The following is a 111,094-nucleotide window of genomic DNA, read 5'->3' as shown; positions in this document are numbered from 1 at the left end:
CCCCGGCGACGGACGGCGGAAGGGCGGGCGAACATTCGGTGTTCGCCCGCCCTTCCGCCATACCCGTAAGTATGCCGCCTCCGGCAGAGTGGGACTTACCGCTGCGTACGGACCGCCAGAAAGCGCTAGTTTTCCGCTCTTCATACCGTCAGGTGTCGCATCATGAGGAATGCGGCAAACACTCCGCAGAGGCGAACACTCATTCCGTATCGCCCTAGTTCGCGTACAAAGGGTGGTGAGTTCGCTTTAGGCGGATATCTGTGGAGCACCTATGCGCAGGTGAGCGTTCCAGAGAAACTCAGCGCCTGGCATGACGCCATGGTGGAACATGACCTGTCCGGCAAAACGATCACTTCCCGCATCACCATGGTGGACGTCGTCTGCCGGCACAGCGGTGTAAGCGATCCCCACGATCTGACCGCCAATCACATCCGTATGTACATTCAGGATCACGGCCTGGAGCCTGCGTCCGTCCGCAAGTACCTCGAACACATCAGCCTTTGGGCCCGGTTCGCCGCAGCCGACGACCCCACGGCCAGCATCCGCAAACCCAAGACACCGAAGTACCGACCCAGACCACTGACCACAGAGACCTACAGCCGGGTCATGGCACACCTGAGCGCCACCGACCCGCTGACCCACCTCTGGGCGCGCCTCGGCGGAGAGCTCGGCCTTCGGGCCTTCGAGGTCGCCAAGATTCAGGGGAAGGACCTCGACGCGAGCTCGCGCACGCTGTACGTGCTCGGCAAAGCCGGACTCGCGACGACGATCGACGTGCCGGACAACCTGTTCGAGGCACTGTGGCAGCGCTCCGAGGGAACGCGCGGCGCTCTTTGGCCGGGTGTCAAGGGGCAGCGCGTATCCGGCGACGTGGCGATCGGAGCGGCGCAGATCGGTGTCCAGCTGAAGTTCCATCAGTTCCGCCACACGGCCATCACCCGCTACTACCAGAAGACCCTCGACCTGATCGCCACGCAGCACTTCGCCCGGCACCAGTCGCCGGAAACGACGGCCATCTACGCCCTGGCAGACCTCAGCAACCACCGCGAGATCCTCAACAGCCTCCACAGCGACCAGCCCGAACCCGAGGCGCCGGTCAGAGACGATGACGCCGAGCTCCTCGCCGTCCTCAGACGGGCCGGCCTGAGCGGCGAAGACCTGCTGAGACTCCTGCTGGAGCGGCGCAGCGGCGAAATCAAGGACGACTGACCGACCACACCGGCCCGACCCCGGCGCTGCTGGGGCCGGGCCCTGTCATCCAGGTACCGCCCGAAGGGGAACAGCAGTTGACGAGCACCGATGACCAGCAGGAAGACCGCGCCCGCGCCCGGGCCATGCACCTATTGCACCGCGGCCGGCGTGCTCAGTGGCCCGTCACTGCCCGGCGGCGCCCCGACGACACCCTGATTGCCGCGTTCGAGGACCACACCGGACCGAGGCCGCAACTGATCCTCGACGTCGTGGAGGAGATGACCTCCTGTGCGCACCGGCTGGCCGCCCTCGGCGTAGCCGACCGGTACGGCGTGTTCATAGACCTCTACATGCGCCGACCTGCTGTGTTCCTGCGCGACCGGCGCCCCGATGAAGCACCCCATCCCGCACTCGCCCTGAACCTGGGCACCCGGACCGAGAAGGCCACCGCATGAGCAACACCTACGCTCTGATCACCCCGCAGGGGCTGGAGTTCCGAGAAGGTAGCGCGTTCAGCCTCGACAAGATCGTGGACCCCAACTACGGGGCCACGTCAGGTTTCAGCCTCGCTACTCCAACCCAACAGGCCCTGGGGCTGCGCGGCATGGGGGCAGACGTCGCGCTCCTCATGCCCGAGGAGTACGAGCCCAATCCGCACGCCGAGCGGATCGTGCCGGCCCTCGGGGGCCAGGTGCAGCGCTGGCGGGGAAACGTGGCGCTGTACGCGGTCGACGCTGAGGGTTGGCCGCACGGGCTGACCGACGCGCAGCGCGAGATGATCCGGGCGCTCGCCGGGGCTGAGTCGTGACCAACGTCGCGCCGCCCGACCAGGTTCTGGACGCCCTGCAGCAGCTCATCGAGGCCCGCACCGAATGGGACGAGGCTCCCGAGGTCTACTTCCTGTACCAGGAATGGCTGAAGGTCACCGCGAAGCCGCTGCCTATCCCGACATTCGTCTGGGCGACCCATCCGCATCCTCCGACGGTGCTGCGCAACATCGCTCACACCCTTGCCCTGGCCGGCCCGCCACCGCACGCCGACACCCTGATCGGAGCGGCGTTCCGTGTCGAGGCGTTCGCGATCAACTCGGACAGCACCAGCCCGCGGGTCCAGGAGGCCGTGCGTCGGCACCAGGCCGGCGGGAGCGTCCCGCGGTTCGAGCACATCCCGGGCCGGGTAGAGCAACGATTCATCCAGGGCGTGGACTTGGCCGGTCGTACGTACGTCGTGTCCGGGGACCGGCTGCCGGACGATTCGATGGCGCGGCCGCGCCGCGACTGCGTGGAGCCGGACGGCGCCGACTTGTTGACCGGCAACGTGCCCGATGCCCTCGCCGACTTCCTGCGCTGCGCCACCGCCCCAGGGGCGAACGGAGCGCGGACGTGAGATGTACCGAATGCCGAGCAGGGGTGCGCTACCTGCAGAACGGGGAGTCCGCATGAGGTCCAGCACACTGAGCCTGCACGAGCAGCTCACCGCCAGCGCACAAGGCGATTGGGGGCTGGAGGCCGCGGTCGACCTCCTTGCCGCACACGGACGCTGGCTGCCCACCCTCGACCAGCACGGATGGATCACGTACGGCAGCGACTGCTTCGAGGACTGCGAACCCGGCTGCGACACCGCACACACCACGGACATCGAATATGCGGCCATTGACTGGACCGGTATCTCCGGGGCGCTCCTCATCGACCGTCGCACCCGCGACACAGAAGAACGTGACTACGCGCTACTGGTCGGCTCCGGGAGCGAGCGCGGGATGTTGCAGCTCGCGTGCTCGATCGCGGCCGGCACTCAGACCTCTGTACGCGGTGCGCTGTCCTCGCTCGACTCCGGCAACCTGCGTCTGGCGCTCCGCGCCATCATGCATGCTGCCCGCGGCCGGGCCTACGCCGAGGAGGTCTTCCCGACGCTGGCCGACGACGTCTGCGAGGGCTGCGGCAGGCCGGGCGAGCACAGGAGGGACTGGCACCCGCGGGGTGACCGTTCGCGCCATCTGGTCGTGTGCATGGACTGCGGCAACTCCTGGATCGTCCGCGACGGGCAGGGCGGTTCGGCGTGACGGCACCCTGGACGGCGGACGAGTGGACACACGAGGCTCGTCAGGTGCGGACGGCTCTGGCGGCGCTCGGCGTCGAGGTACCGGCCTGTCTGCCGGGCGAGGACTCCGGCTGCGACCAGAGCGCGCAGGGGCACTATCTGACCTACCTGGCGATGCTGAACGCCCGGGTGGTCACGATGGCCGCGGCGAACCTCACCGGCCGCGAGGTCACCGAGTTCAATCACCTGGCGAACACCTTCTACGCCGAGTACAGCGAGGGAGTGGCGTGACCGACCAGGAGCCTTCGGAGCTGTCCGGGGCGTACCTTCGCAGCTCCGCGATCAGGCTGGCGCAGTCATTGGTCGAGACGCTGGAGGCGCTGCCGGACGAGGCCTGGACGCGGGACGGGCGCAGTCGGGTCAGTACGCAGCGCACGATGACCGTCGAGCAGGCCACCGCGCACGAGCTGGCGTGGCAGGCGATGCTCGGCGCGATGCAGATGGCGACGACGACCAGCCTCGCCCTCAGCCACATGTCGACGCCGGTCGCCTACGGCGATCCCGCCGGGACGAACGAGGCCATGGCGCACGCCGTACGGACCCACGTCCGCACCACCTTGCAGGACCCGCTGCTCATCCACCTGCTGGACGAATGCGGCCGGAAGCCGTTCACCTGCCCCAAGTGCCAGCACACGTCGCGGCACCCGCGGGACATCGAGCAGGGCTACTGCGGGAACTGCCACGACTGGACCGGGACGCCGTCGTGAGCGAGCTGGTGGCCGGCCTCATGTGCCTGGCGTCCGGCGCGTACATCTGGGTGTCCGTACGGCGCATGCAGCGCGAGGTCTGGGCCGTGGCCGCCCGGCAGGCTCAGCGCGCGCACGATGCTGGCGACTACGCGCGGGCCCTGGCCGCGCTGAACATCCGCGATCAGCTGCGCTGGACGATCCTCCTCGGCCATGTGGCCGCCGGCGTGCTGGTCGGCTGCGGCGTGGTCGTGCTGCTGTAGCGCTCCGCCCAGGACCGGGGTCCGGCCGCTGTCGGCGGCGGCCGGACCCCGAGCGGCTGGTGGTCCGCCCCTGGTTCAGGCAGGGACGGACCACCAGCGTGCAGTCACTCGTGTCTGCGGTCGCGGCGCAGCTGGTGCACGGCGCTGTCCGTGTCCATGAGGTTCGCGATGCGCTCCAGGAGAGCCACGGCCCGGATGCCGAGCACGATGAACGCGCTGACGCCCAGGCCCAAGATCGCGATTATCGCCGCGGCGACCGGTCCATCCATCGTCATACCTCCCTGGCCTTGGTGGCGGCCGGCCCGGGGGTCTTCTTGCGTTCCATGTCCCACTCCTTGATGACGTCCAGGTCGTACACGGGGCCCATGGCGAGCTCGGCGACGAGTCCGGGGCCGCCGGCCCTTTTCAGGGCGCGTCCCGCGGCCTGTTTCGTGAGGCCGAGGACTTCGGCGACTTCGATGAGGCCGCCAATGCGCAGGGGCTTGCCGTCGGGGGTGGTGTAGCCGTCGGGGAGCGGTGGGGTGGTCATGCGGTGCGCCGGCGGTGGGCGAGGCTCCACATGGTGGCGTTGCCGACGGACCAGATGGCCCAGGACCAGGTGGGGGCGTCGGTGAGGGCCAGGGCTGCGCCGGTGGTGGCGGTAATGATGACGAGGCCGGTCGTGCGCATCGGCGTGCTGTCCTTCCGTTTCGTTGCGGAGGGAGGCGATGATGAGGGTCGGGGCCCGGGGTGCTTCATTCACTCCGGGCCCCTTCTCCTACTGGCCTTCCCGTCGGTTCCGGTCTCGTTCCTGCCGTTCGCGGCGATCCTTGGCGATCTGCCAGGCGATGGTCAGGTACGCGGGTCCGGCGGTGATCACCGCGACGGCGATCGTGGACCAGTCGATTCCCTCGTCTTTCAAGGGCCTCCCTCCTCTCTGCTGTTGTGTCTCCACCATACCCCAGATACGTTCATGTTGGCAACCTATCTGGAGTGGGTTGCAGCACACCGCGCCGCGCCGTCAGAGCTCACCGGCCGCAACAGCATCCAGCGCCAGGCCCTCGGCCTCGACCGCCGTCGCCGCAGTTCCGCGCCACACGTAGCGGGTGAACAGCGGGTCACTCGGCAGCTGATCGTCGAGCCAGTTGCAGAACGCGGAGTCGGGCAGCTCGACGCCCTTGAGGACGGCGGCGCGGACCAGGTCATCCGGGTCGACGTCGGAGCGCAGGACGATCACGGTGTAGTGCGTCAACGGTGGCTCCTCGCAGCGGAGATGGATTCGGGTACCGGGCGACGGTGCGCGCGGTGCTGCGCTTTGACGAACGCCACGACGTCCGACTCGGTCGCGGCCCAGTGGGCGTCGACCCGGTAGACGTACTCGGCGTCCGCGCAGACGGTCACGGTCCAGATCACGGCGTTCTCCGCGAGGGTCAGGGCTGCGCGATGCCGCCGGTGAGGCGTACGACCATGCGCGGGGTGCGCCGTACGGGGTGGATGGAGGTCGTGGCCGCCGGCGCATCGTCGGCTGCCTGCCGGTTCGCGTGGGCGAGGGCCAGGCGCTCGGCGCCCTGGCGGGTACCGGCGCGTACGTCGATCTCAATGGTGCGGGTCTCCTCGATCCAGACCCGGTAGCGCGCGCTCACGCGGCCCTCTGGGCGGGATCGGGCCAGACGTAGGCGGCAGCGGCGATGACGAACGCATGGCGCACCATGGGCGGGTTCTTGTGGCCGTTGCAGAGCAGGGTGCGGACGACGCCGTCGCCGACGAGCCAGTTCGCGGTGCGGGTGCACGCGTAGTGGCGGCATTCGCGCTTGTCGAGGTTGATCACGAGGGTGGCCTTTCTAGGGCCGGGCCCGGGATGCGGGCCCGGCGGCGGGAGGGGCGTCAGGCGGCGGTTCGAACCGGGGCGACGGGGATGCCCCACTCGTCGGCCCAGGCGAGGTAGCACTCCTCGCAGAGCCACTCGTCGCCGAAGTTGAGGCCCCAGCCGAGCGCTTCGCGCTCGTCGGAGATGCATACGTACTCGCAGTCACCCGAGCACTCGGTGAGTTCGATGTCGTTGGTAGCGCGGGTGATGAGCAGCATGATCGGGTCCTTCCGTTCGCCGTGTTCGTGGTTTCTACGTTACGCATGCCGCCCCCTCGATGCAACACAGAAACAACCAATGTGACCTAGCCTTCATTCGTGGTTTCTGTGTTGCGTCACGCTCATCGGATCCGTAACGTAGAAACCACGAAAGGCCGGAACGGGAACGGAGCTCACCAGATGACCGACGAGATCGACCGCTACAACCAGTGCGCCGAGTGCGAGATCTGGTTCGAGCCCAGCCCCGACGACGATCCCCACTACTGCTCAAGGGAATGCGCCCAGTGACTCACCCGACCTGCCTCATATGCGGCACCCACTACCGCCTCGACCCACGGGCCGCCTGCCCCGAGCTGTGCACCGACTGCCAGACCACCTCCTGAACCGAGGGGCGGGCCGACCGACTCACTCCCGCCACCGGGCACGTGCCCCACGGCCCGCCCCCCCACCGCACAACACGAAGGACCCGCACCATGCACGCCACCACCGTTCACCCCAGCACCCCCGAGAGCCGCAAGCCGCGCCGCGACCACGCCGACGACTGCTGCACCCCACCCAAGATCCGACCCGGCTCCCGCGTCACCTACTTCGGCTCCAAGACCATCGAGCATGGCCGGACCTTCCGGGCCTACGCCTGCTACTGCTGGCGCTGCTGGGACCTGCCCGACCTGCGCTACCGGCTGATCGACCTCCACGCCGACGACGCCGACCGAGACGACTACGTCATCCGGTGCGTGCGCCGCACCTCCATAACCCGCCACTGACCCACCACGCCCCGGGCCGGGGCGCTCCTCAGCGCCCCGGCCGCCGGCCCCACCCCGAAAGACCGCACCATGGCCACCAACACCCCGATGCCCGAAGTACACCGCCGGCTGCGCGGACACGCCTTCTACCCGACCGCCGCCGAGCGCCGGCGCCTGCCCGCCCTGCACGCCACCGACGGCCAGGGCCTGGCCCACGTCACCGTCCAGGTCCACTACTTCAACGCCAGCTCCGACCTGTGGATCACCGAATACGACCCCGCCACCGGCGAGGCCTTCGGGTTCGGGATGGTCGGACACAGCGACTCCGCACACGGCGACTGGGGCTACTTCGACCTGCCGACCTACGAGTCCCACGCGCCGCGCCGCGTGGGTGAGCTCTTCGAACGCGATCTGCACTTCACCCCCGCCGCGGCCCGCGACGTCCTGCCCGACGGCGCCATCCGCGACGGCAGCACGCCGGACGAGTAGCCCACCCTCCCTCTCGCCTGCCGTTGTCAGCGGCAGGCGGCACCCTGAACTGCCCGACCCCGGACACCACCCCACCTGATGGAGAACGCCATGCGTGAGACCGACCTCGAGATCGCCCGACAAGCCCGCACCCGGGAAGCCGACCGCCGCGCGGCAGAGGCCGGCGCCGTCAACCGGGCCGCCCGGTGCGTGTGCGGCTGCTCCGGCATCAACCACCTCGACGTTATGACCGACACCGCACTGACGGGCGCCCCGCGCATCCCCTGCGCCGTAGAGGGCTGCACCTGCGACGACCTCGCGTACACATCCGAGCGTGCCGACCAGGGATCCGACACTCCCTCTGCGACATAAAAACAACGCGCTCCGTAACCTGTAGACCACCAACAGGCATCAGGTCACGGAGCGCACGCATTGGACAACGACGAGACCATGAACCAGGCACAGATTGCCGAGTTTCTCGGCGTGGACCGCACCAAGGTCAACAAGTGGACCGACGAACTGGGCGAGCCCGTCTCCGAGGGCACCCGCAACCAGCGCTGGCGCCGCGAGCGCGCGGTGGCCGTCGGCCGGCGGCACGGACTGCTCGACGAGCGTGGCCGACCACTGCCCCGTACGTCGAAGTTCCCGGTCCCGTATCCGCACGTCTCGCCAGAGCTCGGGGTGACGGTGTACTGCCTGCCGGACGCTGCGGCGATGCTCGGCGTCGAGCCGGGGAACGTCAGGACGTGGATGCAGCGGGGCAAGGTCGTTCCGGATGAGCGGATCGGCCGGAATCCGGCCTTCACGCTGGCGACCTTGCGCAAGCTCGCCAAGGACGTCGGTCGCACGGTGGATCCGAAAGCCCGAAGGCCTGCGTAGACAACCTCCATGATGTAACATAGAAACCACAAAGGTGGTTCGGTGAACCGCCGCCCCCGAGACAGAGACAGGGGTGCCGGCCGCGTCTCGACAACTCCGCCGACACCCCACGAAAGGAGCACCAGGTGTCCTCTCGCTTCCAATTTACCCGCGCATCCAAGGCGCAGGCCAAGGCCCGGGTCGCGCTCGACGGACCGTCCGGATCCGGCAAGACGTACACCGCACTCATGATCGCCTCCGCGCTCGGGAAGAGCGTCGCGGTCATCGATACCGAGCGCGGATCAGCGTCCAAGTACGCCGACGAGTTCATCTTCGACACCCTGGAGCTGGAGCACTTCGCCCCCGCCGAACTGGTCGAGGCGCTCGCGGTCGCCGCGGCCGCCGGGTACGAGACCGTGGTCGTCGACTCGCTCTCCCACTTCTGGTCCGGGACCGGCGGCATGCTCGAACAGGTCGACCAGGCCTCCAAGAAGTCGTACGGCAACAACTCCTTCGGCGGCTGGAAGGAAGCCCGCCCCATGGAGCGCGCCATGATCGACGCACTCGTGGCCTACCCGGGCCACGTCATCGTCACGATGCGCACCAAGACGGAGTACGTCGTCGAAACTGACGACCGCGGCCGCAAGGCCCCCCGGAAGGTCGGGCTGAAGCCCGAGCAGCGCGAGGGCATCGAGTACGAATTCGACATCGTCGGTTCCCTCGACTACGAGAACACCCTGGTGGTGACCAAGTCCCGTGCCCGCGCTCTGTCCGGCGCCGTCGAGCGGCGCCCAGGAGTGGAGTTCGGGCAGCAGATCCGAGAGTGGCTGGAGGACGGCGCAGAGGTCGAGCCCGTGGAGAGCCTGGTGACCAAGGCGCTTGACCCGGAGGCGACGTTCGCCGACCTTGGAGCTCTCATGCAGACCGTGCGGGCCCGCCATCTGCAGGGGGCTCCTATGCTCGACGGCGAAGGGCGGGCCACGACGCTCGGCGCGCACATCCTGGAGCGCGGTAAGGCGCTCCAGGCGGCCGAACAGGCTGCCGCGTGACCGACGCCGAGACGTACGCGGACGCCGCCGCCCACACACGGGCGGCGGCCGACGCCGCACCCCCGTCCCGCGAATTCGACATCCGCACCTTCAAGCCCGTACGTGGAGACCACCTGGAGGCCGTCATCAAGGCCCTACAGTCCATGCAGGACCAGCTCGACCAGCTGGTCCAGGAGCGTGACGAGCAGGCCGCGCAGCGCCCAGGGAAGGATGTGACGGTGTGACGCAGGACGAGTTCGAGGAGCAGATCCGCACCTACACCCGCCTGATCCGTGATCTGGTCGAGGACGGCTATACCGCCGAGGCGCACGGCCTGCGTGACCGCATGTGGCGCGAGGTGCTCCAGTACTACAGCGCCGAAGGCCACATCTGCGCCCAGCTCGCCCTCGACCTACCGGTACTGGCCGGCCCCGCAAAAGCCCCCGGAAGCGCGCAGCGTCATCCGGCCGACCACTGACACGCGACACACGAACGCCCCCGTGTTACGGGGGCGTTCGTCATCATGGGCACCGTGACGAACCATGATGAGCAGCAGCGTAATCAACCAGGCGCTACCTACCACCTGAGCGGCGACGCATGAGCCGTTCCCCGCGCCGCCCCTGCCCCACCTGCGGCCGTAACATCGCGGTCGTGGGTGGTGTCATGTTCCGTCACGACCCGCCCGCACAGCGGCGCGTCAAGCTGGTCTCATGCCCGGGCTCGCACCAACCGCCGGCCGGATCGGTCCCGGGGCAGACTGCCCTCGACCTGGCGGCGGACGTGCCTGCCGAGGTGACGACGCTGTTCTGAGGGCCGGTCCGGGCCCGGGGGTGTTCTCCCGCACTGAGCCCACCCCTGGACCCGGACGTCGTTCCCCGCGGGGGATGCAGGTCCCGCGAGCCCCTTCCCACGACCACCGAGCACGGGGCCGCCCGGGCCTGCCTGCTCGGCGACGGACGAGGGGCCGAACCGAGCATGAGCACACTGACCCGACAGGGCCCATGGTGGGGCGGTGGCGCGCCGGGTCTCACTCGTACGGATCGTCAACCCGCGCTCCGACAGGGCCCGTTGCAGCTCAGCGGGCCCCGAGGGTGCGGGTGTTTCATGAGCAAGAGCGATCCGTTGCCGTCCGCAGCTCTCCTGCAGCACCATGCCCGCACCCCCGGGGATGCACGGCACAACGAATCTGAGCCTGGATCGTTCGCCGCCCGAGGGCCACCGGAGCGCCGATAGTCTGACCGCAGATCACCGTGTACACCGACACCTTGGGGGGAAGCGTGCGACGGCGTACAGCTGCTCTCGCCGGTCTGCTCATCGGCAGCGTGATCGGCTTCGTGGTGTTCGGTGTACTGCCCTGGCTTCAAAGCCGGTAACACCGATCCGATGAACCCACCGGCCCGGATACGCTGGCCGGCATGCTCATCGCCAGCCTCAAGCCCCGCACCATGGGCGGCACCACCAACTCCGGGCTTCTCGCCTACGCCCTGCACCGTGCGGGCTATCCGGTCGCCTGCTACGACGCGGACGATTCGCAGCAGTTGTTCCAGTGGTCGCTGATCGCCGAGGACTTCCCGTGCAAGGTGCACGAGGCGGCCACATCGGACTTCGCGCGCAGCGTGTACCCGGCCATGGACCCGGACGCCGTGAACGTCGTGGATGTCGGGCACGCCGAGAACCATCCCGGAGTCGTGGACGCGGTCCTGGAGGTGGCCGACTGCGCGCTGGTGACGTTCTCCCCGACGAGCCCGGATTTCGCCCGCCTCACCGTCCCGGACAAGGGCACCCCGCTGTCGAAGATGATCGCCCGCTCCGCGGTGCTCCGTACCGACGGTCAAGCGCCGCCGACCGCCGTCCTGTTGAACCGCTGCCCTGCGGGCAGTCCGGACACCCGCACGTACCGGCAGCAGCTCGGCGAGCTGGGCTGGGACGTGCTGAGCGTGACCGTGCCGCGTAAGCAGGCGCTCGCGAACGCGGTGAACAACACCTGCGAACACCCCGACCGGCGCGGCCCGTTCGATGAGCTCGTCACCGAGCTCGGGGCGAAGGGGCGGGGGTGGCTGCCGTGGTGAGGAACAACTCGCCGGCGGCGATCGCCGAGAGATTGCGGGCCGCCCAGGAGCAGGGCTCCGATGGCGCCGAGCAGCCGGAAGCGGCGGCGGGCACGGTGGTGCAGGCGCGGCGCGAGCGTCATCACGCCGTGCAGGCCGGGGACATCCCGGAGCCGGTCGACGTGGACGAGGCGGACGCGCACGGGCCGCTCACGGCCCGCGAGCACGTCGAGCTGCAGCGCATCCACGCCGCGCGGGACAACGGCACCCAGGCCGACTGGATGCGGGACAAGGCCCTGGAGGCAGCCGTGCGGCGCCGCCTGTACCGGGGCGAGGACGGTACCCGCACGGTCGAGGAGTACCTCGACGAGGAGTGGGCCGGCATCTCGCTGTCCGAGGCGGACCGTCGGATGCGGGAGTGGCGCATGAAGCGGGCCGTTGCCCAAATTTGGGCAAGACCCGTAGCGGACAGCCATGCCCGGGCAATGCTCGGCGTCGGCCTCGCCAAGGGCTGGGACCAGGCCGCCGAGGACTACGCGGAACTGCGGCGCTTCGCCTCGACTCACCAGCAGCGCGTCACCGCCCAGGTCGTGGAGGACTTCGCCGGCCGCCTCCTGGACGACCGCATGGTGTCCGGCGCCGCCGCGACCGCCGCCCTCCACGAGGACACCGAGCGCCGGGCGATCACCCGCGGCGCGCCCAAGGACCGGCCCGCCGTTCCGTCGCTGACCGGCGCGGACGAAGTCATCGACCGGGAGTCCGCGGCCCCGGCGCCGAGCCAACCTGGCGATGCCGGCGCGGTGTTGGCCGTGGGTGAGCCGGACGAGGCCGACGTGCTGCGCCGGTACGTGGCCGACTCGCGGCGTGCCGCCGCGCACATGGGCATCGGCCTGGAGGAGCTCGGCGCGCTCCTGCAGGACGCGGAGGTACAGATGCTGCTGATCCGGCTGCACCAGGAGCGGAGCTAACGGCGTGGCGCCCCGGTTGGCGTATTCGTCATACTGAGGAGGTATAGAAATACCGGAAAGGGGTGGGGCATGACGGATCTGGCTGACTTCGACTTCGGCGCGCTGTTCAGCAGCCACGAGCGGATACGCGACCTGGCCTCCGCGGCGCGGACCAAGTGGACCGGCCGCACCCTGCGCTTTCCCGTACGCGGCGGCGAGATCCACGCGGTGGAGATGGACGGGGATTTCCAGGGCGAGCGTGCACCGCGGCCGGCCTGCCACCGCCGCCCCTATGTCCTGGCGACCGACGCCCGCGCCTCGTGGATGCCGGTGACCTGCTCCTCGCCCGGGTGCCGGGAGCGGCAGGGTCAGACCGGCGACGAGACGGCGTTCCAGGACGAGGTGACCCGCGCGAAGGTCGCGTTCCGCGACGCCTCGGGGAACCGCACCGTGATGCTCCTGACCGATGCCGTCGAGCACCCGCTACGCCGGGACGAACTGCGCCGTACGTTCGCGCACCCGCTGGTGGTGGAGTTCATGCGCCGGTGGGACGCCGAGCACGGCACGCTGCAGGCCTACGCGGACACGGTGACCGCCGACCGCGCCGTCCGCACGGCTGCGGCCGAAGAGCGCGGGATGCTCTTCGACGTCGCCTGAGCCCAGGCGGATTCCCGGCTCAAGTGCCGTCGTCGCGGCCGCCATCTGCCGACAAGAGGGCCGTGATGTTCGCTCCTGCGTCGCAGGCGGTGCAGCACACCAGGGGATCGTCACGTACACGCTGGACGGCCTCCGAAGCGCGGATGTTGGTCTGGGGGCTGGAGTTGTAGCGGCATCCGCTGCGGTGGAGGACGTTCGGCATGTCTGGCCACGTGGTCTCGACGGTGTAGCGGGCCCTGCGGGCGTCCTCGCGGGCTTGCTCCCGCGCGGCCACCTCGGCCTCCAGGTCCTGCACTTTCCGGCGCTCCTGAGCCAGCTGGTACTCCAGCCACGCGACTACCGCCCGGTGACTCTTCAGACGCTCCCCCACACCCATATCGCGCACATGTTCGATACTAGATGCTCGGCGGGTTGAGTGGCCGATCAGGGAGTGCGTTCCCAGTCGAGGAGCCGCGGCCGCGTGCGCGGCCGCGGTCGGAAGTGCTGGTGCGTGGCCGTCGAGCCTGCCGGGGCGTCGAACCCACAGGTGCGGCCGGTGGCCTGCTCGTAGGCGGCGCACGACTCGTACGGGGCGCCGGCGGGCGACGCGGGCGCGTATCCGAGGCGGGCCATGGCGGCGATCAGCGCGTTGTTCGCCTGGCGGAGACCGTGCTCCCAGCACCAGACTGCGAGCCTCGCTCGGCGTCCCGCCCTGTGGGTCTCGCTGCCCAGATCGAGGCGCACAACGCGGTCCGTCGCCATCAGCACTGCTCCTTGTCGATGAGCTGCGGGTCGCTCTCAATATGCCCGGGGTCGGCCGCGCCGTCGGGGTCTTTCACCGTAAGGACGGACGCGTCCAGCACTGTTCGATAGTAGCCAGGCACGCATTTGGCTTCGGCTCGCACGGTCTTCACCTGCATCTTTCCCGGCGCCTTGGAGTCGCGCACCGTGGCTTGATCGATCCAGGCGCCGTTGGCGTTCCGGCGTTGAATCTTTAGGACCATCGTGTGACTGAGGACCGCTTCGCGGCACTGGGCGGTGGCCTGGGACCAGACCTTGCCGCTCGCCGCGTACGGCGGGCCGGTGTGGTGGGAGCAGCGTCCGTCGGTGACCTGGCCCTGGCGCTGGCCGCCGGGGACGGGCTCGGCGCCCTGGCCGGACGAGCACTCGCCGTCGGCGCCGAGCAGCGCTAAGACGGTGGCGGGTATGAGGGCGAGGCGGGCCGCCCGTCGCGGTGTCATGCCGGGTCCTCCAGGTCGGTTGCGTGCGAGGCGCGCTACACGGAGCCCGGGAACATCCCTCGGGCCGCAGAACGAGACTGCCCCGCGTGGGCGCCTGTCAGTTCCTCGACTACCTCGGTGATGGTCGGCCGGCCGCGGGGCGTGTAGGCGAGCATCGCCGTCAGCAGCGGGTGCAGCGGCCCTTCGACGTTGATGCTGCGGCGGACTCCGTGGACGACCTCCGTGCGCTGGTCGGCGCGTGAGGCGTCGTCGGGGTAGACGACGTAGCGGCGGCCGCGGGCGGCCATGAGGAGGGAGGCGCCGAGCGCGTACACGTCGGCGGCCTGCGTGGGCATCGCGGTGCCGGTCTCCAGGACGGACCTGGAGATCTCGGGGGCCTCGTAGTGGACCAGGCATCCCCGGTAGGGGAAGTCGACATCTGCCGGGACGTCGGGGCCGGCGGTGAGTGCGAGGTCGATCAGGTGCGTCTTGTCGAGGCCGAGGATGAAATGCGCCGGCTGTACGTCGCCGTGGGCCCAACCGCGCGCGTGGAGGTCGGCCAGGGCGCGGGCGCACTCCAGCGCCGCGTCCATGCGGATCGGCTCCGCCGAGCCGGGCAGTCGGTAGCGTTCCCACAGTTGTTGCAGGTCGGGTCCCTCGTGCCAGGGCTGCGCGTTCCAGGTGCCCGACGCCCATGTGCCGGTCGTGACCGGGGTGTTCATCGCGGCGAGCACGGCGGCCTCCCGGCCCGGTGCGTGTGCGGTCCAGGGCTGGGCGGACCAGTGCTCGGTGGCCTCGATGGGGTAGCCGGCCTTGACCGCGTAGCGGCCGTCCGCGGTGGTGACGTCCCAGACCGTCGAGCCGCGCCGGTCCATGACCAGGCGGACCTCGCTCGGGTTGAGGGCGTCGTGGGCTGCTGGGGGCAGCGATGGCACGAGGGATCCCGTCCTCAGGTCAGGCGGTGCCGTAGGGGCGGCCGCAGTCGGAATCGCACTGGGCGAGATTTTCGCCGTTGTGGGTCCACAGGTCGTCGTGAACGCGGAATCCGGCCGCCTTCATCGCGCGGGCGGATGCGGCCACCATCTCCGGGTCACGGCCGCCGCCTCCGGGCTTGGGGTTGTGGTGCAGGAACCGTCCGGCGTGCTGCTCGCACAGCTCGGCGTACTCCTTGGTGTGGAGGATCAGGGCGTGCAGGCCGAGGTCGACGTCGTCGGACGGCACCATGGGCACGGTCGCGGTCGCGGCGGTGACGAGGAACGCCAGCGCCTGGTCGGCGATGTCCTCGGCGCGGGCGCGGGACTGGTCGTCGTGGACGGTGACGAACTGCGCGAGGCTGTCGAAGAGGTCGTCATCGACGAGCGCGCGGCCGGTGGTGAGTGTGCGGTCGACAGTGGTCACGGTGTGTCCTTTCACTGGAATGGGACAGGGCTCCGCCCGGCCCCCGGCCGGGGGGACCGGCGCCGTCACGGGCCGGGCGGAGGTGGTGGCCTGCGCCCTCCCGAAGGGGCGTTTTCGGGACGGGACCGTCGAGAGGGCGCCGGGGCTTTGGGGGGTTACAGCACGCGCCACAGGGCGAGCGCAAACGCGAACGCGGCCATACCGCCCACGGTGGCGGTGATCGCGTGGTCGACGAGCATGCGGCGCCGATGTCGGTTCATCGCTGGTGCCCGTCGTCGTCGGTCAGGTGCTGGAACTTGGAGCAGCGGCGGTTGCGGCACACCATGCGCGGCTGAGAGCGGGGCTGAGGGATACCGGTCAGTGGCTGCCGGCATGCGGTGCAGCGTTCCATCTCGGAGTCGGGGAGCCAGTCCCCCGCGATGCTCACCGGGGGCTCGCAGAGGCGAGGACGCGGCAGACGCGCGCCAGAGCGCGCATGCGAATGTAGCCGGCCACGGGCCGCTCGACGCGGTCCGCTGTCAGCAGCATGTGGGCGTCGTGCACGGCGTAGCGCACTTTCATGTCGGTGGGCTGCCCGGAGCCGGTGGTGTGTAGGTGTAGGAGGCGCCTCAGGTGGTGCCGCAGTTGGTCGGTGAGGTCGTCGACTTCCTGCCGAGGCGGGATCGAGTAGTGCGGGGACAGGGCGTAGTCGCAGGTCAGACCGATGGCGGCGGCATCGACCGGCAGGTCTGTCGTGTCGCGGGCCACGGGGTCCTGCTCTGCTGTCGTCATGTCAATGACGGTGCCAGGGACGGTATTTCAGCCTCTACGTTGTTGCACCAGATTGCATGTGAACTACCCGAGGGACGTAATCGCCTCGGTGATCAGGGCGCGTGCGTGGGAGCCGTATACGGCTTGCCGGCTCATGGCGGCAAAGGCCTCGGCGTAGGTCTGGATCTCGCTTGGAGCAGTCACGTTGACTGCTGCCGTCAGCAGCTCGGACGACACGCGGTGGTCGTCGAAGAGGTAGAACGCCTCCAGTGGCCACATGGTGCGCTCGGCCGAGAACGGGATGATGCCCAGGCTGACGTTGTGCAGCGGCATCACGGCCAGCAGGTAGCCGAGTTGGGCGCTCATGGTCGCAGTGTCACCGATGCGGTAGCGCAGCACGGTCTCTTCGAGGAGGAACGCGAAGGTGTGGTTGCCTTCGTGCAGCAGGTCGGAACGCTCCAGGCGCGAAGCGGCCGCTGCGGGGGCGTCATCGGGGGTCTGCTGGAAGCGGGCGATGGTGCCGAGCAGCGCGGTGGCGTAGGCCTCGGTCTGCAGGATGCCGGGCACCACGTTCGAGCAGTAGATCCGGAAGTGGCGGGTCTGCACGTACAGCGGGAGGACATCGCTCTGGGCGCGGCGCATGCCGTGCCGGTGGAGTTTCTTCCAGTGCACGTACATCTCGTCGGCCTGCTGGTTCGCGGCGATGAGGTCGGGGGCCTGGTCGTTGGCGTCGCAGGCGGCGCACCAGTCGCGGACGTCGGCGTCGGACGGCGGGGTGCGGGCATTCTCGATGCGGGAGCGTTTCGAGGCGCTCCATCCGCACCGAAGAGCCAGCTCCTGGCCACTGAGCCCGGCGTCCACGCGCAGGACTTGCAGGCGTGCTGCGAGGCGTTCACGGGCGGCCTGGGCTGCGGAGGACGGGGAGGCGCTCATGTGCTGGCTCTTCGGTCGGCGCGGGTCAGACGGTGTACTTCTCGTGGGGGATGCCGCGATCCCACACGGCCTCGAAGGCACTCGCGGCGAGATCGACCACGTACGGCTCGGTGCGGACCTCCCACTTCGGCTCGCTCCAGTTGCCGTCTCCGGCGAAGTGGTTGAAGAGCACTGCGGTGCGGTCGAAGAGCCACAGGTCGTTGCCGGGCAGTGCGAGGTCGGATGCCTGCCGCCGGGGCAGCCATCGCACGTCCTCACCGGCCTGCACGTTGACGCCCGTTCCGGCGTGCTCGTAGCGGATGTACGGCGTGACGGGTTCGGACACGATGCGAGCGCGGCGTACTGAGACGCCGCGGGCGGTCGTGGTGCCGATGAGGTCGACCCACGGCGTCCAGTATTCGGAGGCGGGGTCGGTGTCGCGCTCTCCGGTGCGCAGGAAGTGCTCGAAGTCGGCTTGTTCGTCACCTACGCCGTAGACGTCACGCATCTCCAGGTGGCAGGCGGAGTGCTGGGCAGCGGCGAGGAGTTCCTCAAAGCCGGGTGGATCGTTCTGCGGCATCGCATGCCTCTCGGATCAGCGGCACCATGCGTGCCGGTACGCGGATGACGGCCTCGTGCGGAGGAATCCCCACGGCGTGGCCGGGAACTTCCGTGGCCGCGCACTCGGCCTCCAGCTCCGCGCTGGGTTTCCAGCCCTGGAAGACGAGCTCTGCGTTCGTTTCGTCGACCCACACCGTGGGCGAACCCTGCTGTCCGGTCTTTGGATCAATCCCGATGAACCGTAATGGCACCGCTGCCTCCTTGGTCGAGCCGATTGCATGACCTTGCACGAGCGTTCACCTCACGGGCGAACACCGTCAAGGGAGTTGGGGCACGACCGATCGAACTCGGCCACCCGCACGGCGGCGACACCCGTGCACCAGTGCACTCGTTATTCAGTGCCCGACGAATTGGAGGAATCCCTCATGCGCAAGAAGCTCCTTGCGGCCAGTGCGGTCGCCGCTGGTGCGGTCGCCATGGCCGGACTCGGCGCCGGCACCGCCTCGGCGCACGGCGACGGCAACACCACGCTCGTCAACGGCGACATTGTCGACATGGACAAGCTCTGTGTCCCGATCGCCCAGTGGCACTGGAACGGGCCGCTGAACATCCTCAGCGACGCGGCGCCGAACGGGAAGTGCATCATCGGCGACGGAACCCTGTCCTACTGACCCGACCGGTTACTGCTCTGACGGGTCGCTTCGGTGCAAGCCCCCGATTCCCTCCTGGGTCGGGGGCTCACCCATGCTCCCGGCAGGCCTCGCACCGCTGCGGTGCGATCAGGTCTGCCAGGCACGACACCTCACCGCAGGTGCAGGCGTCGAGGAGGCCGAGGCGCGCCGCGACGGCCACGGCCGCCGCACCGGCCGTGGCCTTGAGGAGTTGCCGCCGCCCCGGGGCCGGCGGAACGACGTCGGGTTCGGGTTCTACGTGCAGGCGCAGTCGCAGACTTTGCCCATGCTCGCGAACGCGGCCTTCCGGCTCCCGGCGGGGCCGGTGGCGAGGCCGTGCCACAGTACGGGTGGCCCGTCGGGGAACTTGGGCAACTGGACGGCGAGGCCTTCGGGTTCGCGGTGCGGCTCGACCCCGGACAGGCCCATCGGCGTGTTCTGCAGCATGACCCCGGTCGTCCAGGAGTAGCGGGCGATCCAAATCATGGTGCCGTCGGGACGGCCGTGCTGCAGGTAGAAGTATCCGCCGAGGCTGGCCATGCCCTGCATGACGGACGGGCCCTCGGGCGGCGGCTGCCCGGTTTCATAGGTGAGCTGGTGCAGGGGCTCCCACTGGTTGTTCCGGGCCTTGGCGAGGTCGTAGAGAGTGGCGGTGAACTCGTTGTTTTCGCCGTGGACGACGACCAGGCGCTCGGCTTCGGGGGTGGGGTCGACGTTCACCGATACCCCGTGTTCCATCTGGCCGGTGGGGTTGTAGTGCGTGATCCCGGCGTTCGTGACGACCTTGTTGCCCGTGAACCGGATACGGGCCAGGGAACGGGAGTGGGCGTTGATGCCCGAACCCGGCTCCTGGGCCTCGGCGTTGGAGCCGGTCCAGATCCACACCGACCCGTCCTCGGGATCGTTCTCGACGCCGATCTGGTTGCCGTGCCCCGACCCGCGAAACCACATCGTCGCCAGCTTGTGGCCGTGCCCGCACAGCTGGGTGAAGCACAGGTCACCAGCGGCCGTGCGCTGATCGTGCGACGGGCCGGCGCCGGACTCGCCGGGGATGAGGACGCCGCCTTGGACGATCTGCACCGTGTACAGGTCGGCGGTCTTGTTGTCCCAGTTCCACGACTGCATGACCGTCGTGTACTCGGGCTGCACCTCCGAGAGGCGGACGGTGGAGCGGGACAGCAGCCACGGCGTGTGCGGCGTGGTGCAGCCCTTGCGCGGCCACGCCGCATCGGCCACGGCATCGTGTTCGGGCGGTGGGGTGGTCATCACAGGCCGCTGACGTACTCGACGAGCATCTGCGCCGCCCGCACCTTGAACGGCTCGGAGAAGCCGTCCACGGCCGGGTGGATGACGCCTTCCTCGGCGAGGTCTTCGACCCGCACCGTGTGCACCCCGGAATGCAGGTAGTTGGTGCCGTTGCCGTAGTACGTCGTGGTCGCGCCGAAGGCGTTCGTCGTGTACTGCGGCAGGATCTGCACACTGAACTGATGGTTCGTCGCGGCGTCCGCCTGCTCGACGGTGAAGTTCCACGACACCCGGTACCAGCCCGCCACAGACGGGGCGATGCCTCGGATGTCGGGGTTCCAGAACTCCTGCATGTCGTACGTGCCCGCCGCCCGGCGGATCGGGAACGCCTGCATGCCGGTACTGGTGTTGACGGTCCACGATCCGGAGTACGAGCAAAAAGCCCAGCCACCGTACATAGCTACACCCCTCCAGTGGGCTTGATCGGGTGCTCCGGGTCCGGGCCGGTCAGCGGCGGCGGATACGGCTCGTCGGATGGGCCGGCCTCCGGCGGGATAGGCGGCACGCTGTCCTCCCACCCGTCGTCCTGGTCCGGCGGCAGCGGGTCCGCGGTCGCCGCCGGTTCGTCGATGCGCGGCCCGGCCAGAATGCCGGCGGTGTCGTCGTCGAGGCGCTGCGCCGGCGCCGAGGGGGTGAGGTTGCGGAAGGCGACGTCCCACTCCAGGGCGGTGTCGCCGATGTACTTGTAGCCGTGCACGTACACGCCGCGGTGTGTGGCGTCGGTGGCCTCGACGGTCTGGACCGGGTTGCCGGATTCGGGGTCGAGGCGGACCGCGCGGACGGTGTCGCCTTCGATCTCGCAGCGGAACGGGTACACCTCGGAGCGCACGATCCCGCCGCCGACCGGGGCCGCGGTGGCGAGCTGGGTGGTGGCGCCGTTGTCGAGCCGGTACAGGGTCATGTTCCCGGCCGCGGTGAAGGTGAAGACGTAGCCGTTCGGGGCGGGCAGCACGTCGGTGCCGTGGAACCACATGTCGTCGGTCGCGTTGGGGGCCCAGGCCGATACCGGGGTGTCGTCGGTCGTGGCGAAGGCGAGGCCGGCGGATCCGGCGGTCATCTGGCCGCCGTCCTGGTGGAAGACGATCTCGACGTCCCAGCCGTACGCGGTGGAGGGGGTGTTCTCGGCGAACCCGAACAGGACCGTGCCGCCGCGGATCGTCGACTGGGTGGGGAAGATCCAGCCGCCCGAGGGGCGTTTGACGCCGCGGGGTGCTTCGCGCCGGTAGAGGTTGCGCAGCACGGTGGCTGCGGACAGCTGGCCGGACATCATGGACTGGGTGAACCACTGGTCGCGGCCGACGTATCCGGTGCGGCTGGTGTAGGGCGGGTCGAGGGAGAGCACGCCGGCCATGCCGGCATCCCGGGCGGCGTCGGCCTGCACGCGCACACTGACGTTGACCTGCACCGCGTTGAGTGCGGACTCGGCCCAGGGGGTGAGCGCGTCGGGGGCGATGTCGCGTTCGAGGAGTGCCCAGGTGCAGCCGGCGTCCAGGACTTCCTGCGGGGTGAGGCCGCTTTCGAGGGCGGCCGCGTTCACGAACGCGCCGATGGCGATGCCAGCGTCGGTGAGGGGCTGGAGGGCGGAGCGGCGGGACTGGCCGGTGCAGACGACGACTTGGTCCTGCATGCACCAGGCGAGGATCTCGTCACGTACGGCGAGGTGCTGGCCGGCATCGACGTCGGCGTTGTCGAGGTACAGGAACCACACGAAGCGGTCGCCGTAGTCGGCCCAGGCGTCCGAGACGAAGTGCATGGGTTCGTCGTCGTAGCCGAGGCCGTACCAGTTCGCGACGCGGTTGGTCATGGCGCGGATGGTCTGGGAGGGCACGTCCTTGGGCTCGGTGCCCTCGACGAGGGCGGGCGGGCTGTAGTCCGCCGGCCGGGTCAGGTCCGGCTCGTTGATGATGACCATCCGCCCGTCGGCGGTGATTTTGGGGCGGATCCGGATGGCGGGCAGGTTCAGGGCGGCGGCGTGCTCGATGGCCGACATCGAGCCGTAGGGGGCGATGTTGGAGCCGGCGCCGTTGTAGCCGCCGTGCCAGAACTCCTGGGCGGCGAGCCATTCCACGGTGCGCACGCACCGCAGGCTGGGCGGGAGTTCGTTGTCCGGGTCGGGGACGTACAGGCCGCCGTCGGAGCCGTAGCCGACCTGGTTGCCGGCGTCCGCGGAGGCGTAGGTGGCGAGTTCGCAGGGCCGGTTGTAGCGCAGCCCGGGACCGGCGTGGTCCCCGATCGCCGAGACCAGCGCGCACGCGCCGGTCTGGCCGTTGTGCTCCAGGCTGATGATGTACGGGGTGGAGGCGGAGCCGTTGCCCTCCACGAAGATCGGGTCGATTCCGAGGACCCTGCACGAGCAGCCCTGGCCGCATCCGCACCTGGGCATGTCAGGCCTCCTCGTCGGTGGTGTTCAGTGGCCCGGGGTAGGCGGCGAAGGTGCGGCCGGTGGCTTCGTGGCGCCAGTGCTGCAGGCTGCGGCCCTCGGGGTAGTACAGGTGCCACCATTCGCCGTTGACTTCGCAGCTCATCTCGCTGGCGAGGATCCCGGGCGGGTTGGCGAGGCGGCCGATCGCGGCGTTGGACTGCATGGCGGCCACCATCGGCCGCTGTGCCGCCCGCTGGCCGGGTACGGCGGTGGACGTCATCGTCGTGGCTCCTTAGCTGTGCTCTAGTCGCCGGGGGCGGGGGTGTCCCCGGACAGGGCGTTGGGCGGCACGAGAGTGATCGCGATCTTCTCGCCGGTCTTCTGCGACCAGGTGCCTTCGACGTCGGAGATCCGGAACGGTTGCAGCAGCTCGGTACACATGCCTTGGGTGGACACATCGACGCGTTCGCCGCACACGAGGTCGTTCACGTCGAGCGGGGTGTCCGGGTGGAGTTGGCTGTTCTCGGGCATGCTGATCGCCCACGGGATCGGGTACCGGCCGGCGAGCGCGGATCGGGCCGCTTCGCGCAGGTCTTCCTCGTCGGGCTCTTCCTCGTCGACTCGGGTGATGAGGTCGACGCGGCCGTACGCAGTACCGAAGTACCCGGTCCCGACGGCCCGTCCTTTGCTGATGTCCTGCTGGTCCTGGTCGTGCGCCCACGACGCGGTCGCGAGCGCGTTGCCGTCGGTGATGACCTGCAGGTCGCCGAGGATGTCGTCCAGGCCGAGGCGGGCCAGGGGCGGGTCGTTCTCGGAGAGTCCGGCGATCAGGTAGAGGGTGCGGCCGACGGTGGTCCAGTGCAGGCCGCGCTTGTTCAGGGCGCGCAGGATGTTGCCCACGTACTCGGCCCACACCGAGGTGTTGGACGAGCCGTCCTTCTCGTACTTGATGACCTTCGAGCTGTCCCGGCGGACGATGTACTCCATGATCCGCGGGTAGTCCGGCGGCTGCGACAGCGAGGAGAGTTCCAGGTTCAGGTGCAGGATGTGCTCGGCGATCCAGGTGACCTGACCACGCCGCCGGCCCTCCTCGTCCGGGGTGGCTTCGACGTAGCGCATCTTGAAGGTGTTCTTGCAGCGGTCGAGGTAGGCGAAGACGTCTTTCGCCTCCAGGACGATCTCGCTGCGCCCCTCGGTCACCTTGATGACCGGGCCCTCCCAGACGCGTACGCCGTCGCGGAGGATGAGGAGTTCGTGCACCCACGGGGTGACCTCGCCGAGGATGCCGCAGCAGGCGGGGTCGTTTCCCTGCCGGGCGATGGTGACGGTTGCTTCGGAGACGTCGTTCAGGCTCCGCGACCAGCCCACATCGGTCACGCCGTCCAGCACCGGGCTGCCGAAGACGCGCCCGTTCTCCCGCCAGACGATCTGGGCCTGGTAGTCGCTCGCGCAGCCCAGGGGTCCGCGTACGTTCGCCATCTGCGCCTCACCCGACCTGGCTGCGCGGGACGAGTTGGACGCGGATGCGGGCGTCGTCGGCGACCGTGGCGCGCGGGGCAAGCACTTCGATGCAGAAGCCCGTCGGGCACTCGAATACCGGCCACACGAACGGCCCGCCGAGCTGCGTGTACAGCTGCGGGGTGGCGTACGAGGCGCGGCCGGTGGTGATGTCGGGGCATTCGACCTGCGCGCGCTGGGTGCGGCCGTCGACCGTCAGGCGGGACTTGGCCGGCAGGAAAGGCACGGTGATGTCCAGGCAGGCCTGGCAGGGGTCGTTGACCTGATCGCACGGCAGATCCTGGGGGTTGAGCCAGAACCGGACGACGACGCGGCGTAGTTCCTCGGCGCCGGTGTCGATCTCCACGACCGGGACGGCCTCCATGTACTGGGGCTGGTCCAGTGGGGAGAGGTGGATGCGGGTGCGCCACCAGTTGTCCGGGCCGGTCGGGTAGCAGGGGTCGACGATCTGCGGCGGCCGGGGTGGGTCGGCCGGCGGCGGGCACTGTTCGTCGTCCAGGCAGTTGGGGGGCTGGCGGCACTCCTTGATGACCTCGTCGGGGTCGTAGCCGTTGAGGCGCTGTCCGCTGGTGATCAGCGTCCAGTCGCCGAGCGACGCCAGCGGGTCCGTGTAGATGTGGGGCTTCTGCGCGGCGAGGGTGAATGTGGTGGTGGCGATGAGGAGGCCGCCGAACTCCTGGATGGCGTCGGGCGCGATGGTGGGCGCCTCGATCAGGGTGACGTCGTAGAGATGGCGGATCTCCGCGTCGCCGGGGTCGTACGCCGAGGGCGCCATGCCGGGGCAGCAGGAGAACAGGCACATCTGGTCACCGGCGCACCCCTGGCACGAGGAGGAGCCGTTGAGGACCCAGGACAGGTACTGCAGGCCGAACGCCAGCGAGCACTCGTCGCGGGCGACGAGGGCCACGGTGTAGGCGATCTCGCGGGCCCCGAGCCTCGGGGGCGAGTAGTACGCGCCGTCCCCGATCAGATCGGTTGCCTCGCGGGCGATGGGGGCGCCGGCAAAGCCGGTGACGCCGAGGCCGAGCACGCCGTAGAACCCCCACGTCTCGGGCGCCTTGGGGTCGTACCAGGGAGCCGGGTCCGCGTCGAGCGTGAAGTACGGCTCGTCACCGACGGATTCGGGCAGGTCGGGGCAGTCCTCGCACGCCAGGTTCACGCCGGCGTTCGCCGCGTACGCCTGGGCGCGGAGGCTGTTAACTACCTCATTTCCCCCCAACTCAAGATAGCCGTCCCAAATTGGACTCACCCCCTGACGTGTCGGTGTCCGCCAGGTACTGCATGGCGGACCGCAAGGTCTCCGGGTCGTGACGGAGTGCACCGATTCCCCGATTGCACAGCCCGCACAGCAAGCCGCGGACAAGGCCGGAGTCGTGATCGTGGTCGATATGCAGGCGGTTGTCGTCGGCTGGGTCACCGTGTGCACCGCAGATCGCACAACGATGGTTCTGCGCTGCCGACATCTCCAGGAAGCGCTGCCATCCGAATCCGAAGCTGTGCATCATCGACCGCTGCTGTGCACTGTGCCGTCTGCACATGCCGGTGCTGTGGTGATGACCCGGCGCATCGCACCAGTGGAGCCAGCAAGATCCGTGAAAGTCGCGGGCATGCTCCAAGCAGCGTGCGTATACGGCAATTTCCGTGGCAGTGCATCCGTCGACGACGCACTCGGTGACTGGTGAACGGCCAGGATGCTTCTTCTGCCCGATCACCCAGACCTGACCAGTCGTCCTCTTCTGCTCGTTGTGTCGGACGCAGTACCCGTTGCGGTACGCGGCCTTGCGCTCGCACAGCGGGCCTCGGCAGTCGATCAGCGACCACTGGATGATGGGCCGGAGCTCCTCGCCGCGCCGTTGCATCGAGTAGTGCGTGGAGCACAGGCCGCTGCCATTCAGGTAGTGCTCGCACCCGGGGTACGAGCAGCGGGGATAGGCGGGCTCTGTGTGCGCATGGGTGAAACAGACTCCCAGTCGCTGTGTTTGACGAGTGCATCCTTCAACACGGCAAAGCGGCTTAGGCATGCGATCATTATTTCTCACAAACACGCAGGTGGCAGGAGAGACTTGAGTGATCGTCATCATGCGCCGGCCGCCCTTGCGATGTGCCCGAGCATCAGGTGGGCGAGGACGTTGGGGTCCGAGGCGCGGGATTGGACGTGCCAGGTGTTGTTGATCGTGGTCTGGCCGCCCTTGGCGTTGCCGAGGATGTTCAGCAGGCCCGACTCGCGGGCGAGTTGGCGGGCCCGGTCGGGACGGGTCAGGGGGATGAGGACTTCGGGTCCGGCCTCGCCGACGCCGATCACGCGGGGGCTGCTGAAGACGCCGCCGTTCGCGAACCAATCCGCGGGGTTCAAGCTGATGTCGGGCTTGATCGCGTCAATGATCTTGTCCTTGATGTTGCCGAGTGCGTTCTTGATCCGGCCCCACAGTCCGGAGAAGAACCCGACGATGGCGGTGAGTCCGGTGCGGACCGCGTCGCGGGCGCCGTTGAGGACGCTGCGGAAGGCGTTTCGGACATTGCGCGCCAGCGCGCCGAGGATGCCGGAGATGCTGTTCCAGAGGTTCCGGAAGCGCGTGATGATCCAGTTCAGTCCGGTCGACACGATGTTCCGCGCTGCGTTGATCATGTTGGCGAATCCGGTCGAGACGCTCCGCACGATGTTCATGACGACGTTGAGGACGCTGGTGAGCATCTGACGGAAGAACCCGATGATCTGCGAGATTCCCCGTCCGACACCGGACGCGGCGCCCGTGATGGCGGGGCCGATGCGCGCGAACCAGGCGATGGCCTGCCCGACCCATTTGATCACCGTGGACAGGGCGCGGCTGACGTTCAGGAATTCCAGCACCAGGGCCAGGAGCGGAGCTACGAGTTGAATCAGCGGCGTGATCAGCCGGAGGAACCAGGCCACCAGTTGACCGACCAGCGTGATCAACGGGGTGAGCACTGGGGCGAGTTGGATGATCACGTTCAGGACCGGCATGAACGCGAGTGCCAGCTGCACCAGGGCCGGGGTCAGAGCGGCGAGGATCGGGCCGAGGGCCTGCACGATCGGGATGAGGGCCTGGCCGATCGCGGCGACCAGCTGCATGACGGGCGGCAGGATCTGCTGCAGCACCGGCATCAGTGCCGCGAAGACCGGGACCAGGGCGCCGGCCAGCGCCTGGATGAGCTCGGCGACGATCGGGAGGATCAGTTTCAGTGCGTCGCCGAGCATCCCGCCGAGCATCGCCACGACCGGCGCGATGGCGCCGATCAGCTGGGCGAACGCGGTGGATAGTTGCGGCAGGATCGGCGCGAGGGATCCGGTCAGCGCGGAGATGACGGGCTGGATCGCGGGCAGCAGCGCTCCGAGCGCTGCGGTCAGCAACTGTCCGATGGTCGCGGCGACCTGACCCACCACGGGGATCAGTGGGGCGATGGCGGTGAGGATCCGGCCGAACGCGGCGGCGATCGGCTGCAGGACGGGCGCGACGTTCGAGAACGCTCCCGCGAAGGCGGACGAGATCTGCTGGATCGCGGGCAGCAGCGGTGTGAGCGCGGTACGGACCGCTTCGAGCATGGTCGCCAGTCCGGTCAGCCCGGACCCGCCGCCGGCGGCCATGGCGTTGCTCAGGTCGGCGAAGATCCCGATGAGGGGTGACAGGACGGCGCCGAGCTGCTGGAAGGTGGTCATGGCGCCCTGCACCCATCCCACGGCGGCCTTGCCGCCCTGGGCGGAGCCCAGGAACTGCCCCATGCGGGCCGAGGCGTTGGCGATCGCCGCGCCGAGCTGTGGGCCGAATGCCTTCGACACCGCGGCGCCGACGTTCAAGAAGCCCTGGACGAGGGGCTGCAGGGACGCGCCCAGTCCCGCCGTGACCTGCCGGGCCCCGGTCAGGATGGTGGAGATCTGGCTGATGCCCCTGGTCGAGGCCGCGAAGTTGACGGCCTGGGCGGCGCCCTTCGCGAACTCGGCCGCGATCCCGGTCAACCCGGCGCGGAGGGTGGGGAAGACGGCGGCGAGGTTCGCGAAGGCGGGGGTGAGGGCCTGCGCCCATTGTGCTGAGACGGCCTTCTGCAGGCCGTTGAACGCGGGCTGCAGTTGCTTCGCGGATTCCTTGATGCCGTCAAGTCCGAGCGCGACCGCGCCGAAGATCGCCACGGAGCCGGCCAACGTGGCCGGCAGGGCCGCGATGATGCCGACCGCCGGGGCGAGCGCGGCAAGGAGAGAGCCGACGGCGCCGGCCGCGGCGATGGCGCCGGTCGTCAGAGCCGTGAAGCGGAGACCTTTGGTGAGGATCTTCCCCACGGACGTGGCCGTGGAGCCGAGGCGCAGCAGGGAGGAGGTGGTGCGGTCGATGTCGCGGTCGCCGCCACCTCCTCCGCCCGGCGTGGGGGTGGTCGAGGGTGTGGTCGGGACGACGACGGGCCGCATACCGCGGGCGGCGCGCTGGAGCTCGGCGCGGAAGCGTCCCGCGTCGGGGCTGACACGGACCTGCACGGGGCGCAGGGTGCGCAGTTGGCGCTGGAGCTCGGCGCGGAAGCGGCGCAGGTCGGGAGTGATACGGACTTCGGCCCGTACGCGGCGCAGGGCGCGCTGGATGTCGCGGGCGATCTGCCGTCCGGCCTGGTTGCCGGTGCGGCGCAGGGAGGCCTTGAGGGAGCGGTCGAGGCTGCGGCCGGCGTCGCGGCCGGCGCGGGAGAGTTCGTTGTCGAGCTGCCGCCGGAACTGGGAGGTGTCGGCGACAACGACGACTTCGGCGCGGCCCTCCTCAGCCACCGCTCACCTCCGGGCACACAAGCCGCCCACCCGTAGGTGGGGGTTTGCGCCCGGCCCTTCGTAACCAGCGGCGACTCGCGTATCAGGCTACAGCCCGCAGCGCGGCCTGTATGGCAGCCGTCGGGGGGTCAGCCGCCTCCGCCGAGGCCTGCGACCTGCTGCAGGAAGCCCTTGGCATCGCCGTTGGTCTGCCGCTTGCGGGCGGCCAGGAGCCGTTTGCGGGTGGCGAGTTCGGGCGGAGGGTTGAACAGGTCGAGTTCGAGGCGGCGGGCCCTCTTCTCGTCGGCGGAGACCGCGGTGCGCAGCCACGCGAGCATGGCGGCGATGTGCCGGTGCGCGGGCAGTGCGGCGGTGGCGTCGTGGGCGACGGTGACGGTGTAGGCGCCGTACTGGTCCCAGTGCTCCAGGGCGGTGGCGGCGAGGCGCCCCGCGGTCCACCAGGGCACGCCGTAGATGTCCTCGGCGAGTTCGACGGCGATGGTGCGGCAGTCGTCCAGGTCGAGGGAGCTGGTGTCGTCGGCGAGTTCGGTCAGGAAGGACTGCTCGACGACGAGGGCGGGGACGAGTTCGGTGTAATCGCCGATGGCGGCGTGAGTGAGCAGTCGGCGGCCGTCGGCGGGGATGTCGAGGTGCCAGGCACGGCCGCCGTCGATGCGGAACGGCAGGAGTCCGCCGTTGCTCGGGCCGAACGTCACGCCGACTTGGCGGTCTTGCTGCCCTCCGCGGGCTTGGCCGCTCGGGGCGCCGCGGTGCGCTTCTTGGCGCGGGGCTTGGGCCGGTCCGAGGGCGGGCGTACGGCGCGGGCGCGCGCCGAGGGGGCGGCGCCGGTGTCCTTGTCCTGCTCGTCGAAGTGCTCCTGGATGCGGGCGATGATGCTGCTGATGACGTCCAGGTCCAGGTCGTCGTCGAGGTCCAGGATGCGGTCGGTGAGGTAGTCGACGTCCTGGCGGTCGATGAGGAAACTCTGCAGGAGCTTGCGGACGAGCGCTTCGCCTTCGTCGGGGTCGTCGCTGGCGTGCTGGGCGAGGCGGCTGATGGAGATGCCGGCTGCTCGCTTGGGGCGTTTGATGTCGTACAGCTCGCCGTCGAGGCGGATTTGACCGGCGGATTCAGATCGTGCCTGGCGGAGATCGTCGGTGTCGAGGATGACGTTCTTCACGCACCCCACGCCCCTTCACGTAGTGCAATCAGATGGACACTCAGCGTATGGCACGGGTTATCGGCGCCGCACCGGCCACGGCGACTCAGCCCGCAGCGCCTCCCACAGGAACGGCTGGCCGCGGGCGGGCCCGACCCGGCGCGCGAAGATCGTCCTCCCACCGATCTGGAATCGCAGCGCCTTCGCACGCCGCGGCACGACGGGGCCACGGCCGTTGTGCACGATGCTCGCGTAGTCGACGTCGGTCCACACCCGGCCGACGATCCGGCCGCCCTCCTGCCGCACGGCGGAGCGGATCGAGGCACGAAGGTGCCCGCTGTCGACCGGGGCGCGCTGCCGGGCCCGGTTGGCGACGGCCCGCGTGACCCGCTCGACGCGCTCACCGATGTCGCCCTGGGGCGACAACAGGCGGTTGATCGCTGCCTGGTTGAGCCGGATGTTCACACGCGTCGGCACGATCTCCCCCAGCCTTCCGGTTACAGGTCGAGGGCGAACTGGACGACGGCGCCGCCGCATCCGCCCTGATTCGGCGTGGGGCCGGCGGAGAGCGGGGTGAGCGGCGCGTACGGACGCAGCGCGTCGCAGCACGCGAACGCGCCCCTCAGGGCCCGCAGATCGGCGACGAGGGCGTACGCGTCGCGTTCCCGCTCCTCGCAGCCCGGCGGCGATCCGTCGTCGCCCGGGACGGCGATGCACCGGTAGACACCGGCCTCGACGACGGCGCGCCACCGTACGGGGGTGTGGCAGCCGCCGGCGCGGCCGGTGATCGATCGCGGGATCGTGCTGCCGGTCTGGCGCGGGTCGAGCCTCACCAGCCGCACCCAGGCCTGTCCGTGGCCGCCGTCGCAGGTGCAGTCGCAGAAGTCCGCCGGCGGCCGGTCGTCGCCCCACACGACGCAGCACGCGCACGCCGCGCGGCCGATCGCCTCCAGCTGGGCGCACGTGCAGGCGAGCAGATCGCGCATCAGCGGGCCGATCTTCGGGTCCGCGTCGTACGGGTCGATCGGTTCGGCCGCCGGTGCGGCGAGATCAAGCCGGTTCACCACAGGCCTCCGGGGGTGTTCCGGCCGAGGCTGGGCGGGGCGGCGGGCAGGTCGAGACTGAAGACCGCGGCGCGCTGCCGCAGTCCGTTCGGGTTGACCTCACTCAGCCAGCTGTCGACCTCGGGCAGGCCGGTGCGGCCCTTGTCGAGCCATTCCCCCGGGTCGAAGACGTCCATGGTGATGCCCTCGCGGGTGATGGACTTCACCCGTTCCGGCAGCCGGCAATCGCGTGCGCCACGGCACTGCTTGACGATCTCGCAGGCGAGCGAGGACACCGCGCGTACGGCGCCGGCCGGGGGCCGGATGCCGCGCAGGTAGCGCACCGAGAAGGTGTCCGGCTCGGTGTCGGGGGCGGTGAGGTTCTGGCAGTTCGGCCAGCACCCCGGGTCGTCGCCGGGCGGGGCGCCGGCGGTGTTGTCGATGATGGCGAGGACGCTCATGCCCGTCGGGTCGCTCGTGTCCGGCAGGACGTCGAGCAGCGGCGGTGACAGCTCCGGGGCGGTGCGCACGAGTTCGGTGCGGCCGCCCTGGTCGAGGAGCATCCAGTTCCGCACGGTGCGGCCGTCGAGCTTGACCTCGACGACGTCGTGCACGGGGCCGGGCAGGGCGACGGAGCACAGGGTGCCGCAGTGGCAGCCGGTGGTGCAGCCGCAGGTGCGGTTGAACCATCGGCCGTTGTCGATGTACGGATCCAGCACACCGCCGCCCGCACCCGACTTCGGGGTGTAGCAGGCGGCGCGGCAGGGCCGAATGTACTCCTCGCACAGCCCGTAGCGGCCGGCGCTCAGGCGCCACAGTGTCTCGGTGGCGACCTCGGCGGCCGCGTGGTGCGCAGGCTCCCAGTCGGCCTCGTCGTCCGGCCAGGTGGGGCAGCACGAGGGGTCGATGGGCCACGGGGCGCACGGCCCGTCCTGGATGGACATCGCGGCGTTCCTTTCGGCGGGCGGGCTGTCAGGTCTTCTGCACGCGCTGGCACGTCACGAGCGCCCGGTTCATGGTGTAGGCGTTCGACCCGGACCAGCTGCCGCCGGTCCTCGTGGCGATGTGGGCGGTGGCGGTAGTGCCGGCGGCGGCCTCGAAGATGCCCTGGGTGTGGATCACCTGCCGCTTGCCCGACGTGCCGTTGTCGGTGCCGCCGCTCGCCGGGCTGGACGTGACGGCGACGCAGCCCGAGTTGGCGATGAGCCCTCCGGCCAGGTCGAGCAGTACGGAACCGAAGTCGCCCTGTTTGGCGGTGAACAGCATGGTCACCTGCACGACCCACAGCCCCGACTGCAGCACCACCCGGCCGCCGCTGACGCTCGCGCCGTCCTGGAATCGGGCAGCCAGGGGGATCTCCGTGCCGGAGCTGAACGTGCTGATGGACATGTCGTTGGTGGCGTTGCCGCCCAGCCAGTACCCGGCCGCGGGGGCCGGCGCGCTGCCGATCGCGGTATCGGTGGCGACGGCGAGTGCCTTGATCTGCGCGTCGCCGGCCGGCCGGTCGCCGGGCTCCGGATACGGGAGCCGGTACTTGGGTGTGGTGCCCATCAGCCGTCTTCCTTCGGGGGGAACGTCGTCATGGCCGTCCAGGTCGGCGCATCCACGGCTGACCATGTCGCCCATTTCACGGGCACGTCGGCCCAGACGGGCAGGCCGGGCACGCTCACGGTGGCGTGCCCGACCTCCTCTCCCGAGGTGGCGGTGACCGTGTACTGGGCTGCGGCCAGCGGCTCTGTGGGCTGTTCGGACACGCCCTACACCCGGGCGTAGGTGTGGTCGACGGTGCCGGTGCCGGCCGGTGTCTGGACGGTGGCGGCCTGGCTTCCGTCGCCGAAGTCGACGGTCGTGGTGGGCTCGTCGGCTCCGATGATCGTGAAGTGGAACAGCGCCGGGTTGTCGTCGTCCTGGACGGCGGTGATCTCCAGGTCGATGTTGAACGGCACGCTCACGTCGGTCTCGTCGAACGCGGTCGTGTCCGCCTTGGAGGTGGTCTTGACCGTGTAGGTGCCGGCGGTGGCGTACTTGTGGGTGATGGTGGCGCCGACCTCGACCGGGTCGATGACGGTGGTGGAGTCGCCCCAGTCCACGGTGACGGGGCCGTCGCCGGAGTTGGAGACGACGGTGAGCTTGGCGGTCATGCCGGTGGTGTCGGTGTCGTCCATCACGATGTCGACGACCGGCGCGGCGGCCGGGACGGTGACGTCTACGGTGTCTGTCTCCTCGCCGGAGGTGGCGGTGACGGTGTACGTGGTGGCCATGGCGGTTCCTTCCGCAAGGAGGGCTTAGATATAGGGCACGGGGTGGGCCCGGCCGACGGGGACGGTGGCCTGGGGCCAGGTGAGGCCGTGCAGGTTCAGCGAGGTGAACGTCGACGGCGAGGACACGGTGCGCATGTAGCCGGTGCTGACATCGACACGAACCGTGGGGGCGATGCCGGAGGTGGTCAGCCCGGCCACCGAGGACGCGAAGGAGTAGAAGGCGTCGGGAGCGCAGTCCTCGGGCCAGGTGGTGAGGAACGTGGCGGTTCCGGAACCGATGGGCTGGTTGTCGGTACGGCGGATCTGGCCCCACAGGTGCACGCGGCCGAATTGCACGTAGTAGGCGGCCTGGCCGGTCAGGTACTCCGCGGCCAGGGGCAGTTCGTGCATCTCGGCCCACGCGGACCGGTCAACTGCTGTCGCGAGATCCTCGAGTTGGGCATTGCCGCGGGGCGGATCCACGTCCTGGGGGTAGGGCAGGTTCAGGTAGTCGGTGTGCTGGGTCGCCATCAGACCGTCCTCGTGTACGTGTGGGCGATGGTGGCGGTGCCGCCGATGGCGTCGGCCCGGCCGTGGTTCCCGTCGCCGAAGGTGAAGGCGACGGCGGCATCGGGCGGGGTGACGTGGGCCGCGGTGAAGTGGAAACGGGCCGGGTCGGCCGGGTCCGGGGTCGCGGTGAGCGTGAAGCGGGCGGCGGGGACCGTGACTTCGACGTCGGCGCACAGGTCCGGGCGGACCCGGTCGCACACCTTCACGGTGTATGTGCCCGGTAGGGCGTAGGTGTGCGGGACGGTGCCCTGTTCGGGGCCTGGTTGCAGGGGCGTGCCGTCGCCCCAGGTGATGGTCGTCGGCCCTGCCACGGCGGGCCCCCTCTCGGTCGAATGGACCCCGCAGCCCCGGGCTGGGGCTGCGGGGCAGGGGGATCAGGCGGTGACGGTGACCTCGACGTTCACGCCGGAGGCCGGGTTGACCTTCGAGGTGACGCGGGCCTGGTAGGTGCCGGCCTCGGTGTAGGTGTGCTCGGCCGTGCCTTGGTCGGGGCCGTCGGAGGTCTTGCCGTCGCCCCAGGCGATCGTGGTCGGGCCGTTGCCGTGGTTGTCGATCGTCATCGTCGCGACCAGGGCCGCGGTCGCGACGGTGGCGGTCGGGGGCTCGGCGACGGGCACGGTGACGGCCGCGCGGGCGCGGAACGTCGTGACGTCGGTGCGCTGCACGGTGACGGTGTAGATGTTCGGGCGGGCGTAGGTGTGCACCAGGTTGATCGTGCCGTCCTCGGCCGCTTCGAACTCCTCCTGCGGGGTGCCGTCGCCCCAGGCGATCGTGCCCTTCTTCGGGGCGTGGGCGGGCATGACGATCTGCGCTGTGACGGCCATGCGGTCGTCCGGGTCGTCCGCGGTGAGGGTGAGCTGGGGCTCGTCGGGGCCGAGCGGCACGGTGACCTGCAGCGAGGTGACCACACCGGGGGTCTGCGCGTCCCGGACGGTGATCGTGTAGTCGCCGTCGGCGGCGTACTTGTGGGTGGTCCAGATGCCGTCGTTCGCGTTCGTCTCCGGCGTGTTGTCACCCCAGTTGATGATCACCGCGCCGAAGCCATGGTTGTTCGGCCGGATCCGCACCGACTGCCGGGGGTTCTCGCCGGCGACGCCGGTGACCTGCAGCTCGGCGGGCGGCGGGGTCGGGCGAATGAGCTCCTCGCAGCCGCACTCCTCCGGCGGCTCCGGCGGTGCGACGTCGATCGCGGTCATGACGCGGTAGTGCGCTCCCGCCGGCACCGGGGTGACCAGGCCGCCCGGCACACCGTTCTCGTCGAGCTGCACCTGATACGGGCCGGATGCCCAGCCGCCGGTGCTCGCCTTGGTGTTGCCGGAGAACGTGAAGCTGGTGTTGTCCTCGCCGTTGATCTCGATGTCGTCCGGTGCGCCGCCCGAAAGGCAGGGGAAGAGGAGGTAGCCCTGGCCGCCTTCACCGGCCTCTTCGCCGGAGCAGGCGTCGGTGTCGTCGGACTGGGCGTACTGCGGCCACACTTCGAGGGCGAAGTTCGCGCCGCCGAGTTCGCTGGTGACGTCGAAGCCGACGACGTTCCCGAACGCGTCGTACACCTTGGGCCAGTTCGCGTTCATCATCGTCACGACGTCCGGGTCCAGGACGCAGAACTCGATCTCGACGGTGGCGTACTGGAACACGTCGTCGGTCTTGGACGTGGCGCAGGCCTTGCCGTTGATCTTCGTGACGGTGTTGGTGTCGCCGTCCTCGACCTCGGAGGAGATCGTCATGGAGATGACGCCGTCGGTGACGACGCTGCCGCACTCGCCGTAGGAGGGGCGGCAGCAGTTGTCCAGGCGGGTGAAACGCAGCATGGCGGCCCCCGCGAAGGTGGCGCACTTCGAAGGCATGATCAAGTACCTCTCAGGGGCAGGGAGTTCAGCCGAGGCCGATGACGGACATACGGATGACGGCCAGCAGGCAGTCGTGATCGAGAGCCCAGGTGCGCTCGGCGACGACCGTGCGCGTGTTGGTGGGCGGGTCGAACGATTCGTTGGAGAACACGTCGCTGCGGAAGGCGCGTACGGGTCCGGTCGCGAACGCCAGGAACGTGCCGGCCGGGACCTGCGTGGAGCCGTCGTACCCGGTGTAGAACGCGATGCGGGACCCGAGCTTCGTGCGCATGATGCCGTCGTGGTCGTCGTCCTCGATCAGCGAGGCGTCGGAGAAGTACGGCTGGGTCCACATCGGCACGTGCAGGGTCGGCAGCCCGTTGAAGGTGCCGTAGTAGCGGGCGCCGAACTCCAGCGTGCCCACCGCTTCCTTGAAGTCGATCCCGGGATCGGCCACCCCGAGGTCGATGGCGTCGCCGGCGTCGTGGGCGGCGACGAGCTGCGCCCAGTGGCGGGCTTCGACCTGGCGCCACTCGGCGAGCTGCAGGCGCCGCCGGGCGGTGGCGTGGACGTCGTCGCCCATGCCGACGGGGTTGCATTCGAAGCGGTGGTAGACGGTGAAGGGGTCGAATCCCTCGACGATGTCGAGGCCTTCGGCCTTGGGCTTGAAGTGCGAGGAGTCCTCGGGCCGCGGCGGTCCGGGTACGTCCCGGGTCGCGGCGAGCGTGACCGCAGCTCCGGGCAGGACCAGGTCGACGGGGTCGCCGGTCGCGCCGGTAGGGCCGGTGATGCGGATCGCGTAGGTGCCGGCGGCGAGGCCTGTGGCGGCGGGGGCGTCCTGGCCGGGCTGTCGGGTGCCGGTGATGCCCTCGGGTGTGGAGGCGAACGCGACCGGGAACTCGGACGCGGCCGGGGAGGCCGCGGCGATCGTGTAGGTGTCGTCGGGCTGGATGGTCACAGCACGATCGGCCGGTGAGCCGAGCGGCAGGGTGACCTGGCTCGTGCGGGGCGTGACCGTGCCCCTCGACGAGTCGTAGGTGGCGGTGACCGCGCCGGCGGCCTGTCCGGGCCAGGTGACCTGCTGGCCCGGCTGCAGTGCCTTCCGCTCACCACCGACGGTGATGCCGATCGCGGACTGCGAGGCGGCCGGGGATGCGGCGGTCAGGGTGTGGGCGGTGGTCGGCGGCTGGATGTCGGCGACGATGTCCTGGACGGATCCGCCCACGGTGATGTCGTCGGACTCGGGGGTGACGGTGCCCGCGGCGGAGGCGAGGGTGACGGTCTGGGTTCCGGCCTCCAGGTCGCTCCAGGTCTCCTGTGCGTCGGGGGCGATGTCGTGGCTGACACCGGCCACGGTGACGGTGACGGTGGCCTTCGAGGACTGGTCGGAGGCGATGGTGACCGTGAAGGTTTCCGGGCCGCCGCCGTCCGATGCGGACGAGGTATGCAGGGTGACCGGCAGTGTGGCGGGCACGTCGGGGGTAGAGCTGTAGGTGACGGTGACGTCGAGCGCCGGCGGCGTGACCGCGACGGGAGTGAACACCACGGTGGCGTTCTGGGTGACCGGCGCGGGCGGGGTGATGTCGGGGCATGGGCCGTCGACACTGCCGACGTCCGCGCAGTGGTCGGAGTCGTAGGTGACTCCGGCGAGCTGCCAGTGTCCTGGGGCCTCGGCCGGCAGCTGGGCGACGGACAGCAGACCGTACCGCGGCGCCTCCAGGTCGGGGGCGGAGTCGATGAGGTCCCGCGAAGGGGTGGGTGTCGTCACGCTGGCCGTCCAGGTGCGCTAGCAGGAACGAGAAGGCTGGGCGGGGGTCCTGCACCCGCCGTAAAGGGGAGGGCCCGGGCCGACGAGGAGGACGGCGGGCCCGGCGGGTGCAGGACGTGTGGGCGTGCCTACGGCGCGGCGGCGCAGGTGACCGACTGGTGCGATCCGGACAGGCCGTTCGCGCAGAGGTCGATGGTCAGCACGTAGCTCGTGCCGCACCGGGAGCAGACCTGCCAGCCCTCCTCGGTGAACAGCGACGTGTACATGTTCTGGATCAGGCTCGCGTGGTCGTAGACCCCGTCGAGGGTGATCACGTCGGCGGTGAGCTGGAAGAACGTGCCCGCCGGGTACAGCAGGACCTTGACCTGGGTCGGCCACACGGTGGGCGCGGCCGCGCCGCCGAAGCCGGTGTCGTCCTCGTCGGCATAGGCGTCCTGCCAGTCGTACACCCACTGCGGGTTGACGCCGGCGTTGCGCAGGTAGGTGTCCAGCTGGGCGTCGCTGATGGACCAGCGGTTGTCGATGCCGAGCTTCTTGCGCAGATCACTCTTGAGGATGCCGCGCAGCCAGTACGGGGCGACCATCTCCAGCGTGGCGTTCTGGGAGAGCCGGTCGCGGTAGCGCTGGTACTGCACCTGCAGCTCCAGGATGGACAGGAGCGACTCGACGGCGCCGGGGCCGTGGGGGTCGGCGACCGCTGCGCCCGGGTTCGGGGCGGCCGGGCCGGGGATGGTGACCGCGGTCGACAGCTCTTCCATCTTGGCGAGCTTGCGGGCATTCATCTGGTGCGCGTGGATCGCCAGGGCGCCCTCGGTGAACGCACGGATGCGCTCGGGGTATCCGCGCTCGGCGAGGATCGAGCTGCGCAGGCACACCCCGGAGATGTCCATGCGGCACTCGACCGGGTCCGGCTCGCAGGGGACCTCGTTGCAGGTCTTCTCGGTGCCGGCGATCGCTTCGGCTTCCGTCAGGTAGAAGCCGACGGAGCCCCAGATCGCGGCCCAGTCGAAGTCGGCCTGGTACTCGATGCCGCCACGGCGGGCGGTGACCTGCGGGAGGCTGATCAGGCCCTCCTGCGTGATGCGCAGCGGGCACAGATCGTAGAGACGTTCCGAGGGGGCGCACCATCCGCCGGCCGCGGTGAGCGAACCGCCTTCGAGGCGGGCCTCGTTGGTGGCGTGCTCCAGGACGCGCTGGACCTCGTCGCCCTTCCCGGAGGAGATCGTGAACTCCTCGGGCAGGGTGCGCTTGATCCGCGCGATACCGACGCGCTGGCGACCGGTTCCGGAGCCGGAGGTGATGACCGGCATCATCCGCTGTTCCCAGGCCCGGCCGAAATCGGTGAGGTCGGTCAGGGCCTGGCCGGAGGAGAAGCCGGGGACCTCGGCGGCCGCGACGAGCGAGAACGACTCGATGGCGCCGGCCGGGGTCTCGGGGGCGGGCGGGGTGCCGCGCTGGTGGCCGAGCGGAACGGCCGGGCGCTGCGGGCGGACCGCGAGTTCGGCGCCTGCTGCGGCGGTGGCGGGTTCGGGGGCATCGGCGGCGATCTGCTCGGCCTCCGCGACGACAGCGGCCTCGTCCGACCCGGTATCGGCGGCCGGGTCGGTGTCGGCGTTGTCCTGGCCGCGGGTGGTGAGCGAGTCGAGGCGCTCGGCGGCCTTGCCGAGGCGCTCGGCGCGGGCGTCGGCGGCGTCCATGCGCTGCTCGATCGCCGTGGAGAGGGCGTCGAAGGAGTCGAGGACGGCGTCCTCGATCTCATCGCCGCTTTCCAGGTGTTCGGTGGCCCAGGCCTGCAAGTCGTGGGCGGTGGGCGCGTTCTCGCCGGTGAGGGCTTCGCCGATCGCGGTGGTGCGTTCGTCGGCGTCGGTGATCGCGGCGAGGCGCGCAAGGAGCTCTGCAAGGTTCATGAGGGCACCCCTTGATGCGTGGGTGTGTGCCCTCGGCCCTTGAAACCAGCAGAGCGTAGTGGTTCAGCTGCCTACGGTAGCTGAACCGGGCCGCGTTGATCAGCAGATGAGCCTCAAACCCCTGGATCAGAAGTGAGCCACTCGTCTGGCAGGCTCATGGTCGAGCTGGCGTATTCAGCTGACAGCCCACGCGGCTTTGGCCCGCTGGCTTCCGAGAAACTGACAACGCACTGTTTAAAGCTCGCGCCTTCAAACGTCGCAGCACCGTTGGGACCGAACGTCACCTTATGGAAATCAACAAAGCTGTGGCCAAATTCAGCCAGCTCGAATGACACATCCCCAAGGAAGAGCGCGGACCGGAATGACCCCTTGAAAAGTTCGAACTGCGCCCCCTTAAGCATCACGTAGCTGGATTCTTCGAAGCACGCGTCACGAAGCCCCAACACACCTAGGTCATACACTCGCAAACCAACACTGAACAAAGAAGATGTCGAGTTAAAAACAGCCTCGTCAAAGCGCACTGCCCCACGATCAGATATCCGCGCATTAGTGAGATTGACGACCGCGCCCACAAAATGCGCACTCTTGAAAGAGAGTTTCGAATAGGTGAAATGCACGTACGAAAGGTCGATGTTCGCATCGACCACTACGCCAGTAAGGTCGACGTCGCACCCGTGCCAGGAGCGGTGCTCTCCTGCGGGGATGCGGAAGTGATCACCGATGAGGCGAAAAATGGTGTGCCTGACTTCACGCAGCGCGACGAACTGGCGGTATGCATCGTGGTGGCGGGCAGACTCGGGAGGGGCAGGCGCGAAGGGCAGGCGCAAATAGGCACAGAGGACGTCGATACACGTCTGCCGCAACTCCTGAGTAGGGGCGTCGTCGGCCAGACCGGCCAAGGCATGAACGCCCCCCAGGCGCACCGCGGCTGATTCAGCACCCAACTTGTCGACTGCCTGTGAGAATCGTTCGGTATGCAGCCGAGTGGCCTCCCGGTGTGCGCCGGCTTCGTCGACTCGTTGTCGCCGATAGGCGACAATGAGGGCGACGAGGGCGCCAGCGCCTGCGACAACGCCGAAGGAAAGTTTGACGAGGTCGAAGAGCGTCGCTGCGTCCAGCTTGGTGCTGGACTCGATGTGTTGGACGTCGAGGATGACGACCAGTGCCCAGAAGACGCCAGCCGATCCCAGGATCGCGGCGAGGAAGGCGAGGGCAAGGACGCGCCCGACCTTCCAGAGCCTCAACTCTCCGTCGTCTATTCGTGATCGCTTGTCGGTTCCCACGCGCAGAGAGTAGATGCGCGCTGGGATCCTTGCCGTGCGGAACCAGGGATTGTCACATCGCCTTGCCGGTCGCGGCGTTGATGTACGTCACCGTGCCGCCGAGGCGCTTCTGACCGCGCTCGGCGGCCTCCTTCGTGTGGTAGTCCGCCGTCGCGTACCCGCCACCCTGCGGATACGAGTGCCGGTACACGCCGGCGGTCTTGCGTACGACGCCGTTCGCTGCGCCGGACCTCATGCCACATGGTTTGCAACCCACCGCGGGGCCCCCTTCGTTGATGTCAGCTAGCTCGAGCCTCGGCCCGCTTGGCTTCCCACTCGGCAACTGCCGCGCAGGCCTTGGCGCGGGTGTCGGCCTTCACGTTGCCGCCGCCGCGACACCAGGACTTGGTGCGGCCGACGGCGATCTGGATGGCCTGCGATTCCGTACGGCCGCTGCGCATGAGCGCGTTGGCGATTTCCCGGATGTAGCGCGGGAGATGGCCGGTTCCGGTCTGCTCGATCCAGTTCGCCCACTCCTCACCGCCTTCGGCGTCCGCGTCCGCGGGGGTGGCGCGGGCGGCCAGGGCCTGCGCGCGCCGCGATCGGGCACCGAGCCGGTGGGCGTTGCTGCGTACGGCGAGGGCGTGGGCGCGCTCGACGCGGGGCCGCAGCCTGCGGTTGGTGGTGCGGGCGGCGAGCTGGTCGACGCGGGCCAGCGAGCGCGCCATGCGCACGGTGTTGCCGCGGCCGCCGGTCTCCTCGGTCCAGGCCTGCCCGGTGGCGGTGCGCCGGCGGGCGACGTCGAGGACGTCCGGGGTCAGTGCGCCGGAGGCAACGAGGGCGTAGTCGGACCGGTCCGTGGCCGCGGACTTCGGCGTGTAGAAGCCCTCGTGTCCGGCGGGGACGGCCAACACGGCCTTGAGGTCGAGGCCTCCGCCCTCGTTGCGCCAGTCGCCGGAGAGGGTGGCGAGCTGGAGTTGCAGCATCTGCTCGTCGGTGACGGACGGGAGCAGCACGCCGGACATCCAGATGCCGTGTGCGTCTTCGCCGCACCGCACGGCGGCGATGATGCTGCCGGTCGATTCGTAGTGGTTGACGGCCCGCTTCCCGGAGTTCTGCCCGGGACGGGACCAGGGGGCATGGTCGGTGCCCAGGCACAGCGGGCCGACGTCCACGAGTCCCTCGCTGGTGGGGATCGGCCGCATGTGGAAGCGCTCATAGGCGCTCGGGCTGTGCGGGGCGAACACCTGACGTCCCTGAAAGGACACGTGGGGGACGTTCCAGCCGGCGATGTGGCCCCAGACGCGGCGGGTCTGGGAGTCGTACTGCCACAAGGTCAGTTCGGTGAGCTGCGGGTCGCGGAAGTACTCGGTGGGCGGCATCCACCCTGCTCCGGCGCCGGATGCGGTCAGCGCGGTCTCCAGCGCCTCGCCCTCGGCACCCCCACCGCCGTCGCCGTCGTCGAAGTGCTTGTTGCCGGCGTCGATGAGCTTGTCGACGGTTGCCTTGGCCTGCTCGGCGCCCTTGGGCGGGGTGGCGCCGCGGGCTCCGCCCAGGGCGGCCTTGGCGGCGACCACGCCCGCCCAGACGAGGGTGAGTTCACCGTCGATGACGTCGGCTACCGGGTAGGACCAGGAGCCGCGTTCCTGCGGGCCTCCGTCCTCGACGAGGAATGCGCGGCGCAGCTTCGCCGGGTCGAGCTGCTCGCCGTCGGTGGCCCAGGCGAACAGGCGCTCCTTGGCGGCGTCGCCGTCCCACGCGGTGTCCTTCGGCGCCCATGGCAGCGAGGTCGATACCGCCAGCTCGACGCCGGCCGTGGTGGCGAGAGCGATGTCGGCGTCTTCGGGGAGCTCGGCGGCGGGGACGGCGTCTTCGGTGTCGCAGTCGACGCGGTTCCAGCGGCCGGTGTCGGGGTCGAGGAGGTAGCAGCCCTCCCTCTCCTCCTCTTCGTCCTGCTCGTCGGGCTCGGCCGCCGGCTCGGCGGGCGGTGGGGTGTCGGCGAGGGCGACGTGGGCGTCGGGGAACGCGGGATGGGCGACGAGGGTGGCGCCCATGATGCGCCAGCCGGTGAAGATCTGCCCGACCTGGGAGCCGTCGGTCATGGCCGGGTCCTGCGGGTCGCAGTCGGTGTCCGGGGTGCCGTCGGAGCCGATGCACACGGTCTCGGTGTCGGCCTGGTCGATGTCGGCGGACACGAACCGCAGGAACCCGTCGGAGATCTTGCGGGCGAGGGCAGCGCCTTCCGGGTCGGTGGTGTCGATGCGGCCGGAGCCCATGACCTGGTCGCCTTCACGCCAGACCTCATCGAGGCTCATCAGCCCGACCTTGGCGCCGTCGTGGCCCTGGGCCAGCTGGTACTGCACCGCGACGGGCAGCGGCAGCGGCCGTACGCGGAGCTCCTCGGCCTGGTCGAGGGCGAGCATGCGGCCGTCCGCGGACCAGGTGTTGACCAGGGAGATGGGGCCGGACCAGGCGCCGTCGGAGTCGAGGGTGACGCCACCGGCCGCTGTGAGCGCGTCCCACGGGGCGTAGGCGAGAGCTTGGTTCATGGGGGCCTCCACGTCGGGCAGGGGCGGAGCAGTCAGGGACGGGTCGCCGGCGCGGGCGACGAGGATCGTGCAGCGGCAGTTCATGACCTCGGACAGTGGGGCGCGGGGGTCGCCGGGGAACTGCATCCGGGATCGGCCGACTCTGAACGGCTGGTTGAGGCGGCGGCGTTGGCCGTGCGCGGCGCGGTGGGTGTGGCGGGTGCGGGCGTCGCTCGTGGCGAGCCAGGTCTTCTCCCATCGCTCGCCGGTCGCCTGTTCGGCGTCGAGGGCGCCGGCCATGAGGCCGGCGTTCAGGGCGGTGGCGGCGGCGGTGCGGCCCATGATGTCGGCCTGGCCGTGCCACTCCTCCAGGGTGGCGAGCTGGGCCACGCGATCGCGCAGTGCGCCGGTGTTCTCGGCCCGTGCGATGACGGTGCGGAAGGCGTCGGCGACGCGGTCGGTGATGCCGAGCGTGCGGGTGGCCAGCTGGTCCAGGTCCGTGTCGCTGGTGTCCTGTTCGGGTCCGGGCGGTGTGCGGCGGGCCTGGGCGAAGCCGGTGCGCCAGGCCTGCCGGAACGCGGGTGCAAGGTACTGGGCGACGAGGCGCCGCCACAGCGGGCGGTCGCTGTACGACGGTCCGGCGGCGGTGAGTGAGGCGAGGGCGCGTTCCTCGATCGCGGCGACATACGCGCCGATCGCCTGGCGAGCGGCGTGGGTGAGGGCCTGCTCGGCGCTCGCGGTCTCCGGGGTCACGCCGCTGCCTCCGTGCATCCGGACTGCCGCAGCAGCAGCGGGAGGTGGTCACGCGAGTGCGGCTGGCCGGCCACTAGGAGGGCGCGGACGTAGTCGTCCACGGCCTGGTGCAGGCACGGTTCGTTCGGGGTTGCGTCGTGGAACTCGGCGAAGGCGTCGCGCAGCATGTCGTCGAGCTGGTCGCGGTCGGCGCGCAGGGTGACGTGCACTTCGTGGCGGGGCATGCGCTGCAGGGTCTGCCTGCGGGAGCGGGGCGTGGCGTGGATGAGCCACTGGCCGGCGCGGGCGAGGGCGCGGCGTACGGCCATGTCGAGACAGGTCGTCAGCCATGTGTCGGGGCTGGTGAGGGCGAGGGAGGCGGCCTGCCGGGTGTCGGCGGGTTCGGGGGTTGAGGACGGAAGGGCGGGGGGTTCGCCGCGTCCTCCACCGCCTGGTCCCGGCAGGCCTGCCGGGGGTGCCCCGTTGGGGCGGGTCAGTGTCGCAGCCGGTTCAGCCGGGACGCTGGCGAGGTCGATCGGGATGCCCAGTGCGGTGAGCGCTGCGGGGGCGAGTGCGGGGTTGTTGCGGGCGATCTCGGTGAGGAGGCGGCGGCGCTGCTCTTCGGCGTCGGGGGCATCCTCGCCGGACAGGCCGAGTTCGCGGCGGTAGGTGTCGTCGGAGACGATGCCGTCCCGCCAGGCCTGCGCGACCTCGGGGGTGCGGTTGGGGCGTTGCTTGAGGCCGGCGATGTCGTACCAGACCACCCAGTCGTCCGGGTTCTCGATGCCCATGGCGGTGAGGGTGGGCCGGTACCAGTGGGTGGTGAGTGCGTCGCACATCACCTGCAGCATCGGCTCGATGTGGACCTTGATCGCGGACTCTTCGGTGAGCCAGGCCGACCAGTGGTTGGAGTCGCCCATGCCGAGGAGGATCTCGGGCGGGATGTCCATGCCGATCGAGAGGCGGCGTACGGCGGCTTCGCGGAGCTCGCGGGCCTGCGCGTCGAATTCCGTCGCGAACGACAGGTGTTCCATGGCCTTGAGGGCGTCGGGGTTGCCGGTCGCGATGATCGGCACGATCGCCGAGGCGTCGTCGCGGTTCTTCAGCGGCGCGGCCATGGCCTGCAGCAGGGCGGCAATGAACGGATTGGCGTGCAGAGGGTTCGGGCCCTCGGACTGCTGTGGGTTCGGCAGGTCGACGCCGTCGGGCACCTTGAGGAGGCCGGCCCCGGCGAGGCGGGATTCGGCGGTGGCCTGGATGTGCGCGGAGATGTCCAGGAGCTCTTTGGCGGTGCCGCGCAGGGATCGCATCGGGGAGTCCGGCTGGGACGCGTCCTTGGGGTGGGGGCGCCACAGCTGGACGATGGTGTCGCGGCCGGGCACGAACTCGATCTGCTCGGCGGGGTTGTCGGGGTCCTTGACCCGCAGCTCCCCTCCGCCGGTCGAGGTGACCTCTTCGTTCGAGGCGAGCAGCCAGCGGTTCCCGCCCTCCGGGCCCTTGGCGGTGCCGAGGAGCCACGACTCGCCGGGGACGTCGTAGTGGATCGTCAGGCGCTTGATGAGCTGGGCGTGGCCGAGGGGGCCGCCGGCGAGGTCGAGGAGCGGCGCCAGGAGCGCGTCGGATCCGGGCGTTTCGTCGGAGTCGACGGGGGCGGGTGCTGAGGAGCCGTCGGGGTCGAGGCGGCCGACGTAGAGGCGGGCGCGGGAGCAGGCGGCGGCGCGCCATCCCACGCCGTAGTGGATCTCGGGGACCTGGTCGTACAGGTCCCAGGCTTCCTTCTGCCAGGGCTGGCGGCGTGAAGTGGCTGCCCTCACCTGCGTTTTGTCGGTGAGGGCAGCCGAGGCAAGCAGGACGTCGTCGGCCGGATTGTGGATGCCGAGTTGGGTCTCGCGGCGGCCTCGGTGCAGTCGCCAGAATGCCATCAGCTCATGCCCCCTGGGCCTGTCGGGTTCAGGATGCCGCGGTCTCGGCCGGGTCGGTGCCGGCGTGGCCATCGGGCAGGACTTCGGCGGCGAGGCCGATCAGGTACGAGGAGGCCAGGACGGTGATGGCGTACAGGAAGGTCTGCACGGCGTTGAAGTCCCAGGGCCAGGCGCCGGAGTTGTAGCGGAACAGCAGCGCGAAGGTGAGGGCGCTGGCCCAGAAACCGACGCACCAGTCACAGGTCGCGAAGCCGAGGGTCGTCTGGCGGCGTGATACGCGGCGGTCCAGGCGTGCCTGCTCGGCCTTGTCCTGGTCCTTCTTGGGTTTGGTGCGCGCTGCGACGGCGGCGAGCTGGGCGGTGCCGGAGCGGCGGGCGAGGTGTTCGCGGAGGGGGGCGGTGAGGGTGTCCGTGGTGACCAGGCGGGTCAGGCGCGCGGCGGCGCCGAAGGTGAGCAGCCCGATCACGGCCAGGGTCCACGTCATGCGTAGATCGTAGCCGTTTCGCTACGAGGCGTAGCGTAAGTGGAATGGGGCCACCCGCACATCGGGCCCGCACCCCAAGAGGGTGCAGGCCCGGCGGAGTTCGGCCGTCAGATGCTCTGGATGACCTGTGCGCGCTGCTGCTGGTGCTCGGCGTCGGTGATGACGCCGGCCGCCAGGAGCTGGTCGAGGGTCTGCAGCCGGCTCGTGACGTCTGCGCTGGACGCCGGCGCCTCGGGCTGCGGGGGCGGTGTGCCGCCCTGGGCGAGGATCATGGAGAGCCGGTCGCGCAGGGCCTTGGCCGAGCCGGCGGGGACCTTCTTGAACTCGGCGGTGTTCCCGGACGCGTGGATGGTGACCGTGTCGGTGAATCCCGCCTTCAGCTCCACGGAGGAGATCCGGTTGAAGTGGAACTCCTCGATCTCCTGGTTGACGAGCCCGGAGCGGACGAGGAGGAGGCGGGCGCTGGTGAGGACGAGGAGGCCGTGCTTGTTGCGGTGGCTTCCGTACTCGCCCACCACGATCTCCTCGACGGCCTCCCCGTCCATGAGCGCCTTGGGCAGGCGTTCGATCTGGCTGCGGTGGCTTGTCGCCATGCCCCAGGGGAGCTTCTTGACGGCGGCGTCGATGTCGGGGCGGGCCATGGCGCACGGGTTCCTTCGCGTGATCGATGTGAGCCCGCACCGTAAACCGGACATCTTGATCCAATCCACTCTGACCAGTGCGTTTGTGCTGCCGGTCACACCCGCCCCGAGGGTGGAACCGTCACCGGCCACGGCCGAGCGACCCCATCCCCGACGCGGCCACGGCCGTGAGCGACGTTCCCGCGGCCGTGCCGACCAGCTTCTGCGCCCCGGGGACTTTCAGCAGCCCATACGCCAGGTACGCGGTCGCGTCCACGCGCCCCGGGGAATCCGAGCCGGGCTGCCAGGTCGCCCACTCGTCTTCCCACTCCGGCAGGACGCCGAGGGTGCGGATGCGGCCTTCGCGCATCTGCTGCGCGATCGGCTCGGCCCGGTCGAGCTTGCCGGCCTTCGCGGTCTTCTCCCCCAGGTACGGGCAGGGCCGGTCCGCGGGAATGGTGCCCTCGCGCTGCAGCGCGTCCCACGCGGTGCGCAGGATCAGCGTGGCCGAGTCGCCGCCGTACCGCTCGATGAGGAACATTCCGGCCCCGGTCTCGTACGCCAGCAGGCAGGCGGTGCGGGACCACTCCTGCGAGGAACAGGCGCGGGTGCGGTCGTGCGTCACATACAGCCGGCTGTCGGTGCCGAGGAATCCGGCGATGATGCCGGCGGTGTCGCGGCCGCCGCCGGAGGGGTCGATCGCGACCGCTGTCCGCTCGGCCGCCGGCGCCTTCTCGCCGGCGCGCAGCCGCAGCGCCTTGAGCTGGTCGTGGGTGATGAGGGCGCCTTCGCGGGGGCGCGGGTTGCCCTGGTAGAGCGCGCCCCAGTCGCGGGGGGTGGTGGTGCGGCGCTGCTCCTCCCAGTGCGCGGCGAGGGCTTCGGTGTCCTCGTCGGGGATCGTCGGGTGCGTGAGCGGGGCGCCGGCCTTACGGCCGAGGAGGTCTGGGCCGGTGATCGAGGGGTCGGCGATGGCCGGGAGGTGGACGACGACCCATCGTCCGCCGTCTTCCACGCGGCCTTCGAGCTCGAGGCAGCGGGCGGGCGGGTCGTCCTCGTGCCATCTGGTCTGGGTCAGGCAGAACGGGGCGCCGGGCTGGAGGCGCCGGAGGTAGGTGGAGGACATCCAGTCCCAGATGATGTCGCGCTCCCGGCGGGAGTCGGCAGCTCGGCGGTCCTTCAGCGGGTCGTCGAGGACGCCGGCGTCCAGGCGCTGGCCTGTCCAGCCGCCGCCGCACTGCACGGAACGCATTCCCCCGCCGGTGGCCAGCCACCAGTCGTGCGCAGCGGCCGCCTCCCGGTCGAGGCCGAGACCGAAGGCCAGGCCGTGCTCGCGCACGAGGGCGCGGACGTTGCGGCCCGCCCTGAGAGCGAGGTCGCGGTTGTGCGTCGAGTAGCCGACCCGGTGGGTGGGGTGGTGGGCGAGCCACCACATGACCCAGTTCTCCAGCGACAGGGACTTGCCGACCTGGGGCGGGCAGGTGATCAGCAGCCGGTCGTAGTCGCGGCCGAGGCCGGTCAGCGCGCGGCTGATGACCTTCACGTGCGCGGGCAGAGCGTACGCACGGGAGCGGCAGTAGCGGCCCATCATCGCCGGAGAGGCGAGGGCCGCGAGGGCGCGCAGGCGTGCGCGCTGCTCGTCGGCGCGGGTCTGCCGCTCCGCCACCGCGGTTCACCTCCGGGCACGCACAAGCGCCCACCCGTGGGTGGGGATTGTGCACCCGGCCCTTGGCAACCAGCGGTGACTGGATGCTCAGGCTACTGATCGCCTTCGAGGTCGACGGGGTCGATGTCCGCCAGGGCGCCCGCGTCGGGGGCGATCTGGGCGACGACGGCTTGGAGTTCAGCGAGGCGCTCGGCCTCCCCCATGGGGCCGGCCAGCGCGATCGGTGCGCCGCCGGGGACGCCTTCGACGGCGACCTTGCCGGGGCGGTCGAGGCCGAGGAGCCGCGCGCGACGGTCCATGATCTTCAGGCTGGCCTCGACGGCCTTGATCTCACCGGCGAGCGCTGCCGGCCACAGGGCGGCCTGGAGGTGCTCCAGGCGCAGTGATTCGACCTGGACCAACTCTTCGGCGTCCTGCTGCTCCTGTTCGCGCCAGGTCTTCAGGGCGCGGGAGATGTCGGTGCAGGCGGCGCCGCGGGAGGCGTAGCCGAGGTCGGTGGCGATGGTCTCGTAGTCGGCGCCGGACAGGCGCATGCGGATCGCCTTGCTTCGGCGCAGGGCGACCTCGGCCTGTTTCGCTTTCGATGCGGGCATAACACGCCAAATGTTCGCACGTGCCTATCGGTTCGCGCGTCCGGTGCGTGCCGCGAACCTTCGCCGTGCGTGGTGTGCGAGGCGGGATGGCAGATGGCGCTGCCGCGGGAGCGAGCCTGATCGCCCTACACACCCGGCGAATGCAGGCAGGATCAGATGACGGAGCGTCAACTCTCTATCGAAGGTTTGTCTCTATCGGGTATCGCCTTCGGGGTACCAGGGAGCGCTCTCAGCCGGAAAGTGTTGGGTGAAACGACCGGGTCCCCGCCAATTAGCCTGGCGGGGACCCGGGTCGAACAATGAATGCGACTCAGTCGTTGACGTCCTGGTGTACGTACGAAAGGGCTAGCGACAGTACCTGAGAACCAATAGAGAGATAGTCGACCCCAGCTGGGGGGTCACCGTATCCAGGCTCCGCAGGGGGCTGGATGAACCATGACATCTCTCCGCTCGACGGTTTCAGAAGAGTTGCAACGGTCCCGCCGTAGTCGACCGCGAACACCTGCCGGGCCGGGCCCTCCCCTAGGCCGACGAGCGCGCCGTCGTCGATCTCCAGGACCAGGGCTGCGCCGACGCGTCCGTTCTTCCGGTCGGCGTACGCCGTGTTCTCGGCAAGTTCGAGAGACGTCGGGACGGTGTGGCTGGTGTGGGCGTCGAGCTGTGCCAGATCAGTGAGTTGCTCGGCACTGGGGTGGAGCCGTCCGGTGACCATGCCGCCGGACGGGATGGTTTCGAGTGCCTCCCAGTCGAGTACGTACGCGGTGACCGGCAGCAGCATCCGGTCGCTGTCGTGGTGTGCGTTGATATTCAGCAGGCAGCGCAGTAGTTGATCGGTGTCGCTCCCTGCCGCGACGGCCATGCGTTGGGCCATGGCGTGAGAACCTCCTCGAAGTGCAAGTGCCCCACTTTGCAAAGTTGCACTGTGGTGACACACGACTCTTGCGCGCTTCAGTGCGCATCCGTGCACTGCGCGGCCATGCTTCACCCAAAAAAGGGGTCGTGAGTTCATGTACAGAAAGTCCGAGAGTTTGTAGAACATTCACCGACCGCGTGCACTTCGGGAGTAGACCACGGGACTCAGGATCCGTCGTCGTCCTTACCTGAACTGGCTCACGGGAGGTGAGCCAGGGTGGACCATTGCGCCCGCCCCGCGCGTGCCGCGGCAGGCACTCGGCATCCGGAGCTGACAACGGAGAGCCTGGTGTAAATCAAACGAGTTGACGACTCGTGGACGGAAGTTGCCGGAACTTGCGCCCGGCGGTCACCGACGGTTCGCGTTCCGCTCGCATGCCGCGCGCAGCGAGAGGGCGCGCCACAGCTCTGCGAGGACAGGATGGGCCGGGCGTGGCAGGGACAAACAGATGCTCACGTGCTCGATCCGCGCGGTGCCGTACTCGCGCGGGTCGGCGCCCGGGTAGACGATGCCGTGCGAAAGATGCCGCAAGTTTCGGGGAGGCAGCAGCCCGGCAGGATGGTTTCCGGGCTGCAGAGCGATCTCGCGGCCATCGATGCCGGGGTGAACGTGGGTCGGTGTGCCGCAGGCCGGGCAGCGTTCGAACCTGCACCGGCCTTGCCGGACCCGGGCCTGCCCGTCGGGGGAGTCGGCGGCCGGCCCCGTCACGACGTCTCGGCCTGGCGCACGACGTCGGTCTCCGTGGCAGGCGGCGCGTCGCACTCTGCGCCGCCGACCTGGTCCAAGGCCTGCGCGCGCACCAGGAGGCCGATGGTGCTGCCGTTCTCGTGGAACTCGGTGTCGTAGAAGATGCGCACGCGTCACTGCTCCTGGGGTGGCGTCGGGGTGGAGGCCTGCCGCCGCTCGGCCGGGGATTCCCGGTACGGCGTGGCCGGCGGGGCTGCGCCGGTGACGGACGCCCACCAGCCGGCGCACACCATGTACCCGACCGGGACGCCGTCCAGTTCGGCGACGGGCTGGTACGAGCCGTCGATCAGGGGCATGCCGTGGTGGCAGTAGAAGACCCGCTCCCGGCTGCGCAGGGCGTTCAGTTCGTAGTCGGTCTCCTGCTCGGGACTCCCGGTTCGGAACGCGCAGTCCCCGCACGGCGAGCGCATCACGGCCGGTGGCCGCGGGGCTTCGGTGTAGTCCTCGGGGTCCCAGCCTTCGACGTCGTCGGTGAGGCCGCTGCGGTGGCAGTAGAGGCAGGCGCTCGCGTGGGGTTCGCCCTGGCAGACCGGGCAGGTGTAGCGGGCGATGTGGAGTCCCATGATCACCTCTGCCGATAGTTGGCGAGGTCGCCGATGGCTTGGCGGGCCCGGTTGTCGTCGATGCCGATCTTCCCGACGAGGTAGCGCAGGTAGGCGGCATCCAGGTCTGCGGCCTCCAGGGCCTCCAGGACGTACAGGGCGTGCTGCCGGGCGTCGCCGACGGTCCACTGGCCGACCTGCTGTCCGTCGGCGTGCAGAACGAGGAACGGCCGGGTCTCCTGGTTGATGCCGGGCTCGAGCCACAGGGGCGCGAGAGCTGCAGCGTCGAGCGGCGGACGGTCTGCCCGGAGTTCCCTGATCATGAGGGCTACCTCATCCAGGGCAAGGCCGGTGATTTTCATCAACTGCCGTGCCACGGCGCAGTCGTGCTCGGCGCGCTGCGCTGCGGCCAGGACCGCACCGGCGTGGTCGTACGCCTCGCTGCGGTTCAGGGAGCGGACGCAGTCCATGCCGTAGCGCACGGCTACGACGTAGACGCCGTCGCTGGTGACGTCGGACTCGACCCACACGGAGTCACGCTCCGGTGCGGGGCGCTCGCGGCGGGGCTTGTTCGGCTTGTGGCGGCTCACGGGCGGCCTCCTGGTTCAGTCGCGGTGGGGCTGGGGCGGGATGCCGTCCATGAGGCGACGGCCGGCGGATCCGTCCGCGACGGCGCGGGCGCGGCGGCGTTCCTGGTTACAGCGCAGGCAGGGTCCTTCGCCTGAGTCGATGCCGGCGCGGTCGACTGGCCCTGTGGGGTGGCGGGTGCAGCCGGTCTCGGTGGGGTGCCGGTTGGGGTTGTAGAGGGCGTGGACGGCTGCTGCTGCGTCGGTGAGGGCGTCGTGGAGAGCGCGGCCGGTGTCGGGCCCAGGATGGTCGGTCCAGGCCTGCCTGGCGGGTTCTACGTCGGTGAGGGCGCGGGTGACGCGCGCCCATTTCTCCGGGGTACTCACGATGGGGGCGGCCTTTCTGGCTCATCGAGGTCGAAGAGGCTGGGCTGGGCGGACCGTTGAGGGATCGGCGGCCGGGCGGTGGTGCACGGTGCGGTTCGTGGTCGGGGTATTCGCGGTGGCCGGCGGTCGGGGTGGCAGACGGTGTAGTGCTCGCGCAGGCCTATCCAGCCGCCTTGTACGGGGACGGGGCAGGCGTGGCAGGTGACGTCCCACGGTTCGCCAGGGCGCAGGTCGAGCGGGCTCCTGGTCGTCATCGGTTTCGGCTCCAGGGCCAGCGCCGGCCGCGGCGCGTTTCACTCAGGACGGCGGTGGTGGCGTGGGCGGCGCCGAGTTCCCAGCCGGTGTCGAAGATCTCGTCGGCCTGTTGGTCGAGGTCGGCCCAGTCGACGAGGTGGCAGATGGCGCAGGTGCGGATGTGCAGCGGATGGCCGCCGCGGGTGTGGATCTCGTAGACGTGCTCGCAGTCCGATGGGGTGTCGGGATCGGTCATTGGTCTTCCTCGTCCCACAGGGCGGCGACGTGCCGCAGGACTCGTGCCGCTTCGTGTTTGGACAGGGCCTTGGCCGCGGCTTCGACGGAGATTTTCCCGTCGTCTGCGGGGCGGATGATGACGAACGCCAGGGCGTCGCGGCCGTCGATGGCCACCATCGTGGCTTCGCGGTCTGGCTCGCTGGTCACTGAAGATCCAGCGTTCCGGTGCACGGGCGGATCGCCATCGATCGGTCGTACGGCTGCTCGCACTTGTAGCAGCCGGGACCTTGGATGCTCATGAGGCTGTCGCCATCGAAGAGGCCCGAGGGCGCCTTTTCGGCGCGGTTGAAGGCGCGGATCGTCTCGTCGCTGACGCGGTGCATGACGATCACGGTCCACAGGTGCTCACCCGGGCCGGGATCGGCGGGCAGGGCACCGATCTTGTCTTCGGGGATGGGGAAGGTCATGCGGTTTCCTTTCGGGCTGCATCCATGGCGCGGTGCGCGGCGGCGTTGCGGTCGGCTTCGATGACGGAGGCCTCCGGGCAGGTCTGCTGGGTCCAGCAGGTGCGGCAGTGGCGGCGGTGGTCGCGCAGCTCCACGGCGTGGGTGCGTACGGCGTCCTCCGCGAGCGTGCGGGCACGTTCCCGGTCGGTCTCTGGAGCGCGGGCTGGCGGGACGGCTGCGAGGAGCGCTACCGCGTGCTGCTCACTGGCTCGGCCGCGCCGGTGCGGGCGTAGCGCGTGCAGGGTGCGTTCGAGGACGTACCGGCGGCGGTAGACCGCGGCGTCGTCCGCGCAGCCGCCACTGCACTGGTGCTCGGCCAGCCACACGTCGATGGCTGCGATCTCGCGCACCACGTCGTCCGGGTTGGCGGGGATCTCGTCGTTCGCGGGGGCCGCGCCCCTACTCACCTCAGGCTGAAAGACCGTCTCGCCCCCCAGATCTGTAGGGGGACCTGTATCCGGTATCTGTACCCCCCCGGCGCGCACGGGTTTCTCGATGCGTGCGCGCACGGGTTTCTGGGGCGTGCGCGCACGGGTTTCTGGAATCGAGGAACCCCGACGCGCACGGGTTTCTGACTCGTCAGAGTCGCGTGCGGGCACGGGTTCCTGGGGTTCAGAAGTGCGTGCGCGCACGCGGTTCTCGATGTCCTGGGCGGCGCGCTCGTGCGCGGCCTGCTCAGCGTCGAGGGCCTTCTGCTTCAGGTGACGGTCCTTGCTGCGGGTCTCGGTGACCAGGTGCAGGTGCCGCTCGACCGGCAAGGCCCCGACGGGTCCGACCACGGCGTCCAGGCGGTACTCGCTGCTGGTGTACTTGCGCCGCTTCCGGGACATCGCGCCGGCGAGCAGTGCGACCTTGAGGCAGTTGCGGGTGCGCTCCTCGCTCATGCCGGTCAGGGCGGCGAGCGTCGCGACCTCCGGGAACGCACGGGTGCCGTCGGGGTTGGCGTAGGTGGAACACCACAGGGCGACACCGAAGACATCCGCGATCGCCTTGCGGTGCGCGGCCGGCTTGCGGGTCTTCCGGGCGCGGTCGACGAAGTGCAGGCACTCGGCGCGCATCCGGCGCTGCCACTCGGCCCGGTACGACGACTCGGGATTCACCCCACTCACCGGACATCACCCAGCGCTGCAGATCCGGCACGCCAGGTGAAGGCGCTCGGGAGCGTGAGGGCAGGCGCCGCCAGGGGGCGCCGCAGCTGTGAACTGGGCATGGCCGAAACGCTAACACGAGTATGGAGCTGAGCTACACATGCGCTATGCTGACGGCCATACAGATATAGACGAAGCCGCTAGGATGCTCGTATGACAACAACTCGGCAGCGGGGAGCGGCCCGATTCGCGCTCTCGGTGAAGATGGCCGCGAAGGCCGGCAAGTGCAGTCAGGCGGAGATGGGCGCCTACATGGGGATCAGCCGTGACGCCATGGCCCAGAAGCTGGGAGGCCGGGTCCGCTTCAACCTGGACGAGGCCTACGCCCTGGCCGAATTGTTCGGCGTGGAGCCTGGCCGCATGGTGGACGGCGCCGGCGAATGGCTCGACGAGATCGACCCGGACGGAGTGCGAAAGCGCCTTGAAGAAACCGCAGGTCAGGGCTTGATCGGCGTTACCCGTAAGTAATATGACCGCCCGTGACCAGTCGAGACTTCTCAACTCCCAGCCGCCGTACGGCCCTCAAGGCCGCCACCGCCGCCGCGGCGATCCCGCTCGTCGCCGCCCCGCTCGCCCGGGCCGCCGACGCAGGACCCGCGTTCCTGCACGGGGTCGCCTCCGGCGATCCGCTGCCCGACGGGGTGCTCCTGTGGACCCGTGTCACCCCCACCCCGGACGCGGTGCCGGGCTCGGGCAAGGGGTCCGATGTGAAGGTGACCTGGGAGGTCGCGGAGGACGCCGCGTTCAACCGCGTGGTGACCAGCGGCAGTACGGTCGCGAAGGCGGCGACCGACCACACCGTCAAGGCGGATGTGCGCGGTCTGCGCCCGGCGAGCGACTACCACTTCCGCTTCACCGCGGACGGCGTCGTCTCCGCAGTGGGCCGCACCCGGACCACACCCGGACTCGAGGCCGCGGCCCCGGGCGTCCGCTTCGGCGTGGTGTCCTGCGCCAACTGGGAGTCCGGCTACTTCTCCGCGTACCGTCATCTCGCCGCGCGCGGCGATCTGGACGCGGTTCTGCACCTCGGTGACTACATCTACGAGTACCGCAACGGCGAGTATCCGGCGGCCGAGTACACGGTCCGCGCGCACGAGCCGAAGCACGAGATCGTCAGCCTCGCCGACTACCGCACCCGGCACGGCAATTACAAGACGGACACCGATCTGCAGGCCCTGCACGCCCGCCACCCGGTGATCGCGATCTGGGACGACCACGAGTTCGCCAACGACGCCTGGTCGGGCGGCGCCGAGAACCACACCCCCGGCGATGAGGGCGACTGGGCGGCCCGCCGGGAGGCGGCGAAACAGGCCTACTTCGAGTGGATGCCGGTCCGGCCCGCCACCGAGGGCACCGTGTACCGCAGGATCCGCTACGGCACTCTGGCCGATCTGCACCTGCTCGACCTGCGCTCCTTCCGCTCCGAACAGAGCAGCATCGGCAACGGCGACGTGGACGACCCGGACCGCACACTGACCGGCCGCGCCCAACTGGACTGGCTCAAGCAGGGCCTGGCCAAGTCCGAGGCGCGCTGGAAGCTGGTGGGCACCTCGGTGATGATCTCGCCGGTGGCGTTCGGTTCGGTGCCGGCCCATCTGCTCGGCCCGATCGGCGAGTTGCTCGGGCTGCCCAAGGGCGGTCTGGCGATCAACGTCGACCAGTGGGACGGCTACACGGACGACCGCCGCGAGCTGCTCGCACACCTCACCGACCACGCCATCAAGGACACCGTCTTCCTCACCGGCGACATCCACATGGCGTGGGCCAACGACGTGCCGGTGAAGGCCGCCACGTATCCCCTGTCGGACTCCGCGGCCACGGAGTTCGTGGTGACCTCGGTGACCTCGGACAATCTGGACGACATCCTGCACGTCGCCCCGGGCAGCCTCTCCCCCGTCGCGGTGGCCGCGATCAAGGCCGCCAACCGCCATGTGAAGTGGCTCGACATGGACGCACACGGCTACGGCGTCCTCGACGTCACCGCGGAGCGCACGCAGATGGATTACTTCGCGGTGTCCGACAAGGCCGATCCAGGGGCGAGTTCGGCGTGGTCGCGCTCGTACCGCACTCTCACCGGCACACAGCGTGTGGAGCGCGTGGAGCAGCCCGTAGGCTGACTCGCGAGCGTAAGCCGGAGGCGACTCCGGGCCCCGGCCGGGCAGCTGTCCGGCCGGGGCGCAGCACTGCGACATCGCGAGGCGGGGCAGAGTGAACGGCAACGGGGGCGCCGGAGCAGCAGGCGGCCGGAGACTGGTCGACGGCGGCCGCTTCGAGCTGATCGAACGGCTCGGCAGCGGCGGTATGGGCACGGTGTGGCGGGCCCTGGACACGGTGCTGCACCGTGAGGTCGCCCTCAAGGAGGTCAGGCCGCCCGATCCGGCGGCGGCCGAGTCCGGGGCGACGCTGCGGGAGCGGGTACTGCGCGAGGCGCGCGCCCTGGCCCGGATCAGCCACCCGCACGTGGTCACGATCCACCAGATCGTCGACACCGCCGAGGATCCGCACCCTTGGCTGGTGATGGAGCTGCTGCCGGGCGACACGCTCCAGGACCGCCTGGACCAGGGCCCGTTGACTTCTCAGGAGGCGGCAAGGACCGGCCGCCAGGTGCTCGCCGCGCTGCGCGCAGCGCATGCCGCAGGCATCCAGCACCGGGACGTGAAGCCGGCGAACGTGATGCTCAGGGCGGACGGCAGCGCGGTCCTCACCGACTTCGGCATCGCCGCGCTGCAGGGCTCCACCTCCCTGACGGCGACCGGCGACCTCATCGGCTCCCCCGAGTTCATCGCGCCGGAGCGGATCCGCGGCGTCGACAACGACCCGGCCTCGGACCTGTGGTCACTCGGCCTGGTCCTCTACGTCGCGGTGGAGGGCCACAGTCCGCTGCGCCGCGGCACCCCGCTCGCGACCCTCGCGGCGGTGCTCGACGAGCCCGTACCGCCGCCGGTGCGCTCGGGCCCGCTCGCGCCCGTACTGCAGGCGCTGCTGGTACGGGACCCGGCCGCGCGCCCGGACGCCGCGCGGCTCGACGGGCTGCTCGCCGAGGCCGAGTCGGGCGTCGCGCCCACCTGGTCGGAGCCCACCAGGACCGGCCTGCTGCCCCCGCCGGGCCCGCGGTACCCGGCGCCCGCGCCGCCGCCCCCGACCCAGCTCGACAGCCCGCACCCCGGCACGCCGTACCCCGCGCAGTCTCCCGTGCCTCAAGTGACCCCGCGCCGGAGCCGGTCGCCGGTGATCGTGGCGGTGCTCGCGGTCGCCGTCGCGATGGTGGCGGCCACCGCCCTGGTGTTCGTACTGCGCGACACGGGCGGCGACAAGAACGACGTGGGCGGCTCCGGCGGGCCGACCGGCGACCGGGACCCGGACGCCACCGCCTCGAAGGACCCGAGCGCCTCGAAGAAACCGAGCCCGGAGTCCAAGTCCCCCGAGAAACCGACCCCGGAGACCTCGACCAGCCGCCCCGAGCCGACGCCGACGCCGTCCGAACGACCGCCCGCCTCCGGCGCCTGGATCGCCCAACTCTTCTCGGAGTCCGTGTCCTCGGGCACCGCGGCCCGTGACCGGCGCCTCGCCGCAGTACGCAAGGACGTGCCGGACGCCCTGTACGTCCGCAGCGACAACTACGCCTCGCTGCGGCCGGGGTACTGGGTGATCTACGCCCCGGGGCCGTTCACCGACGGAAGGGCCGCCCTTCGCTACTGCGCCGAGCACGGCAGGACCAGCCCCAACACCTGTGTCGGCCGCTATCTGAGCGACGACAAGGACGACTTCGACCTGCTGTGCCGGCCGCCCGCGGGGAACCCGTCAGGGACCTGCTCACGCCAGTAGTGTCCCCATGACAACCCCCTACAGGGAGCCCAGGAACCCGAGCGCCAGCTTCCACGTCTCCTCGGCCGCCTCCGCGTCGTAGTCGGAGAGTTCGGGGTGGGTGTAGAGGTGGCCGGCCCCGCGGTAGCGGTAGACCTCCACGTCCGCGCCGGCCCGCCCCATGCGCAGGTACCAGGCATTCAGCCAGTCGTCCGGCTCGAAGGGGTCCGGATCGGCGACATGCAGCTGTACGGGCAGCTCGTCGACCGAGGCGTCGTCGGCGATGTCGGAGGTGCCGTGCAGCAGGAGCAGCCCGCGGGCCTTGTCGTCGGCGAGCGCCAGATTCTGGGCGAGCGAACCGCCGAGAGAGAACCCGGCGTAGACGAGCCCGTCGTTCGAGTGCGGTGCCGCGGCCGCGACCGCGCGCCGGAGCAGTTCGTCGGTGCCGATCTCGTCCTTGATCCGCATCCCCTCCTCGACGGTCTCCGCGGTCCGTCCTTCGTACAGATCCGGCACGTGCACCTCGTGCCCCGCGGCCCGCAACCGGTCGGCCGCCGCGTGCACGGCGGGGCCGAGGCCGCGGGACGAGTGGAAAAGGATGATGTTCATGGGTCCATCGTGCCAGGCGCGGGACTCCTGTGAGGGTCCGGGAGTTCGTCCCGACACCCCCTCCTGGCAGGACGCTCCGGGCCAAGTACGGTCGGGCGCATGGAGAACGTACTGCGCCCCCTGTTCGTCGTCGGTGGCTCGGTCCTGCTCACCCTGGTCATCGGATTGCTGGTGGACCGGCTGCTCCGCCGCACCGCCGAGCGGCACCAGGAGACCCCGCTGTGGAGCCTGCTGCGCCGCTGCCGCGTGCCGTTGCAGGTCCTGCTGATCACGTCCCTGCTCAGAGGGACGTATCGGCAGACGAAGTGGTTCGACGAGCAGGAGGTCGCCGTCGGCCGGCTCCTCACCCTCGTCCTGATCGCCTCCGCCGCCTGGCTCGTGGTGCGGATCGCGACCGCCGTGGTGGAGTCCGCCTACGCGCGCTACGCGGCCACCAGCCGCGATCCGGCCCGGGTGCGCCGGGTGCGGACCCAGGTCACCCTGATCCAGCGGGTGGTGACCGCCGTGGTGGGCACGGTCGCGGTGGCCTCGATGCTGCTCACCTTCCCCGCGATGCGCACCGTCGGCACCTCGATGCTCGCCTCGGCCGGTCTGGTCGGCATCGTCGCGGGCATCGCCGCGCAGTCCACACTCGGCAATCTCTTCGCCGGATTCCAGATCGCCTTCGGCGACATGGTGCGGCTCGGCGACACCGTGGTGGTGGACGGCGAATGGGGCACCATCGACGAGATCACCCTGACCTTCCTCACGGTGCGCACCTGGGACGACCGGCGGATCACCATGCCGGTGTCGTACTTCACCAGCAAGCCGTTCGAGAACTGGTCGCGCGGCGGCGCGCAGATGACCGGCACGGTCTTTCTGCAGCTGGACCACAGCGCCCCGGTGCCGCAGATGCGCGAGAAGCTCCGCGAGATCCTGCACGACTGCAAGGCCTGGGACGGCCGGGACTGGGGCATCGCGGTCACCGACACCACACCGACCACGATGGAGGTACGGGCGGTCGTCACCGCGAAGGACGCGGACGACATCTGGACGGTGCGGGTGACGGTGCGCGAACAGCTCCTTGCCTGGCTGGCCCACGAGCACCCGTACGCCCTGCCGCGGGTGACCACGGCCGAGGCCGCGCCTCCGCCGAGCCGCTTCCACGAGGAGGAGACGCCCTCCGGCGGGGACGTGGGACGCACCGGCCGGGGCTGACCCGCCGCCCCCTCCGGCGGCGGCTCAGCGCATGCTGCGTACGTCGAGGTGGCGCAGCACCCGGTCGACGATCTCCGGGTCGCCGCCCGGCTCGTTGCGGGCGTCGAGGACCGCGTGCCGGGCTGCGGACATCATCTCGCCCTGGATCTGGCGGACCCGCTTGATCCGCTTCAGTCGCTCCTCCTGCGCGGCCCGCCGCTCGTCGCCGGGCATGTCCGGGCTGATCCTGAGCCCGATGTCGTAGGCCCTGCGCAGCAGTTGCTCGAGGACCTCGTCCGGCAGCTCCTCGACCTGTTCGATCTCCTTGAGCCGGGACTTCGCCGCCTTCGCGGCCCGGATGGCGAGATCCTTCTCGTACGCGGCCTCCGCCTCGGAGTCGGCGGCGACGCCCAGCTTCCGCACCAGCCAGGGCAGGCTGAGACCCTGCAGCACCAGCGTCGCCAGGATCACGCCGAAGGCGATGAAGATGAGCTCGTCGCGGTTCGGGAAGGGACCGCCGTCCTCCGTGGTGAGCGGGATGGCGAGCACCAGGGCCACGGATGCCACGCCGCGCATTCCGGACCACCACATGACGACCGTCTCGCGGACGCTGACCGGGATCTCCTCCTCGGCATTGCGCGCCTTGTGCAGCTTCTTCGCCAGCCAGGACGCCGGCAGCAGCCAGACGAGCCGTACCAGGACCACCACCGCGACGACGGCACCGGACCAGCCGAGCAGCTCGCCCCAGCGGCCCGACGCGGTGTCCATGGCGTTGTGCAGCTCCAGGCCGATCAGGCCGAAGGCGATGCCGGTGACCAGGGTGTCGACGACCTCCCAGAAGGTACGTCCGACGAGGCGGCCCATCACGTCGTCCGCGTCGGCCGCGTACTCGGCGAGGAACATCGCGGTGGTCAGGACGGCGAGGACGCCCGAGCCGTGCAGCTCCTCGGCGAGCACGTACGACACGAAGGGCACCAGGAGCGTGAGGCCCACCTGCAGGGTGGCGTCGCCGAGCAGTCCGATGAGCCGGTTGGCGGCCCAGCCGAGCCCGAGGCCGACGGCCACCGCGACGACGGCGGACAGGACCAGTTCGAGTGCGGCCTCGGAGATCGAGAAGGTGCCGCTGACGGCCGCCGCGATCGCCACGTGGTAGAGCACGATCGCGGTGACGTCGTTGAACAGGCCTTCGCCCTCGAGGATCGACACCAGGCGCCGGGGCAGGCCGAGTTGACCGGCCACCGCGGTCGCGGCCACCGGGTCGGGCGGCGCCACGAGCGCGCCGAGCGCCACCGCCGCCGCGATCGGAAGCCCCGGCACGATCGCGTGCGCGACGGCCGCGACGGCCGCGGTGGTGACGAAGACCAGGGCGACCGCGAGCAGCAGGATCGGCCGTACGTTGCTGGCGAACTGCCGCCAGGAGGTGCGCTGCACGGCCGCGTAGAGCAGCGGGGGCAGGACCAGCGGCAGGATGTACTCGGGCGGTACCTCGACATTCGGCACGGCCGGGATCAGGGCGAGGACGATACCGACGAGGGTCATCAGGACCGGGGCCGGGAGCTTCAGGCGCTCCCCCACCGGGACACTCAGCACCGCCCCGAGCAACAGCACGAACAGCAGTGCCAACTGGTCCACGGTCGGGGCCTCCGTACCTGTATCGCGTCACCTGTGGGGCGTCGCACGCTCGACGATCGGCGTCCAGCCTGCCATGCCACCCTCGCGAATCAGGCGATACCCCCCGGTGTTCGCCGTCCGGCGACCGGGCTACTGCGGTGCGTGACCGCCGAGCTGCTTGCGCATCGAGCGGTGCGGGATGCCCGCATCCGGGAACTCGGGCCCGTACGCGGCGTAGCCGAGCCGTTCGTAGAAGCCGAGTGCGTGGGTCTGGGCGTGCAGATCCACGGCGGTGAGCCCGCGCTCGGCCGCGGCCCGCTCGATCCCCGCGACGAGGGCGGCGCCGACGCCGAGGCCGCGGGCCGCTCCGGTCACCGCGAGCCGACCGAGCGAGCCGACCGCCGGGTCACCGCCGGTGCGGTCGGCCGCGTCCGGACCGTACAGCAGGCGGCCGGTGCCGAGCGGCGTACCCTCCGCGGTCTCGGCCAGGACATGCACGGTCGACGCGTCCTCGGCGTCGAAGGCGTCGTACTCCAGGGCCTCGGGGACTTGCTGCTCGGCGACGAAGACCTCCTTGCGCACTGCGAAGCAGGCCGTGCGGTCGGCTGGTCCGGACACCTCGCGCACCCGGAACTCCGCGGTCCCGGGCGCCCGTTCGCCGGCGTTCACTCGCTCTCCGCGCGCACCCGGTCGAGGGCCTGCTGCAGATCGTCGGGGTAGGCGCTCTCGTACTCGACCCAGTCGCGGCTGCCCGGGTGCTCGAAGCCGAGGCGCACCGCGTGCAGCCACTGCCGGGTCAGGCCGAGGCGCTTGGCGAGCGTCGGGTCCGCGCCGTAGGTCAGGTCGCCGGCGCACGGGTGGCGGTGCGCGGACATGTGGACGCGGATCTGGTGGGTGCGGCCCGTCTCCAGCTTGATGTCCAGGAGCGAGGCCGCACGGAACGCCTCGATCAGGTCGTAGTGCGTGACCGACGGCTTGCCCTCGGCGGTCACGGCCCACTTGTAGTCGTGCTGCGGGTGCCGGCCGATGGGGGCGTCGATGGTGCCGCTGAGCGGGTCCGGGTGCCCCTGCACCAGGGCGTGGTAGCGCTTGTCGACCGTACGCTCGCGGAATTGCTGCTTCAGCGAGGTGTAGGCGCGCTCGGACTTGGCGACCACCATCAGGCCCGAGGTGCCGACGTCCAGCCGGTGCACGATGCCCTGGCGCTCGGCGGCGCCGGAGGTCGAGATCCGGTAGCCGGCCGCCGCGAGACCGCCGATCACCGTGGTGCCGGTCCAGCCGGGGCTCGGGTGGGCGGCGACCCCCACCGGCTTCATGATCACCACGATGTCGTCGTCGTCGTGCACGATCTCCATGCCCTCGACGGGCTCCGCCACGACCTGGACGGGAGGCGCCGCCTGCGGCATCTCCACCTCGAGCCAGGCGCCGCCGTGCACCCGCTCGGACTTGCCCACGGCAGCGCCGTCGACCAGCACCTTCCCGGCGGCAGCCAGCTCTGCGGCCTTGGTACGGGAGAAGCCGAACATCCGGGAGATGGCGGCGTCGACGCGCTCGCCCTCCAGGCCGTCGGGCACGGGCAGGGTGCGGATCTCGGGAAGCGTGCTCACCCCACGAGTATGACCGACACCGACAGCGCTCCCGTACGCCAGGGCAGCGGCCGCCGGACGGGCCGGCGGTCAGTCCTTGTGCACGGTCCCGTCGGGGTCGAGGCCGCGGAACGAGAGCAGCACGATCAGGATGCCGCCGCAGACGATCGCCGAGTCCGCCAGATTGAAGACCGCGAAGCCCTTGGGGGCGATGAAGTCGACGACGGCGCCCTCGAAGACGCCCGGGGCCCGGAAGATGCGGTCGGTCAGATTGCCGAGCGCACCGCCGAGCAGCAGGCCGAGCGCGATGGCCCACGGCAGGCTGTACAGCTTGCGGGCGAGCCGCACGATGACGACGATCACGATGGCCGCGATGACGGTGAAGATGATGGTGAAGGCCTCGCCGAAGCCGAAGGCCGCGCCCGCGTTCCGGATCGCCTCGAAGCGGAGCCATTCGCCGATGATCTCGATCGGCTCGTGGTGCTCGAGCTTCGCCACCACCAGCATCTTGCTGACCAGGTCGAGGATGTACGCGAAGGCGGCCACGCCGAGCAGGATGGCGAGCCGGTGCTTGCCCTTGGGTGCCTCGCCCTCGGCCGCCTCGCCCTTCGCCTCTGCGCCGTCGCCGGTGCCTGCTTCTTCCTCGGGCACGGTGCTGCCCTCGGGACCGGGCTCGGCTTCGGTCTTGCTCTCGGGATCGGGCTCGGCTTCGGTCTTGCTCTCGGGCTCGGTCTTGCTCTCGGGATCACTCCTGGGGGCGGTCCGAGGCTGATCGGCCCCGTCCTGCGCGCCCGCGGCCTCGTCCCGCGCACCCGTCTCCGGCCGGCGAGCCCGCTCCGGCTCAGCACCGTCAACGTCCGACGTACCGATGATGCGCTCCGCCTCTGCCACGTGAGTCCCTCGACCTAGTTACCGACTGAGGATGAGGGTACGACACACCCCTGCGGCCGCTTCGCCGCCCGGCCGCCCCGGCCCACAGCACCGGTTCAACGCATCGCGCCGCCGCGTGGTTCCCCGCCGGACGACGGCATTCAACCCCAGGGGTACGCCCCCTGGGGCCCTCGGCCGCTGCTCTCAGTAGCGCCGCTCCTGCTTCTGCTTGCACTCGACGCACAGCGTGGCCCGCGGGAACGCCTGCATACGGGCCTTGCCGATCGGCTGCCCGCAGTTCTCGCAGAGGCCGTAGGTACCGGCGTCGAGCCGGCGCAGCGCCCGCTCGGTCTGCTCGAGCATCTCGCGGGCGTTGGCGGCCAGCGCCATCTCGTGCTCCCGCGTGATGTTCTTGGTGCCGGTGTCCGCCTGGTCGTCCCCGGCGCCGTCCCCGGAGTCCCGCATCAGGCCGACGAGCGATTCCTCGGCCGTCGAGATCTCGGTACGCAGCCGCTCCACCTCGCCGGCCAGTTCCGTACGGGCCTCGGCGACCTCCTGCTCGGTCCACGGGTCCTCACCGGGACGCACCGCGAGCTCACCCGGCCCGGCGGGGCTCTCCTCCCTCGCCGAAGGCACCGCCGATGCCGCCGTCGCCGTCCCTGGAGTCTTCTTAGCAACCACCGACCTGGCTCCCGTCGTCCCAGCGGCCTCGGCCGCATCGTCGGCGGCCGGCACTTCGGCCGCCCGCTCCTCGCCCGTGCCCGCGCCGCTCGCCGCGGCGCGGTCCTTGCCGGTCGCGCTCTTCGTCGTAGTGCCGCCCGTCGGGCCGTGGCCGGCCGCGGTCTTCTTGGCCGCCGCCTTCTTCGCCGCCGTCTTCTTGGCAGCTGTCTTCTTGGCCACCGTCTTCTTCGCGGGCGCTTTCTTCGCGGGCGTCTTCTTCGTGGCGGGCCCGTGCTCCCCGGCCGCGTCCCCGGCCTCGTGCGGGGCCGCCGACTTCTTCGCCGCTGTCTTCTTCGCCGAGGCCTCCTTGGCGGCGGTCTTCTTCGCCACCGCCTTCTTGGCGGTGGACTTCTTGGCACCGGCCTTCCCGACTCCGGCCTTCTGAGTACCGGCCCTCTCGGTACCGGTCTTCTTGGCAGTGGACTTCTTGCCGTGCACGTCCTTGGCCGCCGCGTCCGTGGTTTCGGTGGACTCCGACTGCTGTACGGCGGTCTTCTTCGCCACCATGGTCGCGGCCCCTTCACAATTTGTGATCTTGCTCGCGAATCGTGCTGGGACGATAAATCGACTTCACGCCCGCGGCAACGGGGCACGCCGCCCGATTCGCCCGCCTCGCCGGTGTCACGCGGCGGGCTTGCACACTGTGTGCCCAGCTCCCCGCCCGGTAATCCGACGGGCCACCGCACCGCCCGCGCACTCCGGCCTCGCGTGGCCATTCGGGTCACCCGAGCCCCGTCCTCCACGGGCTGCGTCCCGGCGTCCCGAAGCCGGAAATCCGGTGCGCGCCGGCACCCCTGGGCCCGTACACTGTGGGAGTCCCCAAGCTCCGGGACACCTCCCGACAGCAGCCGGGAGCCCGGGAGCGCGGGGACCAGCGAAAGGCGAGGACGGGGACGAGTAGCGTCCGTACGCAGCCAGGAGCGACCCGGGGACGGTGCGAGCCCGGGGGCAGGCGCGAGCGTGAAGATCACCCCGGAGCCGCCGGAAGAACGCCGCGGGATGCAGCAGCCCACAGCAGACGCAGCCCGCAGCCAGTAGACCCGGCATCGCGACCCCAATGAGGGGGTCCCCGGCGCCCGCGCGCCGGAGGGCCAAGGAGGGTGGTACCGCGGGAGCCCTGCAGAGCAGGGGCCTCGTCCCTCCGACGGAAGTCAGCAGTCCGCCGGAGGAAGTCGTTGAATACGCCGCCGCAGTACCGCCAGGTGCCCGCCCAGGTCGACCTGCCCGCCCTCGAGCACGCCGTGCTCGACTTCTGGGACGAGCAGAAGATCTTCGCCAAGAGCCTCGAGCAGTCCGAGGGCCGCCCGGAGTGGGTCTTCTACGAGGGCCCGCCCACGGCCAACGGCATGCCGGGCGCCCACCACATCGAGGCCCGCGTCTTCAAGGACGTCTTCCCCCGCTTCCGCACCATGCGCGGTTACCACGTCGCCCGCAAGGCCGGCTGGGACTGCCACGGCCTGCCGGTCGAGCTCGCCGTCGAGAAGGAGCTCGGGTTCAACGGCAAGAAGGACATCGAGGCGTACGGCATCGCCGAGTTCAACGCCAAGTGCCGCGAGTCCGTCACCCGCCACACCGACGCCTTCGCCGAGCTCACCCAGCGCATGGGCTACTGGGTCGACCTCGACGACGCGTACCGCACGATGGACCCCGAGTACGTCGAATCCGTCTGGTGGTCCCTGAAGGAGATCTTCAACAAGGGCCTGCTCGTCCAGGACCACCGCGTCGCCCCCTGGTGCCCGCGCTGCGGCACCGGCCTCTCCGACCACGAGCTGGCGCAGGGCTACGAGACGGTCGTCGACCCGTCCGTCTTCGTCCGCTTCCCGCTGACCTCCGGCCCGCTGGCGGGCGAGGCCGCGCTGCTCGTCTGGACGACGACTCCGTGGACCCTGGTGTCCAACACGGCGGTCGCGGCCCACCCCGAGGTGACCTACGTCGTCGCCACCGACGGCACCGAGAAGCTGGTCGTCGCCGAGCCGCTGGTGGAGAAGGCCCTCGGCGAAGGCTGGGAGCTGACCGGGGAGCGCTTCACGGGCGCCGAGATGGAGCGCTGGACGTACCAACGCCCGTTCGAGCTGGTCGAGTTCCCGGCCCCCGCACACTTCGTGGTCAACGCGGAGTACGTCACCACCGAGGACGGCACGGGCCTGGTCCACCAGTCCCCCGCGTTCGGTGAGGACGACCTCCTGGTATGCCGCGCGTACGGCCTCCCGGTGGTGAACCCGGTCCGCCCGGACGGCACCTTCGAGGAGGAACTCCCGCTCGTCGGCGGCGTGTTCTTCAAGAAGGCCGACGAGGCCCTCACCCAGGACCTGGCCGACCGCGGCCTGCTCTTCCGGCACGTCCCCTACGAGCACAGCTATCCGCACTGCTGGCGCTGCCACACCGCGCTCCTCTACTACGCCCAGCCGTCCTGGTACATCCGCACCACCCGGATCAAGGACCGGCTCCTGGAGGAGAACGAGCGGACGAACTGGTTCCCGGACTCCGTCAAGCACGGCCGCTACGGCGACTGGTTGAACAACAACATCGACTGGGCACTGTCCCGCAACCGCTACTGGGGCACCCCGCTGCCCATCTGGGCTTGCGAGGAGGGCCACCTCACCTGCGTCGGCTCGCGCGCCGAACTCACCGAGCTGACCGGCACCGACCAGTCCTCGCTCGACCCGCACCGCCCGTACATCGACGAGGTCACCTTCGACTGCCCGCAGTGCTCGGCCACGGCCACCCGCGTGCCGGAGGTCATCGACGCCTGGTACGACTCCGGTTCGATGCCCTTCGCGCAGTGGGGCTACCCGTACCGGAACAAGGAGCTCTTCGAGCAGCGCTACCCGGCGCAGTTCATCTCGGAGGCGATCGACCAGACCCGCGGCTGGTTCTACACGCTGATGGCCATCGGCACCCTGGTCTTCGACAAGTCCAGCTACGAGAACGTGGTCTGTCTCGGCCACATCCTCGCCGAGGACGGCCGCAAGATGTCCAAGCACCTGGGGAACATCCTGGAACCCATCCCGCTCATGGACCAGCACGGCGCCGACGCGGTGCGCTGGTTCATGGCGGCCGGCGGCTCGCCCTGGGCGGCCCGCAGGGTCGGCCACGGCACGATCCAGGAGGTCGTCCGCAAGACCCTCCTGACGTACTGGAACACGGTCGCCTTCCAGGCCCTGTACGCCCGCACCTCCAACTGGGCGCCCAGCGCGGCCGATCCGGCACCGGCCGAGCGCACGGTCCTCGACCGCTGGCTGCTCGGCGAGCTGAACACGCTGGTCGCCGAGTGCACCGACGCACTCGACGCCTACGACACCCAGCGCGCCGGCAAGCTCCTCTCCGCCTTCGTCGACGACCTCTCCAACTGGTACGTCCGCCGCTCCCGCCGCCGCTTCTGGCAGGGCGACAAGGCGGCCCTGCGCACGCTGCACGAGGTCGTGGAGGCGGTGACCCGGCTGCTCGCACCGCTCACTCCGTTCATCACCGAGCGGGTCTGGCAGGACCTGGTCGTACCGGTCACCCCGGACGCCCCGGAGTCGGTCCACCTCGCCTCCTGGCCCGAGGCGGACCCGGCGATGATCGACCCGGCGCTCTCCCGGCAGATGCTGCTCGTACGGCGCCTGGTGGAGCTGGGCCGTGCCACTCGCGCCGAGTCCGGCGTGAAGACCCGCCAGCCGCTGTCCCGCGCGCTGGTGGCGGTGGCCGGTTTCGACACTCTCGACGACGAGCTGCGCGCCCAGATCACCGAGGAGCTCAACGTCTCCTCGCTCGCCTCCCTGAGCGAGGTCGGCGGCTCCCTGGTCGACACCACCGCGAAGGCCAACTTCCGTACGCTCGGCAAGCGTTTCGGCAAGGGCGTCCAGGCCGTGGCGAAGGCCGTGGCCGAGGCGGACGCGGCCGCCCTGTCCCGCGCCCTGCGCGACGGCACGGCCTCCGTGGAGGTCGAGGGCGAGACGGTGACGCTCGGCGCCGACGAGGTGATCATCACCGAGACGCCGCGCGAGGGTTGGTCGGTGGCCTCCGACGCGGGCGCCACGGTCGCGCTCGATCTGGAGATCACCGAGGAGCTGCGCAGGGCGGGCCTGGCCCGTGACGCGATCCGCCTCATCCAGGAGGCCCGCAAGAACAGCGGCCTCGACGTCGCGGACCGCATCGAGGTCCGTTGGACCTCGATGTCGGAGGAGACGTCCTCGGCGCTGGCCGAGCACACGGCCCTGATCTCCGACGAGGTCCTCGCGGACTCCTTCACCAACTCCGAGTCCCCGGACGCCTCTTACGGCCCCGCGTTCACGGACGAGTCCTTGGCCCTGACCTTCCACCTCCGCAAGGCGTAGGGCCCCACGCCGGAGGGGCACATCCAGCCCCTCCGGCGTTTGAGGAGCGGGGTCCGGGGCGGAGCCCCGAGGCGGTCGCCCCGCTCGGGGGGCGCAGCAAAATGGCCGGGGGCCCGGGAAGTTCACACTCCCCAGGCCCCCGGCCAGAATCCGCCGACGCGCTACCGCGCGCTACGCGCTACTCAGTTGTCATCCTCGTCGATGAGGAATCCCCTCATCGGCGAAGGCGCCTGCTGCATCGGCTGCGGCCCCTGAGGCCGCACCGGCGCCATCGGCTGCGTCATCGCGGGAGCCATCTGCTGCTGCCCGCCGTACGACGCACCGCCACCCATCGAGCCGTTGTTCCCGCCCATGGACTGGTTGCCACCACCCATGGTGTGGCCACCGCCCATGGAGGGCGCACCCGCACCGGCCGGCGCCATCGAGGGCGACGGCGGCAGCGAGGCGGTCGCCGGCTGCCGCGGCGGCGCGAGCGAGTCGTCGGCCTGGGTCTCCAGCTGACGCAGCTGGCTCTCCAGGTAGGACTTCAGACGCGTCCGGTACTCGCGCTCGAATCCACGCAGGTCCTCGACCTTGCGCTCGAGCGTGGCACGGGCGGACTCCAGGGAGCCCATCGCGACGCGGTGCTTCTCCTGTGCGTCCCGCTCCAGGGCGTCGGCCTTGGCACGGGCGTCACGCTCGAGTCCCTCGGCACGCGAACGCGCCTCGCCCACAATCTTGTTGGCCTCGGAACGGGCCTCGGCGATCGCCTGGTCAGCGGTCTGCTGAGCGAGCGACAGTACGCGCGCGGCGCTGTCGCCACCGGGACCGCCCTGGCCGCCCTGCTGCTGGGGCAGCTGCTGCTGCGGTCCACCGGGACCGCCCATGGGGCCACCCATCGGGCCGCCGCCCTGCATGGGGCCACCCTGCGGGCCGGGACCCTGCGGACCGCCGGGACCGTGGCCACCGGGGCCGGGGGGCAGCTGCGGTGCGCCACCGGGAAGCTGCGGCGGCCCGCCCATCGGGTGCTGCTGCTGCGGCGGCACCGGCTGCGGTCCTGATATTGCAGCGGGCACCGGAGCGCCGGGACCACGCTGGTCCTGCGGCTCGGGCTTGCGCATACCGCCGCCCTGCTGCTGGTTCTGCGCAGCAGCACGGGTGGCGGCGGCCAGCTTGGCGCGCAGGTCCTCGTTCTCGCGGAGCAGGCGGGTCAGCTCTGCTTCCACCTCATCAAGGAAGGCATCGACCTCGTCCTCGTCATAGCCTTCTCGGAGACGGACGGTCGTGAACTGCTTGTTCCGCACGTCCTCGGGGCTCAACGGCATCTCTTCACCTCAACGTAGTCGTCGGCATTCGGCAAGAACGTAGTTGACATCGCGCTCACAGCCGGCTCACGACGGAGATCAGGATGTAGACGATGATCATCAGCACGAAGAAGGACAAGTCGAGCGCCACGCCCCCGAGGCGCAACGGCGGGATGAACCGCCGCAGAAGCTTGAGCGGTGGATCGGTGACAGTGTAGGTGGCCTCGAGTACGACCACCATCGCCTTGCCGGGTTGCCACGAGCGGGCGAACTGGAAGACGTAGTCCATGACCAACCGGAAGATCAGCACGATCAGGAAACACATCAGCGCGATGTAGAGCACTTCCCAGACAACGCTCATGACTCGCGCTTCCCTCTCCCCTGACTCTTGCCGTATCCGGTGTTGCGTCTCAGCTCTGGTTGAAGAACCCGCCCTCTGCGATGCGGGCCTTGTCCTCCGCCGTGACATCGACGTTAGCAGGCGACAACAGGAACACCTTCTGCGTCACTCGTTCAATGCTGCCATGCAGTCCGAAGACCAGACCGGCCGCGAAGTCGACAAGTCGCTTCGCATCCGTGTCGTCCATCTCCGTGAGATTCATGATCACCGGGGTGCCCTCACGGAAGTGTTCCCCGATGGTACGGGCCTCGTTGTACGTCCGGGGGTGCAATGTGGTGATGCGGTACGGCTCCCGCTCGGACACAACTTTGGGCATGATCACCGGTGCGTTCTTCTCCAGGCTCTGGCGTTCAGGTGTGATGGATGCCACGGGGGCGATACGTGCCGGACGTCCAATTTCGGCAGGCACGGGCGCGGACTGCGGCAGCGGTTCACGGGGGGCCGGCGCATGTACCTTTCGTGCCGGTTCCTCCTCCTGTACCGGATGCGGCTCATGCCGTCTGCGGTCCCGCTCGGGCTCCGGATCCAGCTCCGGTTCGAACTCGTCGTCGGGGTCGAATCCCCGGCCGTCGTAACCGTCGTCCTCCACGAGGCCGAGGTAGACCGCCATCTTGCGCATCGCGCCGGCCATTCTCTGAGTCCTCCGCTCTGTGGTGGATCCGCTGACTCCACCAAGTGTCCGCGATCCACACGGTCTCCCCACTGATCTGCGGGAATGACCATATTTTGTGCTGTGGTCCGACTTGCTTGGCGACGTTACCGGAGCCGGGGTCGGACTCCGAGGACCGCAGTACCGACGCGCACATGTGTCGCTCCGGCCGCCACGGCCTGCTCGAGGTCCGAACTCATCCCTGCTGACACCATGTTCGCAGCCGGATGGGCTGCGCGCAGGAGGGTTGAGAATTCCACCAGCCGCTCGAACGCCGCCTGTTGCCGATCGGCGAACGGCCCGGCGAGCGGCGCCACGGTCATCAGACCGCCGATCCGCAAACCGGGCGCATCCGCCACGAGTCCGGCCAACTCCTCGATGCCGTCCGGCGCCACACCTCCGCGCTCGCCACGGCCACCTTCGTCCGCATCCAGGGCGACCTGGATCAGACAGTCGAGTTCACGGTCCGCCCGCACCGCCGCGGCGGAGAGGGCGGACACCAGCTTCGGCCGGTCCACCGACTGCACCACATCGGCATAACCGACCACAGAACGCACCTTGTTGGTCTGCAATTGACCGACGAAGTGCCAAGTGAGAGGCAGATCCGTGCACGCGGCCGCCTTGGGTGCCGCGTCCTGGTCCCGGTTCTCCGCCACGTGCCGCACGCCGAGTTCCGACAGCAGACGCACATCGTCGGCCGGGTACGTCTTGGTGACCACGATGAGCGTCACCTCTTCCCGCTTCCGCCCGGCGGCCGCGCACGCCGAGGCGATGCGCTCCTCCACCTTCGCGAGGTTTGCGGCGATTTCTGCCTTACGGTCCGTCATGCCCCATCAATCCAGCCATACATAGCCCGCGAGCCGACCGGTGGTCCGATCACGGCGGTACGAGAAGTGGTCCGCGGATTCCCGGGTGCACACCGCGGAGAGCCTGCGGTCGCGAACCCCGAGCCGCTCCAACTGCGCGTCCACCCCGGCGGTCACATCGACCGCCGGAGTCCCCCAGCTGGTCTCGGCGTACGCCGCGGGCTCCACTTCGGCGACCTCGTCCCGCATCCGCTCGGGAACTTCGTAGCAACTGCCGCAGACCGCGGGCCCGGTGCGGGCGATGATCCGGTCCGGCCGCGCTCCGAGCCGCACCATGGCCTCGACCGCCGCGGGGACCACGCCCGCGATCATGCCGGGCCGGCCCGCGTGCGCGGCGCCCGCGATCTTCGCGACCGGGTCGGCGAGGAGTACAGGGGTGCAGTCCGCGGTGAGCACCGCGAGCGCGAGTCCGCGCCGGGCGGTCACCACCGCGTCCGTTCCGGGCACTTCGGACACTCCCCAGGGGGCGTCCACGGTGGCGACCTCGCGTCCGTGCACCTGGTTCATCCAGACCACGTGGTCCGGGTCGATCTCCAGGTGCTTCGCCACGAGTTCGCGATTGCTCAGTACGGCTTCGGGCTCGTCGCCCACCGCTCCGCCGAGGTTCAACTCCTCGTACGGAACGGCGCTCACCCCGCCCCACCTGTCGGTGAAGGCGAAGTGCGCGCCGTCCACGGTGTCGTGCGTCGCCGCTATGGGACGTGGCATTACTTCAGGAAGTCCGGGACATCCAGCTCTTCGGCCTGGCTGTCCTGGTACGGCCGGGCCGGCGGTACCTGCGGGGGCGTGACCGGCGCCGACGAGACCTCGTTCACCGGCGCGGGCTCGGGAGCCGACGCGGGAGCGGGCTCGTCCTGCGGCTCTTCGCGCGGGGTGACGCTGCCGAGCGCCCCGAAGGCGGGGCGGGACTCGGAGGGCCTGGCCGAGGAGGCCTGGCCGGCCTCCTCCCGCTTGGCCCCCGTGACTCCCGCCGCGCTCTCCCGCTTGTTCGGCGGCTGGCCGCCGTCGAAGCCCGCGGCGATCACCGTGACCCGCACCTCGTCGCCGAGGGCGTCGTCGATCACCGCGCCGAAGATGATGTTGGCTTCGGGATGCGCCGCTTCGCTGACCAGTTGGGCGGCCTCATTGATCTCGAAGAGACCGAGATCGGAGCCGCCGGAGATGGACAGGAGCACTCCGCGTGCCCCGTCGATCGAGGCCTCCAGAAGTGGCGAGGAGATCGCCATCTCCGCGGCGGCCACCGCGCGGTCGTCGCCGCGCGCCGAGCCGATGCCCATGAGGGCCGAACCCGCCTCGGACATCACGGACTTGACGTCGGCGAAGTCGAGGTTGATCAGGCCGGGGGTGGTGATCAGGTCGGTGATGCCCTGCACACCGGAGAGCAGGACCTGGTCCGCGGACTTGAACGCGTCGAGCACGCTGACCTGGCGGTCCGAGATCGAGAGCAGGCGGTCGTTGGGGATGACGATGAGGGTGTCGACCTCTTCGCGAAGTTCCGCGATGCCGTCCTCCGCCTGATTGGCGCGGCGGCGGCCCTCGAAGGTGAAGGGCCGGGTGACCACGCCGATGGTCAGCGCGCCGAGCGAGCGCGCGATATTGGCGACCACGGGGGCGCCGCCGGTTCCGGTGCCGCCGCCTTCACCGGCGGTGACGAAGACCATGTCGGCCCCCTTGAGGACCTCCTCGATCTCCTCGCGGTGGTCTTCGGCGGCCTTGCGACCGACCGCCGGATTGGCGCCCGCGCCGAGGCCACGGGTGAGTTCACGGCCGACGTCGAGCTTGACATCGGCGTCGCTCATCAACAGGGCTTGTGCGTCAGTGTTGATCGCGATGAACTCGACGCCCTTGAGACCAACCTCGATCATCCGGTTGATGGCATTGACACCACCGCCGCCGACACCGATGACTTTGATGACTGCGAGGTAGTTCTGCGGTGCTGCCACGTCGAAGGCCTCTCGCCTCGAGTTACGTGTCGCCGCCCGCCGTGCGTGCGCTGCGACGACTGATGCCGAATGGGACGGTCCGAACGCCGACCCGAACCCTAACGCTGAAGTTCAGGGTTACCAATGTGTCTGTTGCTGGATCTCGTCTGACCCTTCCGAACAGGACACTAAGTCGACAAGTGGCGCACGTTCAACGAACACGCCGAACCTCCCGTTTTTCTTTTCACCCTATGTGATCAGCCGTTGCGCTGACCAACCAGGGTGCTGGCCAGGAAGTATGTGCGTCAACTCCCTGATACCGCAGGGGCGGTGGGAGCCGATACATCGAAGTGCCGTGCCTTCGGCGCCGCTTTCAACAACGCGGTGAGCGTGGCACCCTTCGCGCGCCCCTTCTCGCTGCTGCCCCACTCGACCGTGCGCCCGGACTTCAACTCCAGTACGACGGAGTCATATGAACGCACTTTGACGGCTCGGGTGTCGCCGGCGATCGCGGATGGCAGATCGCCTGCGACCTTGACCGCTTCCCGCCGCAGCCGGTCGGTGCCGAATCGGCTCAGACTCGGCGACCGCTCGGCCGACAATTCGAGGAGCGGAACGCCTCGCGGTGCGCGGGGCACGGTGGCGAACCGCACGCCTGCGGCGTCCACTTCGATGAAGTTTCGGCCCTTTTTGATGAGCAGTACGGGCTTGCGTTCGGTCACCTTCAGACCGATTCCGTGCGGCCATGAACGCACGGCTTCCACCGACTCGATGCGCGGCAATTCCCGGCGCAGCCGGTCCTCAATGGCCCCTGTGTCGACGGAAATCAGCGGTGCGCCCACCGGCACGGCCGCCGCGTCCTTCACCTCCTGCGGAGTCAGTACGCCGGTGCCGGAGGTGCTGACGCGCTCGACCCGCAGCCACGGCGAGCCGTACAGCAGCCAACTCCCGCCGCCGCCCAGCAGAACGACGGCGATCAGGGCCACAACGAGGGCGCGCCGCGAGGGCAGGCGCAGGCGCCGCCCGGGAGCGGGCGGGCGGGGAGTGCGGACCGGGCTCGAGTCCCGCTGTCTGGTACCGCCCTTGACGGCGGTGGGTCCGGCCACACTCCCCTGCCTTCTCACGCCCTGTGGCGTGCCGCGATCGCCTCGTGGACCATGCCGACGAGGAGTTCGTCCGCGTCCCTGCGGCCGAACTCGGAGGCGGCCCGGGACATCTCGTACAGCCGGTGCGGGTCGGCGAGCACCGGCAGCACGTTGTGCTGGACCCACTCGGGGGTCAGTTCGGCGTCGTCCACCAGCAGTCCGCCGCCGGCCTTGACCACCGGCTGGGCGTTCAGGCGCTGTTCGCCGTTGCCGATGGGCAGTGGGACGTAGGCGGCCGGGAGTCCGACGGCGGAGAGTTCGGCGACGGTCATCGCGCCCGCGCGGCAGAGCATCATGTCGGCCGCGGCGTACGCGAGGTCCATCCGGTCCACGTACGGTACCGGGATGTACGGCGGCATTCCGGGCATGTTGTCGACGTGTGGCATCTCGTTCCGCGGGCCCACCGCGTGCAGGATCTGGATGCCGGAGCGCTGCAGGATCGGGGCGGCCTGCTGGACGACCTCGTTGAGCCGGCGCGCGCCCTGCGAACCGCCGGACACCAGGAGCGTCGGCAGGTTCGGGTCGAGCCCGAAGGCGGCGCGGGCCTCGGGGCGCACGCGCGCGCGGTCCAGGGTGGCGATGGTGCGGCGCAACGGGATGCCGATGTAGCGGGAGTTGCGCAGCTTGCTGTCCGGAGTGGAGACGGCGACCCCGGCCGCGTACCGCGAACCGATCTTGTTGGCGAGACCGGGGCGGGCGTTGGCCTCGTGGACGATGATCGGTACGCCCAGACGCTTGGCGGCGAGGTAGCCGGGCAGTGCCACGTAACCGCCGAAGCCGACCACGGCGTCCGCCTTGGTGCGCTCCAGGATCTGCTCGGCGGCCTTGATGGTGCCGCGCAGCCGCCCGGGCACGGTGATCAGCTCCGGGGTGGGTTTACGGGGCAGTGGCACGGCGGGAATCAGCGCGAGTTCGTAGCCGCGCTCCGGGACGAGTCGGGTCTCCAGGCCCTTCTCCGTGCCGAGGGCCGTGATCCCTACCGTCGGGTCCTGCCTCCGCAGGGCGTCCGCGAGGGCGAGCGCAGGCTCGATATGACCGGCGGTCCCCCCACCGGCGAGTACGACATGCACCGAAATTCACCGCTCTCCGGACGGTCGCGCCTTGGCACGCCGTCGCATCGTGTTCCATCTCACCGCGGCCCGCTTCCTGCCGAACAGCCGCTGCTGTCCGGCAAGAGCCGCTCTCGCCGTGGGTTCCTCCCGCGCGAACGCGATGAGCAGCCCGATGGCGAACATGGTCGGCAGCAGCGCGGACCCTCCGTAGGAGAACAGCGGCAGGGGCACCCCGGCGATCGGCAACAGGCCGAGCACCGCACCGACGTTGATCACGGCCTGGGCCGTGATCCACGTGGTCACACCTCCCGCTGCGTACCTCACGAAGGGGTCCTCCGTGCGTCCGGCCACGCGGATACCCGCATAGCCTAGAGCCGCGAAGAGGGCGAGTACCGACAGCGTCCCCGCGAGACCCAGTTCCTCCCCGGTGATCGCGAAAATGAAGTCGGTGTGCGGTTCGGGGAGTTGACCCCATTTTTCCACACTCGCACCCAGGCCGGAACCGAAGAATCCGCCTGACGCGAGGGCGTAGATCCCGTGCACGGCCTGCCAGCACTGGTCGCCGGGACCGGGGTCGGTGGCGGCGATGCAGGCGAGGCGCGACATCCGGTTCGGGCTGGTCCTGATCAGGATGAAGCCGATCAGGGCGGCCACCGAGAGCACCCCGGCGAACAGCCGGGTGGGCGCGCCCGCGAGCCACAACAGGCCGAAGAGCACGGCCGCGAGGATGATCGCGGTGCCCATGTCCCCGCCCAGCATGATCAGTCCGAGCAGCATGAAGGCCACCGGCACCAGCGGGACCAGCATGTGCTTCCACTGGGTCAGCAGCCGCTTGTCCTGCTTGCGGGCCAGCAGATCGGCGCCCCAGAGCACCAGGGCGAGCTTGCCGAACTCGCTGGGCTGCAGCTGGAAGGGGCCGCCCAGATAGATCCAGTTCTGGTTGCCGTTGACCGCATGCCCTATGCCCGGGACCTGCACCAGGATCATCAGGAAGACGCTCACCGCGAGCATCGGATACGCCAGTGCCCGGTGCAGTTTCACCGGCATCCGCATGGCCACGAGCAGCAGTACGGCCCCGATCACGGCGGCGGTGAACTGCTTGCGGAAGAAGTACGAGGCGGCCAGGTCGAGCTGCAGCGCCTGGATCATCGAGGCGGAGTAGACCATCACCAGGCCGAGCACGGTGATCAGCAGGCTGCTGCCCATGATCACGTAGTACGCCGTCAGCGGCCGGTCCCAGGCCCGGCGGGCCCTCGCGTACAGCCGCCGCAGCGGGTTGTCGGCGCCCCTGCGCGGTGCCGTGGGGCGCCGGGACGGTCCGCCCGGGGTGGCCGAGCGCCGTACGGCGCGTGCGGCCCTTGCATCGGCCGGCATGGTCGCTGTCCCCTCCAGTCGTGCCCGGCTCGGCCGGGCTTGGCCGACGGGCCCGCCACAGGGGGCTCGGGCGCCCGGTCAGGCGCTGCCGGCTCCGGCGGGCCCGGCGCCCTCGGCGGCGAGCGCGTGCACCGCGTCCGCGAAGGCCTCGCCGCGCTTGTTGTAGTTGACGAACATGTCCATCGACGCACAGGCCGGGGCCATCAGCACGGTGTCGCCAGGAGCGGCGAGCCGTGCCGCCTCCCGGACCGCGGCGGACATCGCCCCAGTGTCGGTCCGCTCCAGGTCGACCACCGGGACCTCCGGGGCGTGTCGCCCGAGGGCTTCGCGGATGAGGTGGCGCTCCTTGCCGATGAGCACGACGCCCCGCAGCCGGCCGGCCGCACCGCGCACCAGATCGTCGAACGAGGCGCCCTTGGCGAGTCCTCCGGCGATCCACACGATCGATTCGTAGGCGGCCAGGGAGGCCTCCGCGGCGTGCGGATTGGTGGCCTTGGAGTCGTCGATGTACGTGACTTCGGCGACCTCGGAGACCAGCTCGATGCGGTGCGGGTCGGGGCGGAAGGAGCGCAGTCCGTCGCGTACGGCGGTCGCCTCGACGCCGAAGGCGCGGGCGAGGGCGGCGGCCGCGAGGGCGTTGGCGACGTTGTGCGGGGCCGGTGGGCGTACGTCCGCGACCTCGGCGAGCTCCTGGGCCTGCTTCTGCCGGTCGGGCACGAAGGCCCGGTCGACCAGGAGGCCCTCCACGACGCCGAGTTGGGACGGTCCTGGGGTGCCGAGGGTGAAGCCGATGGCGCGGCAGCCCTCCTCGACGTCGGCCTCGCGGACCAGGTCCTCGGTGGCGGGGTCGGCGACGTTGTAGACGCAGGCGACCCGATTGCCCTCGTAGATACGGCCCTTGTCGGCGGCGTAGGCCTCCATGGAGCCGTGCCAGTCGAGGTGGTCGGGCGCGAGGTTCAGGACCGCGGCCGAGTGGGCGCGCAGTGAGGGCGACCAGTGCAGCTGGTAGCTGGAGAGTTCGACGGCGAGTACGTCGTAGGTCTCGTCGCCGAGCACCGCGTCCAGGAGCGAGACGCCGATGTTGCCCACGGCCGCGGTGCGCAGGCCGGCCGCCTCGAGGATCGAGGCGAGCATCCGTACGGTGGTGGTCTTGCCGTTGGTGCCGGTGACGGCGAGCCAGGGGGCGCTGTCCGGGCCGCGCAGGCGCCAGGCGAGTTCGACGTCGCCCCAGACCTCGATGCCGGCCCGCTCGGCCGCCGCGAACAGGGGCTTGTCGGGCTGCCAGCCGGGGGTGGTGACGATCAGCTCGGTGCCCTCCGGCAGGGTCGCGCCGTCGCCGAGCCGGACGGTGATCCCCTCGGCCGTCAACTCGGCGGCCTGGGCCCGGGAGCGCTCGTCGTCGCCGTCGTTGACGACGGTGACCTCGGCGCCGCGGGCGTGCAGCACCCGGGCGGCCGGGATCCCGGAGACGCCGAGTCCGGCGACGGTGACGCGCTTGCCCTGCCAGGTGCTCACTTCTCGGCCGCCCACCCTGCGTAGAAGAGGCCGAGTCCGACGATCACGCACATGCCCTGGATGATCCAGAAACGGACCACGACCAGGACTTCGGACCAGCCCTTGAGTTCGAAGTGATGCTGCAGCGGGGCCATCCGGAAGACGCGCTTGCCGGTGAGGCGGAAGGAACCGACCTGGATGACGACGGACATCGTGATGAGCACGAACAGGCCGCCGAGCAGGGCGAGCAGCAGTTCCGTACGGGAGCAGATGGCGAGGCCGGCGAGGGCGCCGCCGAGGGCGAGCGAGCCGGTGTCACCCATGAAGATCTTGGCCGGTGAGGTGTTCCACCACAGGAAGCCGAAGCAGGCGCCCATCAGGGCCGAGGCGACGACGGCGAGGTCGAGTGGATCTCGTACCTCGAAACAGGCCGCCGGGTTGGTCAGCGACTCCGCATTGACGCAGGACTCCTGGAACTGCCAGACGCCGATGAACGTGTAGGCGCCGAAGACCATCACCGAGGCACCGGTGGCGAGTCCGTCGAGACCGTCGGTCAGGTTCACGCCGTTCGACATCGCGAGGATCATGAACAGTGCCCATACGACGAAGAGCACCGGGCCGATGGACCAGCCGAAGTCCGTGACGAAGGAGAGTTTCGTCGAGGCGGGCGTATTGCCCTGTCTGTCGGCGAACTGCAGCGAGAGCACGGCGAAGGCGACGCCGACGATCAGCTGGCCCATCATCTTCGCCTTGGCCCGCAGACCGAGCGAACGCCGTTTGACGATCTTGATGTAGTCGTCGAGGAAGCCGACCAGACCCATCCCCGCCATCAGGAAGAGCACCAGGAGACCGGAAAACGCGGTCGGCTGACCGGTGATCAGCTTCGCGGCGAAGTACGCCACGATCGTCGCCAGGATGAAGGCGATGCCACCCATCGTCGGCGTACCGCGCTTGGCCGCGTGCTCGCGCGGGCCGTCGTCCCGGATGTACTGGCCGTAGCCCTTCTTGGCGAGGAGCTTGATCAGGAGCGGGGTTCCGACCAGGGTCAGGAAGAGCCCGATCACTCCCGCGAAGAGGATCTGCCTCATCGGCCGGCGACCTGCCCCTCTGCGGAAGCGGTGTCGAGCAGGGCGAGTGCCACCCGCTCGAGGCCCACCGACCTGGATGCCTTCACGAGTACGACGTCCCCCGGGCGCAGCTCGCTGCGCAACAGATCGACAGCCGCCTGTGCGTCGGACACGTGCACCGACTCCTCACCCCACGAACCCTCGTTGTATGCGCCCAGCTGCAGCCAGGACGCTTCCCTGCCCCCGACCGCGACGAGCTTGCTCACATTGAGCCGGACGGCGAGCCGTCCGACGGCGTCGTGCTCGGCGAGCGCGTCGTCACCGAGCTCGGCCATCTGACCGAGCACCGCCCAGGTGCGTCCCCCCTCGGCCGGCCGGCCCATCGCCACGAGCGCGCGGAGTGCGGCTCGCATGGACTCGGGGTTCGCGTTGTAGGCGTCGTTGACGACCGTCACGCCGTCCGCGCGCTCGGTGACCTCCATCCGCCAGCGGGACAGGTTGCCCGCCTCGCTCAGCGCGATGGCGATCTCGTCCGCGGACATGCCCAGTTCATGGGCGACGGCTGCCGCGGCGAGCGCGTTCGGCACGTGGTGCTCACCGTACAGGCGCATGGTCACGGCACTGCACCCGGTGGGTGTGCGGAGCGTGAAGGCCGGCTGTCCTTGATCGGTGAGCGTGACGTCCTCGGCGCGTACGTCCGCGTCGGGTGCCTCGCCGAAGAGGGTGACCCGCGCCTTGGTGCGCGAACTCATCGCGCGTACCAGGGGATCGTCGGCGTTGAGCACCGCGATGCCACCGTCCTCGGCGGACGGCAGAGCCTCGACCAGCTCGCCCTTGGCCTGCGCGATCTGCTCGCGGCCGCCGAACTCGCCGATGTGGGCGGTGCCGACGTTGAGTACCAGGCCGATGCGCGGCGGGGTCAGGTCGGTGAGGTAGCGGATGTGGCCGATGCCGCGGGCGCCCATCTCGAGGACCAGGTGCCTGGTTTCCTCGGTGGCGCGGAGCGCGGTGAGCGGCAGTCCGATCTCGTTGTTCAGGGAGCCGGGTGTCCACACGGTGGGCGCCTTGCGCTCCAGGAGCTGGGCGATCAGGTCCTTGGTGGAGGTCTTGCCCGCCGATCCGGTGAGCGCGACCAGGGTGGTGCCCAGGCGCGCGACGACGGCGCGGGCGAGCGCGCCTAGCGCCACCTCGACGTCGTCGACCACGATCGCGGGCACACCGAGCGGCCGGGTGGCGAGGACGGCCTCGGCCCCGGCGGCGACGGCGCGTTCGGCGAAGTCGTGGCCGTCGACGTGCTCACCGGCGAACGCGGCGAACAGGCCGCCCGGTTCGACCTGCCGGGAGTCGATGACCACGGCCCCGGTGACCCGGCGCCCGCTGTCCGGTATGTCGTGCGGCTGTCCGCCGACGACGGAGGTGATCTCGGCGAGGGAGAGGGCGATCACGGCTTCATCCCTGGTGGTTCTGGGCGGCGGCGCGGTGGCGGATGGCCTCGCGCAGCACCACACGGTCGTCGAAGGGGCGTACCACTCCGTTGATGTCCTGGCCCTGTTCGTGGCCCTTGCCGGCGACGAGGACGGTGTCCCCGGGCTGTGCGCGGAACACGGCCGAGGCGATGGCGGCGGCCCGGTCCTCGAAGACCTGGACGTCGCCGCGCTCGTGGACGGGGACCTCGGCGGCACCCGCGAGCATGGTGGCGAGGATCGCCAGCGGGTCCTCGGAGCGCGGATTGTCCGAGGTGAGTACGGCGGTGTCGGCGAGCCGGGCGGCGGCCGCGCCCATCGGCCCGCGTTTGGTGAGGTCACGGTCGCCGCCGCAGCCGAGGACGATGTGCACCCGGCCCTCGGTGACCTTGCGCAGCGCGCGCAGCACGGACTCGACGGCGTCGGTCTTGTGCGCGTAGTCGACCACGGCGAGGTACGGCTGCCCCTCGTCGACCCGCTCCAGACGGCCCGGTACGCCCGCGACCGAGGCGATCCCGTCGGCCGCGGTCTGCGGGTCCACTCCGGCGACGGCGAGGGCGACGATCGCGGCGAGGGTGTTGGCGACGTTGAAGGGGCCGGCCAGCGGAGACTTGGCGGCGATGCGCTGTCCGTCGGGGCCGACCGCGGTGAACGTACTGTCCATCGGGCCGACTTCGACGTCCTCGGCCCACCAGTCGGCGTCCGGGTGCCCCTCGGCGGAGAACGTGACGATCGGGACCGTCGCCTCCTTCACCAGGCGCCGGCCGTACTCGTCGTCGAAGTTGACCACCCCGAGCTTGGCGCGCTTGGGCGTGAAGAGCTGCGCCTTCGCCTGGAAGTAGTCCTCCATGTCGGAGTGGAATTCCATGTGCTCGGGGCTCAGGTTGTTGAACACCGCGACGTCGAAGACGCAGGCGTCGACCCGGCCGAGCACCAGTGCGTGGCTGGAGACCTCCATCGCGACCGACTCGACCCCGCGCTCGCGCATCACGGCGAACAGGGCCTGCAGATCGGTGGCTTCGGGGGTGGTGCGCTCCGACTTGATGCGTTCGTCGCCGATGCGCATCTCGACGGTGCCGATGAGCCCGGTGCGGTGGCCGGCCGCCTGCAGGCCGCCCTCGACGAGATACGCCGTGGTGGTCTTGCCGGAGGTGCCGGTGATGCCGAGCTGCAGCAGATCGTGTCCGGGGTTCCCGTAGACCGTGGCCGCGATCTCGCCCATCCGGCCGCGGGGGTCGCCCACGACGAGGACCGGGAGTCCGGTGGCGGCGGCGCGGTCCCAGCCCGCCGGGTCGGTGAGGATCCCGGCGGCGCCGAGGTCGGCGGCCTGCGCGGCGAAGTCGGCGCCGTGGAAGCGGGCGCCGGGCAGGGCCGCGTAGATGTCTCCGGGGCGGACGGCGCGCGAGTCGTGGGTGATGCCCGTGACCGCCGCATCGCCGGCCGCGTCGACTCCCAGCTGCTCGGCGAGGGCCTGGAAGGTGCTGGCCGTGACCCGCTCGGGCCTGGGCGGTCCCGGGTAGGTCACGGGAGCGTCCTTCTGGGTGGTTTGGGACTGATCAGCTTGTGGCACGGCGGTGAGCGTACCCGGCGCACCCGGCCCGGTCCTAAATGAGGTGGGCTCCGGCGCAGTGCCGACGGCGGAGCGGCGCGGCTCTGCCGCGTCGGGGGGAAGCGTAGTCACAGAGGTACCTGTTCAGTCTTCTTTGTCGAAGGTCACCGGCAGGCCCGGGGCCTTGGCACCGGTCGGGGGGACTTGGAGGGTCTTCAGTGCGAATTCCATGACCTGCTTGTAGATGGGTGCGCACAGCTGTCCGCCGAAGTAGTCGCCCTTGGTCGGGTTCTGTACGGCGCAGTAGACGGCGATACGTGGCTTGTCGGCCGGTGCGAATCCGGCGAAGGACGAGGTGTAGCCCTTGTAGCGGCCGGTCTCGGGGTCCACCCGGTTGGCCGTGCCGGTCTTGCCCGCCACCCGGTAGCCGTCGATCTCCGCCTTCCGGCCGGTGCCGCCTTCGTCGTCGACGACGGCCTGCAGCATCTTCGAGAGCGTCTGTGCCGTCTTCTCGCTGACGACCCGGCTCTGCTTCGGTTTCTCGGACGGTGCGAACTTGCCGTCGGCGCCCTTGGAGCCGCGCACCAGGCTCGGCTCCACCCGTACGCCGCCGTTGGCGACGGTCGAGTACAGCGAGACGGCCTGGACGGCGTTGACCGAGAAGCCCTGTCCGAAGGGCACGGTGTACTGCGTGGACGTGGACCAGTCGTCCGGCTTGTGCAGGATGCCGGAGGTCTCGCCGGGGAAGCCGAGTCCGGTGGGACGGCCGAAACCGAACTTGCGCAGATACGAGTGCAGGACCTTGTTCGCCTCGGCCTGGGTCTTGCCGAGCTGCTGGGTGGCGAGGATGGTGCCGATGTTGCTGGACTTCGCCAGGACGCCGGTGAGGGTGAGGTACCAGGTGGGGTGGTCGACGTCGTCCTTGAAGAGCCGGTCGCCGCGGTGCAGCCGGTTGGGCACGGTCACATGGGTGCCGGGCGTGGCCGCGTTCTCCTCGAGCACGGCGGCCATGGAGGCGAGCTTGGTGGTGGAGCCCGGTTCGAAGGCGTCGTGCAGGGCGGCATTGCCCAGGTGCGAGGGGTCCGCCTTGCCGAGGTCGTTGGGGTCGAAGCCCGGTGCGTTGGCGAGGGCCAGGAGCTCCCCGGTCTTCGTGTCCTGGACGACGACGTAGCCGCGGTCGGCCTTGGACTTGCGCACCTGCGCGTCGATGGCCTTCTGCGCGGTCCACTGGATGTCCCGGTCGATGGTCAGCTCGATGTCGGAGCCCGGTACGGCGGGCTTCTCGTTGCCGCCCGCGGTGGGCACCCGGCGGCCGCCGGACTGGGCGTAGGTGATCCTGCCGTCCTGGCCGGCCAGCTCCTCGTTCAGCATGGCCTCGATGCCGCCGCCGCCCTTGCCCTCGGCGTTGACCCAGCCCAGTATTCCGGCGCCCAGGTCTCCGTTCGGATAGAGGCGTTTACTGCTCGGCTCCTGGAAGACGCCGGCGAGCACGCTGCCGGTGCCCGCCTTCTGCGCCTTCTCCGCCAGGGTCGCCTTGAGGTCCTTGATCTGCTTCCACACCTGCGGGGTCTGCCGGCGTGCAAGCAGTGCGTACCGGCTGTCGGCCTTCTTGAGCTTCTTGGTCAGGGTGGCGGCGTCCCCGCCGAGGATCGGGGCGAGCAGCGCGGCCGCCTGCTCGGGCGCGTCCTCGACCTTGGTGTGCTTCGGCGTGAAGAGCGACGGGTCGGCGGTGACGTCGTACGCGTCGACGCTGATGGCGAGTTCGGAGCCGTTGCGGTCGGTGATGCCGCCCCGCTCGGCGGCGAGCGTGGTGCGGATGACCCGGTTCTTCTCCGCCTTGGCCGCGTAGGCGCCGGCGTCGACGGCCTGCACCTGCAGGAGGCGTCCGACGAAGACCAGCATCACCAAGGCGAGGCCCAGACTGACCAGGCGCAGGCGCGGACGCGGGCTGCCGAGCCGGATGGTACGGGGCCGGGGTACGGGCCGGGGCCGGCGCGCAGCAGGCCGGCCGGCAGAGCCGGGCCTCGGACGCTGGGGCTTCGCGGGCCCGGGCACACGTCGCCGCGGTGGCTGCCTGTCGGTCACGTCCTCACCTGCCGGCGGTCGAGGGGGTGGGCACCGGCGTCGCCGGGGGCGGCACGCTGGCGGACGGCTGTGCGGCGGGGGCGCTGCGGGCGCCGGCCGGTGGCGGGGTGGTTGCCGCCGTGGTGGTGGGCGCGGGAGAGCCGGCCGGAGCCCTGGATGCGGCGGGCTTCGGGGACGCCGCCGGGGATTTGGCAGGGACCGGCTTCGGTACGACGGGTGCCTTCGCGGGGGCGCCCGGATTGCCGCGGATCATGCCGTCGGGTGCGAGGAAGGCCGGGTTGCCACCGGGGACCATGCCGAGCTCGCGGGCCCGGCGCTCCAGCTCGTCCGGTGCCGAGTAGCCGTCCACCTCGCGCTGCAGATCCTGCTGTTCGTCGGTGAGCTCGGTGGTCTTCCGCTTGAGCTCGCTGAGGCGGAACGACCCTTCGTTCAACGAGGAGTTGAGCAGCAGCAGGACGATCAGCCCGCCGCCGAGCAGCAGTACCACCAGGAGCACGAAGGGCGTCCGGGCGGCCGGCCTGCCGCCCCCGGGGAGCAGGTGCAGCAGCCGGCCGAGGCGCGAGCGCCCCGCGTCGCCCGCCGCCGGCCGGCCGAGGAGAGCCCTCGCCCGTGCCGTCCCGCCCGGTGGCTGCGACGCACGGCTCACGCGACGTCCTCCCGGATCCGCTGCGCGCCGCGGAGCCTCGCGGGGGCGGCCCTGCGGTTCTCCGCGACCTCGTCCTCGGTGGGCAGTTCGGCGCCGCGGGTGAGGAGCTTCAGGCGCGGCTGGTAGCGCTCCGGCACCACCGGCAGACCGGGCGGCGCCGTGTTGGCCGCGCCGGCCGCGAGTACCTGCTTGACCAGGCGGTCCTCGAGCGAGTGGTACGACAGGACGGCGATCCGGCCGCCGACCGCGAGCGAGCGGACGGCGGCGGGCACCGCCCGTTCCAGGACGGCCAGTTCGCCGTTGACCTCGATCCGCAGGGCCTGGAAGGTGCGCTTGGCCGGATTGCCGCCGGTGCGCTTCGCGGCCTGCGGCAGCGCGTCGCGGATCAGCTCGACCAGCCGCGCGCTGTTCCTGAACGGCTCCTTCGCACGCTCGCGCACGACGGCCGACACGATCCGCTTGGCCTGCTTCTCCTCGCCGTACGTGCGCAGGATCCGGACCAACTCGCCGGGCGCGTAGGTGTTGAGGACCTCGGCCGCGCTCGCGCCGGTCGTCTGGTCCATCCGCATGTCGAGGGGGGCGTCCTGGGCGTAGGCGAACCCGCGGTCGGCCTCGTCGAGTTGCATCGAGGAGACGCCGAGGTCGAAGAGGACGCCCTGGACGCCGTCGATGCCCAATCGGGCGATCACGTCGGGGAGTTCGTCGTAGACGGCGTGCACCAGGGTGGCGCGGTCACCGAAGGGTGCGAGCCGCTCGCCGGCAAGCCGCAGCGCCTCGGTGTCCCGGTCGAGGCCGATGAGCCGCACTTCGGGGTGGGCCTTCAGGAGGGCCTCGCTGTGCCCGCCGAGCCCGAGGGTGCAGTCGACGACCACCGCTCCGGGCTTGTCGAGGGCCGGGCCGAGCAGATCCAGACACCGCCGCAGCATCACCGGGACGTGCCGGGTCTCTCCCTCCCGCCGCTCGCCGTCGTCCTGCGACGGAAGCGCTTCGCGCCCTTGCATTGCACCCTCTCAGGTCCGGTACGGCAGTACGCACCGCCGGGTCCCCGCCCGCTCGAAGGGGATGGTCTGCCGGCGCCGGGGAAGGGACGTCAGCCGACCGCGAGCGGGTGGAGGCCGAGCCGTACGTACGCGCCGCGCACGCGGGGGAGATTCAGCGGAATCTCCGGGAGAACACCCAGCAGAAGCCCTCTCGGCTCCCGCTTCGCGTCACTTTAGTCCACGCTGTCCCGCGGTCAATCTCCGGCCGTACGGGGCGCTCGCGCGTCGCGCGGCCCCGTGTTCACCCGGACGGATGCACCCCGGACACCCCCTGTGGAGTACCTCACAACAAGGCGCATTGACGCTCTTTGTCCCCTCCCACCACGGGCCGTACGGGCCCGTGCGGTCTACGGTCTAAGACATGTCGACCTCCACTTCGCCGCACTCCGACCCCTCCGGCGCCCTGTCCGGCGCCGGCACCGTCACGGACCGTCTCGTCGAAGCCAATCTCCGGTACGCAGCCGGCTTCACGGACCCGGGCATGGACGCCCGCCCCGTCCTCAAGGTCGCCGTCGTGGCCTGTATGGACGCACGTCTCGACCTGCACGCCGCGCTCGGCCTCGAACTCGGCGACTCGCACACGATCCGGAACGCGGGCGGCGTGGTCACCGACGACGTGATCCGGTCGCTCACGATCAGCCAGCGCGCGCTCGGCACCCGCAGCATCATGCTGGTGCACCACACGAACTGCGGCCTGGAGAGCCTCACCGAGGAGTTCCGGCACGAGCTCGAGGTCGAGGTCGGCCAGCGCCCCGCGTGGGCCGTGGAGGCCTTCCGGGACGTCGACCAGGACGTGCGGCAGTCGATGCAGCGGGTGCGGACCTCGCCGTTCCTGCTGCACGTCGGCGACGTCCGTGGCTTCGTCTTCGATGTGAAGCAGGGCGTCCTGCGCGAGATCGACCCCGCATAGGTCCTGCTCAGCACCCTCCTGAAACGGGAAAAAGGTCTCAGGATGTGACATAGCACCGTCGGTTATCCACAGGCGAGTGACACGAAGCGGTAACGGCAACAAGAATGCGGGTGTGACTTCGGTTGTCCCGGAACGATCCGGAACCGACGTCCGTAATTCGGGGTGGGCCGGTCGCACCGTGACACGGCCCGAACCAGGGGTGTCCCCTGCTCCTTGTGAGCTTGGGGAGTAGGGCCGAGGAGGGCCGGGTGACGACCTATGAAGATCGAGCGAGCCTCACTGACCTGACCACCACCGCGCAACAAGTGCGCAGGTCGGTGGAGGGTGTGATCGAGGGCAAGCCGGAGGTCGTACGGCTTTCGCTGACAGTGCTCCTCGCCGAGGGCCATCTGCTCATCGAGGATGTGCCGGGCGTCGGCAAGACCATGCTGGCCAAGGCGCTCGCGCGGTCCATCGACTGCTCGGTGCGCCGCATCCAGTTCACTCCCGATCTGCTGCCGTCGGACATCACCGGTGTGTCCATCTACGACCAGCAGCAGAAGGAGTTCGAGTTCAAACCGGGCGCGATCTTCGCCCAGATCGTGATCGGCGACGAGATCAACCGGGCCTCGCCGAAGACCCAGTCCGCGCTCCTGGAGTCCATGGAGGAGCGCCAGGTCACCATCGACGGGCGGAGTTACGAACTGCCCAGCCCGTTCATGGTGGTGGCGACGCAGAACCCGGTCGAGATGGAGGGCACCTACCCGCTGCCCGAGGCCCAGCGCGACCGCTTCATGGCCAGGGTGTCCATCGGGTATCCGAGCGCCGAGGCCGAGCTGCAGATGCTCGATGTGCACGGCGGGGTCTCACCGCTCGACGACCTCCAGCCGGTCGCGCACGCCCATGACATCGTCAAGCTCGTCGAGGCGGTCCGCACGGTCCACGTGGCCGAACCGGTCCGGCGGTACGCGGTGGAGCTGGTCGCCGCCACCCGGCACCACCCGGACCTCAGACTCGGCGCCTCCCCCAGGGCGACGCTGCATCTGCTGCGGGCCGCCAAGGCGACTGCCGCGCTCGACGGCCGCGAGTACGCCCTGCCGGACGACGTCCAGGCGCTCGCGGTCCCGGTGCTCGCGCACCGGCTGCTGCCCACCGCACAGGCCCAGCTCAACCGCCGTACCGCCGAGCAGGTCGTGCTCGAGATCCTGCAGCGCGTGCCGGTGCCCGCCGCCGCCCGCCCCGCCGGGAGCTTCGGCCGGGCGGGCGGCGTTCCGGGCGCTCCGGCATACCCGCACCAGCCGCCCGGCGCGCGGAGGCTGTGATGTCGGCCGGGGGGCCGGGGTCCCGGACCGGGAGCGGCGAGTGGGACGACGAGGACCGTCCAAGGGGCAGCTTGCGGACGGCGCTCGCGGGTCTCACCACGCGCGGACGGTCGTTCCTGGCCGCCGGGCTCGCCGCGGCCGTGTGCGCGTATGTGCTCGGTCAGAGCGATCTGCTGCGCGTCGGACTGCTGCTCGCGGTGCTCCCACTGGTCTGTGCACTGGTGCTCTTCCGCACGCGCTACCGGGTCTCGGGCTCCCGCCGGCTCTCGCCCGGCCGGGTCCCGGCCGGTTCGGAGTCCCGCGTCCATCTGCGCATCGAGAACGTCTCACGGCTGTCCACGGGCCTGCTGATGCTCCAGGACCGGGTGCCGTACGTGCTGGGGCCGCGGCCCCGGTTCGTGCTCGACCGGGTCGAGGCGGGCGGGCGACGCGAGGTGTCCTACCGGGTGCGGTCGGACCTGCGCGGCCGCTATCCGCTCGGGCCGCTCCAGCTGCGGCTCACCGATCCGTTCGGCATGTGCGAGCTGACCCGGTCCTTCAGCGCGTACGACACACTGACGGTCATTCCGCAGGTCAGCGCGCTGCCCCCGATCCGGCTCACCGGTGAGTCGCTCGGTTACGGGGACGGGCGCCAGCGTTCGCTCGCCCTGGCCGGCGAGGACGACGTCATCCCGCGGGGGTACCGGTACGGCGACGATCTGCGCCGCGTGCACTGGCGCTCCACCGCGCGCTACGGCGAGTTGATGGTGCGCCGTGAGGAGCAGCCGCAGCGGGCCCGCTGCACGGTGCTGCTCGACACCCGCCTGGTCGCGCATCACGGCGCGGGCCCGGACTCCGGATTCGAATGGGCCGTGTCCGCCTGCGCATCGGCCCTGGTGCACATGCTGGAGCGGGGGTACACGGTCCGCCTGCTGACCGACACCGGCAGTTCGGTGCCGGGCGACGGGTCCGACGGATTCGCCGGCGCGAGCCAGGAGTCGGCGGACGCGGCGGGTCTGATGATGGACACCCTCGCCGTGATCGACCACTCCGACGACGGTGGCCTCTCGCGGGCGTACGACGTGCTCAGGGGCGGCAGTGAAGGGCTGCTCATCGCGTTCTTCGGCGAACTGAGCGAGGAGCAGGCGGCGGTGGCCGCCCGGATGCGGCAGCGCACCGGCGCGGCCCTGGCCTTCGTCCTGGACACCACGGCCTGGGCGGAGGGCAGGAGAGATGCCCCGTCGCCGGCGACCGAGGAGCGGTTGCGGATGCTCAGGGAGGCGGGCTGGACGGCGCTCGGCGTACCACCGGGCGTCGCGCTCGTCGATCTGTGGCGGCATGCGGACCGGCAGAGTTCGGCGGCCGGATCGTTCACGGGCAGCACCACGGGGGGTCGGTCATGAGCGGGAGCACGCGTCTGGCGCTGTGCGCCACGGCGGCGACACTGCTTGCGTCCTGTGCGCTGCTGCCGCTGGTGGGCACGAAGTCGTGGATCGTGCAGGCCGCGATCTTCCTGTGCATCCAGGCCGCGGTCGGTGCGGTCGCCCGGCGGATCCCGCTGGCCAGGCCGTTGACGATCGCCATCCAGGCGGTGATCAGCCTGCTGATTCTCACCGCGGCCTTCGCACAGGACGCGGCGATCGGCGGGGTGCTGCCGAGCCCCGAGGTGTTCGAGCGATTCGGACTGCTCCTGGAGGCCGGGGGGAACGACGTCGGCCAGTACTCGATCCCCGCACCGCTGTCCGACGGCATCAAGCTGATGCTGATCGGCGGGGTCCTGGTCATCGGCCTCCTGGTGGACGCCCTTGCGGTGACGTTCCGGAGCGCGGCTCCTGCGGGGCTGCCGCTGCTCGCGCTGTACTCGGTGGCGGCGGGACTCGGGGACGGCGGTCAGGGTTGGCTGTGGTTCCTCCTCGCGGCCGCCGGATATCTGCTGCTGCTCCTGGCCGAGGGCCGGGATCGGCTCTCCCAGTGGGGCCGGGTCTTCGGTGGCGGCGGGCGGTCCTCGGGCCCGGTGGCTTCGGGTCTGGACGCGGGTGGCGGCGCGGTCGCCCCCGTGCGGGCGGGCCGTCGGATCGGTGTCCTGGCACTCGGTATCGCCCTGGTGGTGCCGGCGCTGCTGCCCGCGATGGAGGGCGGGATCCTGGACACGGCGGGCAAGGGCGGCGGTTCGGGCTCCGGCGGCGGCACCATCTCGGCCGTCAATCCGCTGGTCTCCCTGCAGAACAGCCTGAATCAGCCGGAGGACCGCGAGGTCCTCACCTATCGGACGGACACCGAGGAGACCCAGGACCTCTACCTGCGGATCGTCGCGCTCGACCAGTTCGACGGGGACGCCTGGAAGCCGTCGGAGCGCCGGATCTACGACGTGCCCACCTCCTTCCCGACCCCGCCGGGACTCGGCCAGGGCGTCCCCACCGACACCGTCCGCACCAGCATCTCGGCGGCCGACTGGTACGCCCAAGACTGGCTCCCGATGCCGTACCCGGCGAACAGGGTGGCCATCGACGGCAGTTGGCGCTTCGAGCCGGTCGGCAGGACGCTGGTGGGCGACGACGGCCAGACGACGCGCGGCAAGGACTACACGGTCGAGAGCTCCCTGGTACGCCCGAAGCCCGAGCAGCTGGCCGCGGCGCCGGGCCCGCGCGACGAGATCGCCGACGAGTTCACCAAGGTCCCCGACTCACTGCCGCAGGACGTGTACGACGCGGCCCGCCGCGTGACACGCGGAGCGTCGAACGACTACGAGCGCGCGGTGAAGATCCAGGACTGGTTCGCCTCGGACGGCGGCTTCACCTACGACACGGAGGTCAACGCGGGCAGCGGCTCGGCAGCGATCAGCCGCTTCCTCAAGCAGAAGGAGGGCTTCTGCGTCCACTTCTCCTTCTCGATGGCGGCCATGGCCCGGACCCTCGGCATACCGGCCAGGGTCGCGGTGGGCTTCACACCGGGCACCCCGGAGAGCGACGGCAGGATGTCCGTCGGCCTGCGGGACGCGCACGCCTGGCCGGAGCTGTACTTCGAAGGCGTGGGCTGGACCCGCTTCGAGCCCACCCCGACCCGGGGCACCGTCCCGGACTACACGGTGAGCGAGACCCCTTCGGGCACCCCGACCGACTCGGCCGAGCCGGAGCCCACGGACTCCGCGGAGCCGTCCGCCGAGCCGTCGACGTCCGCGTCCGAGAGCTGCACCGCGGAGATGAAGAAGTTCAACGAATGCGGTGCGGACGACCCGCTGGCCGCGGCGGGCGGTGGTGACGACGGCCCGCCGCTCGGCACGATCCTCGGGGTGGCTGCCGGGGTGGTGGCGCTGCTCCTCCTGCCGTCGTTGCCGTTCCTCTGGCGCACCCGGGTGCGCGGGGTGCGGCTCGGCTCGGGTGGCCGGACGCCGGCCGACACCACGGCCCGGACGCTTGCGGCGTGGCTGGAGATCACCGACACGGCCTGGGACCACGGCATCGTCCCGGACGACTCGCAGACCCCGCGCAGGGCGGCGGCCCGCATCGTACGGATCGGACAGCTCGATGCGGAGACGGCGGACGCGGTGCACCGGGTCGCCGCCGCGGTGGAGCAGGTGCTCTATGCGCCGGAGCCCCGGCCGGTCGCGGGTCTGGGCGACGATGTCCGTCGCTTCCGCGCCGGGCTGCGTGCATCGGTGGGCAGGCGGGTGCGGCTGCGGGCCACCTTCGCGCCGCGTTCGGCCGTACGGGTGAGCTGGGCGTTCGCCGAGCGGCGGCAGGCGTTCGCGGCTCGCTGGGGCGGGCGCCGATGGGGTCCGGAGCGGTGGTCCGGGTTGCTGCGCCGGACCGGCAGGCAGCAGGGCTGAGACGCAGATGCGCGCCCCCGACGGTCAGCGTCGGGGGCGCGTATCGGAGCGGTTTCCCGGGTTCCAGGCGGGCGATTCGGTACGTGGGCATTGGGCCGAACGGGTTTCGCGGTCGCGTCCCGGCCGGACGACTGCGCCCGACACAGCGAGCAGACATGCTCAAGGGGCACGCGCCGTCTGCGCGTACCCCTGACTCGTACTCTCTTCGGCTGCCCGGCTTCATCTGCTGCCCGGCTTCGACTGGCCCGGATCCGCGTCATCCGCACCGGATCCGTGCTGGGTGGGGAGGATCGCTCCGCGGCCGCGATCGACCGCCCTTCGGCCTCACGCAGCAGTGCTGCGGGCCGTCCGAAGGGCGTGAGCAGTCCGCCTGGACTGTCTCAGCGGCCGCCCTCGTCGCGGCGACGCTGCCAGCGCTGCTCGATCCTGTTCATCACCGACCGGCGCTGCTTGGCCTGGCGGCGACCGCCTTGTGCGTCTCCCGGTGCGGCGCCCGCTGCGGGCTGCTCACCGGGCTTGGGTGCCTTGCGCCAACCGGTGACGGCGAGCACGGCGCAGCCCAGCATGACGAGGAAACCCACCACACTGATCCAGATCTGCTGTGCGACCATTCCGGCCATGAGGAGCGCGATACCCACCAGGAAGCCCGCGATCGCTTGGTAGACCCGCTTGCGGGTGTACGTGCGCAGCTTGCTTCCCTCAAGCGCTGTCGCGAACTTGGGATCTTCGGCGTACAGCGCTCGCTCCATTTGCTCGAGCATTCGCTGCTCTTGCTCCGAGAGCGGCACGGAGTCCTCCTCATCGTGCAGTCGCCGGGGCGACCGGGGGTCCCCTTCAGGATAGGCAGGGAATCGCCCCCGTGAAACCCGCCCCTCTACGCCAATTCGCCATTCCGGACCGTCATGCTGGGCCGGCGTACCGAGGCGTTGATTCCCCGGCGGCCGGTCCGTCATGCCGGACGGTCTCCCTCGATCATACGGTGCCCGAGCCCCGATCGGGGGCCCTGTGGCCTACTCCATCTGCCGCTGCATTGCTGATCAGGGCCGAATCCGGGGAGTGACCACGGGCGGACGGTCAGCCGGGCTGCTCGGCGGACTTCTGGCCGAGCACATGCAGCTGGGTCGCGACCGCGTGGAAGGCCGGCAGTTCGGCCGCCGCCGCCTCCAGTTGCAGGAGGGCGTCGAGCGCACCGGGCTCGGTGTCCACCAGGACGCCCGGCACCAGGTCGGCGAAGACCCGCACCCCGTGCACGGCACCGATGCGCATGCCGCAGTCCTCGACATATCCGGTGAGCTGCTCGACGCCGAAGCGCCGGGGCACCGGGTCGCCGTCACCCCACCGTCCGGACGGGTCCGTCAGGGCGTGCCGGGCCTCGGTGAAGTGCCCGGCGAGGGCACGGGCCACGACGGCACCGCCGAGGCCGGCGGCGAGCAGGCTGAGCGTGCCGGTCTCGCGGAGGGCACCGACGAGATTGCGCAGCCCCTCGGCCGGATCGTCCACGTACTCGAGGACTCCGTGACACAGGACCGCGTCGTACTCGCCGCGGCCCACCACGTCGAACAGGCCGTGGGCGTCGCCCTGGACGCCCCGTACGCGCTCGGCCACGCCGGCCTCCGCGGCCCGCCGCTCCAGAGCGAAGAGGGCATTGGGGCTCGGGTCGACCACGGTGACGCGGTGTCCCAGACGGGCCACCGGCACCGCGAAGTTGCCGCTGCCGCCCCCGGTGTCCAGTACGTCGAGCGACTCCCGGCCGACGGCCTTGACCTGGCGGTCGAGGGCGTCCTCGAGAACGTCCCAGACGACGGCGGTACGGAGAGAAGCGCGGGGGCGCATCGGGTCCGACACGGCAGTTGACTCCTCGGCGGGGCACCGCCTCTTGCCGGCGGAGCGATAGGTGGCTTCCCGCTCCACCACGAGGCGGGAAGGCTGGCGCCCCACCACCCTATTGCCTTCGGGGGACGCCTCCGCCATCCGTCACCTGCCCGTTTCCGGCAAGCGCCCGGCCGGGTCGGCACGCGGGCGTGCGCGGCCTCATCCCGCGTCCGGACGCCCGGGCGGCTGCTCCGGCGGGCGGGGCTGCGGCAGCACCGGCTGCAGTACGAGCATCCGCTCCACGAGGCGAAGGAACATCGCGACGTCTCGCAGCAGATCGTCGGCGTCCCGGGTGCTGGCGGCGCCGCGTATGCCTGCCTCGGCGCGCGCCCTGCGGCGGGCGCCGGAGGCGAACAGGGCGCTCCACTCGGTCAGTTCGGGCGCTATCTCCGGGAGCACTTCCCAGGCGCTCCGGATCCGTGCCCGGCGTCGGGGAGCCGGCTCGGGGCGGCCGCGGGCGGCGAGCACCGCCGCGGCCGTGCGCAGGGCGGCGAGGTGGGCGGCGGCATAGCGCTCGTTGGACGTCTCGAAGGCGGCTGCCTCGTCGAGACCGGTGCGCGCCTGGGCGAGCAGGTCGAGAGCGGCGGGCGGCGCGGAGGCGCGCCGCAGGACGGGGTGGACGTCGCTCGCCGCGCCTGTCAGTGAGGGTGCAGGGCCGGTGGCGCGACGCCGGCGGGCGGCGGCTGCGGACGAACTGGCCATGACGAACCTCCTGTCGTCGTGTGACGGCATCGTGGCCGTATGCCCTCATAGTGAAGTACGCCACTGACAATCGACCCTGACCTGCACTTTTCACCCGATCAAGGGTTCGACTACGGGTGCGGGCGGCAGGGCAAGGCGGGGTCGGTCGGAGGTCGGTCGCAGCGAACCGCTAGTCTTTGAACTGACCAGTCAGTTCAAAAATGGGGAGGGGCTGCGTGGGGGCCAAGACCTCTGCCGCGCAGGCGGAGACTCGCGTCGCGGGAGCTTGTGTGAAGGCCGACGGTTTCGGGCTCGAAGGACCGCGGGGGTGGGCGTTCCGTGGGATCTCGATCGATGCGGAGCCGGGAGCGCTGATCGCCCTCCAAGGGCCGTCCGGATCCGGGCGGACCAGCCTGCTGCTTGCGCTGACCGGGCGGATGCGCCCGAGCGAGGGCTCGGCCGCGGTCGGGCGGCTTGCGCTTCCGCGGCAGATGGCGGCCGTCCGCAGGTTCAGCGGGCTCGGCCCGGTCCCCGGGGTCACCGATCTCGAACCGGCCCTGACGGTCCGCGAACAGCTGCGTGAACGCGCCCTGCTGCAGCGCCGGTTCGGCGGATCCGTACGCGAGCTCTTCGCCTCGCGCGCACGCCGGTCCGCGGCGGTCCACGCGCGCGAGGAGGCGGCTCTGCAGAGCGTGGGACTCGACCTGGACACACTCCCCAAGGGACCGCGGACGGCCGTACGGGATCTGGAGCGCCTGGAGGTGCTGCGGCTGTCCCTCGCGCTCGCGCTGATCGGCGGGCCACGGCTGATCGGTGTGGACGACCTGGACCTCAAGCTGTCGGACGCCGAGCGGGCGGAGGCCTGGGAGCTCCTCAGGTCCATCGCCGCGGACGGGACCACGGTGCTCGCCGTGTGCAGCGAGGCCCCGGCGGACGCGGTCCTGGTGGACACCACACCCGCAGCGGACGCGGACACGGGCGCGAGCCCGGATGCGGACGCGAGCCCGGCCACGGACCCGGACGCAGCTGCCGGGGCCGACACAGCCACCACCACGAACACCGACACCGACACCGAGGCAACAGCGGCCGGCGACACGACGGCCGAGGGCACCAGGACCGAGGAGGGTACGGCCGATGCGATCGCCGAGACTGGCCGCGCTTGAGCTGAAGCGGTTCGGCAGGGGCCGCCTCCCGAGGGCCGCCCTCGTCGCGATCATGCTGCTGCCACTGCTCTACGGGGCGCTCTATCTCTGGTCGTTCTGGGATCCGTACGGCCGTCTCGACCGGATACCCGTCGCGCTCGTCAACGACGACAAGGGCGCGCGCGTGGACGGTGAGCAGGTCGAGGCCGGCGACTCGATCACCGAGGCGCTGCGGGACAGCGACACCTTCCAGTGGCACGAGGTGGACGCCGCGGAGGCCCGCGAGGGCGTCGAGGACGGGACGTACTACCTGTCGCTGACCATGCCGGAGGACTTCAGCCGCCGTATCGCGTCGAGTTCGTCCGAGAGCCCGCAGTCGGGCGCCCTGCGGGTGAGCACGAACGACGCCAACAACTACATCGTCGGGCAGATCTCCCGGACGGTGTTCTCCGAGGTGCGGTCCGCCGCTTCGAGCAAGTCGGCGCGGTCGTTCCTGGACAAGATCTTCATCTCTTTCTCGGACATCCACGGCAGGACCGAGGAGGCCGCCAAGGGCGCCGACAAGCTGAAGGACGGCGCGGGTGAGGCCAAGCGCGGCTCCAAGAAGCTCGCCGACGGCCTCAAGGACGCCAAGCAGGGCAGCGGCAAACTGGCCGGCGGGCTCAAGGAGTTGAACAAGGGCGCGGGACGCCTCGAGTCGGGTTCGGGCCAGGTCGCGGAGGGCACCCAGGCACTTGCCGACCGGGTCAACGGCGTGGCGGACCAGGTACGGCCCTTCCTGGAGAAGAACAGCGGCACGATCGCGGACAGCGCCCGGCTGGTCGCCGACTCCGCGGGCGTCGTCCGTGGCCACCTGGGCACGCTGGTGGAACGCTCCCCCGACGCGGCGGAGAAGGCGCGAGAGGCCTCCAAGGCCCTGGACGGGATCCACCGCGCCCGCTGCGTGGACGCCCCGCTGCCCGACCCCGGCTGCCCGCAGCTGAAGAAGGCCAAGGAGGCGGCGGCAGAGGTGTCCACGGTCGCCGACGATGTGAACGACGTGGTCCAGGGGTACGGCGGCGATCTCAGCACGCTGGACGGCCACCTCAAGAAGCTCCAGAAGCAGGCGAACGCCCTTGCCGACCACGCCCCGGACCTCACCGAGGACCTCGACGACGCGGTGTCCAAGATCAATGCCCTGAACCGCGGCGCCAAGGACGTCGCCAAGGGCGCCGGACGGCTGCACACCGGCCTGGGAGACGCCAAGAGCGGCTCCAAGGACCTCGACAACGGCGTGGGCCGCCTGAAGTCCGGTGCGAAGGACCTGGACGGCGGGATGTTCCGTCTCGTGGACGGTTCCGGCGAGCTCGCGGGCGGCCTGCACGACGGCGTCGAGAAGATCCCGGACTACGACAAGAAGGACCGGGACGCCCGTACCGAGGTGATGGCCGATCCGGTGCAGCTGGCCTCGAAGTCGCTGCATTCGGCGCCCAATTACGGCACCGGGTTCGCGCCGTACTTCATCCCGCTGTCACTGTGGGTGGGCGCCATGGTCGCCTACATGATCATCCAGCCGCTGAACCGGCGTGCTCTCGCGACCGGTGCCTCGGCCTGGCGGATCACCCTCGCCGGATGGCTGCCGGTGGCGGCTCTCGGCGTGCTGCAGACCCTCGCCCTGATGTCCGTACTGCACTGGGCACTCGGCCTCCAGATGGTGCGTGCGGCCGGCACGGTGGGCTTCCTGCTGCTCGTCACGGGCTGTTTCGCGGCGATCGTGCAGTGGCTCAACGCACGCTTCGGGGCGGCCGGGCGGATCCTCGTACTCGCCGCTCTGATGCTGCAGTTGACGTCGGCGGGCGGCACCTACCCGGTGCAGACGAGCCCGGACTTCTTCTCCGCGCTGCATCCGTTCCTGCCGATGACGTACGTGGTCGAGGCACTGCGCCGGCTGATCACGGGCGGCGGACTCGGACCCGTGTGGCAGGCCACCGCGGTCCTCGCGGTGTTCACGCTCGCCGCACTCGCCCTCACCGCGTGGTCGGCCCGGCGCAAGCAGGTGTGGACGCTGGACCGACTGCACCCGGAGCTGTCGCTGTGAGCACGATCGAGTCCGGCCGACCTGTGAGAATCGGGCCCATGGACAGCAGCAGCACACGGCGGCAAGCCACCCGCGCGAAGCTCTACGAGGCGGCGGTGACCCTCATCGCGGAACAGGGCTTCTCCGCGACGACGGTCGACGAGATCGCCGAGCGCGCCGGGGTCGCGAAGGGCACGGTCTACTACAACTTCGCCAGCAAGGCGGAGCTCTTCGAGGAGCTGCTCCGGTACGGAGTCGGACTGCTCACGCAGTCGCTGCAGCGCGCCGCGGACGAAACGGCCGAGCGCGGCGGAAGCAACGTCGATGCCCTGGACGCCATGATCCGCGCGGGACTCGGCTTCATCGACACCTATCCGGCCTTCACACAGCTGTACGTCGCCGAGCTGTGGCGCACCAACCGTGCCTGGCAGTCGACGCTCCTGGTCGTCAGGCAGCAGGCGGTCGCCGTGGTCGAAGGAGTGCTGCGCGAGGGAGTGGCGGCGGGCGAGCTGAGCTCGGAGCTGGACATCCCGCTGACCGCGGCAGCCCTCGTGGGGATGGTCCTGGTGGCCGCGCTCGACTGGCAGGCGTTCCAGCCCGAGCGGACCATCGACGACGTCCACAAGGCGCTGTCCCGGCTGGTCCAGGGGCGGGTCGCCGGCACCCGCCCGTAGCAGGGCGGTTGCGGAGGTTTTCGTCGTCCACGCGCGCGTACGCCACGGACGCACAGGCTTCACGCGCGTAGAGGCAGGCTTCACGCGCGCGTGGAGCACGAAAAAGCGCGCTGGTCCGGCGTGACTCGATCCCCCTCGAGCCGCACCGGACCAGCGCATCCCCCGTGTCGTCCCCGTGGTCAGCGGGAGCACCCCGTTGCGGCCGGGGTGCCACGACCGTTCCGCCGCCCCGTGTCGGCGGTTCCGGCGCAGCACCCCCTGCCGTGCCCTCACTCTTCCGTCCTCGCAGGTCGGAGCCCATCCGCTCACCTACTCAACTGGGCACCTAGGTACGAGTACTCAAGCCTGTGTGCGCAACCCCAGCCCCCGTCCGGGACCACTGGTTACGATCACCCCCGTGTCCGTACTCCCCTTGGTGTTCACCAGCGGCTGGGCGAGCGGGATCAACGCCTACGCCGTGGTCCTGCTGCTCGGCATATTCGGCGCGACCGGCCTGACCGACGAAGTGCCCGAGTCCCTGCAGCGCACGGACGTCCTGGTGGTGGCCGGCGTGCTGTTCCTGTGCGAGGCCGTCGCGGACAAGATTCCGCTGGTGGACTCCGTGTGGGACACCGTGCACACGGTGATCCGGCCGCTGTCCGGTGCCGTGATCGGCGCCCTGCTCACCGGCCAGAGCGGTTCCCTGAGCGACATCGCCGCGGGTGCCGTCGGCGGCTCCACCGCCCTGGTGAGCCATCTGGTGAAGGCCGGCACCCGGATGGCGATCAACTCCTCGCCCGAGCCGTTCAGCAACGTCCTGATGAGCATCGCGGAGGACCTCGGGGTCGCTGGTCTCGTCACGTTCGCGATCTTCCACCCGATGGCCGCGGCGGTGATCGCGGCCGTACTGCTGCTGCTCGGACTGGCGATACTGATCTTCCTCGCGCACCGGATCCGCCGCTTCCTGCGCCGCCGGGCGCAGCGCCGCGAGGAGAAACGGCTGGCCGAGCACCTGCAGCCACCGGACTGAGGCACCGGCTGTCGGTGGCGGCCGATAAGGTCCCTGGCATGGCACGGATTGCGGTGATCGGCGCCGGGATGGGCGCGATGGCGGCTGCCGCCCGGCTGGCCGTCGCGGGCCACCGGGTGGCGGTGTACGAGCGCACGGAGACGTACGGCGGTGCGCTCGGCGTCCTCGAGCGGGACGGCTTCCGCTTCGACACGGGACCGGGACTGCTGCCGCTGCCCGCGGTCTACCGGGACCTGTTCCTCAAGACGGGCAAGCAGCCGCTCGAGGACTGCGTCGAGCTCGTCGAGATCGACCCGGCCGCCCGGCACGTGTTCGCGGACGGCACCACGGCCGATCTGCCGAACGCCTCCCGCGCAGGCGTCGTCGAGGCACTCCGCGCGTCGCTCGGCGATGCGGCGGCGGACCGCTGGGACGCCTTCATGAACCGCGCGCGGGACGCCTGGGACCGCACCCGCAGACCGCTCCTCGAGGAGCCCCTGTGGCCCAACTGGCAGGTGCTTGCGGAGCGTGACCCGTATCCGGCGCTGCGCGGAAGCGGTCTGTTCAGGCGGCGGCCGCCCACCTTCGCCGAGGCGGCCGGCCGCGAGCTGGCCGATCCCCGCCTCGTCGCCCTGGTGGAGAGCGCCCTGCTCGCCCATGGCCTCGATCCGCGCAGCACGCCGGCCGCCGCGGCCGTACTGCCCTACCTGGAGCAGGCGTTCGGCACCTGGTACGTGAAGGGCGGCATGCGCGAGCTGGCCCGGGCGGTGTACGAAAGGTGTCTGGCCCGCCGGGTGGAGTTCCACTTCGGCGCGGAGGCCGTCGCCGTCGTCGAGAAGGACGGCCGTGCCGCGGGGCTCGAGCTGGCGGACGGCACGGTCGTCGACGCCGACGAGGTGGTGGCGGGCGTCGACCCGGCCCGTCTGCGCACGCTCACGGACCGTCCGCTGCAGCGCACCGAGGACGTGCGCCCGGACCCGTCGAGGACCCCGCCGAGCCGTTGCACGGTGTTCCTGGCGCTCCGCGGCGCCCCCGGCCGTCACACGGTGCACCGCACGGTGGTGCACGCACCGGACCGCCGCGCCGATTCGGACCGGCCGGCCGGGCGCGGCTCGGTGGACGTCGCCCGTCCCACGGTGACCGTGCTGCGCCCGGACGACCCGGCGCTGAGGCCGGACGGCGAGCATGAGTCCGTCGTCGTGACCGCTGCCGCCCCGTGGCCGTCCGGCCAGGGGCCCAGCGCCGCGGCGGCCGAGGCGGAGCGGCTGATCGAGGCCGCCGAGTCCGCTGTTCCGGATCTGCGCGAGAGGCTGCTGTGGCACGAGGTCCGCACGCCTGCGGATGTCGCGGCGGCGACGGGCGCGCACCACGGCGCGGTCCCTGCACCGGCGCTCCCCGCGGCGGACGGCCGCTTCCTGCATCCGGCGAACGGCACGCGGATGCCGGGCCTTCATCTGGTCGGCGGCTGGGCGCATCCCGGCGGCGGGCTTCCGCACGCGGGCATGTCGGGTGCTCTGGTGGCCGGACTCCTCGTCGAGGGGCCGGAGTTCCGCGGATCGCAGTGAGTCGCCCGGCGCGGGCCGGATGCGGGCGGCCCGGGGGTCAGTAGCTGTAGGGCTGCTGCTGGTTGTAGCCGCTGCCGTAGCCGTCGTTCTGGTACGGGTACGGCTGCTCGGGCGGCAGTTCGCCGCCGTAGGCCTCGTCGCCGGAGCGCTGCTGCGGCACCCAGACACCGCCGGGCGGCGTCTCGCCCGGGTAGCCGCCCGTGGCGTACGGGTCCTGGTAGCCCTGCTGACCGCCGTAGGTGTCATAGCCGCCGTCGGCCGCCGGCGCTCCGCCGTAGGTCCCGGTTCCGATGTACGGGTCGGAATAGGCGGCATAGCTCTGCCGGCCGGTGGGCTCATAGCCGTAACTGCCCTGGCCGTAGCCCGACAGCTCGTCGTAGCCGTACCCGGCAGCGGCCGGGGCTGCGGCGGGCGGCGGGGGGAAGGCGGAGTCGCTGTAGACGCCGTACTGGCCGGTGTCGTCGGGCATGGGCTCCGTGGCGTACACGGGGGTGGGGGTGCCCTGCGCGGGAGTCCCCTGCGGCGGGGTGCCGTAGTCCGGCGTGCCGTAGTCGGACGTGCCGTACTGCCCGGTGCCGTAGCCGTCCGTGCCGTAGTCGCCGGAGTCGTAGCCGGCGGTGGCGTACTCCGGTGTGCCGTCGGGCCCGGCGCCGTACGCGGGCGTGCCGTCGGGCGGCGTGCCCGCGTACTGGTGGGCGTCCGTGTACTCGAGGTCGGAGACCTCCAGGGTGGGCTCCTGGGCCGCGGCCCGGGACTCGGTCCTGCGGCGGCGGCTCTCGCCGGGGCTGCCGCCGAGCGCCCAGCCGGTCGAGAAACCGCGCCGGAAGGAGAGTGTGACGAAGGTCTGTCCGATGGCGAAGGTGATCGCGCCGGCGCCGATCACCGGGACGGACGGCATGAGCACGCCCAGGACCACCCCGACGAAGCCGACGAAGGCGAGCAGCCGCCACCGCAGACGTGCCTTGTACTGCAGCAGCACTTCGCCGAGCAGCCACAGCGCGACCACGCCGAATGCGATGTAGAGGACCGTCCAGCCCATGTACGCCCCCTCCAGCACCGCCGCACCTCGTCCGGCAGGGCTACGTCCGATCAGACCTGCGTCGGGTGGTGCAGGCCCAGATTCTCGTAGATCTCCAACGTCGCCGTGGAGTTGTTCAGCGTGATGAAGTGCAGTCCGGGGACTCCCTCGTCCAGCAGCTTCGCGCAGAACTCCGTAGCGAACTCGATGCCAATGGAGCGTACAGCCGCCGCGTCGTCTTTGGCTGTGAGGATCCGCTCTTTCACGTCCGCGGGGAAGGCCGCGTTGCTCAGTTCGGCGAAGCGTTCGAGCTGACGGACGCTGGTGACGGGCATGACCTCGGGAATCACCGGGGTGTCGCAGCCGGCCGCGGACAGCCGGTCACGCAGCCGCAGATAGGCCTCGGCGTCGAAGAACATCTGTGTGATGGCGTAGTCGGCGCCCGCCCGGCACTTGTCCACGAAGTACCGGACGTCGGTGTCCCAGTCGGCCGAGCGCGGGTGCATCTCCGGGAAGGCGGCGACGCCGACGCAGAAGTCCCCGGACTCCTTGATCAGCTGCACCAGTTCCGCCGCGTAGGTCAGGCCCTGGGGATGCGGGACCCAGTCCCCCATCGGGTCGCCGGGCGGGTCGCCGCGTACCGCCAGCATGTTCCGGATTCCGGCGTCCGCGTACTGGCCGATGATGTTGCGCAGCTCCGCGATGGAGTGATCGACCGCGGTGAGATGGGCGACCGGTGTCAGCGTGGTGTCGGCGGCGATCTGCTGGGTCGCCTTGACGGTGCCCGCGCGGGTCGATCCGCCCGCGCCGTAGGTCACGGACACGAAGCTGGGCTGCACCGCCTCCACCCTGCGCAGCGCGTTCCACAGGTTCCGTTCGCCCTTGGGCGTTTTCGGTGCCCAGAATTCGAACGAGTACGAGGTCTTGCCGGTCGCGAGCAGGTCACGCACCGTCAGGGCGCGGTCCGTCCTGGTGGAAGCATTGCCTAGGGCCATACGGGCAGGTTAGCCAGGCTCTCGGGCCACCCCAACCACGCAAAGGACAAATGTCCGCATTGACGGTTTCTTGTCCACTCCTCGGACAGGAGCGCCGATCACCGCGTACCCATCATGACGTACGGATCATGACGTACGGATCACGGCGGCGGGTCGGGCCGTGCGGCCGAGCTCAGGCCGCGCGCAGCCGCGCTGCCAGGTCGGACGCCGCGGCCGCCGGGTCGTCCGCCTCGGTGATCGCGCGCACCACCACGGCCCGGCGGGCGCCGGCCTCGATGACCTGGTCCAGATTCCCCGCGTCGATGCCGCCGATCGCGAACCACGGGCGGTCGGTGGCGAGCGACGCCGCGTACCGCACGAGGTCGAGGCCGGGGGCGTGACGGCCGGGCTTGGTGGGGGTGGGCCAGCACGGTCCCGTGCAGAAGTAGTCCACGCCGTCCTGGACGGCGGCCGCGGCGGCCTCCGCCTCGCTGTGCGTGGAGCGGCCGATCAGCGGGGCCGCGCCGATCAGGGCACGGGCCGCGGGCACCGGCAGGTCGCCCTGTCCGAGGTGCAGTACATCGGCGCCGGAGGCGTGGGCGATGTCCGCGCGGTCGTTCACCGCGAGGAGCTTGCCGTGCCGCTTGCAGGCGTCCGCAAAGACGGCGAGCAGCTCCAGCTCCTCGGCCGCCTCGATGCCCTTGTCGCGCAGCTGGACGATGTCCACACCGCCTGACAGGGCCGCGTCCAGGAACTGCGGGAGGTCACCCTTGTCCTTGCGGGCGTCGGTGCAGAGGTAGAGCCGGGCATCGGCGAGCGGCGCGCGTGACAAGGAACGATCCCCCAGGTGCGTGTCGGCCCGGTCCGCGGACCGCCCGGTGTGGGCTCGTCCGCGGACCGGCTGTGCGTCGGAACAACCGGTCCGGTTACCGGTCCGGCCGGTTCCTGCGGGTGTCTGACAAATCCAGTGCGTGCCGAACACCGCGGGCACCGCACTGGATTTGTCAGACACCCCCCTAGACGGCGAGCGCCTGTGCTCGGCGCTTCACCTCCGTGCCGCGATTCTCGCTCAGGGCCTGAGCGGGGGTACCGGGCAGGGTGTCGTCGGGAGTGAAGAGCCACTCCAGGGTCTCTTCGTCGGTGAAGCCGTCGTCCCTCAGGAGCGTCAGGAGGCCGGCGAGGCCCTTGACGATCTTTTCGCCGTCGATGAAGGCGGCGGGTACCTGAAGCGCCCTGTTCTCACCACGGCGTACGGCGATCAGCTGGCCCTCCTTGACCAGCTGCCGGACGCGGGTCACCTCGACGCCGAGCCGTTCGGCGATGTCGGGGAGGGTGAGCCAGGCGGGGACGAGAGCATCGATCTTTGCGTCAATCTCGGTCACAGGGACAAGCCTGCCATCCGGGACTGACAGTCGGTACCCGGCACTCCACCGTTTGCGGTCAGTCCGCCGCCAGGACGGCCTTCTTCAGGGGTACGGCGGGATCGGCGACCAATGCAGGGTCCAGCGGGGCGCCCGACTCGATCAGACGGCGTCCCTGGGCGAGGTCGCGGGGCCGTCCGACGGCGAGCAGCGCGACCAGGGCGCCGTCCCTGAGCCAGCACAGGGACCAGGCCGGCCCGTCCGGATCGCCGCGGCGGACGGTGGTGTCGGCCGCCGCGTGATGCCCCGCGTACTGCACGAAGCGGCCGAACTGCTCGGACCAGAAGTACGGCACGGGGTCGTACGCCTGCGGGGCCCGGCCGAGGATCTCCGCGGCGACCGTACGGGGCCCCTGGAGTGCGTTGTCCCAGTGGTGGACGAGCAGGCGGGCGCCGTAGCGGGCGGACGGGAAGGACGCGCAGTCGCCGACCGCGTAGACGTCCGGCACGGAGGTGCGCAGACGGTCGTCGGTGACGACCTCGCCGTCCTGGCCGAGTGCGATGCCGGAGTCCTCGAGCCAGCGGGTGGCGGGTACGGCGCCGATGCCGACGACGACCGCGCCGGCAGGCACCCGGGTGCCGTCGTCGAGGGCCACGGCGGAGTGCTCGACGCCTGTCACGCGCGCGTGGAGGCGCAGTTCGACGCCGGCCTCCGCGTACCAGGCCGCCATCGGTTCGGTGGCCTCCGCCGGCAGGGCTCCTGCCAGCGGCCGGTCCGCCGCCTCGACCACGGTGACGGCGCAGCCTGCCGCACGGGCCGCGGTCGCGAACTCGGCGCCGATCCAGCCCGCCCCCACCACGACGATGTCGTGCTGCGCGGCGAGCACCGGACGCAGCCGCTCCGCGTCGTCCAGGGTGCGCAGGAGATGGACGCCGGGGACCCCCGCGGCGCCGGGCAGCGCCTGCGGCTCGGCGCCGGTGGCGATCACAAGCACGTCGTACGCGACGGGCCCGTCCACGGTGTCCAGGCGGTGCTCGGCGGGCCGTACGCCGGTCACGGAGAGACCGAGCCGGAGCTCCACGTCGAGCTGCTCGAAGTCGACGTCGAAGGCGGATCCCTCGGCCGTCCCGAGGAGCACCGCCTTGGACAGCGGCGGCCTGTCGTACGGCTGGTGGGGCTCGGCACCGATGAGGGTCACCCGCCCGGCGAAACCGCCCTCCCTGAGGGCGACGGCGGACTGTACTCCCGCCATGCCCGCCCCGACGATGACGACGTGCCGCACCTGCTGCGTCTGCTCGCTCACCCGGCCACTGTAATCAACTGACGGATCGTCAGGACACGGGGCGGGCATGCCTTCTCGAGGCCGCGGCCGGGGGGGGGCACGCGCGCGGGGAGGCCGTCGACCGCGTCCGAAACCGCCGTCCCGCGCGCGGGACCGGCGTACGCCGCCCTTCAGAGACCTGCGGGCGGGAGCTAGGCTGGCCGGACAGCAGCAATACGCGGGAGCCCGGGCGCACGGGCTGAGAGGGAGGCTGACGCGGCCTCCGACCGTACGAACCTGATCCGGGTCATGCCGGCGAAGGGAGGAGCGGGACACCCATGCCAGCGCGCACCACATCCGACGTCCTCGTCATCGGGGGCGGAATCATCGGCCTGGTCACGGCCTGGCGAGCGGCACAGCGCGGACTCGCCACGACGGTCGCCGATCCGTCTCCGGGCGGCGGCGCAGCCCAGGTCGCGGCGGGCATGCTCGCCGCCGTCACCGAACTGCACCACGGCGAGCAGGCGCTGCTCGCCCTCAACCTGGCCTCCGCACAGCGCTATCCGGACTTCGCCGCCGAGCTCAGCGAGGCCGCAGGCCAGGCCCTCGGCCATCGCGTCTGCGGCACCCTGGCCGTCGCGCTCGACGCGGACGACCGAGCCGAGCTGCGGGAACTGCACCTCCTGCAGCAGCGTTCCGGACTCGACTCGCAGTGGCTCTCGGGGCGCGAGTGCCGGCGCCTCGAGCCGATGCTGGCGCCCGGCGTACGCGGCGGTCTGCGGGTCGACGGCGACCACCAGATCGATCCGCGCAGGCTCGCCGCCGCACTGGTCACGGCCTGCGAGCGGGCCGGAGTGACCTTCCACAGGCAGCGTGCGGTACGGCTCACGGTGACCGGCGAGAGGGCCCGCGGCGCCGTGCTGGACGACGGCACCGCCCTGTCGGCCGGGCAGGTGGTGCTGGCCGCGGGCAGTCTGAGCGGCCGCCTCGCCGGGGTCCCGGCTCACGTACTGCCGCCGGTACGGCCGGTGAAGGGCCAGGTGCTCCGTCTGCGGATGCCCCCGGGCCGTACGCCGTTCCTCGGCCGGACCGTACGGGCCGTGGTGCGCGGCAGTTCGGTGTACCTGGTGCCGCGGGAGAGCGGCGAGCTGGTGGTCGGAGCCACCAGCGAGGAGCTCGGCTGGGACACCACGGTCACCGCGGGCGGCGTCTACTCGCTGCTGCGCGACGCCCACGAACTCGTGCCCGGACTCAGCGAGCTGCCGCTGACCGAGACCCGGGCCGGCCTGCGCCCCGGATCGCCCGACAATGCGCCGCTGCTCGGCCCGACCGCGCTCCCCGGTCTGCACCTGGCGACCGGCCACTACCGCAACGGCGTCCTGCTCACCCCCGTCACCGGGGACGCGATGGCGCACGCCCTGACGACCGGCGACCTGCCCGACGCCGTACGCCCCTTCGCGCCGACGCGCTTCGTACAGCCGGAGCCGCACACCGCACGGGACCGGCAGAACCACGACAGCGGGCACACCCAGCAGGAACAGCAGGAACAGCAGGAGGAGCAGACCGTATGAAGCCTTCCGCCGACACAAAACCTGCCGTGGACACCGCCCATGCGGGCCCGACCGTCTCGGTCAACGGCGAGGCCCGCCCACTGGAGCCAGGCACCACACTCGCCGCCCTTGTCGCCACGCTGAGCGCAGCCCCGGCGGGCGTCGCCGCCGCGCTCAACGAGACCGTCGTCCCGCGCGGGAAGTGGGACCGCACCACGCTCACCGACGGGGACCGGATCGAGGTCCTCACCGCCGTGCAGGGAGGCTGACGGCCATGGCAGACGATCCGCTGGTCATCGGTTCCACCACGTTCACCTCGCGGCTCATCATGGGCACCGGAGGCGCCCCGAGTCTCGACGTCCTGGAACGCGCACTCCTGGCGTCCGGCACCGAGCTCACCACGGTGGCCATGCGCCGCGTCGACCCCACCGTGAAGGGTTCGGTGCTGTCCGTACTGGACCGGCTCGGCATCCGCGTACTGCCCAACACCGCGGGCTGCTTCACGGCCGGCGAAGCGGTGCTCACCGCCCGGCTCGCCCGCGAGGCCCTCGGCACCGACCTGGTGAAGCTGGAGGTGATCGCGGACGAGCGCACCCTGCTGCCGGACCCGGTGGAGACCATCGATGCGGCGGAGACCCTGGTCGACGACGGTTTCACGGTCCTGCCGTACACCAACGACGACCCGGTGGTCGCCCGGAAGCTGCAGGACGTGGGTTGCGCGGCGATCATGCCGCTCGGCTCCCCCATCGGCTCGGGTCTCGGGATCCGCAATCCGCACAACTTCGAGCTGATCGCGGAGCACGCGCGCGTGCCCGTGATTCTGGACGCCGGAGCGGGCACTGCTTCGGACGCCGCGCTCGCGATGGAGCTCGGTTGCTCCGCGGTGATGCTCGCCTCGGCGGTGACCCGTGCGCAGGAGCCGGTCCTGATGGCCGAGGCGATGCGGCACGCCGTGGAGGCCGGGCGGCTCGCACACCGGGCGGGCCGGATCCCGCGGAGGCATTTCGCCCATGCATCATCGCCTACGTCCGGTATGGCCCAACTCGATCCGGAACGACCGGCTTTCTGAGGTCTGCCGACCGTCAGTACCGTCCGAACGGTCACAGCTGCGCTGCAGTGCGGGCCCCGAGCACACCGGGCGGACGGCCCTGTCGGCGGCGGCTCGTACACTCACCTGCGTGGACACGACCCTCCAGGACCCTCTCGTCGGCCAGGTGCTCGACGAGCGGTATCGCATCGATGCGCGCATCGCGGTCGGCGGGATGGCCACGGTCTACCGGGCCGTGGACACCCGCCTCGACCGCGTGCTCGCGCTGAAGGTGATGCACCCCGCCCTCGCCGCGGACGCCACGTTCGTGGAGCGCTTCATCCGTGAGGCCAAGTCGGTGGCGCGGCTCTCCCACCCGAATGTGGTCGGGGTCTACGACCAGGGCACGGACGGCAGTTACGTGTACTTGGCGATGGAGTACGTGGCGGGCTGCACCCTGCGCGACGTGCTGCGCGAGCGGGGCGCACTGCAGCCACGTGCCGCCCTGGACATCCTGGAGCCGGTCCTGGCCGCGCTCGGCGCCGCCCACCGGGCCGGCTTCGTGCACCGCGACATGAAGCCGGAGAACGTCCTGATCGGGGACGACGGCCGGGTCAAGGTGGCCGACTTCGGCCTGGTCCGCTCGGTGGACACGGTCACGAACACCACGGGTGCCGTGCTCGGCACCGTCTCGTATCTGGCTCCCGAGCAGATCGAGGCCGGCACGGTCGACCCCCGCGTCGACGTCTACGCCTGCGGGGTGGTGCTCTACGAGATGCTGACCGGCGGCAAGCCGCACGCCGGCGACTCCCCCGCCCAGGTGCTCTACCTGCATCTCAACGAGGACGTGCCCCCACCGTCCGCCGCCGTCCCCGACCTGCCCTACGCACTCGACGAGCTGGTGGCCGCCGGGACGGCGCGCAATCCCGAGCTCCGCCCGCAGGACGCGGTCGCCCTCCTCGGGGACACCCGCCGGGCGCGCGGCACCCTGACCGAGGCCCAGCTGGACGCGGTGCCCCCGGGCGCCCGCAGCACCGAGCACACCAACACGGACGACCGCACCAGCGTAATCTCCCGGGCCGCGGCGGGAGCCGGTGCCGCCCGCACGCGACAGCTCCGGCTTCCCGAGCCCTCGAGCTCCGCCGGGGACGAGCAGCTCAACAGGACGAGCCGCTTCGAGATGCCGCCCGCTCCCCCCGGAGGCCGCCCACCCAAGGGCTCCCGGTTCGCGCGGGCCTGGCACGGTCCGCGCCGCGGCATGCTCATCACCGTCACCGCGGTCCTGCTCGCCCTCGGTCTGGGCGCGGGCGTCTGGTACATCAACTCGGGCCAGTTCACCCGCGTACCGCCGCTGCTCAGCAAGACCGAGAAGCAGGCGAGGGCCACCCTCGAGGACGCCGGGCTCGCGGTCCGCGAGGTGGACCGGAAGTACAGCGACGCCTACGCCCGGGGCACGGTGATGAACAGCGACCCGAAGGCCGGCGACCGCATCCGCAGCAACGACCGGGTGACACTCACCCTCTCGCTCGGCCCCCGCATCGTCACGGTGCCGAACGTGAAGAACAAGACCCTCTCCGAGGCCCGCAAGGAGCTGGACAAGAGCAGCCTCGAGCCCGGGATGGTCAAGCGCGCCTTCAGCGAGGACGTCCCGCGCAACTCGGTGATCAGCACCGAGCCGGCCGCCGGCAGCAAGCGCAAGCCCGGCACCGCGGTCGCACTCACCGTCAGCAAGGGCAGCCCGATCGACGTACCGGACGTGGTCGGCGAGTCACTGGACGACGCACGCGGCGAGCTGGAGGGGGCCGGGCTCGAGGTCACGGTGAAGCCCGAGCGGATCTTCTCCGAGGAGGACGAGGGCGACGTCGCTCGCCAGAGCCCCGGCGAGGGCCGGCGCCTCGCCACCGGCGACAAGGTGACCCTGACGATCTCCAAGGGCCAGGACATGGTCGAGGTCCCGGACGTCGAGGGCAAGCAGAAGGACCAGGCACGCCAGGAGCTCGAGGACGCCGGTTTCAAGGTCAAGGTCCAGAGCTGGTTCATCGGCGACAAGGTCTGGGACCAGTCGGTGGACGGCGGGGACGAGGCGCCACGCGGCAGCGAGATCACCATCCGGGT

General features: G+C 70.6%; 124 protein-coding genes and 1 riboswitch (1 of these 125 only partly in view). Of the genes, 38 read left to right on the top strand and 86 right to left on the bottom strand.

Going from position 1 to position 111,094, the window contains the following annotated elements:
- The first annotated feature begins 318 nt into the window (after positions 1 to 318).
- The 8 genes from DY218_RS27370 to DY218_RS27335 all read left to right on the top strand — a co-directional run bounded on the left by DY218_RS27370 (position 319) and on the right by DY218_RS27335 (position 4,237).
- Positions 319 to 1,209, top strand: coding sequence for a tyrosine-type recombinase/integrase (locus DY218_RS27370; RefSeq protein ID WP_158574141.1), 891 nt, complete (start codon positions 319 to 321; stop codon positions 1,207 to 1,209).
- A gap of 77 nt (positions 1,210 to 1,286) precedes the next feature.
- Complete coding sequence (locus DY218_RS27365; RefSeq protein WP_128558807.1) at positions 1,287 to 1,646, top strand: hypothetical protein; 360 nt, start codon at positions 1,287 to 1,289, stop codon at positions 1,644 to 1,646.
- Entirely contained in the window at positions 1,643 to 1,999 is a 357-nt protein-coding gene (locus DY218_RS27360; protein ID WP_128558806.1) for a hypothetical protein, read from the top strand. Before DY218_RS27365 ends, DY218_RS27360 begins: the two co-directional genes overlap by 4 nt.
- A complete protein-coding gene (locus DY218_RS27355) occupies positions 1,996 to 2,577 on the top strand; it encodes a hypothetical protein (protein WP_128558805.1) in 582 nt (193 codons plus the stop codon). Before DY218_RS27360 ends, DY218_RS27355 begins: the two co-directional genes overlap by 4 nt.
- 52 nt (positions 2,578 to 2,629) lie before the next feature.
- The gene (locus DY218_RS27350; RefSeq protein WP_128558804.1) at positions 2,630 to 3,250 is read left to right on the top strand and encodes a hypothetical protein; all 621 of its coding nucleotides are present in this window, start codon (positions 2,630 to 2,632) and stop codon (positions 3,248 to 3,250) included.
- 44 nt (positions 3,251 to 3,294) lie between these two features.
- Positions 3,295 to 3,519: a hypothetical protein gene (locus DY218_RS27345; protein WP_128558803.1), complete on the top strand. Its 225-nt coding sequence runs from the start codon at positions 3,295 to 3,297 to the stop codon at positions 3,517 to 3,519.
- On the top strand, positions 3,516 to 3,995 hold the full coding sequence (locus DY218_RS27340; RefSeq protein WP_128558802.1) for a hypothetical protein: 480 nt from the start codon (positions 3,516 to 3,518) through the stop codon (positions 3,993 to 3,995). The genes DY218_RS27345 and DY218_RS27340 overlap by 4 nt, the downstream gene beginning before the upstream one ends.
- Entirely contained in the window at positions 3,992 to 4,237 is a 246-nt protein-coding gene (locus tag DY218_RS27335; protein WP_128558801.1) for a hypothetical protein, read from the top strand. The genes DY218_RS27340 and DY218_RS27335 overlap by 4 nt, the downstream gene beginning before the upstream one ends.
- Positions 4,238 to 4,341: 104 nt before the next feature.
- Here DY218_RS27335 and DY218_RS34370 read toward each other — a convergent pair whose 3' ends face one another.
- From DY218_RS34370 to DY218_RS27310, 9 genes are all read right to left on the bottom strand, one after another.
- Positions 4,342 to 4,506 (bottom strand): hypothetical protein, encoded by a 165-nt coding sequence (locus DY218_RS34370; RefSeq protein WP_158574138.1) that lies wholly within the window; start codon positions 4,504 to 4,506, stop codon positions 4,342 to 4,344.
- A gap of 2 nt (positions 4,507 to 4,508) precedes the next feature.
- Positions 4,509 to 4,766: a hypothetical protein gene (locus tag DY218_RS27330; RefSeq protein WP_128558800.1), complete on the bottom strand. Its 258-nt coding sequence runs from the start codon at positions 4,764 to 4,766 to the stop codon at positions 4,509 to 4,511.
- Positions 4,763 to 4,906: a hypothetical protein gene (locus DY218_RS34365; RefSeq protein WP_158574136.1), complete on the bottom strand. Its 144-nt coding sequence runs from the start codon at positions 4,904 to 4,906 to the stop codon at positions 4,763 to 4,765. The genes DY218_RS27330 and DY218_RS34365 overlap by 4 nt, the downstream gene beginning before the upstream one ends.
- 88 nt (positions 4,907 to 4,994) lie before the next feature.
- Complete coding sequence (locus tag DY218_RS34360; RefSeq protein WP_158574134.1) at positions 4,995 to 5,138, bottom strand: hypothetical protein; 144 nt, start codon at positions 5,136 to 5,138, stop codon at positions 4,995 to 4,997.
- 99 nt (positions 5,139 to 5,237) lie between these two features.
- Entirely contained in the window at positions 5,238 to 5,468 is a 231-nt protein-coding gene (locus DY218_RS27325) for a hypothetical protein (RefSeq protein ID WP_128558799.1), read from the bottom strand.
- Positions 5,465 to 5,629 carry a hypothetical protein gene (locus tag DY218_RS34355; RefSeq protein ID WP_158574132.1) on the bottom strand — a complete coding sequence of 55 codons (165 nt, stop codon included), beginning with the start codon at positions 5,627 to 5,629 and terminating at the stop codon, positions 5,465 to 5,467. The genes DY218_RS27325 and DY218_RS34355 overlap by 4 nt, the downstream gene beginning before the upstream one ends.
- 17 nt (positions 5,630 to 5,646) lie before the next feature.
- Positions 5,647 to 5,859, bottom strand: coding sequence for a hypothetical protein (locus DY218_RS27320; protein WP_128558798.1), 213 nt, complete (start codon positions 5,857 to 5,859; stop codon positions 5,647 to 5,649).
- Positions 5,856 to 6,044, bottom strand: a complete 189-nt coding sequence (locus DY218_RS27315) for a hypothetical protein (protein WP_128558797.1) — start codon at positions 6,042 to 6,044, stop codon at positions 5,856 to 5,858. Before DY218_RS27315 ends, DY218_RS27320 begins: the two co-directional genes overlap by 4 nt.
- A 56-nt stretch (positions 6,045 to 6,100) precedes the next feature.
- Entirely contained in the window at positions 6,101 to 6,301 is a 201-nt protein-coding gene (locus tag DY218_RS27310; protein WP_128558796.1) for a hypothetical protein, read from the bottom strand.
- A gap of 473 nt (positions 6,302 to 6,774) precedes the next feature.
- Between DY218_RS27310 and DY218_RS27305 the strand changes: the two genes are divergently transcribed.
- The 11 genes from DY218_RS27305 (at position 6,775) to DY218_RS27255 (ending at position 13,050) form a co-directional block, all read left to right on the top strand.
- A complete protein-coding gene (locus DY218_RS27305; RefSeq protein ID WP_128558795.1) occupies positions 6,775 to 7,065 on the top strand; it encodes a hypothetical protein in 291 nt (96 codons plus the stop codon).
- Positions 7,066 to 7,134: 69 nt separating this feature from the next.
- Entirely contained in the window at positions 7,135 to 7,533 is a 399-nt protein-coding gene (locus tag DY218_RS27300; RefSeq protein ID WP_128558794.1) for a hypothetical protein, read from the top strand.
- A gap of 90 nt (positions 7,534 to 7,623) precedes the next feature.
- The gene (locus DY218_RS27295) at positions 7,624 to 7,884 is read left to right on the top strand and encodes a hypothetical protein (RefSeq protein ID WP_128558793.1); all 261 of its coding nucleotides are present in this window, start codon (positions 7,624 to 7,626) and stop codon (positions 7,882 to 7,884) included.
- Positions 7,885 to 7,944: 60 nt separating this feature from the next.
- On the top strand, positions 7,945 to 8,391 hold the full coding sequence (locus DY218_RS27290; protein ID WP_128558792.1) for a hypothetical protein: 447 nt from the start codon (positions 7,945 to 7,947) through the stop codon (positions 8,389 to 8,391).
- Between the two features lie 125 nt (positions 8,392 to 8,516).
- The gene (locus tag DY218_RS27285; RefSeq protein WP_128558791.1) at positions 8,517 to 9,419 is read left to right on the top strand and encodes an ATP-binding protein; all 903 of its coding nucleotides are present in this window, start codon (positions 8,517 to 8,519) and stop codon (positions 9,417 to 9,419) included.
- A complete protein-coding gene (locus tag DY218_RS27280; protein ID WP_128558790.1) occupies positions 9,416 to 9,643 on the top strand; it encodes a hypothetical protein in 228 nt (75 codons plus the stop codon). The genes DY218_RS27285 and DY218_RS27280 overlap by 4 nt, the downstream gene beginning before the upstream one ends.
- Positions 9,640 to 9,876 carry a hypothetical protein gene (locus DY218_RS27275; protein WP_128558789.1) on the top strand — a complete coding sequence of 79 codons (237 nt, stop codon included), beginning with the start codon at positions 9,640 to 9,642 and terminating at the stop codon, positions 9,874 to 9,876. Before DY218_RS27280 ends, DY218_RS27275 begins: the two co-directional genes overlap by 4 nt.
- Before the next feature lie 173 nt (positions 9,877 to 10,049).
- Positions 10,050 to 10,208 carry a hypothetical protein gene (locus DY218_RS35460; protein ID WP_325052022.1) on the top strand — a complete coding sequence of 53 codons (159 nt, stop codon included), beginning with the start codon at positions 10,050 to 10,052 and terminating at the stop codon, positions 10,206 to 10,208.
- Between the two features lie 605 nt (positions 10,209 to 10,813).
- Complete coding sequence (locus DY218_RS27265) at positions 10,814 to 11,467, top strand: plasmid partition protein (RefSeq protein WP_128558787.1); 654 nt, start codon at positions 10,814 to 10,816, stop codon at positions 11,465 to 11,467.
- Positions 11,452 to 12,414, top strand: coding sequence for a hypothetical protein (locus DY218_RS27260; protein WP_128558786.1), 963 nt, complete (start codon positions 11,452 to 11,454; stop codon positions 12,412 to 12,414). The genes DY218_RS27265 and DY218_RS27260 overlap by 16 nt, the downstream gene beginning before the upstream one ends.
- Before the next feature lie 69 nt (positions 12,415 to 12,483).
- Positions 12,484 to 13,050 carry a restriction endonuclease subunit S domain-containing protein gene (locus tag DY218_RS27255; RefSeq protein WP_128558785.1) on the top strand — a complete coding sequence of 189 codons (567 nt, stop codon included), beginning with the start codon at positions 12,484 to 12,486 and terminating at the stop codon, positions 13,048 to 13,050.
- A 19-nt stretch (positions 13,051 to 13,069) separates the two neighbouring features.
- Here the strand turns inward: DY218_RS27255 and DY218_RS27250 are convergent, their stop codons facing one another.
- From DY218_RS27250 to DY218_RS27210, 9 genes are all read right to left on the bottom strand, one after another.
- Positions 13,070 to 13,435 (bottom strand): hypothetical protein, encoded by a 366-nt coding sequence (locus DY218_RS27250; protein ID WP_128558784.1) that lies wholly within the window; start codon positions 13,433 to 13,435, stop codon positions 13,070 to 13,072.
- A gap of 38 nt (positions 13,436 to 13,473) precedes the next feature.
- On the bottom strand, positions 13,474 to 13,791 hold the full coding sequence (locus DY218_RS27245; protein WP_128558783.1) for a hypothetical protein: 318 nt from the start codon (positions 13,789 to 13,791) through the stop codon (positions 13,474 to 13,476).
- The gene (locus DY218_RS27240; protein WP_128558782.1) at positions 13,791 to 14,270 is read right to left on the bottom strand and encodes a hypothetical protein; all 480 of its coding nucleotides are present in this window, start codon (positions 14,268 to 14,270) and stop codon (positions 13,791 to 13,793) included. Before DY218_RS27240 ends, DY218_RS27245 begins: the two co-directional genes overlap by 1 nt.
- A gap of 35 nt (positions 14,271 to 14,305) precedes the next feature.
- Positions 14,306 to 15,184 (bottom strand): protein kinase family protein, encoded by an 879-nt coding sequence (locus DY218_RS27235; RefSeq protein ID WP_128558781.1) that lies wholly within the window; start codon positions 15,182 to 15,184, stop codon positions 14,306 to 14,308.
- Between the two features lie 19 nt (positions 15,185 to 15,203).
- Positions 15,204 to 15,647 carry a glycine-rich domain-containing protein gene (locus DY218_RS27230; RefSeq protein WP_128558780.1) on the bottom strand — a complete coding sequence of 148 codons (444 nt, stop codon included), beginning with the start codon at positions 15,645 to 15,647 and terminating at the stop codon, positions 15,204 to 15,206.
- Positions 15,648 to 16,070: 423 nt separating this feature from the next.
- Positions 16,071 to 16,418 carry a DUF6415 family natural product biosynthesis protein gene (locus DY218_RS27225; protein ID WP_128558779.1) on the bottom strand — a complete coding sequence of 116 codons (348 nt, stop codon included), beginning with the start codon at positions 16,416 to 16,418 and terminating at the stop codon, positions 16,071 to 16,073.
- Positions 16,419 to 16,481: 63 nt separating this feature from the next.
- On the bottom strand, positions 16,482 to 17,330 hold the full coding sequence (locus tag DY218_RS27220; RefSeq protein ID WP_128558778.1) for a helix-turn-helix domain-containing protein: 849 nt from the start codon (positions 17,328 to 17,330) through the stop codon (positions 16,482 to 16,484).
- Between the two features lie 25 nt (positions 17,331 to 17,355).
- Entirely contained in the window at positions 17,356 to 17,889 is a 534-nt protein-coding gene (locus DY218_RS27215) for a DUF6879 family protein (RefSeq protein ID WP_128558777.1), read from the bottom strand.
- Complete coding sequence (locus DY218_RS27210; protein WP_128558825.1) at positions 17,861 to 18,121, bottom strand: hypothetical protein; 261 nt, start codon at positions 18,119 to 18,121, stop codon at positions 17,861 to 17,863. Before DY218_RS27210 ends, DY218_RS27215 begins: the two co-directional genes overlap by 29 nt.
- Positions 18,122 to 18,295: 174 nt before the next feature.
- Between DY218_RS27210 and DY218_RS27205 the strand changes: the two genes are divergently transcribed.
- A complete protein-coding gene (locus DY218_RS27205; protein ID WP_128558776.1) occupies positions 18,296 to 18,541 on the top strand; it encodes a hypothetical protein in 246 nt (81 codons plus the stop codon).
- A gap of 255 nt (positions 18,542 to 18,796) precedes the next feature.
- Here the strand turns inward: DY218_RS27205 and DY218_RS27200 are convergent, their stop codons facing one another.
- From DY218_RS27200 to DY218_RS27025, 38 genes are all read right to left on the bottom strand, one after another.
- Positions 18,797 to 19,807, bottom strand: a complete 1,011-nt coding sequence (locus DY218_RS27200; RefSeq protein WP_128558775.1) for a phage baseplate protein — start codon at positions 19,805 to 19,807, stop codon at positions 18,797 to 18,799.
- Complete coding sequence (locus tag DY218_RS27195) at positions 19,807 to 20,181, bottom strand: hypothetical protein (protein ID WP_128558774.1); 375 nt, start codon at positions 20,179 to 20,181, stop codon at positions 19,807 to 19,809. Before DY218_RS27195 ends, DY218_RS27200 begins: the two co-directional genes overlap by 1 nt.
- A gap of 65 nt (positions 20,182 to 20,246) precedes the next feature.
- On the bottom strand, positions 20,247 to 22,229 hold the full coding sequence (locus tag DY218_RS27190) for a hypothetical protein (protein ID WP_128558773.1): 1,983 nt from the start codon (positions 22,227 to 22,229) through the stop codon (positions 20,247 to 20,249).
- A 1-nt stretch (position 22,230) separates the two neighbouring features.
- Positions 22,231 to 22,488 carry a hypothetical protein gene (locus DY218_RS27185; RefSeq protein ID WP_128558772.1) on the bottom strand — a complete coding sequence of 86 codons (258 nt, stop codon included), beginning with the start codon at positions 22,486 to 22,488 and terminating at the stop codon, positions 22,231 to 22,233.
- Between the two features lie 23 nt (positions 22,489 to 22,511).
- A complete protein-coding gene (locus DY218_RS27180) occupies positions 22,512 to 23,687 on the bottom strand; it encodes a hypothetical protein (RefSeq protein WP_128558771.1) in 1,176 nt (391 codons plus the stop codon).
- A 7-nt stretch (positions 23,688 to 23,694) separates the two neighbouring features.
- A complete protein-coding gene (locus tag DY218_RS27175) occupies positions 23,695 to 24,975 on the bottom strand; it encodes a hypothetical protein (RefSeq protein WP_147336181.1) in 1,281 nt (426 codons plus the stop codon).
- The gene (locus DY218_RS27170; protein WP_233521924.1) at positions 24,947 to 25,189 is read right to left on the bottom strand and encodes an endonuclease VII domain-containing protein; all 243 of its coding nucleotides are present in this window, start codon (positions 25,187 to 25,189) and stop codon (positions 24,947 to 24,949) included. The genes DY218_RS27175 and DY218_RS27170 overlap by 29 nt, the downstream gene beginning before the upstream one ends.
- A 614-nt stretch (positions 25,190 to 25,803) precedes the next feature.
- On the bottom strand, positions 25,804 to 28,488 hold the full coding sequence (locus DY218_RS27165; RefSeq protein WP_128558769.1) for a phage tail protein: 2,685 nt from the start codon (positions 28,486 to 28,488) through the stop codon (positions 25,804 to 25,806).
- Positions 28,489 to 28,616: 128 nt separating this feature from the next.
- Entirely contained in the window at positions 28,617 to 29,183 is a 567-nt protein-coding gene (locus DY218_RS27160; RefSeq protein WP_128558768.1) for a hypothetical protein, read from the bottom strand.
- On the bottom strand, positions 29,180 to 29,647 hold the full coding sequence (locus DY218_RS27155; protein ID WP_128558767.1) for a hypothetical protein: 468 nt from the start codon (positions 29,645 to 29,647) through the stop codon (positions 29,180 to 29,182). The genes DY218_RS27160 and DY218_RS27155 overlap by 4 nt, the downstream gene beginning before the upstream one ends.
- Positions 29,648 to 29,704: 57 nt before the next feature.
- Positions 29,705 to 30,103, bottom strand: coding sequence for an HK97 gp10 family phage protein (locus DY218_RS27150; protein ID WP_128558766.1), 399 nt, complete (start codon positions 30,101 to 30,103; stop codon positions 29,705 to 29,707).
- A 20-nt stretch (positions 30,104 to 30,123) separates the two neighbouring features.
- Positions 30,124 to 30,690 (bottom strand): hypothetical protein, encoded by a 567-nt coding sequence (locus DY218_RS27145; protein ID WP_128558765.1) that lies wholly within the window; start codon positions 30,688 to 30,690, stop codon positions 30,124 to 30,126.
- Positions 30,687 to 31,613 carry a hypothetical protein gene (locus tag DY218_RS27140; protein ID WP_128558764.1) on the bottom strand — a complete coding sequence of 309 codons (927 nt, stop codon included), beginning with the start codon at positions 31,611 to 31,613 and terminating at the stop codon, positions 30,687 to 30,689. The genes DY218_RS27145 and DY218_RS27140 overlap by 4 nt, the downstream gene beginning before the upstream one ends.
- A gap of 28 nt (positions 31,614 to 31,641) precedes the next feature.
- Positions 31,642 to 32,220: a hypothetical protein gene (locus DY218_RS27135; protein WP_128558763.1), complete on the bottom strand. Its 579-nt coding sequence runs from the start codon at positions 32,218 to 32,220 to the stop codon at positions 31,642 to 31,644.
- Positions 32,220 to 32,423, bottom strand: coding sequence for a hypothetical protein (locus DY218_RS27130; RefSeq protein ID WP_128558762.1), 204 nt, complete (start codon positions 32,421 to 32,423; stop codon positions 32,220 to 32,222). The genes DY218_RS27135 and DY218_RS27130 overlap by 1 nt, the downstream gene beginning before the upstream one ends.
- 3 nt (positions 32,424 to 32,426) lie before the next feature.
- Positions 32,427 to 32,930 carry a PKD domain-containing protein gene (locus DY218_RS27125; protein WP_128558761.1) on the bottom strand — a complete coding sequence of 168 codons (504 nt, stop codon included), beginning with the start codon at positions 32,928 to 32,930 and terminating at the stop codon, positions 32,427 to 32,429.
- 24 nt (positions 32,931 to 32,954) lie between these two features.
- The gene (locus DY218_RS27120) at positions 32,955 to 33,440 is read right to left on the bottom strand and encodes a hypothetical protein (protein ID WP_128558760.1); all 486 of its coding nucleotides are present in this window, start codon (positions 33,438 to 33,440) and stop codon (positions 32,955 to 32,957) included.
- Entirely contained in the window at positions 33,440 to 33,790 is a 351-nt protein-coding gene (locus tag DY218_RS27115; RefSeq protein WP_128558759.1) for a hypothetical protein, read from the bottom strand. The genes DY218_RS27120 and DY218_RS27115 overlap by 1 nt, the downstream gene beginning before the upstream one ends.
- A gap of 63 nt (positions 33,791 to 33,853) precedes the next feature.
- Positions 33,854 to 35,323: a hypothetical protein gene (locus tag DY218_RS27110; protein WP_128558758.1), complete on the bottom strand. Its 1,470-nt coding sequence runs from the start codon at positions 35,321 to 35,323 to the stop codon at positions 33,854 to 33,856.
- Positions 35,324 to 35,351: 28 nt separating this feature from the next.
- Positions 35,352 to 37,073 (bottom strand): hypothetical protein, encoded by a 1,722-nt coding sequence (locus DY218_RS27105; RefSeq protein WP_128558757.1) that lies wholly within the window; start codon positions 37,071 to 37,073, stop codon positions 35,352 to 35,354.
- 128 nt (positions 37,074 to 37,201) lie between these two features.
- Positions 37,202 to 38,980, bottom strand: coding sequence for a major capsid protein (locus tag DY218_RS27100; protein ID WP_128558756.1), 1,779 nt, complete (start codon positions 38,978 to 38,980; stop codon positions 37,202 to 37,204).
- Between the two features lie 113 nt (positions 38,981 to 39,093).
- On the bottom strand, positions 39,094 to 40,263 hold the full coding sequence (locus DY218_RS27095; protein WP_128558755.1) for a pentapeptide repeat-containing protein: 1,170 nt from the start codon (positions 40,261 to 40,263) through the stop codon (positions 39,094 to 39,096).
- Between the two features lie 52 nt (positions 40,264 to 40,315).
- Positions 40,316 to 40,498, bottom strand: a complete 183-nt coding sequence (locus tag DY218_RS27090) for a hypothetical protein (RefSeq protein ID WP_128558754.1) — start codon at positions 40,496 to 40,498, stop codon at positions 40,316 to 40,318.
- 43 nt (positions 40,499 to 40,541) lie between these two features.
- Complete coding sequence (locus tag DY218_RS27085; protein WP_158574130.1) at positions 40,542 to 43,523, bottom strand: phage minor head protein; 2,982 nt, start codon at positions 43,521 to 43,523, stop codon at positions 40,542 to 40,544.
- On the bottom strand, positions 43,520 to 45,424 hold the full coding sequence (locus DY218_RS27080; protein WP_128558752.1) for a hypothetical protein: 1,905 nt from the start codon (positions 45,422 to 45,424) through the stop codon (positions 43,520 to 43,522). Before DY218_RS27080 ends, DY218_RS27085 begins: the two co-directional genes overlap by 4 nt.
- A 28-nt stretch (positions 45,425 to 45,452) precedes the next feature.
- Positions 45,453 to 45,908 carry a DUF1360 domain-containing protein gene (locus tag DY218_RS27075; protein WP_128558751.1) on the bottom strand — a complete coding sequence of 152 codons (456 nt, stop codon included), beginning with the start codon at positions 45,906 to 45,908 and terminating at the stop codon, positions 45,453 to 45,455.
- A 107-nt stretch (positions 45,909 to 46,015) separates the two neighbouring features.
- The gene (locus DY218_RS27070; protein WP_158574128.1) at positions 46,016 to 46,549 is read right to left on the bottom strand and encodes a PH domain-containing protein; all 534 of its coding nucleotides are present in this window, start codon (positions 46,547 to 46,549) and stop codon (positions 46,016 to 46,018) included.
- 121 nt (positions 46,550 to 46,670) lie between these two features.
- A complete protein-coding gene (locus DY218_RS27065; protein ID WP_158574126.1) occupies positions 46,671 to 48,191 on the bottom strand; it encodes a terminase large subunit domain-containing protein in 1,521 nt (506 codons plus the stop codon).
- A 92-nt stretch (positions 48,192 to 48,283) separates the two neighbouring features.
- Entirely contained in the window at positions 48,284 to 48,784 is a 501-nt protein-coding gene (locus DY218_RS27060) for a hypothetical protein (RefSeq protein ID WP_128558749.1), read from the bottom strand.
- 310 nt (positions 48,785 to 49,094) lie between these two features.
- The gene (locus DY218_RS27055; RefSeq protein ID WP_128558748.1) at positions 49,095 to 49,655 is read right to left on the bottom strand and encodes a hypothetical protein; all 561 of its coding nucleotides are present in this window, start codon (positions 49,653 to 49,655) and stop codon (positions 49,095 to 49,097) included.
- Positions 49,656 to 50,045: 390 nt separating this feature from the next.
- On the bottom strand, positions 50,046 to 50,405 hold the full coding sequence (locus DY218_RS35915; RefSeq protein WP_407703691.1) for a DUF6083 domain-containing protein: 360 nt from the start codon (positions 50,403 to 50,405) through the stop codon (positions 50,046 to 50,048).
- Positions 50,402 to 50,554, bottom strand: a complete 153-nt coding sequence (locus tag DY218_RS34350) for a hypothetical protein (protein WP_158574124.1) — start codon at positions 50,552 to 50,554, stop codon at positions 50,402 to 50,404. The genes DY218_RS35915 and DY218_RS34350 overlap by 4 nt, the downstream gene beginning before the upstream one ends.
- Positions 50,555 to 50,557: 3 nt before the next feature.
- Entirely contained in the window at positions 50,558 to 51,007 is a 450-nt protein-coding gene (locus tag DY218_RS27050; protein WP_128558747.1) for a hypothetical protein, read from the bottom strand.
- 2 nt (positions 51,008 to 51,009) lie between these two features.
- The gene (locus DY218_RS27045; protein WP_128558746.1) at positions 51,010 to 51,576 is read right to left on the bottom strand and encodes a hypothetical protein; all 567 of its coding nucleotides are present in this window, start codon (positions 51,574 to 51,576) and stop codon (positions 51,010 to 51,012) included.
- A gap of 613 nt (positions 51,577 to 52,189) precedes the next feature.
- The gene (locus DY218_RS27040) at positions 52,190 to 52,429 is read right to left on the bottom strand and encodes a hypothetical protein (protein WP_128558745.1); all 240 of its coding nucleotides are present in this window, start codon (positions 52,427 to 52,429) and stop codon (positions 52,190 to 52,192) included.
- Positions 52,426 to 52,617, bottom strand: coding sequence for a hypothetical protein (locus DY218_RS27035; protein WP_128558744.1), 192 nt, complete (start codon positions 52,615 to 52,617; stop codon positions 52,426 to 52,428). Before DY218_RS27035 ends, DY218_RS27040 begins: the two co-directional genes overlap by 4 nt.
- Positions 52,614 to 52,877 carry a hypothetical protein gene (locus DY218_RS27030; protein ID WP_128558743.1) on the bottom strand — a complete coding sequence of 88 codons (264 nt, stop codon included), beginning with the start codon at positions 52,875 to 52,877 and terminating at the stop codon, positions 52,614 to 52,616. Before DY218_RS27030 ends, DY218_RS27035 begins: the two co-directional genes overlap by 4 nt.
- A complete protein-coding gene (locus tag DY218_RS27025; protein ID WP_128558742.1) occupies positions 52,874 to 54,025 on the bottom strand; it encodes a hypothetical protein in 1,152 nt (383 codons plus the stop codon). Before DY218_RS27025 ends, DY218_RS27030 begins: the two co-directional genes overlap by 4 nt.
- 192 nt (positions 54,026 to 54,217) lie before the next feature.
- Here DY218_RS27025 and DY218_RS27020 point away from each other — a divergent pair, with 192 nt between their 5' ends.
- From DY218_RS27020 to DY218_RS27010, 3 genes are all read left to right on the top strand, one after another.
- Positions 54,218 to 54,532: a helix-turn-helix domain-containing protein gene (locus tag DY218_RS27020; protein WP_128558741.1), complete on the top strand. Its 315-nt coding sequence runs from the start codon at positions 54,218 to 54,220 to the stop codon at positions 54,530 to 54,532.
- Positions 54,533 to 54,543: 11 nt separating this feature from the next.
- Positions 54,544 to 56,181, top strand: coding sequence for an alkaline phosphatase D family protein (locus DY218_RS27015; protein ID WP_128558740.1), 1,638 nt, complete (start codon positions 54,544 to 54,546; stop codon positions 56,179 to 56,181).
- 184 nt (positions 56,182 to 56,365) lie between these two features.
- Positions 56,366 to 57,889 (top strand): serine/threonine-protein kinase, encoded by a 1,524-nt coding sequence (locus DY218_RS27010; RefSeq protein WP_128558822.1) that lies wholly within the window; start codon positions 56,366 to 56,368, stop codon positions 57,887 to 57,889.
- An 18-nt stretch (positions 57,890 to 57,907) separates the two neighbouring features.
- Here the strand turns inward: DY218_RS27010 and DY218_RS27005 are convergent, their stop codons facing one another.
- The gene (locus tag DY218_RS27005; protein ID WP_128558739.1) at positions 57,908 to 58,477 is read right to left on the bottom strand and encodes a dienelactone hydrolase family protein; all 570 of its coding nucleotides are present in this window, start codon (positions 58,475 to 58,477) and stop codon (positions 57,908 to 57,910) included.
- A gap of 99 nt (positions 58,478 to 58,576) precedes the next feature.
- Between DY218_RS27005 and DY218_RS27000 the strand changes: the two genes are divergently transcribed.
- Entirely contained in the window at positions 58,577 to 59,674 is a 1,098-nt protein-coding gene (locus DY218_RS27000; protein ID WP_128558738.1) for a mechanosensitive ion channel family protein, read from the top strand.
- Between the two features lie 24 nt (positions 59,675 to 59,698).
- Here DY218_RS27000 and DY218_RS26995 read toward each other — a convergent pair whose 3' ends face one another.
- From DY218_RS26995 to DY218_RS26975, 5 genes are all read right to left on the bottom strand, one after another.
- On the bottom strand, positions 59,699 to 61,285 hold the full coding sequence (locus tag DY218_RS26995) for a Na+/H+ antiporter (RefSeq protein ID WP_128558737.1): 1,587 nt from the start codon (positions 61,283 to 61,285) through the stop codon (positions 59,699 to 59,701).
- Between the two features lie 129 nt (positions 61,286 to 61,414).
- The gene (locus tag DY218_RS26990; RefSeq protein ID WP_128558736.1) at positions 61,415 to 61,933 is read right to left on the bottom strand and encodes a GNAT family N-acetyltransferase; all 519 of its coding nucleotides are present in this window, start codon (positions 61,931 to 61,933) and stop codon (positions 61,415 to 61,417) included.
- Positions 61,930 to 62,871: an RluA family pseudouridine synthase gene (locus tag DY218_RS26985; protein ID WP_128558735.1), complete on the bottom strand. Its 942-nt coding sequence runs from the start codon at positions 62,869 to 62,871 to the stop codon at positions 61,930 to 61,932. The genes DY218_RS26990 and DY218_RS26985 overlap by 4 nt, the downstream gene beginning before the upstream one ends.
- Positions 62,872 to 62,940: 69 nt before the next feature.
- Complete coding sequence (lspA, locus tag DY218_RS26980) at positions 62,941 to 63,501, bottom strand: signal peptidase II (protein ID WP_128558821.1); 561 nt, start codon at positions 63,499 to 63,501, stop codon at positions 62,941 to 62,943.
- A 423-nt stretch (positions 63,502 to 63,924) separates the two neighbouring features.
- The gene (locus DY218_RS26975; protein ID WP_128558734.1) at positions 63,925 to 64,947 is read right to left on the bottom strand and encodes a TraR/DksA family transcriptional regulator; all 1,023 of its coding nucleotides are present in this window, start codon (positions 64,945 to 64,947) and stop codon (positions 63,925 to 63,927) included.
- A gap of 668 nt (positions 64,948 to 65,615) precedes the next feature.
- Between DY218_RS26975 and ileS the strand changes: the two genes are divergently transcribed.
- A complete protein-coding gene (ileS, locus tag DY218_RS26970; protein ID WP_128558733.1) occupies positions 65,616 to 68,759 on the top strand; it encodes an isoleucine--tRNA ligase in 3,144 nt (1,047 codons plus the stop codon).
- A 182-nt stretch (positions 68,760 to 68,941) separates the two neighbouring features.
- On the opposite strand, the gene DY218_RS26965 is transcribed toward ileS, so the two are convergent.
- The 16 genes from DY218_RS26965 to rsmH form a co-directional block, all read right to left on the bottom strand.
- Positions 68,942 to 70,063, bottom strand: a complete 1,122-nt coding sequence (locus tag DY218_RS26965; RefSeq protein ID WP_128558732.1) for a DivIVA domain-containing protein — start codon at positions 70,061 to 70,063, stop codon at positions 68,942 to 68,944.
- Between the two features lie 55 nt (positions 70,064 to 70,118).
- The gene (locus tag DY218_RS26960) at positions 70,119 to 70,403 is read right to left on the bottom strand and encodes a YggT family protein (RefSeq protein ID WP_119289398.1); all 285 of its coding nucleotides are present in this window, start codon (positions 70,401 to 70,403) and stop codon (positions 70,119 to 70,121) included.
- 49 nt (positions 70,404 to 70,452) lie between these two features.
- On the bottom strand, positions 70,453 to 71,073 hold the full coding sequence (locus tag DY218_RS26955; protein WP_128558731.1) for a cell division protein SepF: 621 nt from the start codon (positions 71,071 to 71,073) through the stop codon (positions 70,453 to 70,455).
- Positions 71,074 to 71,198: 125 nt separating this feature from the next.
- Positions 71,199 to 71,918, bottom strand: coding sequence for a YggS family pyridoxal phosphate-dependent enzyme (locus DY218_RS26950; protein ID WP_128558730.1), 720 nt, complete (start codon positions 71,916 to 71,918; stop codon positions 71,199 to 71,201).
- Positions 71,919 to 71,924: 6 nt separating this feature from the next.
- Positions 71,925 to 72,665 carry a peptidoglycan editing factor PgeF gene (gene pgeF / locus DY218_RS26945; RefSeq protein ID WP_128558729.1) on the bottom strand — a complete coding sequence of 247 codons (741 nt, stop codon included), beginning with the start codon at positions 72,663 to 72,665 and terminating at the stop codon, positions 71,925 to 71,927.
- Complete coding sequence (ftsZ, locus tag DY218_RS26940; protein ID WP_128558728.1) at positions 72,665 to 73,900, bottom strand: cell division protein FtsZ; 1,236 nt, start codon at positions 73,898 to 73,900, stop codon at positions 72,665 to 72,667. The genes pgeF and ftsZ overlap by 1 nt, the downstream gene beginning before the upstream one ends.
- A gap of 284 nt (positions 73,901 to 74,184) precedes the next feature.
- A complete protein-coding gene (locus DY218_RS26930) occupies positions 74,185 to 74,985 on the bottom strand; it encodes a cell division protein FtsQ/DivIB (RefSeq protein ID WP_128558727.1) in 801 nt (266 codons plus the stop codon).
- Between the two features lie 14 nt (positions 74,986 to 74,999).
- Positions 75,000 to 76,094, bottom strand: a complete 1,095-nt coding sequence (murG, locus tag DY218_RS26925) for an undecaprenyldiphospho-muramoylpentapeptide beta-N-acetylglucosaminyltransferase (RefSeq protein ID WP_128558726.1) — start codon at positions 76,092 to 76,094, stop codon at positions 75,000 to 75,002.
- Between the two features lie 6 nt (positions 76,095 to 76,100).
- The gene (ftsW, locus tag DY218_RS26920) at positions 76,101 to 77,450 is read right to left on the bottom strand and encodes a putative lipid II flippase FtsW (protein ID WP_128558725.1); all 1,350 of its coding nucleotides are present in this window, start codon (positions 77,448 to 77,450) and stop codon (positions 76,101 to 76,103) included.
- A gap of 78 nt (positions 77,451 to 77,528) precedes the next feature.
- Entirely contained in the window at positions 77,529 to 78,965 is a 1,437-nt protein-coding gene (gene murD / locus DY218_RS26915; protein WP_128558724.1) for a UDP-N-acetylmuramoyl-L-alanine--D-glutamate ligase, read from the bottom strand.
- The gene (gene mraY, locus DY218_RS26910) at positions 78,962 to 80,032 is read right to left on the bottom strand and encodes a phospho-N-acetylmuramoyl-pentapeptide-transferase (RefSeq protein ID WP_128558723.1); all 1,071 of its coding nucleotides are present in this window, start codon (positions 80,030 to 80,032) and stop codon (positions 78,962 to 78,964) included. Before mraY ends, murD begins: the two co-directional genes overlap by 4 nt.
- Complete coding sequence (locus tag DY218_RS26905) at positions 80,029 to 81,456, bottom strand: UDP-N-acetylmuramoyl-tripeptide--D-alanyl-D-alanine ligase (RefSeq protein ID WP_128558722.1); 1,428 nt, start codon at positions 81,454 to 81,456, stop codon at positions 80,029 to 80,031. The genes mraY and DY218_RS26905 overlap by 4 nt, the downstream gene beginning before the upstream one ends.
- 4 nt (positions 81,457 to 81,460) lie before the next feature.
- Positions 81,461 to 83,155: a UDP-N-acetylmuramoyl-L-alanyl-D-glutamate--2,6-diaminopimelate ligase gene (locus DY218_RS26900; protein WP_128558721.1), complete on the bottom strand. Its 1,695-nt coding sequence runs from the start codon at positions 83,153 to 83,155 to the stop codon at positions 81,461 to 81,463.
- A gap of 12 nt (positions 83,156 to 83,167) precedes the next feature.
- Positions 83,168 to 85,108: a peptidoglycan D,D-transpeptidase FtsI family protein gene (locus DY218_RS26895; protein ID WP_128558720.1), complete on the bottom strand. Its 1,941-nt coding sequence runs from the start codon at positions 85,106 to 85,108 to the stop codon at positions 83,168 to 83,170.
- 4 nt (positions 85,109 to 85,112) lie between these two features.
- Positions 85,113 to 85,754: a septum formation initiator family protein gene (locus tag DY218_RS26890; RefSeq protein WP_407703690.1), complete on the bottom strand. Its 642-nt coding sequence runs from the start codon at positions 85,752 to 85,754 to the stop codon at positions 85,113 to 85,115.
- Positions 85,751 to 86,755: a 16S rRNA (cytosine(1402)-N(4))-methyltransferase RsmH gene (rsmH, locus tag DY218_RS26885; protein ID WP_128558719.1), complete on the bottom strand. Its 1,005-nt coding sequence runs from the start codon at positions 86,753 to 86,755 to the stop codon at positions 85,751 to 85,753. The genes DY218_RS26890 and rsmH overlap by 4 nt, the downstream gene beginning before the upstream one ends.
- A gap of 400 nt (positions 86,756 to 87,155) precedes the next feature.
- Here rsmH and DY218_RS26880 point away from each other — a divergent pair, with 400 nt between their 5' ends.
- From DY218_RS26880 to DY218_RS26865, 4 genes are all read left to right on the top strand, one after another.
- Positions 87,156 to 87,704 (top strand): beta-class carbonic anhydrase, encoded by a 549-nt coding sequence (locus DY218_RS26880; protein ID WP_128558718.1) that lies wholly within the window; start codon positions 87,156 to 87,158, stop codon positions 87,702 to 87,704.
- Positions 87,705 to 87,952: 248 nt separating this feature from the next.
- Complete coding sequence (locus tag DY218_RS26875) at positions 87,953 to 89,005, top strand: AAA family ATPase (protein WP_128558717.1); 1,053 nt, start codon at positions 87,953 to 87,955, stop codon at positions 89,003 to 89,005.
- Positions 89,005 to 90,387 carry a DUF58 domain-containing protein gene (locus tag DY218_RS26870; protein ID WP_128558716.1) on the top strand — a complete coding sequence of 461 codons (1,383 nt, stop codon included), beginning with the start codon at positions 89,005 to 89,007 and terminating at the stop codon, positions 90,385 to 90,387. Before DY218_RS26875 ends, DY218_RS26870 begins: the two co-directional genes overlap by 1 nt.
- The gene (locus tag DY218_RS26865) at positions 90,384 to 92,810 is read left to right on the top strand and encodes a transglutaminase TgpA family protein (RefSeq protein ID WP_128558715.1); all 2,427 of its coding nucleotides are present in this window, start codon (positions 90,384 to 90,386) and stop codon (positions 92,808 to 92,810) included. Before DY218_RS26870 ends, DY218_RS26865 begins: the two co-directional genes overlap by 4 nt.
- A gap of 380 nt (positions 92,811 to 93,190) precedes the next feature.
- On the opposite strand, the gene DY218_RS26860 is transcribed toward DY218_RS26865, so the two are convergent.
- The 3 genes from DY218_RS26860 to DY218_RS26850 all read right to left on the bottom strand — a co-directional run bounded on the left by DY218_RS26860 (position 93,191) and on the right by DY218_RS26850 (position 95,384).
- Positions 93,191 to 93,598: a DUF3040 domain-containing protein gene (locus DY218_RS26860; RefSeq protein WP_128558714.1), complete on the bottom strand. Its 408-nt coding sequence runs from the start codon at positions 93,596 to 93,598 to the stop codon at positions 93,191 to 93,193.
- Between the two features lie 286 nt (positions 93,599 to 93,884).
- Positions 93,885 to 94,655: a methyltransferase gene (locus DY218_RS26855; protein WP_199566866.1), complete on the bottom strand. Its 771-nt coding sequence runs from the start codon at positions 94,653 to 94,655 to the stop codon at positions 93,885 to 93,887.
- A gap of 186 nt (positions 94,656 to 94,841) precedes the next feature.
- Positions 94,842 to 95,384, bottom strand: coding sequence for an SAV_6107 family HEPN domain-containing protein (locus DY218_RS26850; protein ID WP_128558713.1), 543 nt, complete (start codon positions 95,382 to 95,384; stop codon positions 94,842 to 94,844).
- A gap of 200 nt (positions 95,385 to 95,584) precedes the next feature.
- Between DY218_RS26850 and DY218_RS26845 the strand changes: the two genes are divergently transcribed.
- The 5 genes from DY218_RS26845 (at position 95,585) to DY218_RS26825 (ending at position 101,788) form a co-directional block, all read left to right on the top strand.
- Positions 95,585 to 96,526 (top strand): ATP-binding cassette domain-containing protein, encoded by a 942-nt coding sequence (locus DY218_RS26845; protein ID WP_128558712.1) that lies wholly within the window; start codon positions 95,585 to 95,587, stop codon positions 96,524 to 96,526.
- The gene (locus DY218_RS26840) at positions 96,498 to 98,582 is read left to right on the top strand and encodes a YhgE/Pip domain-containing protein (RefSeq protein ID WP_128558711.1); all 2,085 of its coding nucleotides are present in this window, start codon (positions 96,498 to 96,500) and stop codon (positions 98,580 to 98,582) included. Before DY218_RS26845 ends, DY218_RS26840 begins: the two co-directional genes overlap by 29 nt.
- A 38-nt stretch (positions 98,583 to 98,620) precedes the next feature.
- Positions 98,621 to 99,235, top strand: a complete 615-nt coding sequence (locus tag DY218_RS26835) for a TetR/AcrR family transcriptional regulator (protein WP_128558710.1) — start codon at positions 98,621 to 98,623, stop codon at positions 99,233 to 99,235.
- Between the two features lie 397 nt (positions 99,236 to 99,632).
- Complete coding sequence (locus DY218_RS26830) at positions 99,633 to 100,244, top strand: DUF4126 domain-containing protein (protein WP_128558709.1); 612 nt, start codon at positions 99,633 to 99,635, stop codon at positions 100,242 to 100,244.
- A 38-nt stretch (positions 100,245 to 100,282) separates the two neighbouring features.
- A complete protein-coding gene (locus tag DY218_RS26825) occupies positions 100,283 to 101,788 on the top strand; it encodes a phytoene desaturase family protein (RefSeq protein ID WP_199566865.1) in 1,506 nt (501 codons plus the stop codon).
- 37 nt (positions 101,789 to 101,825) lie between these two features.
- On the opposite strand, the gene DY218_RS26820 is transcribed toward DY218_RS26825, so the two are convergent.
- The 5 genes from DY218_RS26820 to DY218_RS26800 all read right to left on the bottom strand — a co-directional run bounded on the left by DY218_RS26820 (position 101,826) and on the right by DY218_RS26800 (position 106,444).
- Entirely contained in the window at positions 101,826 to 102,827 is a 1,002-nt protein-coding gene (locus tag DY218_RS26820) for a hypothetical protein (protein ID WP_128558816.1), read from the bottom strand.
- A gap of 50 nt (positions 102,828 to 102,877) precedes the next feature.
- On the bottom strand, positions 102,878 to 103,801 hold the full coding sequence (metF, locus tag DY218_RS26815) for a methylenetetrahydrofolate reductase [NAD(P)H] (protein WP_128558708.1): 924 nt from the start codon (positions 103,799 to 103,801) through the stop codon (positions 102,878 to 102,880).
- Positions 103,802 to 103,973: 172 nt separating this feature from the next.
- Entirely contained in the window at positions 103,974 to 104,612 is a 639-nt protein-coding gene (gene thiE, locus DY218_RS26810; protein WP_233521919.1) for a thiamine phosphate synthase, read from the bottom strand.
- A 184-nt stretch (positions 104,613 to 104,796) separates the two neighbouring features.
- Entirely contained in the window at positions 104,797 to 105,162 is a 366-nt protein-coding gene (locus DY218_RS26805) for an Rv2175c family DNA-binding protein (RefSeq protein ID WP_128558707.1), read from the bottom strand.
- 58 nt (positions 105,163 to 105,220) lie between these two features.
- A complete protein-coding gene (locus DY218_RS26800) occupies positions 105,221 to 106,444 on the bottom strand; it encodes an NAD(P)/FAD-dependent oxidoreductase (RefSeq protein WP_233521918.1) in 1,224 nt (407 codons plus the stop codon).
- Between the two features lie 186 nt (positions 106,445 to 106,630).
- A riboswitch (TPP riboswitch) is annotated at positions 106,631 to 106,743 on the top strand.
- Here DY218_RS26800 and thiO point away from each other — a divergent pair.
- The 4 genes from thiO to pknB form a co-directional block, all read left to right on the top strand.
- Positions 106,741 to 107,973 carry a glycine oxidase ThiO gene (gene thiO / locus DY218_RS26795; RefSeq protein ID WP_128558705.1) on the top strand — a complete coding sequence of 411 codons (1,233 nt, stop codon included), beginning with the start codon at positions 106,741 to 106,743 and terminating at the stop codon, positions 107,971 to 107,973. It overlaps the preceding riboswitch by 3 nt.
- Positions 107,970 to 108,221: a sulfur carrier protein ThiS gene (gene thiS, locus DY218_RS26790; protein ID WP_128558704.1), complete on the top strand. Its 252-nt coding sequence runs from the start codon at positions 107,970 to 107,972 to the stop codon at positions 108,219 to 108,221. Before thiO ends, thiS begins: the two co-directional genes overlap by 4 nt.
- 5 nt (positions 108,222 to 108,226) lie before the next feature.
- Positions 108,227 to 109,021 (top strand): thiazole synthase, encoded by a 795-nt coding sequence (locus DY218_RS26785; RefSeq protein WP_128558703.1) that lies wholly within the window; start codon positions 108,227 to 108,229, stop codon positions 109,019 to 109,021.
- 109 nt (positions 109,022 to 109,130) lie between these two features.
- A protein-coding gene (gene pknB / locus DY218_RS26780; RefSeq protein ID WP_199566864.1) for a Stk1 family PASTA domain-containing Ser/Thr kinase crosses the window boundary here: on the top strand, positions 109,131 to 111,094 show its 5' portion. It continues 7 nt past the right edge of the window; the window shows 1,964 of its 1,971 coding nt (coding positions 1-1,964); the start codon lies at positions 109,131 to 109,133; its stop codon lies off the right edge, out of view.

Source organism: Streptomyces triticagri (assembly GCF_003429565.1).
Lineage (GTDB): Bacteria > Actinomycetota > Actinomycetes > Streptomycetales > Streptomycetaceae > Streptomyces > Streptomyces triticagri.
This window is presented reverse-complemented; position numbering and strand designations above follow the sequence as displayed.

Bases quoted from the DNA above. Each gene is read 5' to 3' on its own strand.
- DY218_RS27370 (WP_158574141.1), top strand. From the start codon at position 319: ATGGTGGAACATGACCTGTCCGGCAAAACGATCACTTCCCGCATCACC.
- DY218_RS27360 (WP_128558806.1), top strand. From the start codon at position 1,643: ATGAGCAACACCTACGCTCTGATCACCCCGCAGGGGCTGGAGTTCCGA.
- DY218_RS27350 (WP_128558804.1), top strand. From the start codon at position 2,630: ATGAGGTCCAGCACACTGAGCCTGCACGAGCAGCTCACCGCCAGCGCA.
- DY218_RS34370 (WP_158574138.1), bottom strand. From the start codon at position 4,506: ATGGATGGACCGGTCGCCGCGGCGATAATCGCGATCTTGGGCCTGGGC.
- DY218_RS27330 (WP_128558800.1), bottom strand. From the start codon at position 4,766: ATGACCACCCCACCGCTCCCCGACGGCTACACCACCCCCGACGGCAAG.
- DY218_RS34365 (WP_158574136.1), bottom strand. From the start codon at position 4,906: ATGCGCACGACCGGCCTCGTCATCATTACCGCCACCACCGGCGCAGCC.
- DY218_RS27310 (WP_128558796.1), bottom strand. From the start codon at position 6,301: ATGCTGCTCATCACCCGCGCTACCAACGACATCGAACTCACCGAGTGC.
- DY218_RS27305 (WP_128558795.1), top strand. From the start codon at position 6,775: ATGCACGCCACCACCGTTCACCCCAGCACCCCCGAGAGCCGCAAGCCG.
- DY218_RS27300 (WP_128558794.1), top strand. From the start codon at position 7,135: ATGGCCACCAACACCCCGATGCCCGAAGTACACCGCCGGCTGCGCGGA.
- DY218_RS27295 (WP_128558793.1), top strand. From the start codon at position 7,624: ATGCGTGAGACCGACCTCGAGATCGCCCGACAAGCCCGCACCCGGGAA.
- DY218_RS27265 (WP_128558787.1), top strand. From the start codon at position 10,814: ATGCTCATCGCCAGCCTCAAGCCCCGCACCATGGGCGGCACCACCAAC.
- DY218_RS27255 (WP_128558785.1), top strand. From the start codon at position 12,484: ATGACGGATCTGGCTGACTTCGACTTCGGCGCGCTGTTCAGCAGCCAC.
- DY218_RS27245 (WP_128558783.1), bottom strand. From the start codon at position 13,791: ATGGCGACGGACCGCGTTGTGCGCCTCGATCTGGGCAGCGAGACCCAC.
- DY218_RS27240 (WP_128558782.1), bottom strand. From the start codon at position 14,270: ATGACACCGCGACGGGCGGCCCGCCTCGCCCTCATACCCGCCACCGTC.
- DY218_RS27225 (WP_128558779.1), bottom strand. From the start codon at position 16,418: ATGACGACAGCAGAGCAGGACCCCGTGGCCCGCGACACGACAGACCTG.
- DY218_RS27220 (WP_128558778.1), bottom strand. From the start codon at position 17,330: ATGAGCGCCTCCCCGTCCTCCGCAGCCCAGGCCGCCCGTGAACGCCTC.
- DY218_RS27215 (WP_128558777.1), bottom strand. From the start codon at position 17,889: ATGCCGCAGAACGATCCACCCGGCTTTGAGGAACTCCTCGCCGCTGCC.
- DY218_RS27205 (WP_128558776.1), top strand. From the start codon at position 18,296: ATGCGCAAGAAGCTCCTTGCGGCCAGTGCGGTCGCCGCTGGTGCGGTC.
- DY218_RS27200 (WP_128558775.1), bottom strand. From the start codon at position 19,807: ATGACCACCCCACCGCCCGAACACGATGCCGTGGCCGATGCGGCGTGG.
- DY218_RS27195 (WP_128558774.1), bottom strand. From the start codon at position 20,181: ATGCAGGCGTTCCCGATCCGCCGGGCGGCGGGCACGTACGACATGCAG.
- DY218_RS27190 (WP_128558773.1), bottom strand. From the start codon at position 22,229: ATGCCCAGGTGCGGATGCGGCCAGGGCTGCTCGTGCAGGGTCCTCGGA.
- DY218_RS27185 (WP_128558772.1), bottom strand. From the start codon at position 22,488: ATGACGTCCACCGCCGTACCCGGCCAGCGGGCGGCACAGCGGCCGATG.
- DY218_RS27180 (WP_128558771.1), bottom strand. From the start codon at position 23,687: ATGGCGAACGTACGCGGACCCCTGGGCTGCGCGAGCGACTACCAGGCC.
- DY218_RS27170 (WP_233521924.1), bottom strand. From the start codon at position 25,189: ATGTCGGCAGCGCAGAACCATCGTTGTGCGATCTGCGGTGCACACGGT.
- DY218_RS27140 (WP_128558764.1), bottom strand. From the start codon at position 31,613: ATGTCCATCCAGGACGGGCCGTGCGCCCCGTGGCCCATCGACCCCTCG.
- DY218_RS27135 (WP_128558763.1), bottom strand. From the start codon at position 32,220: ATGGGCACCACACCCAAGTACCGGCTCCCGTATCCGGAGCCCGGCGAC.
- DY218_RS27125 (WP_128558761.1), bottom strand. From the start codon at position 32,930: ATGGCCACCACGTACACCGTCACCGCCACCTCCGGCGAGGAGACAGAC.
- DY218_RS27120 (WP_128558760.1), bottom strand. From the start codon at position 33,440: ATGGCGACCCAGCACACCGACTACCTGAACCTGCCCTACCCCCAGGAC.
- DY218_RS27110 (WP_128558758.1), bottom strand. From the start codon at position 35,323: ATGCCTTCGAAGTGCGCCACCTTCGCGGGGGCCGCCATGCTGCGTTTC.
- DY218_RS27100 (WP_128558756.1), bottom strand. From the start codon at position 38,980: ATGAACCTTGCAGAGCTCCTTGCGCGCCTCGCCGCGATCACCGACGCC.
- DY218_RS27090 (WP_128558754.1), bottom strand. From the start codon at position 40,498: ATGAGGTCCGGCGCAGCGAACGGCGTCGTACGCAAGACCGCCGGCGTG.
- DY218_RS27080 (WP_128558752.1), bottom strand. From the start codon at position 45,424: ATGGCATTCTGGCGACTGCACCGAGGCCGCCGCGAGACCCAACTCGGC.
- DY218_RS27075 (WP_128558751.1), bottom strand. From the start codon at position 45,908: ATGACGTGGACCCTGGCCGTGATCGGGCTGCTCACCTTCGGCGCCGCC.
- DY218_RS27070 (WP_158574128.1), bottom strand. From the start codon at position 46,549: ATGGCCCGCCCCGACATCGACGCCGCCGTCAAGAAGCTCCCCTGGGGC.
- DY218_RS27060 (WP_128558749.1), bottom strand. From the start codon at position 48,784: ATGCCCGCATCGAAAGCGAAACAGGCCGAGGTCGCCCTGCGCCGAAGC.
- DY218_RS27055 (WP_128558748.1), bottom strand. From the start codon at position 49,655: ATGGCCCAACGCATGGCCGTCGCGGCAGGGAGCGACACCGATCAACTA.
- DY218_RS27050 (WP_128558747.1), bottom strand. From the start codon at position 51,007: ATGGGACTCCACATCGCCCGCTACACCTGCCCGGTCTGCCAGGGCGAA.
- DY218_RS27040 (WP_128558745.1), bottom strand. From the start codon at position 52,429: ATGACCGATCCCGACACCCCATCGGACTGCGAGCACGTCTACGAGATC.
- DY218_RS27030 (WP_128558743.1), bottom strand. From the start codon at position 52,877: ATGACCTTCCCCATCCCCGAAGACAAGATCGGTGCCCTGCCCGCCGAT.
- DY218_RS27020 (WP_128558741.1), top strand. From the start codon at position 54,218: ATGACAACAACTCGGCAGCGGGGAGCGGCCCGATTCGCGCTCTCGGTG.
- DY218_RS27010 (WP_128558822.1), top strand. From the start codon at position 56,366: ATGGGCACGGTGTGGCGGGCCCTGGACACGGTGCTGCACCGTGAGGTC.
- DY218_RS27005 (WP_128558739.1), bottom strand. From the start codon at position 58,477: ATGAACATCATCCTTTTCCACTCGTCCCGCGGCCTCGGCCCCGCCGTG.
- DY218_RS27000 (WP_128558738.1), top strand. From the start codon at position 58,577: ATGGAGAACGTACTGCGCCCCCTGTTCGTCGTCGGTGGCTCGGTCCTG.
- DY218_RS26975 (WP_128558734.1), bottom strand. From the start codon at position 64,947: ATGGTGGCGAAGAAGACCGCCGTACAGCAGTCGGAGTCCACCGAAACC.
- DY218_RS26965 (WP_128558732.1), bottom strand. From the start codon at position 70,063: ATGCCGTTGAGCCCCGAGGACGTGCGGAACAAGCAGTTCACGACCGTC.
- DY218_RS26960 (WP_119289398.1), bottom strand. From the start codon at position 70,403: ATGAGCGTTGTCTGGGAAGTGCTCTACATCGCGCTGATGTGTTTCCTG.
- DY218_RS26955 (WP_128558731.1), bottom strand. From the start codon at position 71,073: ATGGCCGGCGCGATGCGCAAGATGGCGGTCTACCTCGGCCTCGTGGAG.
- DY218_RS26950 (WP_128558730.1), bottom strand. From the start codon at position 71,918: ATGACGGACCGTAAGGCAGAAATCGCCGCAAACCTCGCGAAGGTGGAG.
- pgeF (WP_128558729.1), bottom strand. From the start codon at position 72,665: ATGCCACGTCCCATAGCGGCGACGCACGACACCGTGGACGGCGCGCAC.
- ftsW (WP_128558725.1), bottom strand. From the start codon at position 77,450: ATGCCGGCCGATGCAAGGGCCGCACGCGCCGTACGGCGCTCGGCCACC.
- mraY (WP_128558723.1), bottom strand. From the start codon at position 80,032: ATGAGGCAGATCCTCTTCGCGGGAGTGATCGGGCTCTTCCTGACCCTG.
- rsmH (WP_128558719.1), bottom strand. From the start codon at position 86,755: ATGCAAGGGCGCGAAGCGCTTCCGTCGCAGGACGACGGCGAGCGGCGG.
- DY218_RS26880 (WP_128558718.1), top strand. From the start codon at position 87,156: ATGTCGACCTCCACTTCGCCGCACTCCGACCCCTCCGGCGCCCTGTCC.
- DY218_RS26870 (WP_128558716.1), top strand. From the start codon at position 89,005: ATGTCGGCCGGGGGGCCGGGGTCCCGGACCGGGAGCGGCGAGTGGGAC.
- DY218_RS26865 (WP_128558715.1), top strand. From the start codon at position 90,384: ATGAGCGGGAGCACGCGTCTGGCGCTGTGCGCCACGGCGGCGACACTG.
- DY218_RS26850 (WP_128558713.1), bottom strand. From the start codon at position 95,384: ATGGCCAGTTCGTCCGCAGCCGCCGCCCGCCGGCGTCGCGCCACCGGC.
- DY218_RS26845 (WP_128558712.1), top strand. From the start codon at position 95,585: ATGGGGAGGGGCTGCGTGGGGGCCAAGACCTCTGCCGCGCAGGCGGAG.
- DY218_RS26840 (WP_128558711.1), top strand. From the start codon at position 96,498: ATGCGATCGCCGAGACTGGCCGCGCTTGAGCTGAAGCGGTTCGGCAGG.
- DY218_RS26835 (WP_128558710.1), top strand. From the start codon at position 98,621: ATGGACAGCAGCAGCACACGGCGGCAAGCCACCCGCGCGAAGCTCTAC.
- DY218_RS26825 (WP_199566865.1), top strand. From the start codon at position 100,283: ATGGCACGGATTGCGGTGATCGGCGCCGGGATGGGCGCGATGGCGGCT.
- DY218_RS26820 (WP_128558816.1), bottom strand. From the start codon at position 102,827: ATGGGCTGGACGGTCCTCTACATCGCATTCGGCGTGGTCGCGCTGTGG.
- metF (WP_128558708.1), bottom strand. From the start codon at position 103,801: ATGGCCCTAGGCAATGCTTCCACCAGGACGGACCGCGCCCTGACGGTG.
- thiO (WP_128558705.1), top strand. From the start codon at position 106,741: ATGCCAGCGCGCACCACATCCGACGTCCTCGTCATCGGGGGCGGAATC.
- thiS (WP_128558704.1), top strand. From the start codon at position 107,970: ATGAAGCCTTCCGCCGACACAAAACCTGCCGTGGACACCGCCCATGCG.
- DY218_RS26785 (WP_128558703.1), top strand. From the start codon at position 108,227: ATGGCAGACGATCCGCTGGTCATCGGTTCCACCACGTTCACCTCGCGG.